This is a genomic window from Roseovarius sp. BRH_c41, from assembly GCF_000961715.1.
GTDB lineage: Bacteria > Pseudomonadota > Alphaproteobacteria > Rhodobacterales > Rhodobacteraceae > Roseovarius.
The window spans coordinates 230,687-328,089 of the sequence record NZ_LADY01000064.1; the positions used below are offsets into that span (position 1 = coordinate 230,687).

98 protein-coding genes and 3 tRNA genes (1 of these 101 cut by a window edge) are annotated in these 97,403 nt (G+C 61.8%); 69 read left to right on the forward strand and 32 right to left on the reverse strand.

What is annotated here, in order from left to right; translation table 11 throughout:
• A protein-coding gene (locus VR71_RS21110; protein ID WP_045682071.1) for a GNAT family N-acetyltransferase crosses the window boundary here: on the forward strand, window positions 1-432 show its 3' portion. It extends 54 nt beyond the left edge of the window; only the last 432 of its 486 coding nucleotides appear in the window; its start codon lies off the left edge, out of view; the stop codon is at window positions 430-432.
• A 41-nt stretch (window positions 433-473) separates the two neighbouring features.
• A tRNA-His gene (locus tag VR71_RS21115) sits at window positions 474-550 on the forward strand.
• Between the two features lie 265 nt (window positions 551-815).
• On the opposite strand, the gene VR71_RS21120 is transcribed toward VR71_RS21115, so the two are convergent.
• Complete coding sequence (locus tag VR71_RS21120; RefSeq protein ID WP_045682069.1) at window positions 816-1,901, reverse strand: PLP-dependent cysteine synthase family protein; 1,086 nt, start codon at window positions 1,899-1,901, stop codon at window positions 816-818.
• Between the two features lie 368 nt (window positions 1,902-2,269).
• Here VR71_RS21120 and VR71_RS21125 point away from each other — a divergent pair, with 368 nt between their 5' ends.
• The gene (locus VR71_RS21125; RefSeq protein ID WP_296429957.1) at window positions 2,270-2,884 is read left to right on the forward strand and encodes a hypothetical protein; all 615 of its coding nucleotides are present in this window, start codon (window positions 2,270-2,272) and stop codon (window positions 2,882-2,884) included.
• A gap of 92 nt (window positions 2,885-2,976) precedes the next feature.
• Here VR71_RS21125 and VR71_RS21130 read toward each other — a convergent pair whose 3' ends face one another.
• Window positions 2,977-3,291 carry a DUF6476 family protein gene (locus tag VR71_RS21130; RefSeq protein ID WP_045682067.1) on the reverse strand — a complete coding sequence of 105 codons (315 nt, stop codon included), beginning with the start codon at window positions 3,289-3,291 and terminating at the stop codon, window positions 2,977-2,979.
• Between VR71_RS21130 and VR71_RS21135 the strand changes: the two genes are divergently transcribed.
• From VR71_RS21135 to VR71_RS21150, 4 genes are all read left to right on the forward strand, one after another.
• Window positions 3,290-4,318, forward strand: a complete 1,029-nt coding sequence (locus tag VR71_RS21135; protein WP_009815580.1) for a pseudouridine synthase — start codon at window positions 3,290-3,292, stop codon at window positions 4,316-4,318. The two genes, VR71_RS21130 and VR71_RS21135, sit on opposite strands and share 2 nt — an antisense overlap.
• Before the next feature lie 161 nt (window positions 4,319-4,479).
• Window positions 4,480-5,376, forward strand: coding sequence for an RNA polymerase sigma factor RpoH (rpoH, locus tag VR71_RS21140; RefSeq protein WP_040650238.1), 897 nt, complete (start codon window positions 4,480-4,482; stop codon window positions 5,374-5,376).
• A gap of 133 nt (window positions 5,377-5,509) precedes the next feature.
• The gene (locus VR71_RS21145) at window positions 5,510-6,532 is read left to right on the forward strand and encodes an alpha/beta fold hydrolase (protein ID WP_296429953.1); all 1,023 of its coding nucleotides are present in this window, start codon (window positions 5,510-5,512) and stop codon (window positions 6,530-6,532) included.
• A gap of 63 nt (window positions 6,533-6,595) precedes the next feature.
• A complete protein-coding gene (locus tag VR71_RS21150) occupies window positions 6,596-6,865 on the forward strand; it encodes a DksA/TraR family C4-type zinc finger protein (protein ID WP_009815577.1) in 270 nt (89 codons plus the stop codon).
• Window positions 6,866-6,949: 84 nt separating this feature from the next.
• On the opposite strand, the gene VR71_RS21155 is transcribed toward VR71_RS21150, so the two are convergent.
• Complete coding sequence (locus VR71_RS21155; RefSeq protein ID WP_045682062.1) at window positions 6,950-8,770, reverse strand: M3 family oligoendopeptidase; 1,821 nt, start codon at window positions 8,768-8,770, stop codon at window positions 6,950-6,952.
• A gap of 134 nt (window positions 8,771-8,904) precedes the next feature.
• On the opposite strand from VR71_RS21155, the gene VR71_RS21160 reads away from it, so the two are divergent.
• Entirely contained in the window at window positions 8,905-9,735 is an 831-nt protein-coding gene (locus VR71_RS21160; protein WP_045682060.1) for a fumarylacetoacetate hydrolase family protein, read from the forward strand.
• Here the strand turns inward: VR71_RS21160 and VR71_RS21165 are convergent.
• Window positions 9,689-10,678: an alpha/beta fold hydrolase gene (locus tag VR71_RS21165; RefSeq protein WP_045682058.1), complete on the reverse strand. Its 990-nt coding sequence runs from the start codon at window positions 10,676-10,678 to the stop codon at window positions 9,689-9,691. The genes VR71_RS21160 and VR71_RS21165 overlap by 47 nt on opposite strands.
• Window positions 10,678-10,968 (reverse strand): SCP2 sterol-binding domain-containing protein, encoded by a 291-nt coding sequence (locus VR71_RS21170; protein WP_009815573.1) that lies wholly within the window; start codon window positions 10,966-10,968, stop codon window positions 10,678-10,680. Before VR71_RS21170 ends, VR71_RS21165 begins: the two co-directional genes overlap by 1 nt.
• A 71-nt stretch (window positions 10,969-11,039) precedes the next feature.
• Here VR71_RS21170 and VR71_RS21175 point away from each other — a divergent pair, with 71 nt between their 5' ends.
• From VR71_RS21175 to VR71_RS21195, 5 genes are all read left to right on the forward strand, one after another.
• Window positions 11,040-11,600, forward strand: coding sequence for a tetratricopeptide repeat protein (locus VR71_RS21175; RefSeq protein WP_296429951.1), 561 nt, complete (start codon window positions 11,040-11,042; stop codon window positions 11,598-11,600).
• A gap of 21 nt (window positions 11,601-11,621) precedes the next feature.
• Window positions 11,622-14,543, forward strand: a complete 2,922-nt coding sequence (locus tag VR71_RS21180; protein ID WP_045682055.1) for a helicase-related protein — start codon at window positions 11,622-11,624, stop codon at window positions 14,541-14,543.
• A gap of 4 nt (window positions 14,544-14,547) precedes the next feature.
• On the forward strand, window positions 14,548-14,928 hold the full coding sequence (locus VR71_RS21185; RefSeq protein WP_009815569.1) for an RNA-binding S4 domain-containing protein: 381 nt from the start codon (window positions 14,548-14,550) through the stop codon (window positions 14,926-14,928).
• Between the two features lie 52 nt (window positions 14,929-14,980).
• Window positions 14,981-15,319, forward strand: coding sequence for a ferredoxin FdxA (fdxA, locus tag VR71_RS21190; protein WP_009815568.1), 339 nt, complete (start codon window positions 14,981-14,983; stop codon window positions 15,317-15,319).
• A gap of 291 nt (window positions 15,320-15,610) precedes the next feature.
• The gene (locus VR71_RS21195; protein WP_037242295.1) at window positions 15,611-16,120 is read left to right on the forward strand and encodes a CarD family transcriptional regulator; all 510 of its coding nucleotides are present in this window, start codon (window positions 15,611-15,613) and stop codon (window positions 16,118-16,120) included.
• 57 nt (window positions 16,121-16,177) lie between these two features.
• Here VR71_RS21195 and cobS read toward each other — a convergent pair whose 3' ends face one another.
• Window positions 16,178-16,936: an adenosylcobinamide-GDP ribazoletransferase gene (gene cobS / locus VR71_RS21200; RefSeq protein WP_045682054.1), complete on the reverse strand. Its 759-nt coding sequence runs from the start codon at window positions 16,934-16,936 to the stop codon at window positions 16,178-16,180.
• Window positions 16,937-17,013: 77 nt separating this feature from the next.
• Here cobS and cobT point away from each other — a divergent pair, with 77 nt between their 5' ends.
• Both cobT and VR71_RS21210 read left to right on the forward strand, forming a co-directional pair.
• The gene (cobT, locus tag VR71_RS21205) at window positions 17,014-18,030 is read left to right on the forward strand and encodes a nicotinate-nucleotide--dimethylbenzimidazole phosphoribosyltransferase (protein ID WP_045682053.1); all 1,017 of its coding nucleotides are present in this window, start codon (window positions 17,014-17,016) and stop codon (window positions 18,028-18,030) included.
• A gap of 89 nt (window positions 18,031-18,119) precedes the next feature.
• Entirely contained in the window at window positions 18,120-19,784 is a 1,665-nt protein-coding gene (locus VR71_RS21210) for an iron ABC transporter permease (RefSeq protein ID WP_045682052.1), read from the forward strand.
• A 54-nt stretch (window positions 19,785-19,838) separates the two neighbouring features.
• Here the strand turns inward: VR71_RS21210 and VR71_RS21215 are convergent, their stop codons facing one another.
• Window positions 19,839-20,444, reverse strand: coding sequence for a flavin reductase family protein (locus VR71_RS21215; protein ID WP_296429949.1), 606 nt, complete (start codon window positions 20,442-20,444; stop codon window positions 19,839-19,841).
• Between the two features lie 88 nt (window positions 20,445-20,532).
• Between VR71_RS21215 and VR71_RS21220 the strand changes: the two genes are divergently transcribed.
• The 4 genes from VR71_RS21220 (at window position 20,533) to VR71_RS21235 (ending at window position 23,706) form a co-directional block, all read left to right on the forward strand.
• Window positions 20,533-21,018 (forward strand): GNAT family N-acetyltransferase, encoded by a 486-nt coding sequence (locus VR71_RS21220; protein ID WP_045682048.1) that lies wholly within the window; start codon window positions 20,533-20,535, stop codon window positions 21,016-21,018.
• Between the two features lie 55 nt (window positions 21,019-21,073).
• Complete coding sequence (locus tag VR71_RS21225) at window positions 21,074-21,844, forward strand: EcsC family protein (RefSeq protein ID WP_045682046.1); 771 nt, start codon at window positions 21,074-21,076, stop codon at window positions 21,842-21,844.
• Between the two features lie 196 nt (window positions 21,845-22,040).
• Window positions 22,041-22,517 carry a hypothetical protein gene (locus VR71_RS21230; protein WP_296429947.1) on the forward strand — a complete coding sequence of 159 codons (477 nt, stop codon included), beginning with the start codon at window positions 22,041-22,043 and terminating at the stop codon, window positions 22,515-22,517.
• The gene (locus VR71_RS21235) at window positions 22,510-23,706 is read left to right on the forward strand and encodes an HlyD family secretion protein (protein WP_045682044.1); all 1,197 of its coding nucleotides are present in this window, start codon (window positions 22,510-22,512) and stop codon (window positions 23,704-23,706) included. The genes VR71_RS21230 and VR71_RS21235 overlap by 8 nt, the downstream gene beginning before the upstream one ends.
• A gap of 12 nt (window positions 23,707-23,718) precedes the next feature.
• Here VR71_RS21235 and ptsP read toward each other — a convergent pair whose 3' ends face one another.
• From ptsP to VR71_RS21260, 5 genes are all read right to left on the reverse strand, one after another.
• A complete protein-coding gene (gene ptsP / locus VR71_RS21240; protein ID WP_009819542.1) occupies window positions 23,719-25,962 on the reverse strand; it encodes a phosphoenolpyruvate--protein phosphotransferase in 2,244 nt (747 codons plus the stop codon).
• Window positions 25,963-26,029: 67 nt separating this feature from the next.
• Window positions 26,030-27,268, reverse strand: coding sequence for an aspartate kinase (locus VR71_RS21245; protein WP_009819543.1), 1,239 nt, complete (start codon window positions 27,266-27,268; stop codon window positions 26,030-26,032).
• Window positions 27,269-27,376: 108 nt separating this feature from the next.
• Window positions 27,377-28,024: an SDR family oxidoreductase gene (locus VR71_RS21250; RefSeq protein WP_045682042.1), complete on the reverse strand. Its 648-nt coding sequence runs from the start codon at window positions 28,022-28,024 to the stop codon at window positions 27,377-27,379.
• A 15-nt stretch (window positions 28,025-28,039) separates the two neighbouring features.
• On the reverse strand, window positions 28,040-28,450 hold the full coding sequence (locus tag VR71_RS21255; protein ID WP_045682185.1) for a DUF1178 family protein: 411 nt from the start codon (window positions 28,448-28,450) through the stop codon (window positions 28,040-28,042).
• Between the two features lie 69 nt (window positions 28,451-28,519).
• On the reverse strand, window positions 28,520-29,023 hold the full coding sequence (locus tag VR71_RS21260; protein ID WP_157046639.1) for an NUDIX hydrolase: 504 nt from the start codon (window positions 29,021-29,023) through the stop codon (window positions 28,520-28,522).
• 216 nt (window positions 29,024-29,239) lie between these two features.
• Between VR71_RS21260 and hemP the strand changes: the two genes are divergently transcribed.
• From hemP to bfr, 4 genes are read left to right on the forward strand one after another with little or no spacing between them, the layout of a single operon-like run.
• Window positions 29,240-29,404 carry a hemin uptake protein HemP gene (gene hemP / locus VR71_RS25360; RefSeq protein WP_009819548.1) on the forward strand — a complete coding sequence of 55 codons (165 nt, stop codon included), beginning with the start codon at window positions 29,240-29,242 and terminating at the stop codon, window positions 29,402-29,404.
• Complete coding sequence (locus VR71_RS21265; RefSeq protein WP_009819549.1) at window positions 29,401-29,871, forward strand: hypothetical protein; 471 nt, start codon at window positions 29,401-29,403, stop codon at window positions 29,869-29,871. Before hemP ends, VR71_RS21265 begins: the two co-directional genes overlap by 4 nt.
• A gap of 16 nt (window positions 29,872-29,887) precedes the next feature.
• Window positions 29,888-30,181, forward strand: a complete 294-nt coding sequence (locus tag VR71_RS25365; RefSeq protein ID WP_083781571.1) for a bacterioferritin-associated ferredoxin — start codon at window positions 29,888-29,890, stop codon at window positions 30,179-30,181.
• Window positions 30,129-30,614 carry a bacterioferritin gene (bfr, locus tag VR71_RS21270; protein ID WP_045682039.1) on the forward strand — a complete coding sequence of 162 codons (486 nt, stop codon included), beginning with the start codon at window positions 30,129-30,131 and terminating at the stop codon, window positions 30,612-30,614. The genes VR71_RS25365 and bfr overlap by 53 nt, the downstream gene beginning before the upstream one ends.
• A 50-nt stretch (window positions 30,615-30,664) precedes the next feature.
• Here the strand turns inward: bfr and VR71_RS21275 are convergent, their stop codons facing one another.
• From VR71_RS21275 to VR71_RS25370, 4 genes are all read right to left on the reverse strand, one after another.
• Entirely contained in the window at window positions 30,665-31,684 is a 1,020-nt protein-coding gene (locus tag VR71_RS21275) for a hypothetical protein (RefSeq protein ID WP_045682037.1), read from the reverse strand.
• Between the two features lie 92 nt (window positions 31,685-31,776).
• Window positions 31,777-32,514 (reverse strand): hypothetical protein, encoded by a 738-nt coding sequence (locus VR71_RS21280; RefSeq protein ID WP_045682036.1) that lies wholly within the window; start codon window positions 32,512-32,514, stop codon window positions 31,777-31,779.
• Entirely contained in the window at window positions 32,514-33,971 is a 1,458-nt protein-coding gene (locus VR71_RS21285) for an amidohydrolase family protein (RefSeq protein ID WP_045682034.1), read from the reverse strand. The genes VR71_RS21280 and VR71_RS21285 overlap by 1 nt, the downstream gene beginning before the upstream one ends.
• 157 nt (window positions 33,972-34,128) lie before the next feature.
• Window positions 34,129-34,212: transfer RNA gene (locus tag VR71_RS25370), tRNA-Tyr, on the reverse strand.
• Between the two features lie 134 nt (window positions 34,213-34,346).
• On the opposite strand from VR71_RS25370, the gene rlmB reads away from it, so the two are divergent.
• Entirely contained in the window at window positions 34,347-35,123 is a 777-nt protein-coding gene (gene rlmB, locus VR71_RS21290) for a 23S rRNA (guanosine(2251)-2'-O)-methyltransferase RlmB (RefSeq protein ID WP_045682032.1), read from the forward strand.
• Here rlmB and VR71_RS21295 read toward each other — a convergent pair.
• Both VR71_RS21295 and VR71_RS21300 read right to left on the reverse strand, forming a co-directional pair.
• Window positions 35,105-35,998, reverse strand: a complete 894-nt coding sequence (locus VR71_RS21295; protein WP_045682030.1) for a hypothetical protein — start codon at window positions 35,996-35,998, stop codon at window positions 35,105-35,107. The two genes, rlmB and VR71_RS21295, sit on opposite strands and share 19 nt — an antisense overlap.
• A 73-nt stretch (window positions 35,999-36,071) precedes the next feature.
• Window positions 36,072-36,839 carry a class I SAM-dependent methyltransferase gene (locus VR71_RS21300; protein ID WP_045682028.1) on the reverse strand — a complete coding sequence of 256 codons (768 nt, stop codon included), beginning with the start codon at window positions 36,837-36,839 and terminating at the stop codon, window positions 36,072-36,074.
• A 188-nt stretch (window positions 36,840-37,027) separates the two neighbouring features.
• On the opposite strand from VR71_RS21300, the gene VR71_RS21305 reads away from it, so the two are divergent.
• The 3 genes from VR71_RS21305 to VR71_RS21315 all read left to right on the forward strand — a co-directional run bounded on the left by VR71_RS21305 (window position 37,028) and on the right by VR71_RS21315 (window position 39,384).
• Window positions 37,028-37,101: transfer RNA gene (locus tag VR71_RS21305), tRNA-Gly, on the forward strand.
• A gap of 100 nt (window positions 37,102-37,201) precedes the next feature.
• The gene (locus VR71_RS21310) at window positions 37,202-38,998 is read left to right on the forward strand and encodes an ABC transporter transmembrane domain-containing protein (RefSeq protein ID WP_045682027.1); all 1,797 of its coding nucleotides are present in this window, start codon (window positions 37,202-37,204) and stop codon (window positions 38,996-38,998) included.
• A gap of 74 nt (window positions 38,999-39,072) precedes the next feature.
• Complete coding sequence (locus VR71_RS21315) at window positions 39,073-39,384, forward strand: ETC complex I subunit (RefSeq protein ID WP_009819558.1); 312 nt, start codon at window positions 39,073-39,075, stop codon at window positions 39,382-39,384.
• Between the two features lie 109 nt (window positions 39,385-39,493).
• Here the strand turns inward: VR71_RS21315 and VR71_RS21320 are convergent, their stop codons facing one another.
• From VR71_RS21320 to ccmI, 4 genes are all read right to left on the reverse strand, one after another.
• Window positions 39,494-39,736, reverse strand: a complete 243-nt coding sequence (locus tag VR71_RS21320) for a hypothetical protein (RefSeq protein WP_045682026.1) — start codon at window positions 39,734-39,736, stop codon at window positions 39,494-39,496.
• Between the two features lie 146 nt (window positions 39,737-39,882).
• Window positions 39,883-40,119 carry a DUF1289 domain-containing protein gene (locus tag VR71_RS21325; protein ID WP_045682025.1) on the reverse strand — a complete coding sequence of 79 codons (237 nt, stop codon included), beginning with the start codon at window positions 40,117-40,119 and terminating at the stop codon, window positions 39,883-39,885.
• Entirely contained in the window at window positions 40,109-40,591 is a 483-nt protein-coding gene (ruvX, locus tag VR71_RS21330) for a Holliday junction resolvase RuvX (protein ID WP_009819561.1), read from the reverse strand. Before ruvX ends, VR71_RS21325 begins: the two co-directional genes overlap by 11 nt.
• The gene (gene ccmI / locus VR71_RS21335; protein WP_045682024.1) at window positions 40,588-41,820 is read right to left on the reverse strand and encodes a c-type cytochrome biogenesis protein CcmI; all 1,233 of its coding nucleotides are present in this window, start codon (window positions 41,818-41,820) and stop codon (window positions 40,588-40,590) included. The genes ruvX and ccmI overlap by 4 nt, the downstream gene beginning before the upstream one ends.
• 214 nt (window positions 41,821-42,034) lie before the next feature.
• On the opposite strand from ccmI, the gene VR71_RS21340 reads away from it, so the two are divergent.
• The 6 genes from VR71_RS21340 (at window position 42,035) to rarD (ending at window position 49,055) form a co-directional block, all read left to right on the forward strand.
• Window positions 42,035-43,279, forward strand: coding sequence for a sarcosine oxidase subunit beta family protein (locus tag VR71_RS21340; RefSeq protein WP_045682023.1), 1,245 nt, complete (start codon window positions 42,035-42,037; stop codon window positions 43,277-43,279).
• Between the two features lie 14 nt (window positions 43,280-43,293).
• Window positions 43,294-43,623, forward strand: a complete 330-nt coding sequence (locus VR71_RS21345; RefSeq protein ID WP_045682022.1) for a sarcosine oxidase subunit delta — start codon at window positions 43,294-43,296, stop codon at window positions 43,621-43,623.
• A 62-nt stretch (window positions 43,624-43,685) separates the two neighbouring features.
• Window positions 43,686-46,697, forward strand: coding sequence for a sarcosine oxidase subunit alpha family protein (locus VR71_RS21350; RefSeq protein ID WP_045682021.1), 3,012 nt, complete (start codon window positions 43,686-43,688; stop codon window positions 46,695-46,697).
• Window positions 46,690-47,259 carry a sarcosine oxidase subunit gamma gene (locus tag VR71_RS21355; RefSeq protein ID WP_045682019.1) on the forward strand — a complete coding sequence of 190 codons (570 nt, stop codon included), beginning with the start codon at window positions 46,690-46,692 and terminating at the stop codon, window positions 47,257-47,259. Before VR71_RS21350 ends, VR71_RS21355 begins: the two co-directional genes overlap by 8 nt.
• Window positions 47,260-47,366: 107 nt before the next feature.
• Window positions 47,367-47,966, forward strand: a complete 600-nt coding sequence (locus tag VR71_RS21360) for a superoxide dismutase (protein ID WP_009819567.1) — start codon at window positions 47,367-47,369, stop codon at window positions 47,964-47,966.
• A gap of 192 nt (window positions 47,967-48,158) precedes the next feature.
• Window positions 48,159-49,055, forward strand: a complete 897-nt coding sequence (gene rarD, locus VR71_RS21365; protein ID WP_045682017.1) for an EamA family transporter RarD — start codon at window positions 48,159-48,161, stop codon at window positions 49,053-49,055.
• Here rarD and VR71_RS21370 read toward each other — a convergent pair.
• Window positions 49,016-49,567: a TIGR00730 family Rossman fold protein gene (locus VR71_RS21370; protein ID WP_040651788.1), complete on the reverse strand. Its 552-nt coding sequence runs from the start codon at window positions 49,565-49,567 to the stop codon at window positions 49,016-49,018. The genes rarD and VR71_RS21370 overlap by 40 nt on opposite strands.
• A 102-nt stretch (window positions 49,568-49,669) precedes the next feature.
• Between VR71_RS21370 and VR71_RS21375 the strand changes: the two genes are divergently transcribed.
• The 15 genes from VR71_RS21375 to VR71_RS21445 all read left to right on the forward strand — a co-directional run bounded on the left by VR71_RS21375 (window position 49,670) and on the right by VR71_RS21445 (window position 65,499).
• A complete protein-coding gene (locus VR71_RS21375; protein ID WP_296429945.1) occupies window positions 49,670-50,773 on the forward strand; it encodes a LysM peptidoglycan-binding domain-containing protein in 1,104 nt (367 codons plus the stop codon).
• Window positions 50,774-50,837: 64 nt separating this feature from the next.
• On the forward strand, window positions 50,838-52,658 hold the full coding sequence (locus tag VR71_RS21380) for an ABC transporter ATP-binding protein/permease (RefSeq protein ID WP_009819571.1): 1,821 nt from the start codon (window positions 50,838-50,840) through the stop codon (window positions 52,656-52,658).
• Between the two features lie 170 nt (window positions 52,659-52,828).
• Window positions 52,829-53,413: an HNH endonuclease gene (locus VR71_RS21385; RefSeq protein ID WP_040650796.1), complete on the forward strand. Its 585-nt coding sequence runs from the start codon at window positions 52,829-52,831 to the stop codon at window positions 53,411-53,413.
• Between the two features lie 119 nt (window positions 53,414-53,532).
• Window positions 53,533-54,420 (forward strand): LysR family transcriptional regulator, encoded by an 888-nt coding sequence (locus VR71_RS21390; protein ID WP_009819573.1) that lies wholly within the window; start codon window positions 53,533-53,535, stop codon window positions 54,418-54,420.
• 90 nt (window positions 54,421-54,510) lie between these two features.
• The gene (locus tag VR71_RS21395) at window positions 54,511-54,975 is read left to right on the forward strand and encodes a formate dehydrogenase subunit gamma (RefSeq protein WP_009819574.1); all 465 of its coding nucleotides are present in this window, start codon (window positions 54,511-54,513) and stop codon (window positions 54,973-54,975) included.
• On the forward strand, window positions 54,972-56,480 hold the full coding sequence (locus VR71_RS21400; RefSeq protein WP_045682009.1) for an NADH-quinone oxidoreductase subunit NuoF: 1,509 nt from the start codon (window positions 54,972-54,974) through the stop codon (window positions 56,478-56,480). Before VR71_RS21395 ends, VR71_RS21400 begins: the two co-directional genes overlap by 4 nt.
• On the forward strand, window positions 56,477-59,371 hold the full coding sequence (gene fdhF / locus VR71_RS21405; RefSeq protein WP_045682007.1) for a formate dehydrogenase subunit alpha: 2,895 nt from the start codon (window positions 56,477-56,479) through the stop codon (window positions 59,369-59,371). The genes VR71_RS21400 and fdhF overlap by 4 nt, the downstream gene beginning before the upstream one ends.
• Window positions 59,371-60,198 (forward strand): formate dehydrogenase accessory sulfurtransferase FdhD, encoded by an 828-nt coding sequence (fdhD, locus tag VR71_RS21410; protein WP_296429942.1) that lies wholly within the window; start codon window positions 59,371-59,373, stop codon window positions 60,196-60,198. The genes fdhF and fdhD overlap by 1 nt, the downstream gene beginning before the upstream one ends.
• Entirely contained in the window at window positions 60,188-60,412 is a 225-nt protein-coding gene (locus tag VR71_RS21415) for a formate dehydrogenase subunit delta (protein WP_009819578.1), read from the forward strand. Before fdhD ends, VR71_RS21415 begins: the two co-directional genes overlap by 11 nt.
• 425 nt (window positions 60,413-60,837) lie before the next feature.
• Entirely contained in the window at window positions 60,838-62,235 is a 1,398-nt protein-coding gene (murD, locus tag VR71_RS21420) for a UDP-N-acetylmuramoyl-L-alanine--D-glutamate ligase (RefSeq protein WP_045682005.1), read from the forward strand.
• Between the two features lie 2 nt (window positions 62,236-62,237).
• A complete protein-coding gene (locus VR71_RS21425) occupies window positions 62,238-62,861 on the forward strand; it encodes a VOC family protein (RefSeq protein WP_045682003.1) in 624 nt (207 codons plus the stop codon).
• Entirely contained in the window at window positions 62,858-63,337 is a 480-nt protein-coding gene (locus tag VR71_RS21430) for a GNAT family N-acetyltransferase (RefSeq protein ID WP_045682001.1), read from the forward strand. Before VR71_RS21425 ends, VR71_RS21430 begins: the two co-directional genes overlap by 4 nt.
• 45 nt (window positions 63,338-63,382) lie before the next feature.
• Window positions 63,383-64,081, forward strand: coding sequence for a molecular chaperone DjiA (locus tag VR71_RS21435; RefSeq protein ID WP_009819582.1), 699 nt, complete (start codon window positions 63,383-63,385; stop codon window positions 64,079-64,081).
• A complete protein-coding gene (locus tag VR71_RS21440; protein ID WP_045681999.1) occupies window positions 64,062-65,087 on the forward strand; it encodes an endonuclease/exonuclease/phosphatase family protein in 1,026 nt (341 codons plus the stop codon). The genes VR71_RS21435 and VR71_RS21440 overlap by 20 nt, the downstream gene beginning before the upstream one ends.
• 37 nt (window positions 65,088-65,124) lie before the next feature.
• Window positions 65,125-65,499 (forward strand): hypothetical protein, encoded by a 375-nt coding sequence (locus VR71_RS21445; protein ID WP_009819534.1) that lies wholly within the window; start codon window positions 65,125-65,127, stop codon window positions 65,497-65,499.
• 30 nt (window positions 65,500-65,529) lie between these two features.
• On the opposite strand, the gene VR71_RS21450 is transcribed toward VR71_RS21445, so the two are convergent.
• The 7 genes from VR71_RS21450 to VR71_RS21480 all read right to left on the reverse strand — a co-directional run bounded on the left by VR71_RS21450 (window position 65,530) and on the right by VR71_RS21480 (window position 73,812).
• The gene (locus tag VR71_RS21450; protein WP_009819533.1) at window positions 65,530-67,071 is read right to left on the reverse strand and encodes a Ppx/GppA family phosphatase; all 1,542 of its coding nucleotides are present in this window, start codon (window positions 67,069-67,071) and stop codon (window positions 65,530-65,532) included.
• Window positions 67,072-67,121: 50 nt separating this feature from the next.
• Window positions 67,122-69,296 carry an RNA degradosome polyphosphate kinase gene (locus VR71_RS21455; RefSeq protein WP_009819532.1) on the reverse strand — a complete coding sequence of 725 codons (2,175 nt, stop codon included), beginning with the start codon at window positions 69,294-69,296 and terminating at the stop codon, window positions 67,122-67,124.
• Between the two features lie 52 nt (window positions 69,297-69,348).
• A complete protein-coding gene (locus VR71_RS21460; protein ID WP_045681995.1) occupies window positions 69,349-70,023 on the reverse strand; it encodes a DnaA/Hda family protein in 675 nt (224 codons plus the stop codon).
• Window positions 70,020-71,087, reverse strand: coding sequence for an AI-2E family transporter (locus tag VR71_RS21465; protein WP_040650788.1), 1,068 nt, complete (start codon window positions 71,085-71,087; stop codon window positions 70,020-70,022). Before VR71_RS21465 ends, VR71_RS21460 begins: the two co-directional genes overlap by 4 nt.
• A gap of 156 nt (window positions 71,088-71,243) precedes the next feature.
• Complete coding sequence (locus tag VR71_RS21470; RefSeq protein ID WP_040650786.1) at window positions 71,244-71,450, reverse strand: cold-shock protein; 207 nt, start codon at window positions 71,448-71,450, stop codon at window positions 71,244-71,246.
• Between the two features lie 234 nt (window positions 71,451-71,684).
• Window positions 71,685-72,251, reverse strand: coding sequence for a L,D-transpeptidase (locus VR71_RS21475; protein ID WP_009819528.1), 567 nt, complete (start codon window positions 72,249-72,251; stop codon window positions 71,685-71,687).
• A 340-nt stretch (window positions 72,252-72,591) separates the two neighbouring features.
• The gene (locus VR71_RS21480; protein WP_045681993.1) at window positions 72,592-73,812 is read right to left on the reverse strand and encodes a multidrug effflux MFS transporter; all 1,221 of its coding nucleotides are present in this window, start codon (window positions 73,810-73,812) and stop codon (window positions 72,592-72,594) included.
• Window positions 73,813-73,991: 179 nt separating this feature from the next.
• On the opposite strand from VR71_RS21480, the gene VR71_RS21485 reads away from it, so the two are divergent.
• The 9 genes from VR71_RS21485 (at window position 73,992) to VR71_RS21520 (ending at window position 81,341) form a co-directional block, all read left to right on the forward strand.
• Complete coding sequence (locus VR71_RS21485; protein ID WP_045681992.1) at window positions 73,992-75,524, forward strand: acyl-CoA carboxylase subunit beta; 1,533 nt, start codon at window positions 73,992-73,994, stop codon at window positions 75,522-75,524.
• 72 nt (window positions 75,525-75,596) lie between these two features.
• Window positions 75,597-75,932 (forward strand): hypothetical protein, encoded by a 336-nt coding sequence (locus VR71_RS21490; protein WP_045681990.1) that lies wholly within the window; start codon window positions 75,597-75,599, stop codon window positions 75,930-75,932.
• Window positions 75,929-76,342 carry a DUF6497 family protein gene (locus VR71_RS21495; RefSeq protein ID WP_009819524.1) on the forward strand — a complete coding sequence of 138 codons (414 nt, stop codon included), beginning with the start codon at window positions 75,929-75,931 and terminating at the stop codon, window positions 76,340-76,342. The genes VR71_RS21490 and VR71_RS21495 overlap by 4 nt, the downstream gene beginning before the upstream one ends.
• A 223-nt stretch (window positions 76,343-76,565) precedes the next feature.
• Window positions 76,566-76,703, forward strand: coding sequence for a hypothetical protein (locus VR71_RS25375; RefSeq protein WP_009819523.1), 138 nt, complete (start codon window positions 76,566-76,568; stop codon window positions 76,701-76,703).
• A 90-nt stretch (window positions 76,704-76,793) separates the two neighbouring features.
• Window positions 76,794-77,138 (forward strand): hypothetical protein, encoded by a 345-nt coding sequence (locus tag VR71_RS21500; RefSeq protein ID WP_009819522.1) that lies wholly within the window; start codon window positions 76,794-76,796, stop codon window positions 77,136-77,138.
• Window positions 77,139-77,538: 400 nt separating this feature from the next.
• Window positions 77,539-77,769, forward strand: coding sequence for a hypothetical protein (locus VR71_RS21505; RefSeq protein ID WP_009819521.1), 231 nt, complete (start codon window positions 77,539-77,541; stop codon window positions 77,767-77,769).
• 161 nt (window positions 77,770-77,930) lie between these two features.
• On the forward strand, window positions 77,931-79,931 hold the full coding sequence (locus VR71_RS21510) for an acetyl/propionyl/methylcrotonyl-CoA carboxylase subunit alpha (protein WP_045681988.1): 2,001 nt from the start codon (window positions 77,931-77,933) through the stop codon (window positions 79,929-79,931).
• A gap of 4 nt (window positions 79,932-79,935) precedes the next feature.
• Window positions 79,936-80,718 (forward strand): hypothetical protein, encoded by a 783-nt coding sequence (locus tag VR71_RS21515; protein WP_045681986.1) that lies wholly within the window; start codon window positions 79,936-79,938, stop codon window positions 80,716-80,718.
• Between the two features lie 5 nt (window positions 80,719-80,723).
• Window positions 80,724-81,341, forward strand: coding sequence for a hypothetical protein (locus VR71_RS21520; RefSeq protein ID WP_296429940.1), 618 nt, complete (start codon window positions 80,724-80,726; stop codon window positions 81,339-81,341).
• A 13-nt stretch (window positions 81,342-81,354) separates the two neighbouring features.
• Here the strand turns inward: VR71_RS21520 and VR71_RS21525 are convergent, their stop codons facing one another.
• Window positions 81,355-81,801: a DUF4174 domain-containing protein gene (locus tag VR71_RS21525; RefSeq protein ID WP_040650781.1), complete on the reverse strand. Its 447-nt coding sequence runs from the start codon at window positions 81,799-81,801 to the stop codon at window positions 81,355-81,357.
• Between the two features lie 169 nt (window positions 81,802-81,970).
• Here VR71_RS21525 and VR71_RS21530 point away from each other — a divergent pair, with 169 nt between their 5' ends.
• Both VR71_RS21530 and scpA read left to right on the forward strand, forming a co-directional pair.
• On the forward strand, window positions 81,971-82,906 hold the full coding sequence (locus VR71_RS21530; RefSeq protein ID WP_045681984.1) for a hypothetical protein: 936 nt from the start codon (window positions 81,971-81,973) through the stop codon (window positions 82,904-82,906).
• Window positions 82,878-85,007, forward strand: a complete 2,130-nt coding sequence (scpA, locus tag VR71_RS21535) for a methylmalonyl-CoA mutase (protein WP_045681978.1) — start codon at window positions 82,878-82,880, stop codon at window positions 85,005-85,007. Before VR71_RS21530 ends, scpA begins: the two co-directional genes overlap by 29 nt.
• Before the next feature lie 190 nt (window positions 85,008-85,197).
• Here the strand turns inward: scpA and VR71_RS21540 are convergent, their stop codons facing one another.
• Entirely contained in the window at window positions 85,198-86,394 is a 1,197-nt protein-coding gene (locus tag VR71_RS21540; RefSeq protein ID WP_045681977.1) for an NAD(P)/FAD-dependent oxidoreductase, read from the reverse strand.
• A 126-nt stretch (window positions 86,395-86,520) separates the two neighbouring features.
• Here VR71_RS21540 and ftsW point away from each other — a divergent pair, with 126 nt between their 5' ends.
• The 10 genes from ftsW to ftsZ all read left to right on the forward strand — a co-directional run.
• Window positions 86,521-87,684: a putative lipid II flippase FtsW gene (gene ftsW, locus VR71_RS21545; RefSeq protein WP_045681976.1), complete on the forward strand. Its 1,164-nt coding sequence runs from the start codon at window positions 86,521-86,523 to the stop codon at window positions 87,682-87,684.
• Window positions 87,681-88,787: a UDP-N-acetylglucosamine--N-acetylmuramyl-(pentapeptide) pyrophosphoryl-undecaprenol N-acetylglucosamine transferase gene (locus VR71_RS21550; RefSeq protein WP_296429938.1), complete on the forward strand. Its 1,107-nt coding sequence runs from the start codon at window positions 87,681-87,683 to the stop codon at window positions 88,785-88,787. Before ftsW ends, VR71_RS21550 begins: the two co-directional genes overlap by 4 nt.
• On the forward strand, window positions 88,784-90,181 hold the full coding sequence (gene murC / locus VR71_RS21555; protein ID WP_045681975.1) for a UDP-N-acetylmuramate--L-alanine ligase: 1,398 nt from the start codon (window positions 88,784-88,786) through the stop codon (window positions 90,179-90,181). Before VR71_RS21550 ends, murC begins: the two co-directional genes overlap by 4 nt.
• 4 nt (window positions 90,182-90,185) lie before the next feature.
• Window positions 90,186-91,373, forward strand: coding sequence for an APC family permease (locus VR71_RS21560; RefSeq protein WP_045681974.1), 1,188 nt, complete (start codon window positions 90,186-90,188; stop codon window positions 91,371-91,373).
• On the forward strand, window positions 91,370-91,615 hold the full coding sequence (locus VR71_RS21565) for a DUF2484 family protein (protein ID WP_009819508.1): 246 nt from the start codon (window positions 91,370-91,372) through the stop codon (window positions 91,613-91,615). The genes VR71_RS21560 and VR71_RS21565 overlap by 4 nt, the downstream gene beginning before the upstream one ends.
• Window positions 91,616-91,670: 55 nt before the next feature.
• Window positions 91,671-92,612 (forward strand): UDP-N-acetylmuramate dehydrogenase, encoded by a 942-nt coding sequence (gene murB, locus VR71_RS21570; RefSeq protein ID WP_296429971.1) that lies wholly within the window; start codon window positions 91,671-91,673, stop codon window positions 92,610-92,612.
• 52 nt (window positions 92,613-92,664) lie between these two features.
• A complete protein-coding gene (locus tag VR71_RS21575; protein WP_198134903.1) occupies window positions 92,665-93,588 on the forward strand; it encodes a D-alanine--D-alanine ligase in 924 nt (307 codons plus the stop codon).
• A gap of 29 nt (window positions 93,589-93,617) precedes the next feature.
• Window positions 93,618-94,445, forward strand: a complete 828-nt coding sequence (locus VR71_RS21580) for a cell division protein FtsQ/DivIB (RefSeq protein ID WP_296429936.1) — start codon at window positions 93,618-93,620, stop codon at window positions 94,443-94,445.
• 2 nt (window positions 94,446-94,447) lie between these two features.
• A complete protein-coding gene (gene ftsA, locus VR71_RS21585) occupies window positions 94,448-95,782 on the forward strand; it encodes a cell division protein FtsA (RefSeq protein ID WP_009819504.1) in 1,335 nt (444 codons plus the stop codon).
• A gap of 173 nt (window positions 95,783-95,955) precedes the next feature.
• On the forward strand, window positions 95,956-97,403 hold a 1,448-nt coding region (gene ftsZ, locus VR71_RS21590), incomplete at its 3' end, for a cell division protein FtsZ (protein WP_045681970.1).

Here is a 97,403-nt window from a genome sequence, read left to right on the forward strand (position 1 = left end):
GAGCGTCACGGGACCCTTTATGCTCAGGAGGCGGGGTTCGATGCTACGTTCGCCCCGCTCGTGGCCGAAATCGTCAATGACTTCATAGCGATGCATGATCCAGAGCGCGAAGCGGGCTGGGTCGCGGAGGCAGGCGGGCAGCCGCTTGGGTCAATCTTTTGCGTCGCGTTGAGCGAGGATATCGCCAAATTGCGGCTCTTTCTGCTCGACCCCGGCGCGCGGGGCAGGGGCCTTGGCCAGCGGATGTTGAGTCATTGCATGGCCTTTGCCCGAAAGGCGGGCTACCGGGGCATGCAGCTTGCGACCCATGAAAGCCACCGCGCCGCTTGCGCGCTTTATGCGCGCAACGGCTGGCGGATCGCCACTTCGCACCCGGTGCGGTCGTATGGCTGTGATCTTGTGGAACAAACCTGGGAAATCCGCTTTCATTAGGCTTGCATTCGGAGAACGGTAAAGTTACATCGCCCTCCAGTGCCGCCTTAGCTCAGTTGGTTAGAGCGCTGGATTGTGGATCCAGAGGTCCCCTGTTCAAGCCAGGGAGGCGGTACCATCAAAACCCGATAGAACATGCCAAGCGGGTCTGACTGAGTTCAGAGATCCGCGTGATTTCTGCATGCTTCGCAAACCTCTCGACATGCGACCGCAACGCACTGGCGTTGCCCCTCCGGTTCGGACGGGTTTACGGTGGTCTGAAGTGTACCCGGTTTAGGTCTTACACTGCGTGTTTTTGCTCCAAGCCCGACCAATATGCATGGTTGGGCCTCTGCGGATCATGTCAGGGCGTGTGCCCGTCACCACCTTGGGTCAGTGACGGGTTATTCGGCTGCCATTCGGTATCCCGGCGTCGAGTTTGACATGGCCAGTTCCTCGTCATCCATGAACTCGACAATGTCTTCGAACAGCGGCGTGGACAGGTAACGCTCTCCTGTGTCGGGCAACATGGCGAGGATCACCGATCCTTTGGGCGCCCGTTCGGCAATCTGCATGGCGACAGCAAAGCTCGCGCCGCCCGAGACACCGGTCAGGATTCCCTCGCGTGCGGCGAGTTTCTTGGCCCAAGCGATGCCGTCTGCACCAGTGACCGGGATCAAGTCGTCATAGCCGCCCGTGTCCAAGGCTTCTTGGAGCACCAGCGGAATGAAATCCGGCGTCCAACCTTGGATGGGATGTGGCTCAAAGGCGGGATGACTGCCCGCGGGGGCACCGTTGCTGCTACGCTCCTGAGCGATCCCACTTGCGATCAGCGCGGCATTCGCGGGTTCGCTGAGAATGATCTTTGTCTCCGGACACTCCTTGCGCAGAACCCGCGCGAGTCCCGTGACCGTGCCGCCGGTTCCGTATCCTGTGACGAGATAATCCAGCCTGTCACCGGAAAAATCATTGATGATCTCGCGCGCGGTTGTTGATTCGTGGATATCCGCATTTGCCGATGTCTCAAATTGATGCGCGAGGAACCAGCCGTTCTTTTCGGCCAATTCCACGGCTTTCATATACATTCCCGTGCCCTTTTCCGCGCGCGGCGTCAGCACGACCTTGGCACCCAGCATCCGCATCATCCGCCGACGTTCGACCGAAAAGCTGTCGGCCATGGTGACAACCAGCGGATAGCCTTTCTGCGCACAGACCATCGCGAGCCCGATGCCGGTATTCCCGCTGGTGGCCTCGACCACGGTCTGACCCGGCTTCAGAGTACCTGCGCGTTCCGCAGCCTCTATGATGTTGAGGGCAAGCCGGTCCTTGACCGATGCTGCCGGATTGAAAAACTCGGCCTTGACGTAAACGCGCACATCCGGCGGCGCGATATTGTTGATACGAACGACCGGTGTGTCGCCAACGGTATCAAGGATCGAGTCGTAGAGGCGTCCTCGTCCATTTGTGGTTCGGAGTGTTCCAGTTGTCATTCGTGTTCTCCCTTAGTCTGTCCGGTCGTGCGGTGGTGGGCCCGTCTTCGCCTGAGACCTGAACGGATACGCCGCAGCAAGACGTCTTGCACGACACGCAAAGGACAACGAAGATGGTGAAGGATACCATCGGCGCGGACATCTCGAAAGACCATCTCGACGCGCGCCGCCTGATTGACGTCGAGCCCAAGGGCAGGGGTCATGATCGCTGACAGACGGTCCGACATCTGGAATGAACAGGCAAAGCAGAGCGGAACAGGCGCATTGCCTTGCCTTTGCTGGCGTATGGCACCCCTGGCTCGCGTGTGGCTGAGGTCAGGCGAGTAGAGTTTTCGGGGCTCCACTCAAATCTCGGAAACTCTGGAGTCGTGAAAGTCGTCAGCATCAGGCATAATGCGCGAACGACGCCCCGTTCGGCGGTGCGGGACTGGGGTGCGGGACTGGGGCGCGGGACGGGCCACGAGCAACCATCGCATCTGCCTTTTCCGTTTACCCGGTGGCCCGACCGGGTATTACTTTCAGTGACGCGCCATGCTGGCGCCGCCTCTGCCGCGCGACATCCGGAGATCAACGCTTTGACCAGAGTTTCAAGAATCTTTGCAGCCCTTGTGCTGGCATCATTTGCCGCTGGCTGCAGCACGCCGCGCGAAAGCTGCATCGCCTCTGTGACGCGTGACTACAGGGCACTTGAAAGTCTGATGGTCGAAACGCAGCAAAATATCATTCGGGGCTACGCGGTCCATTCGCAAAGCGTGCCCTATACCGTCCAAGGCATCTGCCACTGGAGCGATCCCTATACATACCGAACGTTGCCCTATCCCTGCCCGTCAACCCAATACCGGACCCAGACAACGCCGGTGGCGATTGATGTCAGCCATGAGAAGGAAAAACTTGCGCAATACAAACGTTTGTTGCCCGATTACGCCGCCAGGGCCGCAAATGGTGTAAAGCAGTGCAACGCGCAGTTTCCGGAAAATTCATAGGCCCTGACCCCGCGCGACCCCGTTCGATGGGTGATCCGCCACTCGGGCCCGAGTGGCTGCGCGATGTGGTCCGATGTCCCCGTTTTTCGGGGTCACTCTTGCCGCTCAACGGTCACGGTTTGCCGCAGGGTTCCGCTCTGGCGGTCATAAATCAAGATGCGGTTGTCGTCGGTCACGATCGCATACCAGTCGCGGCCTTGGGTAAAGGCTGTGGCGTTGGTGCCATCTGGCAGGGCGATGCTGTCAGGCACAACAGGCCGCGCCACGGTGTCATACCCCCAGAAGCGGGTGACAAGCAGCCCCACGATCACTAGAAGGCCCACAATCATGGTCGCGGTCAGGACAGTGACCAGCCGCGCCAGAAATTTCAGTGTCGCCGGACTGATCGGCGCGGAGTTGTCATCCATGGGGCTAGAACCACTTGTCTTTCGGATCGGGGATGATCCGCCTCAACGCCTTGATAAGGCGCTTTCGCGCGATGTGCCAGAGGAGGCGACCCTGTCGCGCACCCGTCTGGCGCGGCTGCTCGAAGAGGGGGCTGTGCAGGTCAATGGCGCGGTGATGCGCGACGCCAAGGCGCGGGTGACTGCGGGCGACCTGATAGAAATCCTCGTGCCAGAGGCGCGCGAGAGCCATATCAGCGCCGAGGCGATAGCGCTGACCGTCGTCTATGAGGATGACGATCTGATCGTCATAAACAAACCGGCCGGCATGGTTGTGCATCCGGCACCAGGCAGTCCGGAGGGGACGCTGGTCAATGCGCTGTTGCATCATTGCGGCGACAGCCTGTCAGGGGTGGGCGGGTCCAAACGACCCGGCATCGTCCACCGCATCGACAAGGACACCAGCGGTCTCTTGGTGGTTGCCAAATCGGATGCCGCGCATCAGGGGTTGGCCGCGCAATTCGAGGCGCATAGCGTCGAGCGCTCATACCGCGCCGTGGTCAATGGTGTGCCCGATGCTGGCGACCCGCGTCTGCGGGGCCTGCCCGGCATCAGTTTCGAGGCCGGCAATATCCTGCGCATCGCCACCCGTCTGGCCCGACACAAGACCGACCGTCAAAAACAGGCCGTGTTGTTTGAGGGCGGGCGGCATGCGGTGACGCGGGCACGCGTGATCGAGTCCTTTGGGACGCCCGGCGTTGTTTCGCTCATGGAGTGCTGGCTGGAGACCGGGCGCACCCACCAGATTCGGGTGCATATGGCGCATGCCGGGCACGGGCTGATTGGTGATCCGGTCTATGGCGGACGTCGAAAACTCTCGGAGAAGGCACTTTCAGCCACGGCCGTCGCGGCCGCGCGCGACTTTCCCCGGCAGGCGCTGCATGCGGCTGTGCTGGGGTTTGTGCATCCGGTGAGCGGCATGGCCCTGCGGTTCGAGGCGGCGCTGCCCGAGGACATGACAACCCTGATCGCTGCGCTGCGTGGATCGTGACAGAGGCGCAAGATCGCGTGACTTTTTGTCATAATGCGGGCGTAGCGACGGAACTATCCTAGATCAGCGTTAGTTGATCTAGAGTACGACAGCACCTTGAAAGGGTGTCAGCCTGTACCTAGTTCAATGTTAACGATGTAAACATCAGGAGGGACAACCGAGTGGGAAATTACAAGAATCTGCCGGCCCCAACGCCGGAAGGCGGTTTGAACCGCTACATGCAGGAAATCCGCAAATTCCCGCTGCTAGAGCCGGAAGAGGAATACATGCTGGCGAAACGTTGGGTCGAGGAACAGGACACCGAGGCGGCGCACAAGATGGTCACCAGCCACCTGCGTCTGGCCGCCAAGATCGCCATGGGCTATCGCGGCTACGGCCTGCCGCAGGCCGAGGTGATTTCCGAGGCCAATGTGGGGCTGATGCAGGCGGTCAAGCGGTTCGACCCCGAGCGCGGCTTTCGGCTTGCGACCTATGCGATGTGGTGGATTCGCGCCAGCATTCAGGAATATATCCTGCGCTCGTGGAGCCTTGTGAAACTGGGCACCACCTCGGCGCAGAAAAAGCTGTTTTTCAATCTGCGCAAGGCCAAAGCCAAGATCGGCGCGCTGGAAGATGGCGATATGCGGCCCGAAGTCGTCAAGAAGATCGCGACTGATCTGGGCGTGACCGAGGCCGAAGTCATCAGCATGAATCAGCGGATGGCCGGGGCTGACGCATCGCTCAATGCCACGGTTGGCTCTGAGGGCGAAGGGTCGATGCAGTGGCAGGACTGGCTCGAGGATGAGGATGCCGATCAGGCTGGTGATTACGAGCGACGCGATGAAATGGATGCGCGACGCGAATTGCTGACCATGGCGATGGACGTGCTCAACGAGCGCGAGCGCGATATCCTGACACAGCGCCGCCTGAGCGATGAAACCGTGACCCTCGAAGATCTGAGCGCGGAATATGACGTGAGCCGTGAACGTATCCGTCAGATCGAGGTGCGGGCCTTTGAGAAACTGCAAAAGCGGATGCGGGCGCTGGCGCAGGAAAAAGGCATGCTTGCATCGGTCTGAAGCAACGCTTGGCGCGACCGAACAAAACGCGTATCTCTCGACCGACAATCAGTGTGCGAGGGATACAGTGACGCAAGCAGCAGGGCAGGCGGTGACAGGGGCAAACCGTGGAGTCAGGCTTTTGTGCTTTGGCATGGTTCTTCTCATCGCCGCCTGTGCGCCGCGCGCAACCGCCGAGCGCGCGGCCCCCAATCCCGCAGCCACGGTCGTGCCGATCTATGTTGCGACGGGGCGCAGGCTCGATCAGACCGGGCCGATTTTCGGGTTGGAGCGGACAGAGGGTCTGCGCTATTTCCGGACCGATGTGTCCGTTCCACCAACCCACCAACCGGGGCAGATCGAATGGCCGGACGGCCCTCCGGACGCGGCCACGGATTTTGTCGTCACCGGAACCGAGGTCTTCCCCAGTCCCGGCGCGATGGTCAATGAGGTCAGGCAAGAGCACGCAGGACGCGAGACCCTGCTCTTTGTGCATGGCTACAACAACACGCTGTCCGAAGCGATGTATCGGCTGGCACAGATCCAGACCGATTTCGACACGGGCATGCCGGGACTGTTGTTCTCGTGGCCCTCGGCGGGCGATCCGCGTGGCTATATCTATGACCGCGATTCGGTGCTTTATGCGCGCGATGATCTGACTGATATGCTGCGCCAGCTGACCCGCGCGCCGGGTGACAAGGTGTTCTTGCTGGCGCATTCCATGGGGTCGAGCCTTGTGATGGAATCACTGCGCGAAATCGCCCTCAGTGGGGACCGCCATTTGCTGAACCGGATCAGCGGTGTGGTGCTGATGTCGCCTGATATCGACCCGGATGTGTTTGACCGTCAGGCCGAGGTGATCGGCAAACTGCCGCAACCGTTCCTGATCTTCATCACCAAGGCGGACCGGGCGCTGACTGTCTCGGGGTTCATTACCGGGCGCAAACCGCGTTTGGGCATGATCGACACCGTTGACAAGGTGCAGCGGCCGGATGTTCAGGTCTTCGACTTCAGCACTTTGGCGGATGGCTCCGGGCTCAATCACTTTGTGCCCGTTACATCGCCTGCCGCCATCGGTCTTCTGCGCGAGATATTGGCCGAGTCAGGGCCACAGAGCAGTGACTTCATCAAGAGCATGGCGCTGCGCCTTCCCAAACCCAAAGTGTTGCAGCCCTGAGGAAGTGGGAATTGACGCAAAGTGCAGGGCGCGTAGACTGAAACTCTGCGAAAGGAGGATGCCATGGCTGGCGGATGGGCGCGCGACGGCGCGGTAAGTGAACAGATCGAGGCGTCGATTTCTGATGAATTGGCGCGGTTGAAGGCGCGGCGCGGCCCGCAGGGCGAGAGCCTGACGCATTGCGCCGAATGCGAGGAACCGATCCCCGAGGCGCGGCGCGTGGCGATTCCAGGGGTCAAGCTCTGCATCGACTGCCAGCAAGAGCGCGACGCGGCCCAATCCCCGCGCGGCGGCATCAACCGGCGCGGATCAAAGGACAGCCAGTTGAAGTGAGGGGGGAAAGCGGGGGCTCTGCCCCCTTGGCCTACGGCCAATTCCCCCGAAGTATTTTGGGCAAGATGAAAGCCCGACCGAGCCTTAGCCCTCCATCGCCTCCAACTCGTCGATCATACCAGAGATCATCGACAGCCCCTTGTCCCAGAACGCCGGGTCAGAGGCATCAAGGCCGAACGGGGCAAGCAGGTCCTTGTGATGTTTGGACCCACCCGCCTTGAGCATCTCGAAATACTTGTCCTGAAATCCCTCGGGATTTTCCTCGTAGACCGCATAAAGAGCGTTCACCAGCCCGTCACCAAAGGCGTAGGCGTAGACGTAGAAGGGTGAATGGATGAAATGTGGGATATAGGCCCAAAAGGTCTCATACCCGTCCATGAAATCAAATGCTTCACCGAGACTTTGGGCCTGCACTGACATCCAGAGCAGGTTGATATCGTCAGGGGTCAGTTCGCCGTCGCGCCGCGCGGCGTGGAGTTTGCATTCGAAATCGTAAAACGCGATCTGGCGCACGACCGTGTTGATCATGTCCTCGACCTTGCCAGCCAGCAGCACCTTGCGTTCGGCCTGGGTCTTGGCCCCGTCGAGCATGCGGCGGAAGGTCAGCATTTCGCCGAAAACACTGGCGGTCTCGGCCAGGGTGAGCGGTGTCGAGGACAGCAATTCGCCCTGATCCGCCGCCAGGCGCTGATGCACGCCATGCCCCAGCTCATGCGCCAGCGTCATCACGTCGCGCGGTTTGCCAAGGTAGTTGAGCATCACATAGGGATGCACGGTCGTCACGGTCGGATGGGCAAAGGCCCCCGGCGCCTTGCCCGGTTTCACGCCGGCGTCGATCCAGCCCCGCTCGAAAAACGGCTGCGCCAGATCGGCCATGCGCGGATCAAAGGCGGCGTAGGCCCCCATCACCGTGTCGCGCGCCTCGTCCCAATCGACCAGGCGCGTGGTCTCCATCGGGAGGGGGGCGTTGCGGTCCCAGACCTGCATCCGCTCCAGCCCCAGCCACTTGCGCTTGAGCTCGTAATAGCGATGCGACAGTTTCGGATAGGCCGCGACCACCGCATTGCGCAGCGCCTCGACGACCTCGGGCTCGACATCGTTCGAGAGGTGGCGTGCGGTCTGGGCCGTGGGCATCTTGCGCCAGCGGTCGATCACCTCTTTTTCCTTGGCCTGCGTATTGTGGACGCGGGCAAAGGTGCGGATGTTCTCGCCAAAGACCCGTGCCAGTTCACGAGCCGCCGCTTCGCGTTTGCTGCGGTCCTGTTCGGTGAGCAGATTCAGCGTGCCCTCGATGCTGAGGTCATCGCCATCGACGGTAAAGGTCAGCCCGGCAATGGTCTCGTCAAAGAGGCGCTCCCAGGCGTCGCCGACAACGCCGAGGTCATGCAGGAATTTCTCCAGCTCATCCGAAAGCTGATAGGGCTTCATCGCGCGGATGCGGTCGAGCACCGGCTTGTAGCGGGCAAGATCGTTGTTTTCGGAATACATCGCCGTCAGCGCAGTCTCGTCGAGCCGGTTCAACTCCAGCGAAAAGAACACCAGCGGCGTGGTCGAATTCGTCACCTTTTCCTGACAATCAGACATGAATTTCGCCCGCCCGCCATCGGTGGTCAGCTGGTAATAGCGCAGGCCCGCGTAGGACATGATGCGTCCCGCGATGTTGCTGATCGCCTCATCGCGCCGGATACAGTCCACAAGACCCTTTGCGTCGAGCGTGGCCAGTTTCCCCTCGTAATCGGCGGCAAACTCGGCGCAGGCGCTCTGTAGCCACTCAAGATCGCGTTTGAGTTCCGGGGCCGTCTCTGAGGTGTAGAGATCGCTCAGATCCCATTCCGGCAGGTTTCCCAGGTTCCTGTTACCAGATGTTGCATTGGCGTCGCGGACGGGAAACGGCAGATTGAGCATGGGGCACCTCGTGTTGATATGGCCCAGACATAGGCCGGAGGTGCCGGGGCTACAAGAGGACAGGCACCACTGGTGCTTGCCATTCGCGACCTGCTGGCTAGGGTGGCGCGCACCATGAACCGGGGAGGTGAGACATGAAATTCGCACGATATGGTACGGCCGGGCAGGAGAAGCCTGCGGTTCTGGACGATCAGGGGCGGTTGCGCGATCTGTCGGGCGTTTTGCCTGATCTCGCGGGGCCGCTGTTGGCGGACCTGCCGCGCATCGACCCCGAGAGCCTGCCATTGGTCAAGGGAACGCCACGGATCGGCCCGCCGGTAGGTCAGGTGGGCAAGCTGATCTGCATTGGGCTGAACTATACCGATCATGCCGAGGAGTTGGGCGTTGACGCGCCACCAGAGCCGGTGGTGTTCCTCAAGGCGACATCGGCCATCACCGGCCCCTATGACCCGGTCAGCCTGCCGCGTGGCGCGCGCAAGGGCGATTGGGAGATCGAGTTGGGCGTGGTGATCGGTCGTCGCGCAAAATACGTGACCGAGGCAGACGCGTTGTCCCATGTTGCGGGCTACACCATTGTCAACGACGTGTCAGAGCGCGCCTATCAGATGGAGCGGGCCGGCCAATGGACCAAGGGCAAGAGCTGTGACAGTTTTGCGCCGATTGGTCCCTGGCTGGTCACGCCTGACGAGGTGGACGATCTCGAGGCGCTCGACCTTTCGCTCGACCTCAATGGCACGCGGATGCAGACCGGCAGCACGGCGCGGATGATCTTTCCGGTGGCGCATATCGTGGCCTATCTGAGCGAATTGATGACGCTTGAACCCGGCGACGTGATCGCAACCGGCACGCCTCCCGGTGTGGGCATGGGCCAAAGGCCGCCGCGCTATCTGGCCGAGGGCGATGAAATGGTGTTGCGGATCAGTGGGCTTGGGGAGCAGCGCTCGCCCGTGGTGCGGGACCGCTAGAGCCAAGGCGCGCGGTGCTGCCGTAGAAATCGCAAAGCTGTTGCAACATGCGTTTGCGCATGTCTTGCGTGTCCATCAGGGTCTCATGCCGCCCGCCGGGCACCACGTCCAGGTGCCCGCCCGGCCACTGCGCCATGCGCTCGTGCACACGCGGCACATCGACGATCTGCTCGTCGCTGCCCAGAATGGTCAGGCAGGGCAGGGCGGGTGAGGGCAGGCGTGCGAGATCGCGGGTCTCGCGCAGGGCCTCGTGCAGCCAGTGCAGACTGGGGCCGCCCAGCCCAAGTTCGGGATGCGCCCGCAACTGCCGCGCCATGTCGTCATACATCTCGCGGTCATTGGTCAGCTTGTTGGTCTCGAACGGTTCGGCCAGCACGTAATGTTCGCCCGCCGTGCCGGGGGCATAGCGATGGCTCATGCCAAGTTGCCGACTGCCCCAAGACAGCGACCACGCGACCGGGCGCAGCGCTTGGGCCATGTGGATGCCCCACATCGGGCTGGAAAAGGCACAGCTTTGAACGTCCAGCCCCTCTATCACCGCACGCAGCCCGATGCAGCCGCCCATGGAATGCGCCAAGAGATACCAAGGGCGCGGCAGATCGAGGCGCTTGGCGGCCTCGCTCATGGCGATGACATCCTGCTGGTAGTCTATGAAGTGATGCACATGGCCCGCCATGGCATCCTCGGTCAGCCGGTCAGAGAGACCCTGACCGCGCCAGTCGATCGCCAAAGTCGCATAGCCACATCCGGCAAAATGCGTGGCGGCACGACCGTATTTTTCGATGTATTCCGTCCGTCCGGGAAACAGCAGAATGGTGCCCTTCGGCCCCTGCCGGTTCCACAAGCCAACGCGAAGGCGCACCCCGTCGGCTGCGGTCAGCCACCACGCAGCACCGCCCTCAGGCCCGTAGGCCACATCGTCAAAGAGCGGTGCCTCATGCATCAGGCCAGCACGCTGCCCAGCTTCATCGCCATGCCCATGTCGCCGTCGACGCTGAGGCGGCCAGACATGAAGGCGGCGGTCGGATCGAGATCGCCGGCGAGAATCGATTCGAACGTGTCGCGGCTGGCCGTCATCGTGACATCGGTCTCGTCGTCACCTTCGCGCGCGCCATCGGCGTCGATCACGATCGCACCCTCGTCCTCGATGACGAATTTCGCGGTGCCGTCAAACCCTTCGCCGCCGAGTTTTTCATTCAGGGCAGCCACCGCTGCGGTCATAACGTCGCTCATTTGCGCTTCCTTTCACATTTGCGATGCCGGGGCTGTGCAACCGGACAATCTGCGCTAAACTCACACATGTTATGGGTGCAGTAATCATCAATCTCAACCGTATCGTCGCGGCAGGTGTCGCGATAGTCACGTTTTCCCTACCCGTGCTGGCGGAGGAGACGCGATTGGATGATCTCTTTGCCCAGCTCTCGCAGGCCGAGGCGCCCGAGGCGCGCAAGATTGCCGCAGAGATAGAGCTGGCGTTGTCGCGCTCTGGGTCGCCCGCGATGGACCTCTTGCTGAGGCGGGGGCAGGATGCGCTCGAAGCGGGGGACCTTGGGGCGGCAATCGAGCATTTGAGTGCCGCCATCGACCATGCGCCGGACTTTGCCGAGGCGTGGCATCTGCGCTCCGTCGCGTTCTTCAAGCAGGAAAGATACGGTCTTGCGCTGCATGACATCGAGCAGGCCTTGGCGCTCGAGCCGCGGCATTTCAACGTGATCTATGGCCTGGGTGTCCTTTTGGACGAACTCGGCCAGCCCGATCTGGCAGAGGATGCGTTTTCGCGCGCCTTGGCTATACATCCCCATCACGAGGACGTAACCAAGGCCCGGGAGAGCGTGACCCGGGACTTGGGCGGCGCGGAACTCTGACACTTTCAAGGAGCACGGCGGATGCCCGAACAGTCAAGAACCTTTGCGGTTCTGGGCCCGACCAATACCGGCAAGACGCATTACGCGATTGAGCGGATGCTGGGCTATCGCACCGGAATCATCGGCCTGCCGTTGCGCCTCTTGGCACGCGAGGTCTATGACAAGATCGTAGCCGTGCGCGGCCCCTCTGTCGTGGCGCTGGTCACGGGCGAAGAACGCATCGTGCCCGAGCGCGCGCAGTACTGGGTCTGCACCGTCGAGGCGATGCCCGAGGGGATGGGGACGGATTTCGTCGCGGTGGATGAGATCCAGCTCTGCGCCGACCCTGAGCGCGGCCATGTCTTCACCGACCGGCTGTTGCGCATGCGCGGATTACGCGAGACGCAATTTCTCGGCAGTCACACCATGCGCCAAACCATGGCCGCGCTGGTGCCGGGGGTGGAATTCCTGAGCCGCGCGCGTATGTCACAACTGACATACACCGGCCCCAAGAAGATCGCCAAGATGCCCGCCCGCAGCGCGATTGTCGGGTTCTCAGTTGAGAATGTCTATGCCATCGCTGAATTGCTGCGCCGTCAAAAAGGCGGGGCCGCAGTGGTCATGGGCGCGCTCAGCCCGCGCACCCGCAATGCACAGGTAGAGCTCTATCAGAATGGCGATGTCGATTATCTCGTCGCGACGGATGCCATCGGCATGGGGCTTAATCTCGATATCAACCATGTGGCGTTTTCCTCTCTCAGCAAATTCGACGGGCGCAGAATGCGCTATTTGCAGCCGAACGAGTTGGGGCAAATCGCCGGGCGCGCCGGGCGGGGGATGAGCAACGGCACCTTTGGGGTGACCGGCGAGGCCCCCGATCTTGATCCCGAACTGGCCGAGGCGATCATGGAGCATCGCTTTGCGCCGATCCGCAAACTCGAATGGCGCAATGCGCGTCTGCAATTCGGCACCACGGCCGCACTGATTGGCAGTCTTGAGGCGCGACCGGAGCACGAGTTGCTGGCCCGCGTCCGCGAGGCGGATGATCTCACCGCGCTCAAGACTTTGTCTGACCTTCCGGATGTGGCGCGGCGGGCCATCGGCGGGCCTGCCGTGAAACTGCTCTGGGATGTCTGCCGAATTCCCGATTTCCGGGGCATCAGCGCGGCAGAACACGCGAGCCTTCTGGAACGAATCTTTTGTGATCTGGTTGAGTATGGTCGGGTGCCCGATGACTGGCTGGCACAGCAGGTGAGCCGCATCGACCGGACCGATGGCGATATCGACACACTGTCCAAACGGTTGGCGTATATCCGCACATGGACCTATGTCGCGCAGCGAAAAGGTTGGGTGGATGACGAAAAACATTGGCGCGGCGCGACACGCGCTGTAGAAGACCGCCTGTCGGACGCGCTGCACGAACGTCTGACCCAGAGATTTGTGGACCGGCGCACATCCGTGCTCTTGCGCCGGCTCAAGCAGAAGGAAGCCATGGTGGCCGAAGTGAACGATCAAGGTGACGTGACCGTCGAAGGCGAATTCGTCGGACGGCTCGAAGGGTTCCGCTTTATGCAGGACAGGTCTGCGGCGGGCAACGAAGCGCGCACGCTGCAACAGGCGAGCACGGCGGCACTGGCCCCGCATTTTCATCTCAAGGCGGACCGGTTCTACAACGCGCCCGACACCGAGATCGACTTTACCGAGCAAGGCGGCCTCTTGTGGGGCAAGGAGGCGGTGGGCAAACTGACGCCCGGTGCAGACCCGCTCAAGCCGCAGATCGTGGCCTTTGTCGATGACGAGGCGGGGCCGGATGTGGCCGCCAAGGTGCAACGCCGCTTGCAGCATTACATCGACCGCAAGATTGCCACCCTGTTCGAGCCGCTCCTGAACATCCAGCGCGACGAGACGCTGAACGGTCTGGCGCGCGGATTCGGCTTTCGCATGGTCGAGGCGATGGGTCTCATCCCGCGCGGCGAAGTGGCGGATGAAGTCAAGGCGCTGGATCAGGACGCCCGCGGCGCGCTGCGCAAACATGGCATCCGCTTTGGTCAGTTCACGGTATTCCTGCCACTCCTGCTCAAGCCCGCGCCGACGCGCCTGCGGCTGGTGCTGTGGTCGCTAAGCCAAGGGATGGATGAATTCCCCGAGGCCCCGCCGCCGGGTCTGGTCACGGTTCCCGCGCGCAGTGACGCGCCCAAGGGCTATTTCACCATGGCTGGCTATCGCGCCGCCGGGGATCGGGCGATTCGGATTGATATGCTCGAACGTCTGGCGGACATGCTGCGCGGTGAGGATACGCGGGCTGGGTTCGAGGCCAAGCCGGACATGCTCTCGATCACCGGCATGACGCTGGAGCAATTCGCCGTCTTGATGCAGGGGCTGGGCTACAAGGCCGAGCGCGGCGAGCGCGAAAAAGTCAAACCGGTGGATCAGGCTATCGCGGATGCGCCCGCCGATGCTGCCCAAGCCGCAGAGGCTGAAACGGTAGGCGATGTGGTTGCGGATATCCCCGATGAGGGCGTCGCTCCCATCGCGGCAGAGCCCGAGATCGAGGCCGAAGTGCCCGGCGCTCTGGACGCGGTCCCCGCCGAGGAACTGGTCCCCGGCGAGACGCCGGACGTGGCCGCCCCCGAGATCGAGGTCTTCTATACGTTCACCTGGGCTCCGCGTGCGAGTCGGCCTCGTGGCGAACGTCCGGCGCAAGCAGGACGCGGGCCGCGTGGCGCACAGGGCGCGCAGGGAGCACAGGGTGCCCCGAGCGACGGTGGCGAGGCGCAAAAGCGGGAAGGCAGACCGCAGCGTCAAGGTGGCAAACCCCGCGGCAAACCCGGCAAGGGCAAACCGCGCGAGGCGCGTGAAGAACAGCCCAAGACCTATGCCGCCAAGCCCGAGAAAAAGAATGACCGGATCGACCCGGACAATCCCTTTGCCGCCGCGCTCATGGGGCTGAGGACCAAGGGCTGAGCGTTTGGACGGCCCGGGCGTAAAAATCAGGCTCGACAAATGGCTCTGGCAGGCGCGGTTCTTCAAGACGCGCACGCTGGCGGCCAAGGAAGTATCGGCCGGGCATGTGCGGGTGAATGGCGCGCGGGTGAGCAAACCCGCGCAGGCCGTCGGGCCACAGGATGTGCTCACATTTTCACAGGCCACACGGGTGCGGGTGGTGCGGATCGTCGAGATCGGCACCCGGCGTGGCCCGGCACCCGAGGCGCAGGCGCTCTATGACGACCTGAGCGACCCGGTGACGCAGGACAGCGTTCCGCCCGCGCCCAAATATGAGGGAAAAGGACGCCCGACCAAGCGTGACCGCCGCAAACTCGATCTCAATGGACCGGGACCGCTTGATTGATCCGCCCCACTGGATTAGGTGAGGCGCAATTCGGCAAGAATGAGAGACGGCCATGACCTATATCGTGAACGACGCCTGCATCGCCTGCAAATACACCGACTGTGTCGAGGTCTGCCCGGTCGATTGTTTTTACGAGGGCGAGAACATGTTGGTCATTCATCCGGATGAATGCATCGACTGTGGCGTCTGCGAGCCGGAATGCCCCGCCGACGCGATCCGCCCGGACACCGAGCCGGATATGGAAAAATGGGTCGAGTTCAACCGCAAATATGCCGAAATGTGGCCGGTGATCATCACCAAGAAAGACCCGCTGCCCGAGGCCGAAGAGCGCGACGGTGAGGCCGGCAAGCTTGATAAATATTTCTCCGAGGCTCCCGGCGAAGGCGGCTGAGACTGATTCGCGGACAGGGTGCGGCCGACTGGGCCGCGCGCGAAATCGTGAACGCCGTAAAGCGTTCATTTGAGGGCGTGAGTGCCCTCTGCCAGAACACCGCCCTTTCATTGAGCGGTTTTTTGTGATACAGTTTCATGACAAATGAAGAGATAGCCTGATATCCATTCACCCGCGTTGCTGCCCGGGGGTGGATTACTCTGCGACAGAGTTACATATTCCGTGGACCAATATGGCCCTTGGCATATGTTTTTGTGCGTCTGAGCTGGCAGCCCTGCGAGGAAGACCTGAATGTCGAAGACCAAGAAGTCCGAATTTCGCCCTGATGATTATGTTGTATACCCCGCGCATGGCGTGGGCCAGATCGTTTCGATCGAAGAGCAGGAAATCGCCGGCATCACGCTGGAACTGTTCGTGATCTCGTTCGAAAAAGACAAGATGACCCTGCGTGTGCCGACCAACAAGGCCACCGAGATCGGAATGCGTGGCCTGTCCAGCCCCGATGTCGTGTCCAAGGCCATGAGCACGCTCAAAGGCAAAGCCAAGGTCAAGCGCGCGATGTGGTCGCGTCGGGCGCAGGAATACGAGCAAAAGATCAATTCCGGCGATCTGATCGCTATCGCCGAAGTGGTGCGCGACCTGCACCGCTCTGACGACCAGCGCGAGCAAAGCTATTCCGAGCGGCAGCTCTATGAAGCCGCGCTCGAGCGTTTGACCCGCGAAGTCGCCGCCGTTTCCGGCGGAGATGAAGTGCTGGCTGCGCGTCAGGTGGATGAGGTGCTGGTGTCGCGCGCCGCGTGAGTCCGATCACCTCAGATAGTCAAAGGCCGTACCGCAAGGTGCGGCCTTTCTCGTGCCTCACGCCAAGAGGCTGATCAACACCGCGATCTCCGCCAGTTGCTGCGTTGCGCCAAGGATGTCGCCCGTCTGTCCGCCGATCTTGGCGCGCGCGATCAAAGCGATGGCCAACGTCGTGAAACCTGCGCATACCAGTGCTGTAAGACCCGCGCCCCCAAGCAGCGCAAATGTCCCTGCCGCCGCCAGCCCAATCCCCAGGGTCACAGTTGCAACCCTCGGGCGCCCCTGTGCCTGTGACAGCCCCGTGTCGCGGGCATGCGGCAGGGCACACATCACCACCGGCATCATAGCGCGCGACAGCATGGCTGCGGCCAGCACGGCCGCTGTCGCAATCGCCGGGCTGGCGTCAAAAAGCAGCCAGAGCGCCACACCGCGAGCCCCAAGGGACAGGATCAGCGCAATCACCCCATAACTGCCGATATGACTGTCTTTCATGATCGCCAACCGCCGCTCGCGCGTCCAACCGCCCCAGAGACCATCGGCAGTATCGGCAAGCCCATCCTCGTGCAGGGCACCGCTCAGCAGAATCGGAGTGGCGACGACCAAGAGCGCCACCAACGGTGTCGGCCATCCCAGCCAGAGCGCGACCAGCCCGCCCAAGGCCGCTAGTCCGCCCAGCACCACGCCCGCCAGCGGATAGGCCCAAGCCGCCCGCGCGCCCCGCTCATAGTGCCACACCGGCACAGGCAAGCGGCTGAGCAGGCTCAGCGCCAGCGGCACATCTCTGAACCGGATCAAGGCTGTGTCGTTTTCTGCCATGGGCGTGCCCTTTTCGTCTGGGGCGGGGGCTCTGCCTGCGATACAGAAAGGACAGATCACAATCAATGAGGCTTTGCATGGCGGGTGCCTTCTCTTCACTGTCCGATTTTGCGGCACTCCTTGGCGAAATGCCCGGCCCGGACCCTGCCGCCATGATTGATGCGCAGGCGCGTGATGCGCAATTGACCAAGCCCCCCGGTGCTCTTGGGCGGTTAGAGGGGCTTGCGGTGTGGTATTGTGGCTGGCGCGGCGAGGCACGGGCCCGCGTGACCGCACCTCAGGTGATTGTCTTTGCCGGCAATCACGGTGTCGTGGCGCAGGGCGTTTCGGCCTTTCCCGCCGAAGTGACCGCGCAGATGGTCGCGAATTTCCGCGCGGGCGGTGCAGCCGTAAACCAATTGGCGGCGCAGGTCGGCGCGCGGATGGACGTGCACGCGCTTGATCTCGACCGGCCCACGGGCGACATCAGCCTTGGCCCGGCCATGTCCGAAGACGAGATGTTGATCGCGCTCAGCACGGGCTGGGATGCGGTTGATCCGGCCAGTGATCTCTTGGTCGTGGGGGAAATGGGGATCGGAAATACCACAAGCGCTGCGGCAATTGCCTTGGCGCTCCATGGCGGAGAGGCCGCCGCTTGGACCGGGCGCGGCACGGGCCTCGCAGACGCGGCACTTGCCCATAAGGCGCAGATTGTCGCGCAGGCGGTTGCCATCAACGCGGCCAGCGGGGCAGGGGGGCTGGAAGTCTTGCGCCGCTTGGGCGGGCGCGAGTTGGTGGCGATGGCCGGGGCCATGGCGCGGGCGCGGAACCTGCGCATTCCGGTGATTCTCGACGGATTCATCTGCACTGCCGCTGCGGCCTGCCTTGAGGCAGAATGCGCCGGCGCGCTCGGTCACACTGTGGCGGGGCATGTGAGCGCCGAACCCGGACATGCGCGGCTCTTGCAGATATTGGACAAGGTGCCGCTTCTCTCCCTCGATCTGCGTCTGGGCGAGGGATCAGGCGGCGTGCTGGCGGTGAGCGTTGTTCAGGCGGCCTTGGCCTGCCATTCTGGAATGGCCACCTTTGCAGAGGCGGGCGTGACGGGCGCGTGACGCTGCCTGTTCTGGCGTCATCGCCTTGACCCGCCTGTTGCCCCGGAATACTGATTAAAATCGTCAGATTACCCCGGAGCGTCAGGCCCATGAGCGAAAAACTTTTGCACCGCCTTGCATGGGTCGTGGTCGTGCTCTGCGTGGCCCCTATCCTCGCGGCGGCGCTCGCGGCGTTGACGGGCGATTTGCAAACCTGGCGCGAGGTGCTGTCCACCGTCCTGCCCCGCTATACAGCCACGACCCTGACACTGGTCGTGATTGTCGGGCTGAGCACGGCGGTGATCGGGTCGGTCACGGCTTGGCTCGTGACCGTCTATCGCTTTCCCGGTGCCCGGCTGCTGGAGGTTGCACTGGCCCTGCCGCTGGCCTTTCCGGCCTATGTGATGGCCTATGCCTATACCCATATGCTGGATCACCCCGGCCCGGTGCAAACGGCGCTGCGTGCCGTGACCGGATGGGGGCCGCGTGACTATTGGTTTCCCGAGGTCCGCAGCTTGGGCGGTGCGGCAGTGATGCTGACCATCGTTCTTTACCCTTACGTCTACCTGCTGGCGCGCGCCTCGTTCCGGCAGCAATCGGGCAATGCGTTTCTGGTGGCGCGCACGCTGGGACGCTCGCCGATGCAGGCGTTCTGGCGCGTGGCCCTGCCGATGGCGCGTCCGGCGATTGCGGGCGGTGCGCTTCTTGCCATCATGGAGACGATCGCGGATTTCGGCACCGTGGCGTTCTTCAACGTTCAGACCTTTGCCACAGGCATCTATCAGGCGTGGTTCAGCCTTGGCGACCGGGCGGCGGCCGCGCAGCTGGCGCTCTGCCTGCTGGCCTTTGCGCTGTTGCTGGCCGGGCTGGAACGCAACAGCCGGGGGCGGTCGCGCACCGCCGGACGCGGCGCGCGGTTCGAGACGATGGAGCAGCCTGTTCTAAAGGGAGCGGCGGGCTGGGGGGCATTCTTGCTCTGTTTCCTGCCGGTGCTCCTGGGGTTTGTGCTGCCGGTGATCATGCTCGGGGTGATGGCGATCGGCTCGGGGCAGAATATTCTCTCAGCGCGGTATCTTGGGTTCATGTCCAACTCGATCCTCCTGGCGAGTGTGGCCGCCGTGCTGACCGTCGCGGGGGCCATCCTTGTGGGATTTCGTGCGCGCACCCGTCCAGGGCGCAGCTCTCGCTGGCTAGTGTTGGGGGCCGGGCTTGGCTATGCGGTGCCGGGCGGGGTGATTGCGGTGGGGCTGATGGTGCCAATGGCGGGGCTGGACAATGCCATCGACGCCGTCATGCAAGAGACATTCGGCATCCGCAGCGGGCTTTTGATCACGGGATCAATCTGGTTGATGATCCTCGCCTATATTGTGCGGTTCATGGCGGCCGCGCTCAATGCCTATGACAGTGGCATGGCGACGGTGCCGGGGCATCTGGATGCGATCGGCCGCTCCTTGGGACAGCCCGGACCCAAGCTGCTGACCCGTGTGCATTTGCCGGTGGCGCGCACCTCGGTGGTGACCGCGCTCTTGATCGTTTTCGTCGATGTGATGAAGGAACTCCCGGCCACGCTGATCCTGCATCCCTTTGACGTTCAGACGCTGGCGGTGCAGGCGCATCGCCTCGCCGCCGATGAGCGGCTCTCAGAGGCGGCGGTGCCCTCGCTGGTGCTGGTGGGCTTTGGCCTGATCCCGGTGCTGATCCTCTGTCGCACGCTGGGACGTGAAAGCATGGGACGGCGTGCGGCGAAACTGGGCACGGCGATTTCGGCGGGGTGATGGGAGGGGCAGTCGCCCCTAACGCCACCGCGCGGCTCACCACACCGCACCGCGTTACTCCCCCGGACGCCGCAGGCTGAATATCTCGCGGATCACCGAATAATCCTGATACCCAAGCCGAGTCAGAGGCGTGTAGCGGGTGATGTCAAAGCGGCCATCCACCATGCAATCATCGCGCATGTGAATGCCTGTCACTTCGCCGAACACCACGAAATTCGCCTCACCCGGCAATTGCACGATCTCGGTCAACTTGCATTCCAGACTCGCCGGAGAGGCCGCCACCCGCGCGCAGGAAATCGTGCTGCACTCGGCTTTCTCCAGCCCGGCATCGACAAATTCATCCACGTCACGCTCCCATGCCCCAGAGGTGCGATTCATCGCGTCGCGCAAGGCCTCGCTTACGATATTCACGCAAAACACGCCGGTCTCACGGATATTGGCCACACTGTCCTTGGTATCGCCGCGATCCGCCTTGGCCGCAGTCGAGGCGAACATCACCTGCGGCGGCACATAAGCCACGGCATTGAAAAAGGAATAGGGGGCGAGGTTATCCTGCCCATCGGCACCCCGGCTCGAGATCCAGCCAATCGGGCGCGGCGTCACAATGGCGTTGAACGGGTTGTGCGGCAGGCCGTGGCCATCCTCGGGTTTGTAAAACATCCACCTCTCCTTGGTCATCGGGTTTGTGCCTGTCGTAGCGTCGTGCTACGCGCATGACCAGTTGATTTTCGCAAGGACAGAGCCCGGCATGTTCACCCTCGAGACGGAGAAAGCCGTTGATTATTGGGAGGTTGAGGCCCTCTATGACCTGTGCTTTGCACCGGGGCGCGAGGCGCTGTCGTCCTATCGCCTGCGCGACAACGTGCCAGCCGTCGCCGATTTGTGCCTTGTGGTGCGCGATGGTGAGGGGATTTTGGCCGGGGCGATCCGCTACTGGCCTGTGCGGATCGGGGTGGCACGCGCGCTCTTGCTGGGGCCAGTGGCCGTGCATCCCACCCATCAGGGCGAGGGGTTGGGCGCGCTTCTGATCCGCGACAGCTTGGAGCGGGCAGAGGCGCTGGGCTGGGATCGGGTCATTCTGGTGGGCGATGCGCCCTATTACAGCCGCTTTGGATTTGCCAAGCTGGCCTCGGTGGAAATGCCGCCCCCCACCAACCCAGAGCGCGTTCTGGGGCTGGAACTGCGCCCGGGTGCATGGGCGACTGTGGCGGGCAAAGTGGCGCGCGATGCTTGAATTCTAACGCCGCCGTGGCCAGTTCAACGGGGTAAAACCCTTGCGGAGCACGCAGATGGAGCTATTGGGCCGACCAATCGGCGAGACCGAGATCGAAACGCGCATGAACGCGTTGGTGCAGCGCAATGCTCAGGCGGGCAATGGGGTCATTGACCTGCTCAACCTCGTGGGCGGACAGGCCGAGGGGCTGCTGGACCGCCTGCCACCGGCGCTGCGGATGCGACTCAACGAGACCACCGAAGAGGCGCTCCGCCGTGCTGCCGAAATAGCGCATCGCTCGCGCAGCGTTGTCGGCGAACAGCCCGGATGGCGAACACGCGCGCTGACCGCCTCGATGGGGGCTGTGGGTGGCATGGGCGGCCTGCCATCGGCCTTGGCAGAGTTGCCAATGACGGTGACGGTGCTGCTCCGGGCGATTCAGGATGTGGCGGTAGAGCACGGGTTTGATCCATCTGAGCCCAGTATTCGGTTCGATTCCATCGAGGTGTTCGGCGCGGCCGGTCCGCTTGAACGCGATGATGGGGCCAATGCGGGCTTTATCGGGACGCGGATGACGGTCACTGGCCCTGCGCTCAAGGCGCTGATCGCGCGGGTGGCCCCGCGTCTGGCGGCTGTGCTTGGGCAAAAACTGGCGGCGCAAACGGTTCCGATCCTCGGCGCTGCGGCGGGGGCTGCCACCAACTATGCCTATACCCGCTACTATCAGGATATGGCGCAGGTGCATTTCGGGCTACGGCGGCTGGCGATTGATGCCGGGCGCGAGAGACAAGATGTGGTTGCGGAATTTCGCGCGAAAGCCGCCAAGACGCGGCTGCGAAAAGGGTAAAAGATACCGGGTCCAGATTGATGGATGTCGTGGGCATAAGTTTATCAAAATCAATTGGCTAGGCGTTGTGAAATTTACCCAGAACGGCCCGGACACCCGTGGGTTGAAGTGCCGAAGACCACGACCCTCGCGCGGCGTGCGCCTCTTGGCGAGATAGGAGCAAACAGCACCCGAACCGGGACTGCGACCGGGAAAAATGACCACTGCACTGCCAAGGGCTGCGAATTTTCTTGATATTCTGTGCCGAGATCATACCGTCGAGACAATCAATTTTAGTCAGGTGTTAAGCATGGCAGCAGAATCAGATCATGGACACGCTCTGCCGGCATGGTTCGCATCTCCCGGTGATGGGGATGTTCTTGCGTGGCTGTCTTTGGCTTTGATCATCGGGGGGCTTTACGCGCTCGTGACGCTCTATGCGGCTTTTGATCGTTGGGCAGAGCATCAGTCACACGGAACGCCTTTGGCCAAAACCATTCCCACAATGCTGACGGTTGCCTTGCTGTACGAGATATTTCCTCTTGGACATTTCAACATCCTGCTCCCGATCAGTGCGATCCTGATTGCCTTGATGGCGGATTGGGCGCGCTTCAATCTGAGAGGGGCGCCTGCGGCTGAGAGTGATCCGCGACCGGATGTCGAAAACCAGACAAGCGAGGCAGACCGTGTTTGAGCTCCTACTGACCTCGTTTCCGGTCATCATCCGCTATTTCCAGTTAAAGCGCCGAGGGGAGGCTCTGACCGTCTGGAACATGCGCACGGCGGTTCTGATCTGGGCGGTGCTGGCGTTCCTGCTGTTTCTCGTCATCTTTTACTTTCACCCCAAATCCTATTCGGGCATCGTCCCCTTTCGCACCATTTCCGTGGTTGCGCAGGCCAGTGGGCCGGTCACCGAACTTCCAGTCCGCAATGGTCAACGGGTCGAACCCGGTGATCTCCTGTTCCGTGTTGACAGCCGGTCCCAACAGGCGGCTCTGGCGCAGGCAGAGGCCGAGTTTGCCAAGATCAGCGCGGCAGAAACCAAGGCTGGTGAGACCCTGAAGGTGGCGCAGTTCAGTGTGGTCGAGGCGACGGCATCGCTGGAAAAGCTGAGGGTCGATCTGGAGAATGCGCAGACATTGGTGTCCAGAAATGTCGGGACACGAGATGCGGTTCGCGAGCTTGAGGCCTCGGTCGCAATGGCGCAGGCGGCATTGGAGTCCGCAGAGGCACAAGTGGGCCTCGCCCAAACGGATATTTCCGAAAGCCTGCCGGCGCAACGTCGGGCGGCTGAGGCTGTTCTGGAGAGTGCAAAGGTCGCGGTCGATCAGACCGAGGTGCGCAGCTATTCTGGGGGCGTGGTAACACAGCTTGCGATGAGCGTGGGCAGTCCGGCCTCGACCCTGATCCTCAGCCCGGCCATGGTGATCATTCCGGACCGGCCCGAGGGATGGCCGGTGCGGACGATCGCGGGGTTTTCTCAGGTCGCTCGCGGGACCATTTATGACGGAATGCCCGCTGAAATTGCCTGTGACAGCAACGTCAGCCTGTCGTTCCGCAACGCGGTCCTGCCTGCGCGGGTGGTTGCAGTCCAGCCTGCGATTTCCACGGGGCAGATCGTGCCGGGTGGGCGCTTGTTGGACCCTGCCGATATGCTGCGACGCGGCTCGATTCTGGTTTATCTCGAGCTTGAGTATCCCGAGCACGAAAAGATCATGCTGGATGGCAGCGGGTGCTTGATTCAGACCTATACCAGCAATCTTCCGGGATTTTTGGGGCATGTGATCGCGGCGACGGGCGTGATCAAGGCGGTCGGGTTGCGCATCAAGGTCTGGGGATCGCTGGTGTCGGGCGTGGGTCTTGCCGGGGGTGGTGGGCACTAAGTCCCCTTCGCGTTACATCTGCTCGCGTAGATAATCCATCACAGCCGGGCGCACGCTTTGCGCGCCGCGCGCGCGCTCGATGTGAATCACATCACGCAATCCCCCAAGGTCGATCCGCCGCAACAGGCTTTTGACCGGACCGATAGAGGCGGGGCGCATCGAGAGCGTGCGAAATCCGATCGCGGCAAGACACGCAGCCTCAACGGGGCGGCCCGCATCCTCGCCACAGAAACTGAGCGGCGTGCCAAGGGTAGCGCAGCGATAGACTATGCCTTCGAGGAAATTCAGAAAGCTGATGTTGAGCGTGTCGTACCGGCGGCGCACGCGCTCGTTCTCGCGGTCGGCGGCAAAGAAGAACTGCTTGAGATCGTTCCCCCCGACCGACAAAAAGTCCACCTCGGAATAAAACGCATCCGGCGCAAAGGCGAGCGATGGGGTCTCCAGCATCGCCCCCACCTCGATCAGTTCGGGAATCGGATGGCCCAGAATGCGCTCGCGCTCCAGTGCCTTTTCCATCTCGGCGCGGGCGGCGGTGAATTCGTCGCGCTGTGCGACAAAGGGGAACATGATGGTCAGCGGGCGGCCCTTGGCCGCACGGATGAGCGCCTGAAGCTGCATCCGCATCACCCCCGGCTTGTCCAGCCCAACCCGGATCGCGCGCCAGCCCATCGCCGGGTTGGGCTCGTCGTTGGGCTTCATATAGGGCAGCACCTTGTCCGAGCCGATATCAAGCGTGCGGAACACCACGCGCTGTTGGCCTGCGGCATCCATCACCCGCGCATAGAGCTCTGACAATTCCGCCCGTTTGGGCATGTGGTTGCGAATGAGAAACTGCAACTCGGTGCGAAACAGCCCCACCCCCTCGGCCCCGGATCCGGCAAGGCTCGGCAGATCCGCCATAAGCCCCGCATTCATCTTGAGTTTGATATGCTGGCCACAGAGCGTCTCGGCGGGCTTGTCCCGGATCGAGGCATAGCGTTGCTGCGCCTCGGCCTGCATCGCCATCTTGTCGCGAAAGGCCGACACCACGGTATCGTCTGGGCGCAGATGCACAATGCCCTGATCGCCATCGACAAGGATCAGATCGCCGTTCAACGCCTCGGTGGTGATGCGATTGGCATGGATCACCAGCGGAATCGCCAGGGCTCGCGCGACAATGGCGGCATGCGACCCGACCGATCCCTCTTCCAGAACGATCCCCTTGAGGCTGCGACCATAGTCCAGCAATTCCGCCGGGCCGATGCTGCGGGCGATGAGGATCGGATCGGGCGGCATATCCGCGCCAGTCTCGTGGCCCTGACCGGTGAGGATACGCAACAGGCGGTTCGACAGGTCATCCAGATCATGCAGCCGCTCGCGCAGGTAGGCATCCGTGACCTGTGTCATGCGGGCGCGGGCGGCGGATTGTTCCTTTTCCACGGCGGCCTCAGCCGAGAGGCCGCTGTCGATATTGGCCTCCATCCGGCGCATCCAGCCCTTGGAATTGGCGAACATGCGATAGGCCTCGAGCACCTCCATCTGGTCCTTGTCGCCGCCCTTGGCAGACGTCAGCATACGATCAACGCCCACGCGCAACGTCTCGACCGCCTCGTTGAGGCGCGCCAACTCGCGCACCGGATCATCGGCAATGGGGTTGGTCACAACCACGCGCGGTTCGTGCAGCCAGACACGGCCCTGCGCGGTGCCCTCTTGCGCGCTGGTGCCACGAAAGAGCACGGCCTGCTGATGGCGGGCCGACATGGCCGCCCCTTCACCCACGAAGGCGCCAAGCTCGGCCATTTCGGCCAACACCATGGCGACCACCTCGACCGCATAGATTTCCTCATCCGAGAACAGTCGCGCCTGTTTCGATTGCACGACGAGAACGCCCAGTTTTTCACCAAGCCGCTGGATCGGGACGCCGAGAAAGGATGAATAAGCCTCTTCCCCGGTTTCCGGCATATAGCGAAAGCCGCGCTCTGCGGGGGCATTGTCAGTGTTGATCACCTCGCCGGTGCGCGCCACACGGCCCACCAGACCTTCACCCATGCGCATCCGGGTCTGGTGCACGGCCTCGGGTTTAAGACCCTCTGTGGCACAAAGTTCCAGCGTGTCCTCATCGCGAAACAGGTAGATCGAACAGACCTCGATCCGCATTTCCTCGGCGATCAGGCGTGTAATCTGGTCAAGACGGGTCTGGCCGCCTGCATCCTCGGCCATGATGGCGCGCAAGCGGCCCAACATCTGGCGGCTGTCGGTCTTGAAATGGTCGCTCATGCGCGGCGGTCCCCCGGGGCGGATTCAGGGATTGGCCAGACCCGGGACCGGTGATGTGGGGGCCGGGTCAGGCCGCTTTGTCTAACTCGAAGGCATCATGCAGCGCCTGAACCGCGAGTTCCATGTATTTTCGGTCGATCAGCACGGAAATCTTGATCTCGGAGGTTGCAATGACTTTGATGTTCACACCTTCATCGCTCAGCGTCTTGAACATCTTGGCGGCAACGCCCGATTGGCTGCGCATGCCAATGCCCACAGCCGAGACCTTGGCCACATTCGTATCAGCGATCAGGTCGTGATAATTGATCTCGCCGCGCTCTTTGGCATCGCGCAGCGCCTTTTCGGCGCGGATCACCTGATCGACCGGGCAGGAAAAGGTCATGTCGGTGCGCCCCTCCTCTGCAATGTTCTGGATGATCATGTCGACATTGACACCCGCCTCTGACAGCGGGCCAAAGATGGCGGCGGCGATGCCGGGGCGGTCAGCCACCGAAATGAGGGTCATTTTCGCCTCGTCGCGGGAATAGGCAATACCGCTGACAACCTTTGATTCCATGATTTCCTCCTCGGCGCATACAAGCGTGCCGGCCGCGTCCGATGGTTCCTCGAAACTGCTGAGCACCCGCAGTTTCACATTATAGCGCATCGCCAGTTCCACGGAACGGGTTTGCAGCACCTTGGCCCCGAGCGAGGCCAGTTCCAGCATTTCCTCAAACGCGATCTTGTCCAGCTTGCGCGCCTTTGAGGTGATGCGCGGGTCGGTGGTATAGACCCCGTCCACATCTGTGTAGATATCGCAGCGCTCCGCGTCAAAGGCGGCGGCAAAGGCCACGGCGGTGGTGTCAGAGCCGCCACGCCCCAATGTTGTGATCCGGCCCTCAGGAGAGATCCCTTGAAACCCCGCCACCACGGCCACGCGCATGCCTTGGGCGAAGCGGCCATTGATGTTGTCGGTCGGGATTTCTTCGATCCGGGCGGCGCTATGGGCGGAATTGGTCTTGAGCGGCACTTGCCAGCCTTGCCAGCTGCGCGCGGGGATTTCCATTTCCTGAAGCGTCAGAGCCATCAGACCAGCGGTGACATTCTCACCCGAACTGACCACGGCATCATATTCGCGCGCGTCATACAGCGGCGAAATCTCTCCGACCCAACCCACCATTTCATTGGTCTTGCCGGACATGGCCGAGACGATGACGATGACGTCATAGCCCTTGGCCACCTCAAGGCCCACGCGCTTGGCGGCGCGGCGGATGCGGTCGATATTGGCGACCGAAGTGCCGCCGAATTTCATCACGAGAACGGGCATGGATGCAGTCCTGAGCCGATTTATCGCGCGGGGTGTACGCGCGGGCAAGGCGCGGCGCAAGGGGGGAGGTGTCGTAGGGGGTTTGGGTGCCGCCGCCACCCTCTGCGTTCAATAGGGATGGTCGCGCCCGTCCCATGTCTGAAAGCAGCCCGTCGAGGCGATATCCAGCGCGGCAAAACGCTCCGCCAGGCCCGTTGCGGCCTCGTCCACGGAAATCTCCGCAGTGTCACCGCCCATGTCGGTGCGCACCCAGCCGGGGTGATAGATGCCCACCGAAATCCCGTCCCCGCGCAAGTCACTGGCCAGATTGCGCCCGAGATTCAGAGCCGCCGCTTTCGAGGCGCGGTAAATGTAACTGCCGCCGGGCGCGCGGGTGTGGCTTGCCATCTGGCTTGAGATGATCGCGATCTTTGCCGATTGGCCCGCGCGCAGATGCGGCAATAGCGCCTGAACGGTCAAAAATATGCCGGTGACATTTGTGGCAAAGGTCTCGGTCCACATCCCGACCGGATAGCCAGTCTCCAACGATTGACCTTTGTCGGCATAAACGCCTGCATTGCAGATCAATAGGTCAATCGGCTGACCGGCGAGGCACTCGCCAAGGGCCGCGCAAGAGGCAGGGTCCGTCACGTCGAGGGCGATTTCCCCTTCAGCGGGCCTGCGCGCGGTGGCGATGACGCTGTGCCCTTGGTTGCGGTACTGATCGGCGAGCGCGCGGCCGATACCGCGATTGGCCCCTGTGATGAGGATATGCATGTCAGACCTTTCAGATCAGTTGGATTTGCGACGCGGAATAAATGGCAGCGGGGCCACGGGCACCCCGTCCTCGATCAGCTTGCGCGTCTCTTCGGGCTTGGCTTCGCCGTAGATGCTCCGCTCCGGCGTCAGCCCGTCGTGCATGTCACGCGCCTCGCGGGCAAAGTTGAGCCCGACATATTCCGATTGTGTCTCGATTCGATGCTTGAGCAGGGCAAGCGCCTGTTCGGCAGGGCTGGGAGAATTCGGCGCTGCCTCAGGTGTGTTGTGCAGGCTGGGCGCCATCAACGCCTTCTGCACGTCGGACATGCCGCAGATTGCACAATTGACCATGCCAGCGCCCTGCAGTTTCTCAAAAGCGGCAGCGGATTGAAACCAACTGTCGAACTGATGATCTGCGGCGCATTTGAGGGTGAACTTAATCATAACCTGATCCATTGCAGTGCCGTCGATAGTTACGCCGCTGCGCGGAAAATTCAAGCTATGCTTTTGATCTTACAGCCCAAGCCGTTGCGGATTGAAACTTCTTATGATCTCTGCCAGTTCGGGTTCCCTTACCCGCGCCGCGGCCTTTTTCGGGCGAAACCACTTCACGCGGCGCTGTCCGGCTTCGGGAAAATGCGCGGTCTGCGATTTCACACGAACCGGATAGACAAGGGCCACACAGGGCAGGCCGCGATCAGGTCCGATGGTCTTGGCATAGGAATAAAGGCCGAGGCAGGTGTCGTAGGCGCGCCCTTGCACGCCCGCTTCTTCCCATGCTTCGCGCAGGGCCATGGCGGCCGGGGTGCGGCCCGATGCAGGCCAGCCCTTGGGCAAGATCCAGCGACCAGAGCCACGGCTGGTGATCAGCAGGATTTCGGGCTTGTTCCCGACCATGCGAAAACAGAGCGCCGCGAACTGCGTGCGAATCTCCGATTTGGGGACTGCCGACAAGAGGAGCGGCATCTGCTTGAGTTTCAAAAGCGTCACCGGCCTGACCGCTCCCCATGTCGCCATACATCCCTGTGATCCATATAGCGCGGGGCTCGGGCCTCGGACCAGCAGATTTTCACCTATCATTTCTGATCAAAAGAATCGGAATTGACATACCTTATTAATTAAGTCAGAAATTACGAGCCAAGCCAGCCCGTCGTGGTGCGAGCCCGGCGTAACCTGCAACAGAGGACTGCAAGGCATGGCACATGTAAATTTTTTCTCGGCGGGGGCTCTTGCATGATCCGCGCACAAACCAAATCAGACCCCGATCTGGTGGCCGAGGCCACCTGCCACGACGCCCGCGCGCTGACGAATGGGGCCAACACGGCCTTGATCGTGCTCGACGGGCAGATTTACACGCTGCGCATCACCCGCGCAGGCAAGCTGATTCTCACCAAATGAAACATGCGCGCGACCTGACCGGCGAGATGCCGGTGGCCCAAATCTCTGAGATGCATCACCTGAACAGGCTGGTGGTGGCCTCGCTGCGGGCGTGGAACGCGGGCGGCGCACTGCGCGCGCATGCCCTGCTGTGCGAACGGATGGCAGAACCGATGGCGCTCGCGGCGTTTGAGGCGCTGCATGATCTGACCGAGGCGCTGGGGGCAACTCTGCGCCGCCCGTTGCGCTGTCACACGCCGCAGTGCGGCTGTGTCGGTATGGATGAGGCCGCCTTTGCCCGGTTTGTCGAAGAGGCGGCGCTGGGCGACCGCGAAGATGCCCTGATGATGGCAAGCGTGCTTGTCACTGCGCGTGGCATTCTGCCGCTGACCGAGGCGGCGGCGCGCTTTGGATTGTGTTTGCACAGGGCAGACCTCTGTGCGAAATCCGCGCGGATTCCGGAACCAACAAGCGCGACCCGGCATTAAGACAGGGGAACTGGCCATGATGATCTGTCACTGTATGTCCATCACCGATACCGATATTCACCGGGCCATCGACTGGATGCGCGCGGCCGATCCGGACACGCTGATCACCCCCGGCAAAGTATACCGCACCTTGGGCAAGCGGGCTGATTGTGGCGGATGTCTGCCACTCTTTATTGACACCATGCGTCAAGCGGATAGCCTGAGCATACCTATGCACCTGCGCGGACTTCGCCGCGCGACCACACAGGGAGACGCATATGAAAGGCGACGCCAAGGTCATCGACTATCTCAATCAGGCACTCAGGAGTGAGTTGACAGCGGTCAGCCAATACTGGCTGCACTACCGCTTGCAGGAGGATTGGGGATATGGCCGCATTGCCGCCAAATCCCGCGAGGAAAGCATCGAAGAGATGCAACACGCCGACAAGCTGATTGCGCGGATCATCTTTCTGGGCGGGCATCCAAACCTGCAAAAGCTGGACTCGCTCAGGATCGGAGAGAATTTGCGCGAGACGCTCGAGGCCGACCTGGCCGCCGAACACGACGCGCGCACGCTCTATATCGAGGCGCGCGGCCGTTGCGAAAGCGTGGCGGATTACGTGTCAAAGAACCTCTTTGAAGAATTGATCGCGGATGAGGAGGGGCATATTGATTACCTCGAAACGCAGATCGACCTCTTCGATAAATTGGGCGCCGAGCGGTATGGCCTGCTCAACGCCACCCCGGCCGATTCGGCAGAATAACGCGCGCGTGGACTGAGGGGGGGTGCCTGACCGCGTCGGTTGCTTGCCCCTCAACGCATCCAGAATCCGTTCCGCTTGATCGTGTTGCGGATCACCTGCTCGCGGCGTGGCAGGTCGTCTTGGTCAAAGAGCGCCCGCACCTTCAATCCCCTCCCCTGATAGATCATCCGCTTGGCGGGATCGTAAGCCTTGAGCACGCGCTTGATCTTGTTGGGGGCGGTCACGTCTTGCAGGACGTTGACCACATGATCGGCCTCGCGCGCATAGAGCAGCGGCAAGAGCCGGTAATGACAACTGACCGCACCATCCAAAAGGCCGGGCGGCAGCGTGTCGCGCCCACCCCCAAGCGAATGGATCACTAGGGGCAGCGCCACCTGATCGAGCCAGGGATCGAGCGATTGGCAGATCAACTCGCGCGGCGCGTCATCGCGGATGCCGAGCGCGTAATCGAGAAACCGTTGACCAAAGACATGCGGGCATTGGTAGAAAAAGAAGCCGGCGTTGAAATAAAGATAGCGTTGCCAGTAGCCCTCGGGCTGGCCATGATCGAGCGAGGTTTCGAACTCAATGCCAAACTTGTCGTAGAGAGATTTCCAAATCTGGGTATGGGTTGGCCCATAGAGCTCGATCTGCGGCCATGTGCCTTCACGGCGCAGCGACGCGGTGGGGCGACTGAAATCGAACGGCACCGACGCAAGATCACCACAGATCAACGTATCAGTGTCGAAAAACACAAAGGGCTCCCCCTTGGGCAAGGCGAACAGCGCCTCGATCTTGTTTCCATAGGGATAGGCCGCGCCGAAATGACGGCTCTCAAAAGCCAGGAATTCCGCGCCGAGATCGGTCAAGAGCGCTCGACTGTCCTCGTCCTTGATGCGCGGGTCATCCCGCCACAGCGGCCCCGGCTGCGGCTCCGCCACAAAAAGACGCCCCGGAAACTCGGGCGAGGTGGCCCGCAGCGACGCGGCAAAGAGAATGGCCTCGTATTGCAAACGACCGGCCTGACCGACGATCAGGATATTGTAGCTCTGAGGCGCCTCTGTCTTGGGAACCTGTGTCTTGGGGGTCATTCTTGTCGTGATCCTGCCTGACTGCCGCCGCCACTATGGGGTTTTCCACCGTCCAGATAAAGCGGTTATCGCAGGGCGGCGCGCCGCATGGATCAAAAGCGCAGGGTCAAACCGGCAAGCGGGCCAGAGAATGTCGCGTCGAATTTTCGGCCATTCTTGCTGTAATCCACATAAAGATGCCGGTAACCCGCCGAGAGCCAGAGCCGGTCATTGGCCTGCCAGTTGAGCGTGCCCACCAGTTGGGACGTCATGTCAGATCCCGCACCAAAACCGCCGACATCGGCATAGCCGATAAAGGACCAGCGGTCCGAGAGGCGGATATTGGTGCGTGCGGCCAGGATCGGATCAGTAAAGCTCACGTCGATCCCGGCGGCAAGGCCCGGCACCGGCGTCGTCGCGCGCCCCTCGACCTCCCAGTGGCGCAAACCGACCATGAAATCGACCGCCGCATCGGGCGTCGTCAGTGCCCGGTAGCCTGCGGTGAGTGTCAGTGAGGTTTGCTCAATCCGGCCCTGCGCGGGCAGGCCGGGGGCAGGGGCTGGCAGTGGCACGATCCCGCTCCGCGAACTGGCCGAATGCGAAATGTCCCCCATCACCACGAACTGCTGATAGCGGGCATACCCCGTGAGAAACAACGCCGCGTCGAGATCTTCGAGAACATCCGACAGCCCCTCGTCAAACCGCAATGACGGGCCGCCCGCAAGTGGCATGATCGTGCCACCAACACCCGTCCCCCAGGCGTAGGGCGTGATCTGGGCGCTCCAGTCCTGCGCACGCGCCGGCGCAGCAAGGCTCAGGATCGCGAGCAGGGCCAAAACCCGCGCCCACATCAGAGCCGGTCTTTCACGATGGACCCGCCTTTGACGATCATCGCAAGACTTTGCTCGGGCGTATCCAGCCAGTCGAGCCCAGCTTCCGGCTCACCCTCGACAACCAGAAGATCGGCCATGGCCCCCACGTCGATCACGCCCAACCGCCCCTCATAACCCGCACGGTCCCCCGACAGGGCCAGCAATTCGCCCGCCGCCCCCGTCGCCATGCGCAAGGCCTCAAGCGGGGGCATGAACCGGCTCAGCTTGGCCAGTTGCCGCCCCTGACTGCTGGCCCCTGCGGGGTTCATCAGAACGTCGGTGCCAAAGGCCATGTTGACCCCTTCGGCGCGGCCCAGCTCAAATGCCCGCTCTGTGCCTGCGGACACCTCTTCCTGCTTGGCGCGTTGCACGGGATCAGTGCGGGGATTGGCATCCTCATCCATCAAGAACGGCTGGATTGACCACCACGCGCCTGCATCGCGCATCATCCGCACGGTTTCGAGATCCGCCAATTGCCCGTGTTCAATGGATTTCACCCCGGCGCGCAGGGCGCGCTGGATGCCCTTGGGCGTATAGACATGGGCGCAAACATAGGTGCCCCAATCCGACGCGGCCTCGACGGCAGCGCGCATTTCATCCTCGGTATATTGCAGGCTCTCAAGCGGATCATAGAGCGAGGTGACACCACCCCCGGCCATGATCTTGATCTGGCTCGCGCCCTTCATCAGTTGCTCGCGGGTGCGGCGCAAGATCTCAGTGCGCCCGTCGGCGATCGCAACCACGCCAACCTTCTCGGTATAGCTCAGGTCGCCGTCGGCGCGGGGCAATTCCGAAATCATGCGAAAATCGCCATGTCCCGAGGTCTGCGACAGCATCGCGCCAGAGGCAAGGATGCGCGGACCGCTAAGCGCGCCTCGGTCAATCGCCAGTTTCAGGCCAAAGGCCGGTCCGCCGGTGTCGCGCACCGAGGTAAATCCGCGCATAAGCGTCGCGTCCGCCTCGCGCCCTGCCATCAGGTGCACGAAACCGATATCCGCTGTCATCGCCTGAAGCTGGGTCACACCGACCAGCGTGCTGTGCCAATGCGCGTCGATCAGGCCCGGAATGACCGCCCGTCCACCACAGTCGATGCGCTCCGCCTCGCTTGGTCCCTGTCCAGCGGCAGGCAGGCCGGTGATCCGCGCGCCCTCGATCAGAATGTCGCGTCCTTGGGTCAACGCGGGGCCGTGACCGTCGAAATAACGCAGATTGCTCAGCAACAGCGGGCGTCCGGGCGTCTGCGCCCGCGCCTTACGTGGCGCAAGACCAAAGCCCGCGTAGAGACCAAGGAGTGCCGCCGTCCCGCCCAGCATCTCGCGGCGGTTGAGATCCGCCTCAATCCGGGCAAAGGCCGCCTGTGTCGTCGGCGCTCCGCAGAGACAGCAATCAAGGGCGGCGTGGGGCGGGGTATCGGTATGGCTGCAAATCTGGCACATGAAAGGCTCTCTCCCAACTGCGTCAATCAAGCATGCAGGGCGCCAATCGCGCCATCCACGCAATTTAAACTAGAGATCGAACCGCCTGCGTCAACGCAAAGCACATGCCAGCGGCCAAAAAAACCGAAAATGCAGTCGAAATTTGAGAGGGTCAGAGTGGTGGGCGACCCAGGAATCGAACCTGGCGTGCGTCTCCGCGAGGGAGTTACAGTCCCCTGCCACACCTTGCGGCCTGTCGCCCACTGTCCAGCGCTTGCGCGTCTGGCGTGGGGGGCTGATTACTAGTGGCTGCATGCTGCGTCAACCGGAAAATCGCTTGCAAGCCATGCCTGCCCGTCGCATTGTCGCGGGCCGGAAAAGAGGGGCCTTATAGCCATGAAAAAACCCCGTTGGGTGATCGACAAGGAACAGGCCAAACGGGCGTCGGCCTCTGAGACCGTGTGGCTTTTTGGGCTGCACGCGGTGCGCGACGCGCTGGAGAATCCATCCCGTGAAAAGCTGCGCCTGATCGTCACAAAGAATGCCGCGGACAAGCTGGAGGCGGCGATTGCCGCGAGCGGGATCACCCCGGAAGAGGTTGATCCGCGCAAATTCAACGCGCCGCTTGATCCCGGTTCCGTGCATCAGGGGGCCGCGCTCGAGGTCAAGCCGCTCGATTGGGGACCGATGGGCGAGGTCTGTCTTGGCGACGGACGCACAGCCCCCCGTGTGGTGCTCCTGGACCGGGTGACGGACCCGCATAACGTGGGCGCGATCCTGCGCTCCGCAGAGGTGTTCGGCGCGCGGGCGGTCATCGCCCCCCGCCACCACGCCGCCCCCGAGACCGGGGCGCTCGCCAAGACCGCCAGCGGCGCGCTGGAGCGGCAGCCCTATCTGCGGGTGCGCAATCTGGCAGACGCCATCATCGAGTTGCAGGCGATGGGGTATCTGGTGCTGGGACTGGCCGGTGAGGCGGAGATGACCATCGAGGCCGCCATGGAGGGGCGGCGCGACCGGCCCGTGGCCCTTGTGCTTGGGGCCGAAGGGCCGGGCCTTCGAGAGCGCACGCGCGAGGTCTGCGATGCGCTGGTGCGGATTGAGTTCGCCAGCGATTTCGGCTCGCTCAACGTGTCGAACGCGGCCGCCGTGGCGCTCTACGCCGCACGCGCCTGAGGCAGGGCGGCGGCATCCTCAAAGGCAGTGAGGAACCGTCCCTTGATCATCCAACTGAGGCCAAAGGCGCAAAGCCCGAGAGATTCAAACAGGAAGGTCAGGCGCAGGCTGTCCCACAAAGCTTCGATGTTCTGCGCAAAAGCAAGCGGTAGGATCATCTCGAGCAGCGCCGCCTTGACCGCCAACACCCCCACCACGGCAAAGATGATCCGCCCAAGCATGCGATACCACCGATTGCGTCGGTCCTTGCGGTTGCCAGCAAGCCGCGCGGTGGTCGTATTCTCGCGGGTAAAGACAAAAGTCGAGAAATACCCCAACACGAGAAACATCACCCCCGCCGCCCCGAAATGCATCATTTGAAGGGCTGTGGGCACATCCGGGCCGATAGCGGCAAAACTGGCCCAGAAATCATAGCTGATCGTGCCGTCGACCGTGCCGCCCGGCGGGTGGAACCCCTCTGAGCCGCTGGCATTGGTCAGGAACACGCGCGCCACCTCGCCGGTATAGGCACAGCCAGACCCGGTTGTGGGCACAAAGGCCACGATAACCGCAGCCACCCCAGCGAGCTTGAGCAGCGCCACGTCATACCAATGCCAGCCCAAGCAGCCCTCGCGCCCCGGCGCGCGAAAGCTGTAAAAGAACATCAGCAAGAGCCCGATAAAACTGAGCGCGCCCACGAGGATATCCCCCCCGATGCGGCTGAAATAATAATGGCTGATCGAGGCGTTGAAGCAGGTGTTGGTCAGGATCGACGCCAGCCCAAGCGACACCGGCAGGCCAAGCGCCACATAGCCAACGCCCAGATTGAGGCGGCGCAGGTCGATGTCGAACGGCAAATCACGCAAGTCAGGGAGCGGGTCGTTTGTATCGGTCATCGGGCGTGTCCTTTGTCTGTCAGCCAAGACCAGACTAGCGCAGGACCACCGCTATCCGAAACGCTTTCACGCCTCAGGCCGCGTCCTCCTCGCCGTCCGCCTCCGGCGCGGTCCAGCGATTGACATAATCGGATTGATAGACCTTATCCGCCGATTTGGTCGAGCGTTTCGGTTTGCGCACCGCATAGTCGAGGATGATCCCGCCCTCGGCCAGAGATCCCGACAGGCGCGGGCGCTTGCCGGTCACATTGGGATTGGTGGTCGTCACCACCTTGCGCGCATGGGCGGGTTTGATCGGTTGCAGCGCACAATGGAGCACCTCATAGCCCAGCGTCGCCTCCCAGAAGCCATACACCATCTCGGGGTTGATCTGGTAAAAGGAATGGTTGACCCAATTGTTGCACGGGCTGTGCCCGATCAGCACGCCGCCGGGTTTCAGCATCTTGTGGATGTTGCGATAGGCGGTGGGCAGATCAAAGATATGCTCACACGTGCCGCCGTCATAAATCACGTCGAATTTGCGCTCCAGCTTCTTGGGCAGGTCCGCACTCAGATCCTGAATGATGCTCGCTTTCTCGAAATCCGAGAAATCCATCGAGTCGACCGACTCAAACCCCAGTTTCCCAAAGAATCCTTCCGAATAGGTCTCGCCCTCGGGGATGAGATCGGCCTCGCTCACGCCCGGCATATGGTCCGCCATCACCTGAGTGAACACCCGCGACGACGCGCCGCGCCGCGACCCGATCCATCGCTGCCGCCCCAGCATCAGAAACTTGCCGCCCAGATCGTGGCTCTTGACTGTTTCGATCAGTCGGGCGGCGAGGGTATCGGGAATGGCCATATGTCTGCTCTCTGAAAATCCGGCCCGTCTGGCCAGTCCTGGATGGGAACCGACTTGATGCGGCCTTGAGCGCACTCTGGCGCTTTTGCGACGTGGGATCAAGCGGGCGAGGGCGGCTGCGCGCAGTGCAGACCAATGCCTGGATGGTCTTGACCCTCGCGCGCGGCTCAACTAGTTACGCCCCGAGTGCGGGCGTTGTGTAATGGTAAGACCCTTGCCTTCCAAGCAAGAGACGCGGGTTCGATTCCCGCCGCCCGCTCCATCCTCGTCCCAGCGAATACGCCCTGCGGCTGATCTGTCCCCTTGACCCGGGCGTCAACGCCCGCCAAGAACCGTTGCCAAATGGTGAGGAATTAAGACCTATGGTGCGCAGAGCCGAAAACGGCGCTGATCTGCTAGATCGCGAGAAATCGAAACGTGTGGGCGCGCTGGCCGAATTGTGGCCGTTCCTGCGTCCCTACCGGCGCTTGTTGGCCGCAGCCATACTGGCCCTGGTGGTGACGGCCAGCGTCGCGCTGATTTTACCCTTGGCGGTGCGCCGTGTGGTGGACAACTTCAATGCGGATAACGGAGCCATCCTCGATCAGTATTTCGGGGCGGCGTTGCTCATCGCGGCGCTTTTGGCGGTGGGCACCGGCCTGCGCTATCTCCTGGTCACGCGGTTGGGCGAACGTGTCGTCGCCGATATCCGCAAGGGCGTGTTCGACCGGGTGATTGGCATGAGCCCCGCCTTTTTCGAGAAACTCATGACCGGCGAGGTGCTGAGCCGCATCACCACGGACACCACGCTCATTCTCTCGGTGATTGGCTCATCCATTTCCATCGCCCTGCGCAATCTGCTCATCCTTGTGGGCGGCATGGGGCTGATGCTGTTGACCTCGGCCAAGCTGACCGGCCTTGTGCTGCTCATCGTGCCGCTGGTCATCGTGCCCATTCTGACCCTCGGACGGCGGATGCGCGTGCTCAGCCGCGAGAATCAGGACTGGATCGCCAATAGCTCCGGCAATGCCTCTGAGGCGCTCCTGTCGGTGCAGACCGTGCAGGCCTTTACCCATGAAGGTGAGACCCGCGCGCGCTTTGCCGATGTGACGGAGCGCAGCCATGACGCGGCGCGCCGCCGTGTGAACACCCGTGCCTTGATGACGGTGATCGTGATCTTTCTCGTCTTCACCGGCATTGTCGGTGTGCTCTGGATCGGCGCACGCGATGTGCGCGCCGGCGAAATGACCGCGGGCAGTCTCGTGCAATTCGTGATCTATGCGGTGATGGTCGCAGGCGCGGTGGCAGCACTCTCGGAGATCTGGGGCGAGTTGCAGCGCGCGGCCGGAGCGACAGAGCGTCTGGTCGAGTTGCTGCAAGCCGAAGACCCGGTGCGCGATCCTGCCCGCCCTGTGGCTGTGCCGCGCCCGGTGCGGGGCGAGATTGCCTTTGAGGATGTGCAATTCACCTATCCGTCGCGGCCCGGCATCGCGGCCCTGGATCATGTGAGCCTGACCATCCGCCCCGGCGAGACCGTGGCCCTTGTCGGCCCCTCGGGCGCGGGCAAGACCAGCGTTATTCAGCTGATCCAGCGATTCTATGACCCGGATGCCGGGCGCATCACGCTGGATGGCGTGCCCTTGGCCGATATGGCACGGCACGAGTTCCGCCGAGATCTGGCACTGGTGCCTCAAGACCCGGTGATCTTTGCCGCGTCGGCGCGCGAGAACATCCGTTTCGGACGGCTCGACGCCACCGATGCCGAGATTGAGGCCGCAGCGCGCGCGGCGGCCGCGCATGATTTCATCTCGGCCTTGCCCGAGGGGTATGACACCTATGTGGGCGAGCGCGGTGTGATGCTCTCGGGTGGACAAAAGCAACGGATCGCCATCGCCCGCGCCATCCTGCGCGACGCGGCGGTGCTGCTCTTGGACGAGGCCACAAGCGCGCTCGATGCCGAAAGCGAGCGTGCCGTGCAACGCGCGGTCGAGACGATGGCCCGCACGCGGACCACGATCATCGTGGCGCATCGGTTGGCGACAGTGAAAAAGGCCGATCGCATTGTGGTCATGGATCAGGGCCGGATCGTGGCGCAGGGCACGCATGACAGTCTGGTGGCTGAAAACGGTCTCTATGCCCGCCTCGCGCGCCTGCAATTCACCGATGGCGAGGCCGCCTGAGCGCGGCTATTCGCCTCTTGCCGCGCCCGGCCCGATTTGGGATAAGACCGTAGCGATCAATCACGGAGAGCCACATGCCCGCACGCATCTACAAACCGGCCCGAAACGCCATGCAATCCGGCACCGCCAAGACGCGGCATTGGGTGCTGGAATTCGTGTCCGAGACGGCGCGTGAGGTTGATCCGCTGATGGGCTGGACCTCGAACGCGGATACGCAGGCGCAGGTCAGATTGCGGTTCGAATCCAAGGAAGCGGCGCTGCAATATGCCAAGGATCAAGGCATCGACGCCGTGGTTCAGGAACCGCACGCCCGCAAACCCAATATCCGCCCCGGTGGCTATGGCGACAACTTCGCCACCAGCCGCCGTCAGGTCTGGACGCATTAGCGCGCGCCGGGCGGCACCTCTCCGAGGCTTGGTCCCGAAATTATCTTCGAAACAAAAACGCCCCAGAGATTTCCGGGGCGTTTTCTAATCCATAACTCGTGGGTAGCGATCAGGCGGCGCGGAAAAAATCCGAACGCTCTGCCAGATCAGCAACCAATGTTTCGCGCTTCAGACCCAGTTTGGTCAGCTTGGCATCGCTTGCCATCGACAGGATTTCAACATCATGGGCAAAGCGGTTTGCAGCAACCACGGACTGGAAAAACCCGTCGATCAATCGCAGCGGCGCAAGCGCGAGACGGGCGAAATTCCCGAGAGCCGGTGCCGAAACAGTGCTGTGGGACGAATAAGCCATGGCTGAACTCTCCTGAGGTTGCCGAATGAATATGCCGCGTATGCAGCATAAATATACTGCGTTGCAGCAATTTTCCATACCACAGTATGCAACCCCGCTCTGCGCGGGTGGCATGGCTCAGGCGGATCTGTCTGAGACTGGACGGATCAGGCCCGGCCCACACGCCCCGCGCGCCCGCCCCGACGCTTGCGCAGCAATCCGGCGCGGTCGGGCAGGGCCTCCATGATCTCGCGCCGCTCGTCAGGTGACATCTTGGTCCATCGGGTGATTTCGTCGATCGAGCGCAGACATCCCGTACAGACCCGCGCCTCGGGATGCACCACACAGATCTTGACGCAGGGGCTCTCAACCTCGTTTCGCACCCATGGGCTCTCATCTGTCATGCTCAGCCCTCATATGGCTCATCCGGTCCAACACCCCTTGCAGGATATAGGCCGCCGCGATGTTGTCGATCACCTGCATGCGACGCTTTCGTGTCGCATCCGCCTCGAGAAGCGCTCTTTCGGCCGCCACCGTCGACAAACGCTCGTCCCAATAGCCGATGGGCGCGTCCGTCAAACGTGACAGATTGCGGGCAAAGGCGCGGGTGGATTGGGCGCGCGGCCCTTCACTCCCGTCCATGTTCCGCGGCAGGCCAAGAATGATCCCGCCCACGTCGCGCCCCGTCATGATGTCGAACAAGCGCGCGGCATCCTCCGTGAACTTCACCCGCTTGACGGTTTCATGCGGGCTCGCCACCGACCAGAGCCGATCCGACAGCGCCACGCCAATCGTCTTGGTCCCAAGATCGAGCCCCATGATCGCACGGCCGCGCGGCAATGCCCCGGCAAAACCCGCAATCTCCTCAAAGATCATTCCGCCACACCCGCAGCGTTCGCCGCTGCCCGCACCAACGCCAACCGCTCCGGCTCATCGGCAAAGACCGCCTGCGCCTCGGCCCAGATCTCTTGCGCCTTGTCTTGCTCACCCAGCACGCCGTACGCACTGATCAGCCGCGCCCAATCCTGTTCGGTGCCGCCTTCGTTGGCCAATCGCTCCGCCAATCCCGCGACCATGCCCCGGATCATCTCTTGCTGTGCCTCGGGGTCCATGTCTTGGGCGGCGGCGATATCCGCCGCAGTCGGCCCCGGCGCACCCGCCTCGGGCGGCAGCGTATAGCGCACCCCGGCGCGCGCTGCCAAGTCCTCGATCTGCGCCCGGATTGCGGGCACCCAAGGGGCCTCCGGCGTGCTCTCATCGAGCAGCGCCTCCCACAGCCGGAACGCCGCATCGGGCCGGTCCACCTGCATCATGTAAAGCCCAAGATAGAACCGTGCGGACGGTTCGCGCCCGTCCTTCTCCAGCGCGGCACGCAGCACCTGTTCAGCCTCGGACGAGACATAGCCGCCGCTTGCGTTGATCATCAGATCCGCCAGCATCGCATGATCGGCCGCCGTGGCTGTCGCACCCTTGACGGCAATCAATCGCTGCTGCGCCGTGCGCGCGGCGACCATATTCCCAAGCGCGGCCTCGCTGCGCACCAGAAAGCGCAGCCCCTGTTGGTCCTCGGGTCGCTCTGCCACGGTCTTGCGCAACTGCTCGATCAGTTTGAGATAGTCTTCGTTCGTGCCCTCGGGTACGCCGCCCTCACCGGGGCCAAACCGCTCTTCCGCCGCCGCCTGATCCAGCCGCGTCGCCCGCGCCGCATCCGAGGCGGCGATCCGCGCCGCCATCGGCAAATCCTCATAGCCCGGCGCGCCGACCCGGTCATAGATCACCACACCACCGCCCGCGATCACCGCCACGATCACCCCGGCCATCACCATCCCTGCGCCGCGCGGCTGCCCGCCGCTCTCGCCACCCTGACGCAATTGCGCATCCGCCGCCAACACCTTGCGCGAAATCTCCGAGCGCAGCCGCTCGGCATCCTCAGGCGCAATCACACCGCGCGCGGTGTCACGTTCGATTTCCTTCAACTGATCCCGGTAAACCTGCAAATCATAGGCCGCAGGCGGCGCTTCGCCGACGCGCCCGCGCAGCAGGACGAGGCCCAGAACAGCCCCCACGCCGATCGCCAATGCCGCAACGATGATCCAGAAACCCATGTCTTTTCCTTCTGTGTTGTCCTCATGTAACCGTCCGCGCGCCCGGAAAAAAGGCCCAAGCGGTCACATCCCCGCGCCCAGCCCGCGCCCCGATGTCGCAATGTCGCTATTGATACCGTTTCCGCCGCCCGGAGTATCCTTTCAACCGGCCACCTGACGCATTACGGTATCACTCGCATCCAAGCCCGAATCCAGCCAACTCCAGAGAGCGCGCATGAAACACTATTCCGCCTTTGCCGTCGCCCGAGAGGCGCTCCGCCACCACATGGGATGGGAGCGGGCCTGGGCCTCGCCCGAGCCGAAAAAGAAATACGATGTCATCATCGTCGGCGCAGGCGGTCATGGCTTGGCCACGGCCTATTATCTGGGCAAGAATTTCGGCATCACCAATGTCGCGGTGCTGGAAAAGGGCTGGCTCGGTGGCGGCAACACGGGCCGCAACACCACCATCATCCGCTCCAACTACCTGCAAGACCCCTCCGCCGCGATCTACGAGAAATCGCGCTCGCTGTATGAGACCCTCTCACAGGATCTCAACTACAACATCATGTTCTCACCCCGTGGCCTGATCATGCTGGCCCAGACCGAACACGAAGTGCGCGGCTATCAGCGCACGGCGCATGCCAACGCCCTGCAAGGGGTCTCGACCGAATTCATCTCGCCCGCCCGCGTCAAGGAGATTGTCCCGATCATCAATCTCGACGGCCCGCGCTATCCCGTCTTGGGCGGCCTCTATCAGGCGCGCGGCGGCACGGCGCGGCACGATGCGGTCGCATGGGGCTATGCCCGCGCCTGTTCCGCCATGGGCATGCACATCCTGCAAAAATGCGAAGTCACCGGCATTTCCCGCGAGAATGGCCGCGTGACGGGCGTCACCACCAATCGTGGCGACATCGGCTGCGACAAACTCGGGATTGTCGTCGCGGGCCACTCCGGCCACCTCGCCGACATGGCCGGCTTCCGCCTGCCCATCGAATCCGTCGCCCTTCAGGCGCTGGTCTCCGAGCCGATCAAACCCTGCATGGATTGCGTCGTCATGGCCAACACCGTGCATGGCTACATGTCGCAATCCGACAAGGGCGAGATGGTCATCGGCGGCGGCACCGACGGCTATAACAACTACACGCAACGCGGCTCCTTCCACCATGTCGAAGAAACCGTCCGCGCCCTGATCGAGACCTTCCCGATGGTCGCCCGCCTCAAGATGCTGCGCCAATGGGGCGGCATCGTCGACGTCACCGGCGACCGCTCGCCGATCCTCAGCAAAACCCCCGTCGATGGCATCTTCATCAACTGCGGCTGGGGCACCGGCGGCTTCAAGGCCATTCCCGGCTCCGGCTGGGGCTTTGCCGAACTGATGGCCAAGGGCCACTCCCCGCTCTGCGACGAATTCGGCCTCGACCGCTTCTATCAGGGCCGATTTATTGATGAATCCGTCGCCGCTGGCGTCGCCCACTAAGGAGGACTTGACCCATGCTGATCCTCACCTGCCCCTGCTGCGGCGTCACGGGCGAAGAGACCGAATTCCACCAGGGCGGCGAGGCGCATCTCAAGCGTTTCGGCCCCGGCTCTGCCGATGATGACTTCCACACCTATATGTTCGCCAAGGAAAACCCCAAAGGCGCACATTTCGAACGCTGGCGGCATAACAACGGCTGCGGCAAGTGGTTCATCATGGCCCGCGATACCGTGACGCTCGAGGTCTACGGCACCTATCCCGCCCAGACCTATGAGCCGCCCCAGCACATCCGCGATGCGATCACCGCCAAACGTCCCGGCTGGACATGGCGCGACTTCGCATGACCATTCACCTTTCTAAAAATACTCACAACACCACGCCCGCACCGGGCACGAGGGTTTAAGACATGAGCACGCGTCTGGCCAAGGGTGGCCGCCTCCTCGACAAGGGCCGCGCCCTTCACTTCACCTTCAACGGCAAGCGCCTCAAGGGCCATGCCGGCGACACGCTCGCCTCCGCGCTTCTGGCCAATGACCAGATGCTGGTCGGGCGCTCGTTCAAATACCACCGCCCGCGCGGTATCGTGGCCTCTGGCGCGGAAGAGCCGAACGCGCTCGTCCATCTGGGCGAGGGGCCGCGCATGGAACCCAACCAGCGCGTCACCACGACCGAGCTGTTCGACGGTCTGACCTGCACCTCCCAGAACCACTGGCCGAACCTCGATTTCGACATTGGCGCGGTCAACACCCATCTCGCGCGCTTCCTGCCTGCGGGCTTCTATTACAAGATGTTCATCCACCCGCGCCCCTTTTGGAAACACATCTACGAGCCGTTCATCCGCCAATCAGCGGGCTTGGGCCGCGCCAGCAACCCCGGCGACCCCGACCGCTACGAGCATTTCTATTTCTTCTGCGACGTGGCCGTGATCGGCGGCGGCGTGGCGGGTCTGCAAGCGGCGCTTGCTGCGGCAGAGGCCGGGGCAAAGGTGCTCTTGATGGAGCAAACCGCCCATTGGGGCGGCCGCGCGCCTGTAGACGGCGGCGAGATTGACGGCCAACCCGCCGAGGATTGGATCACCGCCACCCTCGCCAAACTCCGCGACATGCCCAATGTCACCCTGCGTTTGCGCTCTATGGGGGCAGGGGTCTATGACCACGGCTATCTCTTGGGTTACGAGCGGGTGAGCGATCACACCCCCGGCACCAATGCGCCGCGCCACCGTCTCTGGCGTATCCGCGCGGGGCAAATCATCACCGCCACCGGTGCCATTGAGCGCCCGCTCAGCTTCGCAGGCAATGACATTCCCGGCGTCATGCTGGCCTCTGCCATCCGCGACTATGCGGTCAATTATGGTGTCTCCATCGGCGACCGCACCGTCGTTGTCACCAATAACGATGACGCCTACCGCACTGCCATCACGCTCAAGAAATTCGGCCTCGAAATCCCCGCCATCCTCGACGCCCGCCAGCAGGGCGGCGGCGCTCTGGCGGCAGAGGCCCGCGCGCTTGGCATCCGGGTTGAGAATGGCAAGGGCATCGCAAAGGTCAAAGGTGGCAAGCGCGTCACCGGCGTGGCCATCTGCGCCCAAGCCGGCGAAGGCGCTGTGCTGGAAGAGATCAAATGCGATGCGGTCGCCATGTCCGGCGGCTGGTCGCCGGTGGTTCACCTCTGGTCCCATTGCGGCGGCAAACTCCTCTGGGACAACGCACAGGCGCATTTCCGCCCCGACCCCGCCAATCCCCCGCGCGGCGCGAAAGGAGAGGCGTTTGTGGTCGTCGCGGGATCGGCCAATGGCTATCTCGATCTGGCGGCCACGCTCACAGACGCCGACACCGCAGGTAAAACGGCGGCCAAGGCTATGGGCCACACGCCCAAATCGACCAAGGCCCCCACAGCCAGTGCCACCGACGAGGCGGCGCTTGAGGCGGTCTGGCTCATGCCGCAAGGCGCGAATATCAAGCTGCGGATGAAATCCTGGCTCGATTACCAGAACGATGTAAAGGTCTCCGACGTCCAGTTGGCCGCCCGCGAAGGCTACGAGAGCGTCGAACACGCCAAGCGTTACACCACGCTCGGCATGGCCACAGATCAGGGCAAGCTCAGCAATATCAATGGCTTGGCGATTCTCTCGGATGCCCTTGGCCAACCGATCCCGCAGACCGGCACCACCACCTTCCGCCCGCCCTATACGCCGATTTCCCTATCGGCCATCGCCGGGTCAGCGCGGGACGAGATTTTCCAGCCGATCCGCAAAACCCCGATCCACGGCTGGCACGAGGCCAATGGCGCTCATTTCGAACCCGTCGGCCAATGGCGCCGCCCCTATTGCTTCCCCAAGGGCGAGGAAACCCACCGCGACGCCGTGACCCGCGAGATCAACCAGACGCGGTCCCGCCTAAGCCTGCTTGATGCCTCAACGCTCGGCAAGATCATCGTCAAGGGGCCGGACGCGGGCAAATTCCTCGACATGCTCTACACCAATGTCATGAGCAGCCTGAAACCCGGCAAATGCCGCTATGGCCTCATGTGCAACGAAAACGGCTTCCTCATGGATGACGGCGTCGTGGCGCGTATCGACGAGGATACGTTCCTCTGCCACACGACCACCGGCGGCGCGGAATCGATCCACGGGCATATGGAGGATTGGCTGCAATGCGAGTGGTGGGACTGGAAGGTCTATACCGCCAACGTGACCGAGCAATATGCGCAAATCGCCGTTGTCGGCCCCAAAGCCCGCGAGACCCTCGCGAAACTGACCACCGATGACCTCAGCAATGACGCGCTGCCTTTCATGGGCTGGGCCGATCTCACACTGGCCGATATGCCGGTGCGCGCCTATCGCATCTCCTTCTCGGGCGAGTTGAGCTATGAAATCGCCGTCCCCGCCAGCCATGGTCGCGCCCTCTGGGATGCGCTGTTGGACGCCGGGGCAGAGCATGGCGTGACGCCCTACGGCACCGAAGGCCTGCACGTCATGCGCGCCGAAAAGGGCTTCATCATGATCGGTGATGAAACCGACGGCACGGTGATCCCCCAAGACCTCAACATGGGCTGGGCGATTTCCAAGAAAAAAGATGACTACCTTGGCAAACGCGCGCAGGAACGCTCGCATATGGCCGATCCCAACCGCTGGAAACTCGTGGGTCTGGAAACGCTCGATGGCTCGGTCCTGCCCGATGGCGCCTATGCCACCGCGCCCGGCCACAATGCCAACGGCCAGCGCAAGACCCAAGGCCGCGTGACCTCGACCTATTACTCGCCCACCCTCGGACGCGGGATTGCCATGGGTCTGGTTCACAACGGCCCTGATCGAATGGGCGATGTGCTCGATTTCCCAAAGGTCGATGGCGGCATCATAAAGGCCAAGATCGTCGATCCGATTTTCTTCGACAAGGACGGGGAGAAACAGAATGTCTAACGCCGTGACCGCCCTCAACGGGGCCAACTATCAAGGCTTTGCCACCATCGCGGATCAGGGTCTGACCGGCATGATCACCATGCGCGGTGATCTCGCCAGCGCAGGGGTCAAGGCGGCGGTCAAATCCGCCACCGGCCTTGACGTGCCCGCTCAGCGTCAGGCGCTGATGGGGCAGGGCACCGCCGCCCTCTGGATGTCGCCCGACGAACTCCTGCTCCTGTGCCCCTATGCCGAAGTGGGCGCGCGGCTTGCCGCCGTCGAAAAGGCGCTCAAGGGTCAGCATTTTCTCGCCGTCAATGTTTCGGACGCCCGCACCTTTCTGCGTATCTCCGGCAAGGGCACGCGCGAGGTTCTGGCCAAGGTCTGCCCGGTCGATCTCTCGCCCGAGGTATTCATCCCCGGCATGTTCCGCCGCACCCGCATGGCGCAGGTTCCTGCCGCCTTCTGGCTCGACGAGACCGGCACCTTCCACCTCATCTGCTTCCGGTCGGTTGCAGACTATGCCTTTGAGCTCCTCAAGGCCTCTGCCCAGCCCGGTGGCGAGGTCGGTCTTTACGCCTGATCCGCCAATCCTGACTGAAAAACTCTGACCGCGGGGTTGACCTTTGCGCAATCCGGCCACCATGTAGGGGGCATCCGATATGACTGCAAACGAACAAGGGGGCCCAAATGGCTTTTGAACTTCCCGACCTTCCCTATGCCCATGACGCGCTCGCCGCGCATGGCATGTCCGCCGAAACGCTCGAATATCACCACGACCTCCACCACAAGGCCTATGTCGACAACGGCAACAAGCTGATTGCCGGCACCGAATGGGATGGCAAGTCGCTGGAAGAGATCATCACCGGAACCTACGACAAATCCGCTGTGGCGCAATCGGGCATCTTCAACAACATCAGCCAGCTCTGGAACCACAACCAGTTCTGGGAAATGATGAGCCCGACCAAGACCGGCATGCCCGGAGCCTTGGAAAAGGCGATCACCGAGAGCTTTGGTTCGGTCGACAAATTCAAAGAGGCGTTCTCCGCCGCTGGCGCCGGTCAGTTCGGTTCTGGTTGGGCCTGGCTCGTCAAGGACAAGGACGGCAGCCTCAAGGTCACCAAGACCGAGAATGGCGTCAACCCGCTCTGCTTTGGCCAGACAGCGCTTCTGGGCTGCGACGTGTGGGAGCACTCCTACTACATCGACTTCCGGAACAAGCGCCCGGCCTATCTGACCAACTTCCTCGACAATCTGGTCAACTGGGAAAACGTCGCCTCGCGGATGTGATCCAAGCGGAGCGTGTCAGGTTTTCAGCCCCGTCGGCAGCCGCCGATGGGGCTTTTTCATGGCCTATCCGCAGTCGGCTGAACCTGTGTACGAAAACCGCGTACATTCCGTACATGCTGTACATTTTCACCTTGCCCCTCCGCGCCGCATGCGGCAGCACTCCGGGGACGGTTTTCAGGAGGCATCAGGCACATGCGCGACGCGACCAAAGGCATCCTTGCGATGGTCGCCACCTGCACGGTCTGGGGACTCTCAGGCATCTATTACAAGCTGCTCGATCACATTCCCCCCATCGAAATTCTGGCCCACCGAACCCTTTGGTCATGCATCTTTTTCTCGCTCGTCCTTTTGATACAAGGGAGAATTTCCGTTCTCGGCCAAGCACTTGGCGCGCGGCGCTCGGTGTTCCTGATCGGTTTTGCGGCGCTGATGATCTCGACCAACTGGTTCGTGTTCATCACCTCTATCCAGATCGGTAAGGCGGTTGAAGCGTCGCTTGGCTATTACATTTTCCCCCTGGTGGCGGTGCTCTTGGGTGCCATCGCCTTTCGCGAACGCCTTGGAAAGGCTCAACTTTTTGCCGTAGCCTTGGCCGCGACGGCGGTCATCACCCTCACCATCGGCTTGGGTGTCCCGCCTTGGATCGCCCTTGTTCTGGCTTCCAGCTTTGGTCTCTACGGTCTTGTAAAAAAAGGACTTTCCATCGGACCCGTGGTCTCGGTCACAGCCGAAGTCATGCTCTTGTCGCCCATCGCCTTGGGGGTTTTGTGGTGGTTTCACTCAGACGGGCACGGTGCCTTTGGCACCAATTGGCACGACAGCCTGCTCCTCGCCTTCTCCGGTATCCTGACCGCCACACCGCTGATCATGTTCAGTTACGCGACAAAACGCATCACACTGGCCACCGTGGGACTGGTGCAATACCTGAACCCCAGCCTGCAATTCCTTGTTGCAACAGTATTATTTCGTGAAGTCTTCAGCTTCTGGCATGCCATCGCCTTTGGCATGATCTGGACCGCCTTGGCGATTTACACCACCGCGAGCCTGCGTCAGGACAGGGCGGCTCGCAGGGCGATCCTCAAATCCTGAACCGTATCAATGGCTTGCACAAAGGATTTCACGTTGTCCTCGGCAAACCCTTGGGTCACGACATGCTCCAGAAGTTGCGTGAGAGGTGTCCAGTAATCTTCTGTATTCAAAAGAAAAATAGGTTTCTGATGCAGCCCAAGCTGCCGCCATGTCAGCACTTCGAAAAACTCATCCAGCGATCCCGCGCCACCGGGTAGAACCACGATGGCGTCCGAGTTCATATACATCACCTTCTTGCGTTCATGCATGGTCTCGGTCACAACATATTGTGTCAGGTCCCGTTTGCCCACTTCCCAAGCCACCAGATGTGCAGGAATGACGCCAAAGGTTTCCCCGCCCGCCGCCTGCGCCGCCCGCGCCGTGGCCCCCATCAAGCCTACATCCCCCGCACCATAAACCAGCCGCCAGCCGTTTTCGGCCAACATCTGGCCTGTGCCGGATGCATCCTCCATATATCTTGGGTTATTCCCGGCACGTGCGCCGCAAAAGACACAGACGGAACGCGCTGACATGAAATCACTCCGGGCTGATGCAGGGTTGTTTTGACCCGTGATAGCCTTGTTGCTATTCTTGAGCAACCTGACATAATGTCGGGGCATGGGGATGTAAGAAAGATGAGCAATTTCGGCGGTTTAGGTTCTGGATCGGCGATGGGTCTTGGCGGGCTGACCGTTCTAGGCGCGCTGATTGCGGCACTTTATTTCCGCGCACAGCCAGACCCTGGGCCCTTACCGATCCCCAGCGTTGAAACCGCGCAAGCCCCGATCGCGACCGCGCCCGACTCCCTTGCAACCCCACCGATGCCCGCGCCACCGGCGATCGACACTTTTCGTCTGGAACCCAACGGTCAGATGATCATCGCCGGTCAGGCAGAGCCGGGATGGAATGTCTCGATTATGCTGGACGACGTGAACATGGGCTTTGTACTCTCTGATAATGCAGGGAAATTCGTCCAGTTCCTCGATCTCCCCGCAAGCTCCTCGCCGCGTGTTCTGTCACTGAAGATGCGCTCTGACCCTTCTGGCCAGGAAATCGCCTCGCAAGACGAGATCATCATCGCGCCCACTCCCGAGGTTGCGCCGGACATCTCTGCCAACCCCTCCGTCGCGCCAATGCCCGAGCCGCAACCTGTCGCTGCCGACGCAACATCCTCCGCGCAACTGAGCGAGACCGACAGCCCGCAAACCGTTCTCCTGACCGACGAAACCGGCGTGCGGGTCTTGCAGACACCATCCTCGAATGCGTCCCCCGATGTAATGGCGAACGTTGCTCTGGACGCGATCACCTATTCGTCCGATGGCGAGGTCGAGCTGTCTGGGCGTGCCCAAGGTACTGGATTTGTTCGAATTTACCTCGACAATGATCCCGTCACCACGTCGCAGGTCACGCCCGATGGCGAATGGACCACGGCGTTGCCAGAGGTTGATACGGGCGTCTACACCCTGCGTGTCGACGAGGTCGACGCTGAGGGAGCTGTCACGTCGAGAGTTGAAACCCCATTCAAGCGCGAGGATCAACGCGTCTTGGCCGAGGCTCAAACCGCAGATATCAGTTCCATCCGCGCGGTCACGGTGCAACCCGGCTCTACCCTCTGGGCAATTTCGCGAGAGACTTATGGTGAGGGTCTGCTCTATGTCCGGGTCTATGAGGCCAACCGCGACCGCATTCGCGATCCGGACCTGATCTATCCGGGGCAGGTCTTTACACTGCCACGCTAGAGCAGACTGGCAATCCTTGTGGCTCAGAGCTATCTCTGAGACAAGTGATTGAAAAGGCTAGCTCATGCGTCACGCCAGCATTACCACCTCAGACACGCCCGCCAATGGCTGGCGCACGGTCAGGCGCGTCGCCCCCTATCTCTGGCCCGCAGATCAGCCTTGGGTTAAACGCCGCGTTGTTTTTGCGCTGATCGCCCTTTTGGTCGCGAAACTGATTGGTGTCGGCACACCATTTTTCTACAAAGCAGCGGTCGATATGCTGGCGGGCGAGGGACAATCCGCAGCTTGGATGCTGGGTGCAGGTGCCGTTGGTCTAACCGTTGCCTATGGCATGGCGCGGCTGATGACAGTTGGTTTTCAACAACTCCGTGACGTGATTTTCGCGCGCGTTGCACAGCGTGCCCTGCGCGCGCTTGCACTGCAAACTTTTCAACATATTCACGCGATGTCAATGCGTTACCACATCACCCGCAAGACCGGTGGTCTCAGCCGGATTATTGAGCGCGGGGTCAAGGGGGTGGAGTTTCTGCTGCGGTTTCTCCTGTTTTCGATTGGTCCATTGGCGTTGGAACTGTTGCTGATCGGCGTGGTTCTCGCGGTCGTTTTTGACATCTGGTATCTGGTCGTGGTCGTGGCAGTGATCGGAACCTATATCGCCTTTACCTTCAAGGTAACCGAGTGGCGGGTGCGTCTGCGCAAAGAGATGAACGATCAGGATACCGACGCCAATCAAAAGGCGATCGACAGTCTGCTCAATTTTGAAACGGTCAAGTATTTCGGAGCAGAGGGGCGCGAGGCGAGCCGATATGATGCAGCCATGGCCGGGTATGAGCAGGCTGCGCTCCAGACCTCCTATTCACTGGCCTTCCTCAACTTTGGTCAATCCCTGATCATCACGGGCGGGTTGGTCATCGTGATGGTGATGGCGGCAATCGGCGTGCAATCCGGACAGATGACCGTTGGCGATTTCGTCATGGTCAATGCCTATATGGTGCAAATCACGATGCCACTCAACTTCTTGGGGACGGTCTATCGTGAAATACGTCAGGCTCTGGTTGATATGGCTGAAATGTTCGATTTGTTAGAGCAGAATCCAGATGTAAAGGATAAGTCTGACGCAGATGTTCTAAAAGTGAAGGTGGCGTCTGTTCGATTGGAAGGCATTGATTTTGGATATGACGCAAATCGGCCCATTCTCAGAGGTGTGACGCTTGATGTGCCAGCCGGGCAGACGGTCGCAGTTGTGGGTCCTTCGGGCTCGGGCAAGTCGACGATTGGGCGCTTGCTCTTTCGCTTCTACGATGTTCAGGCGGGGCGTGTGCTGATCGACGGTCGAGATGTGCGTGACGTGACCCAAGAAAGCCTGCATGCGGCGATAGGCGTTGTTCCGCAAGATACGGTGCTTTTCAACGATACAATCGGCTATAATATTGGCTACGGGCGCGCCGGTGCCACGCAGTCAGAGATAGAGGACGCAGCGCGCGCGGCTCAAATCCATGATTTCATTGCCAGTTTACCTGAAGGCTATGCCACGCAGGTGGGCGAGAGAGGCCTGAAACTTTCGGGCGGCGAAAAGCAGCGCGTCGGTATTGCGCGCACTTTGCTCAAGAATCCACCGATCCTGCTCCTGGACGAGGCGACCAGTGCACTCGACACCCAAACAGAGCGGGATATCCAGGGCGCCTTGGCGCTTGCGGCAGAGGGGCGCACGGTCATCATGATTGCGCACAGATTGTCCACTGTGGCCAACGCAGATAAAATTGTCGTTTTGGATCAAGGTGTTGTGGTTGAGCAGGGAACACATTCCGATCTTCTGGCGCGGCAGGGACGGTACGCGGCACTCTGGCAACGGCAAGCGCGTGAAGAGGAAGAAGAGGCAGCGTGACCAGGTTGTCATGGGACAGTTACTTTGTCCCTTTAGAAATCCGTTCATCGAGCGCTACATATCGGACTTGTCAGGTTGCAATCGCGATATATAGTGGATTCAGGACGGGGTCAGGTGCCCGCTCTGGCACCTAGACCCCTAACGACCGGGGTGAGAGGATAGTCAGTCAGATGGACGGCGATTTCAGGACAGAATTTGTAAGAGAACCCGCAGCGTTGCGGCATTACCCGGCGCTTGTGTTGAATGCCGATTACCGCCCGCTGTCATATTATCCACTGTCGCTCTGGACATGGCAGGAAGCAATCAAAGCAGCATGGTCTGACCGGGTTGATATTGTAGCAGAATACGACCAGTGGGTCAGAAGCCCGAGCACAACCATACGCATCCCTTCCGTCATCGTCCTCAAAGATTACGTGAAACCCCAAAAGCGCGTGGCCTTCACGCGCTTTAATTTATTCTTGCGGGACGAATTCATGTGTCAGTATTGCGGTGGCAGGGGGGATCTGACGTTTGATCATGTTGTGCCGCGCGCCTCGGGTGGGGTCACAAGCTGGGAGAATGTTGTCGCGGCCTGTAGTCCCTGCAATTTGCGCAAAGGGTCGAAAAGCCTACGCCAATCCGGTCTGAGCCTGCGCAAACCACCCCGTATGCCGGAAGCGGAGCAGTTGCGTAATCAAGGGCGGAAATTTCCTCCGAACCATCTGCATGACAGCTGGCTCGATTTTCTATATTGGGATGCTGAGCTGGAGGCCTGAAGGCCGATTGCCCCAAATCGGTCGCCGCAGAGGTATCTAGCTTGAAAATCCGGGGTTGATTTACCGGCATGATTTCTATTTGTTATCAGATCTCCGATACCTAATAGGACTGGTCTATCATGCTGGATAAGCTGGAGATGTTCATTGCTGTCGCGAAAGAGGGCCATTTTGGCCGTGCGGCGGTCAGCATCGGGATCACACAACCGTCGCTCTCGGCGGGGATCAAGCAGCTTGAGGAACAGTTGGGTGTGCAGCTCATTTTTCGCGGCTCACGCTACGGCGGCCTCACTCCAGAGGGGCAGGCGACGCTGGTTTGGGCACGGCGAATCGTCGGCGACGCCCGGCAATTGCGTGAAGAAATGCGCGCCAAACGACATGGCTTGTCTGGTCAACTGCGTATCGCGGCAATCCCGACGGCGCTGACATGGGCGGCGCGGCTCTGTCATAGGTTCAACGCCAAACACCCCAAGGTACGCTTTACCATTCTGTCGCGCACCTCGGTCGAGATCCTGAGCATGCTGGACAATCTCGATATCGACGCCGGTATTTCCTATCTGGACAACGAGCCGATGGGCCGGGTCAGCACAGAGCCACTTTATGAGGAACGCTATATGCTGGTTTGCGCGGAGAATGCGCGCTTTGCCACGCGCGACGCTGTCTGCTGGGAAGAACTGGCGGGCGAACAACTTTGCCTGCTGACCCCAGATATGCAGAACCGCAGGATCATCAACCGCAACTTTGCTGCCGTCGATGTGACGCCAGAAGCCTGGATTGAATCGAACTCTACCGTGGTCCTGATGGCGACCGTAGAAACCGGCGGATGGATGACGGTACTCCCCGAAGATGCCGCCCGGTTTCACGCCCATGGCAAACCTTTGAAACTCATCCCACTCTCAGGTCCCGAACCTGCCCATTCTGTCGGTTTGGTCGCCCCATACCGCGAACCGCACACACCGGTATTGGAAAGCCTCCTGCGCGAGGCGCGTCGATTAGGGGTCAATGCTTGATAGAATTTGCCTATTGATTGACCGTATATTGATATTGATTGTTCATGGCTTGAGCTGATTGACTGATCGCGCAACTGCGAGAGGCAAGCCATGACAACACCCGCCCCGGATGATATTCAAGCTATCCTGACAGAGCATCTGCATCTTGAAGGGCCACTCCTGCCAATCCTGCACGCCATGCAAGACGCCTTCGGTCACATCCCCGAGGCAGCGCATCGACCCATTGCCGAAGCGCTCAACATAAGCCGAGCAGAGCTGCATGGCGTCATCAGCTTTTACCACGATTTCCGTGCCAATCCTGCCGGACGGCATGTTCTGAAGATCTGTCGGGCCGAGGCATGTCAGGCTGTCGGAGGCACGGCGCTTGCCGATGCGACACTGACCAAGCTGGGCCTTGATTGGCATGGCACCACCGCGAATGGCGCGGTCACGGTCGAGCCGGTGTATTGCCTTGGCCTGTGCGCCTGCGCGCCTGCGGCGATGCTGGATGACCGCGTGGTGGGCCGGGTGGATGCCGCCCGGATGGATACCCTCTTGGCGGAGGCGGGCGCATGAAGATTTACGTCCCCATGGACAGCGCCGCCAAGGCGCTTGGCGCTGAAGAGGTGGTCGCCGCCATTCTCGCCGTTGCACCGGAGGCACATATCATCCGCACCGGTACGCGCGGCATGATCTGGCTGGAACCGCTGGTCGAGGTCGAGATCAACGGGATACGTCACGGTTACGGTCCGGCGACAGTGGGCGATGTTGCGGGCATTCTCGATGGCAGCAGCGCCAAGGCGCTAGGCCCAGTTGAGTATCTGGACTGGATGAAGCGGCAGACGCGCCTCACCTTCGCCCGCGTCGGCGTCGTTGACCCTCTTAACATCGCGGATTACGAGGCGCATGGTGGGCTTGTGGGCCTGCGTCGCGCCATTGAAATGGACGGCGCCGGGATCGTTGCAGAAGTTACCCAATCGGGCCTTCGCGGGCGTGGAGGCGCAGGATTCCCGACCGGCATCAAATGGAAGACCGTGTTCGAGGCGCAGGCGCCGCAGAAATACATCGTCTGCAATGCCGATGAGGGCGACAGCGGCACCTTCGCCGACCGGATGATCATGGAGGGAGACCCCTTTACCCTGATTGAGGGAATGACGATTGCGGGCCTCGGTGTCGGCGCGACACGCGGGTATGTTTATCTGCGCTCGGAATACCCCGATGCAATCCGTGTGATGCGCCGCGCAGTCGAAATCGCGCGCGCGGCAGGTGTATTGGGCGCGGATGTGCTGAGCTCTGGCCGGGCGTTTGACATGGAAATCCGTGTGGGCGCCGGCGCCTATGTCTGCGGCGAGGAAACCTCGCTTCTGAATTCGCTCGAAGGCAAGCGCGGCGTCGTCCGTGCCAAACCACCCCTTCCGGCGCTCGAAGGATTTCTTGGGCGACCCACGGTGGTGAACAACGTGATCAGCCTCGCCACGGTGCCGGTGATTTTTGAGAAAGGCGCGCAACACTATGCCGATTTCGGTCTTGGGCGCTCGCGCGGCACCGTGACCCTTCAGATTGCAGGTAACGTGGCGCGGGGAGGTTTGTTTGAGACCGCCTTTGGCATCACCTTGGACGAGGTGGTGAATGATCTGGGCGGCGGCACGGCCTCTGGTCGCCCGGTCAAGGCGGTGCAGGTGGGCGGACCCCTCGGGTCCTATATCCCCGTCGATAATTTCGACGCCGCTCTCGGTTATGAGGAACTCGACGCCAGGGGCGGGCTGCTTGGGCATGCCGGTCTCGTGGTGTTTGATGACGCTGCGGACATGCTGCAAATGGCCCGCTTCGCGATGGAATTCTGCGCTGTGGAAAGCTGTGGCAAATGCACGCCCTGCCGGATTGGTGCGGTTCGAGGTGTTGAGACCATCGACCGGATCGCTGCCGGTGACGGTTCGGCCATCCCGCTTTTGACGGACCTCTGCGAGACCATGAAAGATGGCTCGCTCTGTGCACTTGGGGGGTTCACTCCCTTGCCGGTGATGTCTGCCCTCACGCATTTCCCAAATGATTTCGCCACCCAAAAGGAGGCCGCCGAATGAAAGATTTCATCATTCCCAACGACCGCGACATGGGCACGCCCGCCAAGCAGGGCGCACCGGTGACTTTGGAAATCGACGGCATGGCCGTCACCGTGCCCGAAGGCACGTCCGTGCTGCGCGCGGCGGCCGAGGCTGGCATCCAGATCCCCAAGCTCTGCGCCTCTGACAACCTCGAGGCCTTCGGCTCCTGCCGCCTCTGCGTCGTGGAAATCGAGGGGCGGCGCGGCACGCCTGCCTCCTGCACCACGCCTGTAACCCCCGGCATGGTGGTCCATACCGGCTCAAGCAAAGTGCGCAAGATCCGCAAAGGGGTGATGGAGCTTTACATCTCCGATCATCCGCTTGATTGCCTGACCTGTTCGGCCAACGGCGATTGCGAATTGCAGGATATGGCCGGCGCGGTCGGTCTGCGCGACGTGCGCTATGAAGCCCCGGAAAATGGCGGCATGGTCAACCATTTCGAAGCCCGCAACACGAGCGGCGAAACGAACCCGGAATGGCTGCCCAAGGACGACAGCAACCCCTATTTCAGCTATGATCCCAGCAAATGCATCGTCTGCAACCGCTGCGTTCGCGCCTGCGAAGAGGTGCAGGGCACCTTTGCACTGACCATTAAGGGCCGTGGCTTTGACAGCCGGGTGTCGGCGGGCAATGCGGGTGACGACTTCCTCGCCTCCGATTGCGTGAGCTGCGGTGCCTGCGTGCAGGCCTGCCCGACCGCGACGCTTCAGGAGAAATCCATCATCGAGTTGGGCACGCCCGACCGCTCGGTCATCACCACCTGCGCCTATTGCGGCGTCGGCTGCTCCTTCAAGGCCGAGATGAATGGCGACACGTTGGTGCGCATGACCCCCTACAAGCACGGCAAGGCCAATCGCGGGCATTCCTGCGTCAAGGGCCGTTTTGCCTATGGCTATGCCCATCACCAGGACCGCATCCTCAAGCCGATGATCCGCGATCAGATCACCGATCCCTGGCGCGAGGTCGAGTGGGACGAGGCGCTGAGTTTCGCCGCCACCCGGATGCGCGGACTTCAGGAGAAATATGGCAAGAAATCTATCGGCGTGATTACCTCAAGCCGCTGCACCAACGAAGAAACCTATCTGGTGCAGAAACTGGCGCGCGCAGTCTTTTGCAACAACAACACCGATACCTGCGCGCGCGTTTGTCATTCGCCCACCGGCTATGGTTTGGGTCAGACCTTTGGCACCTCTGCGGGCACGCAGGATTTCGATTCCGTTGAGCACACCGATGTGGTGGTGGTGATCGGTGCGAACCCCACGGATGGACACCCGGTCTTTGCCTCGCGGCTGAAAAAGCGGCTGCGCGAAGGCGCCAAGTTGATCGTGGTCGATCCGCGGCGGATTGATCTGGTGAAATCGGCGCATGTCGCGGCGTCGCATCACCTGCCGCTACGCCCCGGCACCAATGTCGCCGTGGTCAGCGCCCTTGCGCATGTGATCGTGACCGAAAGGCTGATGAATGAGGACTTCATCCGCGAGCGCTGCGATTGGGACGAATTCCAGCATTACGCCGACTTCATCAGCAATCCGCGCCACTCTCCCGAAGCAACGGCTATGCTCACCGGCGTCGATCCGGCAGAACTCCGCAAAGCCGCCCGCCTCTTTGCCACCGGCGGCAACGGGTCGATCTATTATGGCCTTGGCGTGACCGAACATTCCCAAGGCTCCACCACCGTCATGGGCATCGCCAATCTCGCCATGCTGACTGGCAACATGGGGCGGCCCGGCGTCGGCGTGAACCCGCTGCGCGGCCAAAACAACGTGCAGGGCGCCTGCGACATGGGCTCTTTCCCGCACGAACTGCCCGGCTATCGCCACGTCAAAGGCCCCGAGGTCCGCAAGGTCTTTGAAGAGGCATGGGGCGTTCAGATCGACGCGGAACCCGGCCTGCGCATCCCCAACATGCTCGATGCGGCGGTGGATGGCACCTTCAAGGGGCTCTATTGTCAGGGCGAAGACATCTTGCAATCGGACCCTGACACCAAGCATGTGGCGGCGGGTCTGGCGGCGATGGAATGCGTCATCGTGCACGACCTCTTTCTCAACGAAACTGCCAATTACGCGCACGTCTTCCTGCCCGGTTCGACCTTCCTCGAAAAGGACGGGACGTTTACCAATGCCGAACGCCGCATCAACCGCGTGCGCAAGGTGATCCCGCCCCTCAACGGCTATGCCGACTGGGAGATCACCCAGATGCTCGCCAATGCCATGGGGGCAGGCTGGCACTACAGCCACCCGGCCCGGATCATGGAAGAGATCGCGGCAACGACGCCGTCTTTCGCCGGTGTGGATTACGCGCTGCTGGAGGAAAAAGGCAGCGTGCAATGGCCCTGCAACGAGGCGCATCCCGAGGGCACGCCCCTCATGCATGTCGACGGGTTCATGCGCGGCAAGGGGCGGTTCATTGTCACCGAATACGTGGCAACGGATGAAAAAACCGGCCCGCGCTTCCCGCTTCTGCTGACCACGGGGCGCATTCTCAGCCAGTATAACGTTGGCGCACAGACGCGGCGCACCGACAATGTCATCTGGCATGAAGAGGATTTGCTGGAAATCCACCCGCATGATGCAGAGGTACGCGGGCTGAAAGAGGGCGATTGGGTGCGGCTGGCCAGCCGTGCGGGTGAAACGACGCTGCGCGCCAAGCTCACGGATCGGGTCAGCCCCGGCGTCGTCTACACCACCTTCCACCACCCGGACACTCAGGCCAATGTGATCACCACCGACTATTCCGATTGGGCGACGAATTGCCCGGAATACAAGGTGACAGCGGTGCAGATCAGCCTCTCGAACGGACCGACCGACTGGCAAGAAAATTATACCGCGCAGGCCGCCCAAGCGCGGCGCATCCTGCCCGCGGCAGAGTGATGGCGATGGGCTTTTCTCCCACCCAGAGCCGGCCGGGCCTCTCGGTGCAGATCGAGGGGGCGCGCCGCGTCACCCGCGCCCTGCCCGAAGAGGTCCCGGTAGCCTTTGTCTTTGACGGCACGACGCAGGCGGTGATGATGGCGACTCCTGACGATATCGCCGATTTCGCCCATGGCTTCGCCGTGACCGAGGGGATTGTGACCGATCCTTTGGAAATTGAGTCGTTTGAAATCGCCGCGCATGATCACGGGATTGAGGCGCGGTTCTGGCTGCGCGGCGACCGGCAAGAGGCGCTCGCGACTCGGCGACGCTTCATGGCCGGGCCAGTGGGCTGTGGACTTTGCGGTATCGACAGTCTGGAACAGGCGATCCGGCCGGTGCCCCGCGTGAGACAGCACGGTCCGATTTTCTCGCAGTATGAGGTTGCCCACGCCACCGAGGCGCTCAGCGCGCATCAACCGCTGCATGATCTCACCCGCGCCACCCACGCGGCCGGATTCATCCGTCCGGGCGAGGGGCTGGTCCTGGCGCGTGAGGATGTGGGGCGTCACAATGCGCTCGACAAACTCATCGGCGCGCTCTGGCGTGCTGGTATCGACCCGTCGGAAGGGGCTATCGTGATGACCAGCCGTCTCTCGGTCGAACTGGTGCAGAAATGCGCGATGGCAGGCTGCAGCATTCTGATTGCAGTTTCCGCGCCCACCGCCCATGCGCTACGGCTGGCGGAAACCTCGGGCCTTTCTATCGCCGCCTTTGCGCGTGGCGGCGGCTTTGATCTCTATTCCCACCCCCATCGTATCAACACCGAGGTTCCTCATGTCGCCTGAGAAGATGGTCCATATGGCCAACCAGATCGCCACATTCTTCAAAACCCAACCCGGCAGCGACCGCTCCACGCGTGTCGCCGCGCATTTGACGGATTATTGGGAGCCGCGCATGCTGGAGCAGCTACATTCCTATGTTGCGACTGGTGGAAAAGGGCTGGATGATCTGGTGATCGCAGCAGAAGCGGAGATTGCCGTGACGCGTGCCAGTGTCTGAAACAGAGCACCCTGATTGGCGTCAGCTCAGATAGATCCGAAATTCCGTTGGTTGGCATGGATATTTAGGGTGCGCGAGCATCCAAAAGAGGTGGCTGGCAAAGAGCTTCGAGTTCCCTTCTCGGGGTCAAGGCGGTTTGCACTGGTGGCGCTGTGAGCGCCGCTTTTTCAGGCGCGATCTCTAAATCAGATTATATATTACAAAACTCCGTTATTGCTGTTTGGCTACAGAACAAGCGAGCCGCGTTTTGACGCTCCCACTATCCCAATTTCTTGGAGATGCCAGATGCTTTGCGCGGTGGGAACTTTCTAAGGTGTCTTCCACGTCTAGGAGGTTGAACCAGACTAGGCTCTGACGCTTGCATCTTGACCCAGTCCCGGCGCAAATACGCACAGGCTGGCCAGATTGGGCTGAATGGGGGCAGGATGATACCGGTCATAGGATATTCCGAGGCAAAGGTCGCGGTGCTTGGGTTGGGGCGCACGGGCCTTTCGGCAGCACGGGCATTGCGTGCAGGCGGTGCAGAGGTGCTCGCATGGGACGACACCGAGACCGCGCGCGTGGCTGCTGAGGCTGAGGGGTTTGCCATCGTTGATCTGTCGAGGGCGGGCGCGTTGGACAGGGTGGCGTCCTTGATTGTCAGCCCCGGCATTCCCCATCTCTATCCGGCACCCAATCGGGTGATCGTGGCGGCGCAGGCGGCAGGTGTGCCAGTGGACAATGACATCGGTCTGTTTTTCCGATCTCTGGCAACTGACGACTGGGACGGGTTTGACGTGACGCCCAAGGTGATCGCCGTCACAGGCAGCAATGGCAAATCCACGACATCGGCACTCATTCACCATGTACTTGTCGAGGCAGGGCGAACGGCCCAACTCGCCGGTAATATCGGGCGTGGCGTGCTGGATATCGACCCGCCTGAAGATGGGGGTGTCGTTGTTCTGGAACTCAGCAGCTACCAAACTGATCTGGCGCGGGCCTTGACGCCTGATGTGGCGGTGTTCACCAATTTCTCACCAGATCACCTAGATCGGCACGCGGGTCTTGGCGGCTATTTCGCGGCCAAGCGCAGGCTCTTTGCCGAAGGCGGACCGGACCGGGCCGTGATCGGCGTGGATGAGCCCGAGGGCCAGTATCTTGCCGGGCAGATGGCGGAAGGGCCGAATGATGATCGGGTGATCCGGATTTCCGTTGACCATAAACTCACGGGTTCTGGCTGGTCTGTCTTTGCCCGCAAGGGATTTCTTAGCGAATACCGTCATGGGCGGCAGGTGGGGTCTATTGATCTGCGCGGCGTGAAGGGCTTGCCCGGATCGCACAATCATCAGAACGCCTGCGCCGCCTATGCCGCATGCCGGACCCTTGGGCTGGCCCCGCGCGTGATTGAGGCAGGGCTGCACAGTTATGCGGGTTTGCCGCATCGCAGTCAGCGGGTGGCGGAGAAAGATGGCATCATTTTTGTCAACGACAGCAAGGCAACGAATGTCGATAGCGCACTCAAGGCTTTGCAGGCGTTCGAGAATATCCGCTGGATTTGTGGTGGGTTGGAAAAGGACGGCGGCCTCGCTGGCTTGGCACCGGGGCTGGCGCATGTACGAAAGGCCTATGTGATTGGGCGTGAGGCAGCAGGATTCGCGCGTGCTCTTGGGACGGTTGAGTCAGAAGTCTGCACCACCATGGCGAAGGCCGTGGCCAGTGCAATGAGCGATGCGGAATCCGGTGATGTGGTACTATTGGCCCCGGCGGCGGCAAGTTTCGACCAATACGACAACTTCGAAAAGCGCGGTGAGGATTTCATGGCCCAAGTTCTGGCGCGTCTTTGACCATGGGCGGCGTGGTTCTGCGGCTTGATCATCTGGCAGTGGCAGCAGAGAGCCTTGAGGCGGGGCGCGCGCATGTCGAGGACGCGCTTGGATTGCGTCTTCAACCCGGTGGCAAGCATGCCCATTTTGGCACGCACAACATGCTCTTGGGGTTGGCAGATGGCCTTTATCTTGAAGTGATTGCGATTGATCCAGAGGCCCCTGCGCCGGGATGTCCCCGCTGGTTCGATCTGGATCGTGTTTCCGGTCCACCATGTCTGCACAACTGGATTTGTGCGGTGAACGATCTGGAGGCGGCGCTGATCCGGCATCCGCAGGCCGGACAGCCAGTGGCGCTGTCGCGCGGCGATCTGAAGTGGCGGATGGCAGTGCCGCAGACTGGAATTTTACCAATGGACAATCTGTTCCCGGCACTGATCGAGTGGCACGGCTCGGCGCATCCTGCGACGCGATTGACGCCATCCGGGGCGCGGCTCTCGCGGTTGATCGTCTCGCATCCAAATGCCAAGACGTTGCAAGCGGTGCTTGGACCCGAACTCGGCGACAACAGAGTGGTTTTTGAAACGGGGAATGCGGGGTTGTGTGCAGAGATTGCCACGCCGCATGGTCTAAGAGTGCTGCAATGATCGTCAGAAAAGCGGAACAGCGTGATATCGGGCCGATCCTCGCGTTCTGGAATCCGCTCATCCGAGAAACATCTGTTACCTTCACGACAGTGGAAAAGACGGCGGACTCCCTCGCTGGAGATATGGCCGCACGTGGTTTAGCCTTTCAGGTGATTGAAGAACAGGGCGTGGTTCTCGGGTTTGCCAGCTACGGCGGGTTTCGCTCGGGTCCGGGCTATGCCCGTACAGCGGAGCATACGGTGATTTTAGCCCAAGCCGCACGGGGACGCGGGTTGGGTCGGGCATTGATGACGCGCCTGGAAGATGTGGCACGCGCGGCTGACCTGCATGTGCTCGTTGCGGGTGTGAGTGGCGAAAATGCGGCGGCCATCGCCTTTCATCGCGCCATCGGCTACTCTGAGGTGGCGCGAATGCCCGAAGTCGGGCGAAAATTCGGGCGCTGGTTGGATTTGGTGCTACTACAGAAAACCTTGTGACGGTTTGCACTGACAGTGCTCTTGATTGGGTCTAAGGTATTTGGCATGTCGATCTGGGTGCGTATCTCCGAAGCCTTGTCGGCCCTCGCCAGCGGCGAGGGGCTCAGCGCCGTTTTCGACCGTCTGCGTAGCCCACCCGAGCGCAGTGTTGCCTTTACCATAGCAGTTATCGCGCTCTCGGCGAAAATGGCTAAGGCGGATGGTCTGGTGACGCGTGAAGAGGTGACGGCGTTTCGCGAAGTCTTCCAGATTGCCGAGGCCGAAGAAGCCAATGCCGCCCGCGTATTCAACCTAGCGCGGCAAGATGTGGCAGGGTTTGAGGAGTATGCTCGACGCATTGCGCGGATGTTCGACGGTCAGCCGGGCACGCTCTGTGACCTGATGGAGGGGTTGTTTCACATCGCGATGGCGGATGGGGTGTATCATCCGAATGAGGACACCTTTCTGGAGCGCGTGGCAGAGATTTTCGAGCTAAAGCCGCAGTCTTTTCGGGCGCTGAGATCGCGGTTTGTGCCCAATGCCGCACCCGATCCTTGGTCTGTGCTCGGCGTCACTGTGGATACGCCGATCGACGAGGTGCGCAAGATCTGGCGTCAGTTGGTGCGCGAGACACATCCCGATAGGATGCAGGCGCGTGGTGTGCCACCCGAAGCGATCAAGCTCGCCGAGCGACGTCTGGTCGATATCAATCGCGCGTGGGACGAAATCAGCGAGGCGCGTGTCAGTGCGGATCGCCACCTATAACGTCGAATGGTTCAATGCGCTCTTTGATGATTTAGGGCGTCCCTTGGACGATGCCGAATGGTCGGCGCGCTACAAGGTGACTCGCGGGGATCAACTGACTGCCCTTGGAATTGTCTTTTCCGCTCTTGATGCTGATGCTGTTCTTGTGGTTGAGGCCCCGGATCAAAACGGGCGGCGCAGCACCGTGACGGCACTTGAGAATTTCGCTTTGCTGATTGGCTTGAGAGCACGTCGGGCGGTGATCGGCTTTGCCAATGACACGCAACAGGAATTGGCGCTGCTCTACGATCCGGATGTCCTGACCGCGCGTCATGATCCGCAGGGCGACCCAATGCCCGGCGGGGTCGGGGTGCCGCGATTTGACGGTATATTCCGAATAGATCTCGATATCGACGACCACGCTGACCGGGTGCAGTTTTCCAAACCGCCGCTCGAGGTGGAGCTGACCACCAAGGCGGGCCGGGTGCTGCGCTTGATCGGCGCGCATCTAAAATCCAAGGCGCCGCATGGGGCCAAAGGCCGCGACGAGACCCTGCGCATCGCTATTGCCAATCGACGAAAGCAATTGGCGCAGGCGGTGTGGTTACGACAGAGGATCGCGGCGCATCTGGAGGTGGGGGATGCGTTGATCGTGCTGGGGGATCTGAATGACGGGCCCGGACTTGATGAATACGAGCATCTGTTTGGCCGCTCATCCCTCGAGATTATCACGGGCGAAGGGCAGGAGACCGCTCTGACACTCTTTGATCCGCATGCACATGGAGCATTAACCCAGCGGATCGGGGCTATTCACACCACAGCACGGTTCTACATCCGCGATAAAAAGCGCTACATGCAGGCCCTGCTGGATTATATCCTGATCTCACCGGATCTGATGGCGCGCCGACCTGTCTGGCGGATCTGGCATCCGTTCGACGATCCGGGGTGCTGGGACAATCGCGATCTCCGCGAGGCGCTTCTGGCGGCATCAGACCATTTTCCCGTCACACTGGATCTTGAGCTTTGATCTTAAAATCCTCATCAGACCTGCCTATATGAGTGGAATGAAACCATTTCGCCTGATCCGCACTGTCTTTCTGATTGCAGCGCTCAGCGCGGCCCCTCTGGCCGCTCAAGAGGCTGAAGATGAGGGGCGCTCTCTGATTGAAGAAGGCGCGCGGCTGTTTTTCGAGGGTCTCCAGCGAGAGATGGGGCCCGCTCTTGAGGGGCTGCGCGACAGGGCGCAAGAGATGGAGCCCGCCTTGCGTCAGTTTGTCGAGGAAATGGGGCCAGCGCTGCGCGACCTGATGGACGAGGTCGGCGATTTGAGCGCCTATCATGCCCCCGAGGTTCTACCCAATGGGGACATCATCCTGCGCCGCAAGACTCCGCAAGAGATAAAAGATGCCCCTCTGCCAGAAGGTGAAATCGAACTCTAAGCTGGTTTGGTCTGCTCAAGTTCCCTGTCACTACGGGGTCTTGATCACGACGCGGGCTGATAATGCTGCGGCCAACGACGCAAAGCGCGACTGAGCCACCTCGCCAAAGAGCGGGGCGGCCTCTGCCGAGAGGCGCAGTTCAAGCACCTTTTTCTGAGGAAACCAGCGCAATTCGCCCAAATGGGCATTGCGCTTGAGCCAGAGCATTGCGGTAAAGCGCATGGCCTTGCCGAGAACCTCTGCCTCGTGGCGGTCCTTGTCCGAAATCAGCCCGTCAAGATCGGCAAATCGACTGTTCTCGCGCTTGTTTGAATAGCGGTGCAACAGGGCGAGGCCCAGATAGACCCGCTCTGAATGTTTGAGGCCGCCCAGATTGGCGCGGGTGGCATTGTCGAAACAGACTTCGGCGCGGTAATCCGGATGTGCGCGCCAACTGACGTCATGCAAGAGGCATGCAGCTCGCATCAGGCGGCGGCGCTCTGGCTTGGCGGATTTGAAGAGCGGAAGAATGAAATGGTAGATGACTTTGCCAAATCCGGGCAGACGCGCATCCTTCTGCTCGGCAAAACGGCAGGCCTCTATCAATGGATCACGGTCGCGCAGCATTTGAGGCATCTGCTCATAAAGCAGGCCTTCGCGGATGCCATAGCTGGACACGGCGATGTCTCGTGGTTTGAAGGTTTTGATCAACTCGCCCAGAACCTCGACCGCTTGCGGGACAAGGTCTATCCGGGCCATCGACACGCCTGATTGCAGCCGGAGTGTTTCGGCATCCTGCTTTTCGATGTACTTGATCGTCGCGCGTACATCGGCGGGGCTCATGCGGTATTCGTGAAGGACATGTAGCGGATAATTGCGCCGCGCCATGTCAATTCGGGCGATCGCCCGCCAAGAGCCGCCGACCAGAAAGAGGCGGTTCTTTTGTTCACCAAGTTCGTCGCGCATGGCAGTCAAGGTTTGACGGATATAGGTCTTGCGCGCCTTCTTGCCGCCCTTGAGATCGCGAAGTTTCAGCGGACCAAGTGGCGAGGACACCCGCGCGCCGACCTTGCCGCCATTGATCTCGGCCAGTTCCATTGATGAACCGCCAATGTCACAGACAAGCCCATAAGACCCCGGCCAACCCAAGAGAACGCCTTGCGCCGATAGGCGCGCTTCTTCTCGGCCGTCGATGACCCAGAGCTTGAGACCGGTTTCGCGTTCAACCTCGGCGCAGAACTCTGCACTATCGCTGGCCTCGCGCACGGCGGCCGTGGCGACGGCCACAAGCGGGCCGGTGTCCATGCCGTCGGCCAACATTTGAAACCGCTTCAGCGCCTCCAGAGCGCGTTTGCGACCGGTCGGATTCAGTCGGCCACTTTCGGACATGCCCGCACCGAGGCCGCACATGATTTTTTCGTTGTAAAAGTATGCGGGGCTGCGCGCAGCGCCGTCAAAGACCACAAGGCGCACGGAGTTCGAGCCCACATCAACCACACCCACGCGGCTGAGCGCGCGCGCGGTGGGGCTATCGAACAGGGGACGGCCGAATGGGCCGCCGTCGGGTTCTGTTGGATCGTTGGTGCCGTCCATATCCGTCCCAGTCTTACGCGCCCCCTCTATGCGACACGGGCGCGCGCGGGTCAATCATCCGTATGGGTCAATTTAGGCACATCCGATGCGCCTGCCGAACCGCGACCAGAGAGCGACGGGTATTCCATGAAGAAGCGATGGCAGTTGAAGGCAAATGCTCCTTCGGGGACGGGCGTACGGGTAAAGCTGCCATCGGGTGCCATGACCCAACTCTGCGCAACATCGGCCATGTTGGCGGCCATGACCTGACTGACGATCTGTGCCTTGACGGTCTGGTTTTCGATTTCGACGAGGGTCTCGACGCGGCGGTTCAGATTTCGGCCCATCCAGTCGGCCGAGGAAATGAACACCCGCGCCCTTTTTGATGGCAGACCGAACCCATTGCCGAAACAGACGATGCGGGAATGCTCGAGAAAACGTCCAACAATGGATTTCACCCGAATATTGCTGGATAGGCCCTTGATTCCGGGACGCAATCCGCAGATGCCGCGCACCACGAGGTCGATCTTGACGCCTGCCTCTGACGCCGCATAGAGGGCGTCAATGATGTCGGGCTCGATCAGCGAGTTCATCTTGGCCCATATCGCCGCAGGTTTGCCGACCCTCGCATGCTCGGCCTCTCGGCCGATCAGTTCAAGCAGGCGAGGTTTAAGCGACTTGGGCGATATCGAAAGATTCTCCAGCCCCTCAGGTTCGGCATAGCCAGAGAGATAATTGAACACCTTTGTGGCATCGCGCCCAAGCTGCGTGTTGCAGGTAAAAAAGCTGAGGTCCGTGTAAATCCGGGCCGTGATCGGGTGGTAATTGCCCGTGCCATAATGCGTATACGTGACCAGATTCTCGCCCTCGCGCCGCACCACGGTCGAAATTTTGGCATGTGTCTTGAGGTCGATGAAACCATAAACCACATGCGCGCCCGCCCGTTCCAAGCGCCGAGATTGCCGGATATTGGCCGCTTCGTCGAACCGTGCCTTGAGTTCGACAAGGGCGGTGACGGATTTGCCATCCTCAGCCGCCTCGCAGAGCGCCTCGACGATGGGAGAATTGCGTGAGGTGCGATAGAGCGTCTGTTTGATCGCCACGACATCGGGATCGTGCGCGGCCTGCGTTAGAAACCGCACCACCATGTCAAAGGTCTCATAGGGGTGATGCAGCAGCATGTCCTTTTGCCGGATCGCCGCAAACATATCTCCGCCATGGTCCTGTACCCGTTCCGGCACGCGCGGAGTAAAGGGCGGCCAGAGTAGGTCAGGGCGGGCATCCAGCACCAGTTCCTTGAGGTCTGCTAGACCAATCATGCCCTCGACCTCGACCACCTCTTCGGGGATGACATGCAGTTCCTGCATGATCACGCGGCGCAGATCCTCTGGCGCATTGGCCGAGATCTTCATCCTCACCACCTCGCCGCGGCGCCGACGTTTCAGCGCCACCTCGAATTCGCGTACGAGGTCTTCGGCTTCTTCCTCGACCTCCAGATCGCTGTCGCGAAGCACGCGAAAAGCGCAATGGCTCTTGTACCGATAGCCCGGAAAGAGGCTGTGCAGATGCAACAAGAGCAACTCTTCCAGCGGCAGGAAGCGATAGGTGCCCTCGGGCGCGGGCAGCGGGATGAATCTCGCGATCTGTTGTGGAATCGGCAAGAGCGCCTGAAGTGGGCGTTTGTCCGCCTTGCGCTCAAGATGCAGGGCGAGACTATAGCCCAGATTGGGAATGAACGGAAAAGGATGCGCCGGGTCGATGGCCAGCGGTGAGAGCACTGGAAAAGCCTTGTTCAGAAAGACATCCGCAAGATAGGTCTTGTCGTCTTCGCCGAGTGAAGTGTGCTCGAGAATAGAGATGTTCTCGGCCTCCATCTCGCGGCGCAGGCTGTCATAGGTTTTCTGTTGCGAGTCCAAAAGCTTGCGGGCGTTCTCGTTGATCAGGACAAGCTGTTCGGCAGGGGTCAATCCATCGGCAGCGGGGGTGGTGTTGCCCGCTTGCGCCAGCTCTCTCAGGCCCGCGACGCGCACATTGTAGAACTCGTCCAGATTGGTCGCGGAAATCGACAGAAAGCGCAGCCGTTCAAGGAGCGGCACGCGTGGATTCTGTGCCTCTTCCAGCACACGCCAGTTAAAGCCAAGCCAGCTGAGTTCACGGTTATAGAACCGCCCCGGCCCGGTGAGGTCCAGATCAGGCAGTTCGACAGCTTCGGGCGCGGGGTGTTTCAGAAAATCTGATTGGGTCATGACGGGCTTATCGCGCTGATATGTAACGGATTGGTGACGCAGCGTGGCGCTATTACACCATTTTGTCCAGCACTTGCGCGGCGAATGCGCGGGTGATGGCGCGGCGCTCTGCGAGGGCTGCTGCATCGAGGGTCTCGACCACCTCTCGCACAGCGGCAAAGGAGCGGTCGATGCGGCGCGAGAGATAGGGGACAGTGTCTGGGCTCGGGGCAATCTGGCGGTCAGCAAAGAGTTTGGTCAACACAGCGGCGAGCAAAGCGTCATCGGGCGCGCGCAATTGGGTCACAAGCGTACCCTGCATGCGGCTCATCAGGTCGGGCAGCCTGAGTGGCCAGAGGTGCGGGGGGCGCTCTGCCGTGAGAAGGATCGTATGGCCTTCCGCGAGGCTAAGATTGTGCAGATGAAAGAGTGCCTCTTCTGCGGCGCGATTGCCTGCTGTCTGCTCTGCATCTTCAATCGCGAGAGGACTGAGCGCAAGAGCGGGAATATCAGCATCGGTGAGATCAGCGGCAGCAATGATCCGGGCGCCGGAAAGAGCCGCCCAAACATGTGTGAGATGGGTTTTCCCGGAACCGGTGGGCCCCGCGAGGATCAGCTTGCGTGAAGGCCATGTCTCCCAGGAGTCGATCATGGCCACTGCTTCGGCATTTGCCGGTGAGACGAAAAAATCCTCTCTCCCCAGTGCGGGCCGCACTGGCAAATCAAAGCTGAGTTGGTGGGGCGTCATTCGCGGTCAACGCTTTCGATGCCGCGATAAAGCCGGCTGTCGCGGTATTGGTCGATCGCAAAGCGGGCGATAACCCCAAGCGCTGCGGCCACGGGCACCGCGACCAGCATGCCGACAAAGCCGAAAAGTGCACCGAATGCAGAGAGTGCGAAAATGAGCCAGACCGGATGAAGGCCCACTGAGGAGCCGACCAGCTTGGGCGTCAAAAAATTGCCCTCAATGATCTGTCCCGACACAAAGACTGCGGCTACGAGGCCGACGCTGACCCAATCGCCCCAGAACTGAAACAGGGCAAGTCCGACGGCGAGCACGCCGCCTACGATGGAACCGACGTAGGGGATGAAGGTAATCAGTCCGGCGATGGCGCCGACCACGAGGCCGAATTGCAAGCCGACCAGCATCAGGGCGACCGCATAATAGGTGCCAAGGATCAGGCAGACCGTGCCCATGCCGCGGATGAAGCTGGCCAGCGTGTTGTCGATTTGGCGTGCGAGGCGGCGGATGACGGGGGCGTGGTCGCGTGGCAGGAGGCGGTCGATTTCAGCGACCATATTGTCCCAATCATAGAGAAGGTAGACTGAAACGACGGGAACAATGACAAGCAATATCAATATGTTAACCATTGATGCGGCCGAACTGAGCACTGTCTCGAGCAATTGGCCGCCGCGTTCGCGGATGGTCTCTCCCACGGACAGCAGCGTCTTGTTCAGTGCCGAATCCGCCTCGAAAAGAGAGGGGAAATGCGTGGTGAGAAAGCGATGGAGATCATTGGCAAGTTCCGGTGCTATGTTGAACAAGGCAACGGCCTGATTGACCAAGGAGGGAATCACCAAAAGTGCAATGATAACAAAGGCCAGGATGGCCAGAAGCGTGATCACCCCTACCGACGTGGCACGACTGAGACCCAGACGTTCCAGTCGGTCGGCTACCGGATCAAGGAAATAAGCAATTGCGCCGCCAAGCACGAACGGCAGGATCACATCACCCAAAAACCAAAGCAAAACAAAGGCTACGACGGCTGCCGCGCCCCAGTATTTCATCTGTTCCCTAACGGGGAGCGCCATTGTTCGCCTCCTGATACAGGCCCTATGTCATCGTTCGAGCGGGCGGTTTCAAGGGGAAAGGCAAGGTTCGGGAATATTTGCGCCCGATCTCTTACCGCGCCACTATACGGCGCGATAAGTCTTTGATTTCACGTGATTTATCGCTTCGCCTCTGGTTCAGGCGAGGGAGATATTCGACGCTGATTCACGACCGTCGCGGCCGGATTCGATGTCGAAAGTCACTTTCTGGTCGTCGGCCAGACCGGTCAGGCCAGCGCGCTCAACGGCGGAAATGTGAACGAAAACGTCCTTGCCACCGCCATCGGGCGCAATGAAACCATAGCCCTTGGTGGCGTTGAACCATTTTACGGTGCCAGTAGCCATCGTACTGATATCCTTTTGTTTTTGCTGCCCGCGGGAGTGCGGCAGCCCGGCAAAGTCGTGCAAGATCGAGTGACTGAGCCGTAAAGGACAGATGGTCGATAGCGGTAACGTCGCACCAAGAAATATGGCCAGTTCCAAAATGAAAAGCAAGACCCCCGCATCTGGCCCCCGTACGCTTGTGCGGTCAGACCGTACGTTCACGCGATCCCTGCCAGAGGAGCGACCGCGCCCCGGTCAGAGAACGGTGACGACCGTCCCAATCGGCACACGCGCGTAGAGATCCTGAACGTGCTCGTTGATCATCCGGATGCAGCCGTTCGACACTGATTGCCCGATCGAGGAGGGCTGGGTTGTTCCGTGAATCCGGTAATAGGTATCGCGACCATTCTGGAAGAGATAGAGGGCGCGCGAGCCAAGCGGATTGTCAGAGCCGCCGGGCTGAACATAATCATTGTCCTTGAAGCGGCCATAAGTGCGGGGCTCACGTTCGATCATCTCGTCCGTCGGGCGCCAAGTGGGCCATTCTTTTTTGACAGAGATTGTGGCGGTGCCGGTAAACTCCAAGCCTGCCTTGCCGACGCCCACGCCGTACCGGCGGGCACGGCCCGGCGCGGTGACGAAATAGAGGAAATGCGCGCGCGGCAGCACGATCAGTTGACCGGGTTGATAGACGGGGTCAAAGGACACCTCTTGAGGGGCGAATTTCGGGTTGAGCTCAAAGGCACCGGCAAAATTCGGGGCGAGGGTTGCCGTGCCGAGGGTGGCAAGGCCGGTGGACATGAATGTGCGGCGATGAATCATCGGAACCTCCTGAAATGTCGACTCAGATATAAAGCCTGCGTTCGCGATTGAAAAAATCAAAAGCGGTTGATGCTCACGTTCCGAGCCAGACTGTGGCGATAGGGTCGCGTGTTTGGGTCAGATCGCTGCCCAATCGGTGAAGAGAGCGAAGAAGGGGGGATGATGGAGAGGCGCGGAGGGGTCGCGCGGTTGAGTGTTCCGGTTTGACATGGTGGGCTCCTGTTGGTTGCTCAGGTCACAGGTGGGGGCCTGATCGGACGGGGACCAGAGGCGATGAAGGATTTGTGATTGAGGTTGAAAGACTTGGCTCTTGGGCAAAAGGCGGAGTCCGTCGTGTATCCTAGCCTGCCAGACCCAGCCTGCGTTCGCGCCGGATCACGGCGAGGATGGTGACGATGGCGGCCAGTGCCGTTGTGAGCATGATCCACAGAAGCGCAAAGACCCCACTTCCGGGGGTGAGCAGCAGTCCCGCCAAGGCCGAGAGCCCTGCGCCGATGCCGATCATCAGCGCGCCCGACAGGCCACTGGCGGTGCCCGCAAGATCGGGGCGGATCGAGAGGGCGCCTGCGGTCGCATTCGGGATCACCATGCCATTGCCCAAGCCCATGAACATCATCAGCCCAAAGAACGTGAAGGCCGTGCCAAACCCGAGATAGAAGAGAAAGAGGTTGAGGGCGATACCAGCCGCGTTGAAGAGTGTGCCCCAGAGCACCATGCGGTTGACGCCGACGCGTGTCGAGAACCGCCCCGACGCAAAATTTCCAAGGAAATAGCCAATTGCCGGGGCACCAAAGAGGATGCCGAGGGTCGAGGGCGGCAGGCCAAACACCTTGTCTCCCACAAAGGGTGCGCCCCCCAGATAGGCAAAGAATGCGCCGGACGACAGCCCTGCCGCCAGTGCATAGCCCCAGAACCGGCGCGAGGTCAGAAGGGCAGGATAGTCGCGAAACTGCTGCATCAGGGTGCGGCCCGACAGCGGCGCGGTTTCGCCCAGATCACGCCAACAGACCACAAAGAGCGCTGCGCCGAGAATAAAGAGCGCCCAGAAATTCGCCTGCCAGCCAAAGGCCTCGTCCAACAGCCCACCAAAGGCCGGACCGATCATCGGAACCACCGCCATGCCCATGGTCACGTAGCCGATCATCGAAGCGGCGCGGTCCTGCGGGACCATATCGCGCACGATGGCACGGCTGAGAACCATGGCAACGACGACGCTGGCCTGCACCATGCGAAAGGTGAGGAAGACGGTGACGTTGGGCGCAAAGATGCAACCCAGAGTGGCGACGAGGAAGAGGCCGAGCCCCCAGAGAATCACCGGACGCCGCCCCCAACGGTCCGAAATTGGTCCCATCAGAAGTTGCAGCCCGGCATTGACCCCGAGGTAGAGCGCCACCGACAGTTGGATCAACCGGTATTCGGTGTTGAAATACGCGGTCATTCCCGGCAGGCTGGGAAGAAAGATGTTCATCGCAAGCGCCGATAGGCCCGCAAGCAGGATCAGCGTTGAAATATGCGGTGGGGTGGTGCGGTTCAGATACCGGGGGGGCTGAGCGGTGGTCATCGCTTATGGCTAGGAGCGGCATCCGGTGAAGTCCATGCCGCGTAGGCCATTATTTGCAAGTTTACATATTTGCTGAATATGTTTTGCGAACATTTGCAAATTTGCCCGATTTTCCTTTGTCCGCGCGGCTCTAATCCCTATGCTGCGCGCATTATCGCAGGGATCGCTAGGGGAGTGCCATGAAAGACATCCTTCAGGAGTTGGAAAGCCGCCGCGCCGAGGCGCGCAAGGGCGGGGGCGCGCGCCGGGTTGACGCGCAGCACGCCAAAGGCAAGCTGACGGCGCGCGAGCGGGTCGAATTGCTGCTCGATGAGGGCAGCTTTGAAGAGTTCGACATGTTCAAGGCGCATCGCTGCACCGATTTCGGGATGGAACAAGAGCGGCCCTTTGGCGACGGGGTCGTGACCGGCTGGGGCACGATCAATGGTCGCATGGTCTATGTGTTTTCGCAGGATTTTACCGTGTTCGGCGGGTCTCTGTCGGAAACGCATGCCGAGAAGATCTGCAAGATCATGGATATGGCGATGCAGAATGGTGCGCCGGTCATCGGCATCAACGATTCGGGCGGCGCGCGCATTCAGGAGGGTGTGGCCAGTCTTGCCGGCTATGCCGAGGTGTTTCAGCGCAATATCATGGCGAGCGGGGTCATTCCGCAGATCAGCCTCATCATGGGCCCCTGTGCCGGGGGGGCGGTCTATAGCCCCGCGATGACAGATTTCATTTTCATGGTGCGCGACAGTTCTTATATGTTCGTGACCGGACCCGATGTGGTCAAGACGGTGACCAATGAGGTTGTCACCGCCGAGGAACTGGGCGGCGCGAGCACGCATACCCGCAAATCGAGCGTGGCAGATGGCGCGTTCGAGAATGATGTGGAGGCGCTGGCCGAGGTGCGGCGGCTGGTGGATTTCCTGCCGCTGAACAACCGCGAGAAGCCGCCGGTGCGTCCCTTCTTTGACGAGCCGGGGCGGGTGGAGCAAAGCCTCGATACGCTGATCCCAGACAATGCCAACACGCCCTATGACATGAAGGAATTGATCCTCAAGGTTGCGGATGAGGCGGATTTCTACGAGATTCAGGCGGAGTTCGCCAAGAATATCATCACCGGGTTCATCCGGTTGGAGGGGCAGACCGTCGGTGTTGTCGCCAATCAGCCGATGGTGTTGGCGGGATGTCTGGATATCGACAGCAGCCGCAAGGCGGCGCGCTTTGTACGGTTCTGCGACGCGTTCGAGATCCCGATCCTCACATTCGTCGATGTGCCGGGGTTCCTGCCGGGCACGGGGCAGGAATATGGCGGCGTGATCAAGCATGGTGCCAAGCTGCTCTTTGCCTATGGCGAGGCGACGGTGCCCAAGGTGACGGTGATCACCCGCAAGGCCTATGGTGGCGCCTATGACGTGATGGCCTCGAAGCATCTGCGCGGCGATTTCAACTATGCCTGGCCCACGGCCGAGATTGCGGTGATGGGGGCCAAGGGGGCGACAGAGATCATCCACCGCGCCGATCTGGGGGCGCCCGACAAGATCGCGACGCATACCAAGGATTACGAGGCGCGGTTTGCCAATCCGTTCGTGGCGGCGGAACGCGGCTTTATCGACGAGGTGATCCAGCCGCGCAGCACGCGGATGCGGGTGAGCCGGGCGTTTGCCAGTCTGCGCAACAAGAAGCTGACCAACCCTTGGAAAAAACACGATAATATTCCTCTGTGAGGGGTAAGGATTGGGGGCCTGCCCCCAAACCCCCGGAGTATTTTCAGAACCGTGATGCGCAAGAGAGGCAGGATGGGCAGGGACCGCTGGCATGTGATCGAGGAGGAGGGCGCGCTGACGCTGGCGCGGCGGGTGCCTGTGCGCTTTGATCTGGCGGTGGAGACGGTGTTGCCCGGCGTCACCGGGCGGCGGCGGTTGGCGCATCTGGTGCGACAGGATCTGTGGCGGGCGTTGCAATCGCTGCGCGGCTACGCCCCGGTGGTGCAGGTGACGCGCCGGGCGGACGCGATGCAGGTGCGGGCCGGAGGGGCCGTGGCGGGGCGGTTTGATCGCGCCAATTGCGAGGCCCTGATCGCGGTGGTGTTGGAGGATGCGGACAATCGTGCGCGCTGGATGAGGCGCGCATGATGAGACGGGTGGGACGGGCTGTGGCGCTGAGCGCCGGGCTGGCTCTCGCCCAAGGGGCGGCAGCGCAGGAGGAGGCGCTGCCGCTACCCTCGGGTCTTGTGGCGCGGATACAGGAAGTGCTGACGGATCGACCCGGCGTGGGCCTCACCTATCGGTTCCGGTTTGTGGCGGAAGGATTCGAGGGCGTGTCCGAGGAAGAGGCGGAACTGGAAACGGTGCTGGCCGATCTGATCTGGCTGTGCGAGAGCTACGCGCTGCCGCGATTGGCAAATACTGGGCCAACGCCCGCTCAGGTTGTGATTTCGCTGGCGGATCGACCGTCGGAATTCGGGGTTTTCGACCCCACAGTCATTCAGGTCTTTGAGGCCTACAGGCCGCAGGATGGAGCCTGCATCTGGGAGATGTTCTAATGCAAACGCAAAATGTTGCGCCGCGAAATCAAGACCTTGGAGCAACTGAGGCTTTGGGGACACAGGCGCACGGGATTGGTGAAGACAGATGTTCAAATCCAAAAAATTCCGATAAGCTGAATCGAGGTTGCACCCAAGCGACCTTTACCTCGCCCCTAAGGCGGGCAGGGACATGGTGTCCTTGCGCGTCTTTTCATGAAGATACGAGAGACAGGAGATATACATGTCGAAGAGCGTTAAGAGCATTCTCGCAATCGGCCTCGTTGCCTTTGTTGCAGCATGTGCCCAGCAGGCCGAAGAAGAGTTTGTTGTGGTCGAGCCGATCACCACAGAGCCCGTTTCGACCGGCAAGTACAAGTAAGCCCATTGGGCTAGGTACGGGACGGACCGGTTGGGCCGTCCCGTCCACCAAACTTTCCGCGCAACGCCCCGGTGATTCGGAGGGCGTAACATGCTGAAGCATCGCGGTTTTCCCGGTCGTTTGCCGGGCACGGATTTCCAATTCACCATTCGCCGCGCCAATCCCAAAGGGGCCAGCCCTCTGCTTCCTCGTGAGCGGTTTCGCGACCGTAGGCCCGCTGACAAGCGGGCGGATGTCGGATTCCTGCGCGCCATCTGGGAGTGTTTTGGCGCAGAGCCCTTTGAGCGGGGCAATCTGGATGCCGGGCGGTTGAGCTGGCTTTTGGGGCGCGAGGTGAAGCCTGCCGAGGAGCCCTTTGATCCCACGAGTTATGAGGCACTGCTGGTGCTTGATCTCGATGTGGCGCGATCGTCCTTTCCCGAGGTGTTCGAGTGAGAATGGGAGGGGGTGACCCAGTTTTTGGTGGCGCTTTGGGCGGCATTTTGCCTACAGGTTGTGTAAACGGGCAAAGGTCTGCCGACGCCGGTCTGTTGCGCAGCTCGTGCTTGGCGCATCGGCGCGTTGCTGGCAGATTAAGCCAAGTGGCGGGAGTCCTTTCCCCAGAGGTTGCGACCTTGCGTCGGTCCCGCCGCCCTTCCCCTTGTGGGCGATCCTATGCGGGCGTGCATGGATCGCCCACATTTTCGATCCGCGCAGATGAGGAGTCATCACTTGGTGCGGGTGGGCGGGCATTCGCCGATGCAGGCGGCCGCAGGCGCAATCGCTTTGACGCGGCCCTGTTCGCAGCGTTTTATGCCCGCGATATCCTATGCATCACCAAAGGAGAACGCCACACATGCAGAATATCCGATTGCACCCGATCCGACGGGGCATTGCCCCCATTTTGGCCGTCCTTGCCCTTGGCACGCTTGTCGCCTGCGGTGACACGGTTCCCGAACAGGCGCTGTTGGGGGGCGGTGCCGGCGCTCTTACAGGGGCGGCTGTCGGGGGCAGCGTTATCACAGGGGCCGCAGTCGGCGCTGCGGGCAATGTGGTCTATTGCCAAGCCTATCCCGGCCGGTGCTGACACTCTGATCCACAAGGCGGACGCAGGCGATTTGCCTGCCCGCCGCAAGATTTCAAACCGAACCATCGGCGCGCCCTGCGCCGGTGGTTTTTTTGTTGTGCCAAGAGAGATCCGGCGCGCCGCCTGAGGGGCTGCCGCGTAACGTGAGGAAGGGACGGAAGATGTTCAAGAAGATATTGATCGCCAACCGGGGCGAGATTGCCTGTCGCGTGATCAAGACCGCGCGCAAGATGGGCATCGCCACGGTGGCGATCTATTCGGATGCGGATCGCAATGCGCTGCATGTGCGCATGGCCGATGAGGCGGTGCATATCGGACCGGCCCCTGCGTCTGAGAGCTATATCGTCATCGACAAGGTGATGGCTGCGGTCAAGGCCACAGGGGCCGAGGCCGTGCATCCCGGCTATGGATTTCTGAGCGAGAATCCCAAGTTCGCACAGGCGCTGGAGGCGGCGGGTGTGGCCTTTGTCGGGCCTCCCGTTAAGGCTATTGAGGCGATGGGGGACAAGATCACCTCGAAGAAGATCGCGCAGGAGGCGGGCGTGAGCACTGTGCCCGGCTATATGGGCCTGATCGCCGATGCCGAAGAGGCGGTGACGATTTCGAACCAGATCGGTTATCCGGTGATGATCAAGGCCTCTGCGGGCGGCGGCGGCAAGGGGATGCGGATCGCCTGGACGGACGAGGAGGCGCGCGAGGGGTTTCAAAGCTCCAAGAACGAGGCGGCGAGTTCCTTTGGGGATGACCGGATATTCATCGAGAAATTCGTCACGCAGCCACGCCATATCGAGATTCAAGTGCTGTGCGATACCCATGGCAACGGCATCTATCTGGGCGAGCGGGAATGCAGCATTCAGCGCCGCAATCAAAAGGTGATCGAAGAGGCGCCGAGCCCGTTTCTGGATGAGGCCACGCGCAAGGCGATGGGGGAACAGGCCGTGGCGCTGGCACAGGCGGTGGGCTATGCCAGTGCCGGCACGGTCGAATTCATCGTCGATGGCGAGAAGAATTTCTTCTTCCTTGAAATGAACACGCGGTTGCAGGTGGAGCATCCGGTGACGGAGTTGATCACCGGTGTCGATCTGGTCGAGCAGATGATCCGGGTGGCTAATGGCGAGGCGCTGAGCCTGACGCAGGCCGATGTAAAGCTCAAGGGTTGGGCGATGGAGAGCCGCCTCTATGCCGAGGATCCCTATCGCGGGTTCCTGCCGTCGATTGGCCGTCTGACCCGCTATCGCCCGCCCGAGGAACTGGCGATGGACGGCGCGGTGGTGCGCAATGACACCGGCGTCTTTGAGGGCGGCGAGATCAGCATGTATTACGATCCGATGATCGCCAAGCTCTGCACCTGGGGGCATACCCGCGCCGAGGCGATTGAGGGGATGCGGGTGGCGCTGGACAGCTTTGAGGTTGAGGGGATTGGCCATAACCTGCCGTTCCTGAGCGCGGTGATGGATCACCCGCGCTTTGTCAGCGGCGATATCACCACGGCGTTCATTGCCGAGGAATATCCCGAAGGCTTTACCGGCGTGACCCTGCCGGAAGAGGCTCTGCGCGCGATTGCCGCGAGCACGGCGGCGATGCACCGGGTGGCGGAAATCCGGCGCACGCGGGTGTCGGGGCGGATGGACAATCACGAGCGCCATGTCGGCGAGGACTGGGTTGTGAGCCTTCAGGGCAAGAGCTTTGGCGTGGTGGTGGCCGCCGACCGCGAGGGGGCGACTGTGCGCTTTGAGGATGGTGACACGCTGCGGGTCACGAGCGACTGGACGCCGGGGGATCAATTGGCGCGGCTTGATGTGGATGGCCGGACGCTGGTGCTCAAGGTCGGCAAGATCAGCGGCGGGTTCCGTATCCGCACGCGGGGCGCTGATCTCAAGGTGCATGTGCGCACGCCGCGTCAGGCGGAACTGGCCGCGTTAATGCCCGAGAAACTGCCGCCTGATACATCCAAGTTGCTGCTCTGCCCGATGCCGGGGTTGATCGTGAAGGTCAATGTCGCGCCGGGCGACGAGGTGCAGGAGGGGCAGGCGCTCTGCACCGTGGAGGCGATGAAGATGGAAAACATTCTGCGCGCCGAACGCAAGGGCGTCGTGGCAAAGGTCAATGCCGGACCGGGCGACAGCCTGGCGGTGGATGATGTGATCATGGAGTTCGAATGAGGGGATGATCGAGCTTGCCCTGAATAACCTGCTGTTGCTGGGGGCTTGCGCCGCCGGCATTCTGCTGGTCGCCTTCTTCGTAATGGAGGAGGCGCCGGTGGCGCGGCGGGTGTTCGGGCAATTCATGTTTGTGATTGCCTTGCCGCTCTTGGTGTTGGTGGTGACGCCCTTGCTGCTCTTGGCCACATGGCTGGGGGTGAGCGTGCCGATCATGCAGGCCTTGATCGCGGGGCTGGTGATCGCGGGTGGCTGGCTTACGGGGGCAATCTTTAACGAGTTGGGCAAGGCCAAGGCCAAGGCCGAGCGGTTGCGCGATTTTCACAAGGCGATTTATGCCGAGATTGGCAATGCTCTGGCGGCGTTGTGGGACAGTGGCCGGGCGCAAGACTATGCAAGACAGACCATAGACCGGATGCAGCGTGAGCCGGATTACATCCCGTTCATTCCGCGGGAGCATCACGATCACATTTTCGATGCGATCACCACGCAGATTGATGTTCTGCCCCGGCAGACGATTGACGCGGTTGTGGCCTATTACAGTCTGGTCAAGGGAATCGCGAACCTTGCCGATGACATGCGGGGAGATCGGTTTCAAAGCCTGTCTCAGGACCGGCGCATTCTGCTGTATTCAGATTATCTGGAGATGCGGCGCCAAGCCTTTGATACCGGGCAATTCGCGCTCAAACTGATCAAGGCCTATGCCGCCGATGGGGCATCTGCGGCGGAGCGTCTGCTGATCAATAGCCGGGACGCGGACCTGTCCGCCCGGTCACAGGGATCGGAGTGAAGGGAATGTCAGGATCTTTTTCCATTGGTTCCGTGTCCTCGATTGAGCCTGCGCAGGGCACCATGCTCTGCCCGTTGAATATAGGGTGGCTGGTCGGCTTTCGCAAGCGATGTGGCCGTGTCGGGCGCACGGGCCTTGGGTTCGGCTTGGCGGGACTGGTGGGGCTGTCCGCCTGCGCGCGGGACGCAGAGGCGGCGCAGCGGGGGCGGTTGGCGGCGTGGTTTGCCTTGGGCGAGACTGTGGAATTCACGGCGATGATGCACTGTGCCGTCGGCCTCTACCGGGTGGCCGACGGGCGGATCAAGGCGGCGATGCCGGTGGCAGGCTCTGCGCCTGAGATGGCGCGGGTGCTGGGCGCGCGGGGGCGCGCGGCATGGGGCGCGCCGGGGCAGGCCCCCGATGCCGCGATGATCGCAATGGCCAATGTCGACAGACCCACCGGCATGGCCATGCGGCGAGCGGGGCTTGAGGCGCGGGCCTGTATGGGTGAGGTGAGCGAGAGCGCGTTTCATCATCTGCTGGGCACGCCCGGCGTGGTTCTGGCCTGGGAGGCCGAGACCGGCGCGCTGATGCTGATGGACCCCGGCACCGGGCTCTTGATCGTGGCGATGGGAGAGGGCTGATGGGGCGCGGGGATCAGCTGTCGCCGGGTCGCTCGCGCAGTTCCTGTTGGCGCATCGGCAGCTTGTCGATGGTGCGGATGATCTCGCGCACATGCCAAGGCGCGGGCTTGCGCAGATATATGACGCCATCCTTGCCGATGAGCACAAGGCCAAACCCGCGCGGGCGCAGTGTCTTGCGCAGGTCCGAGCGGGCGTCGGGGTCCGTATCGGTGATCACCACCACATCGAGGGCAGTGAGCACATCGAGCCGGTCGCTGATATACCCCATCTGTTCGACATATCGCGGATCGGCGGGGGTATCGGCAAAGATCACGAGCGGTCTTTTGAGCCAGAGGAAATCATTCAAATTGATCGCATCGGCCGTGAGGATTGAGGCGGATGCGGGGGCTGTACCACTGTCCTGCGCAAAACCGGTAGTGGCGATAAATGCCGCTAAAACAAGGGATAAGATGGGTTTCATGGGCTCTCCTGCTGGCACAGATATAGGCCGGTTGGTGGCGTTTGCGAAGGGCGAATGCCGCAGCCGCGTGAATTTTTCAGGGTTAAGCGCATGGTCAGGAATTGGTCGCAGGATCGGAGGCAAGAGTTTCCGGCCGCGGATTGCGGCGATTCGAAAGGTCAGACCTGACATGGAGATCATCCTGCATCTGGGGGCGCATCGCACCGCCTCGACATCGTTTCAGCATTACATGCGGGCCAATGCGGCCGAGTTGGCCGCGCAGGGCCTTGGCTATTGGGGGCCGGAGGTGACGCGCGACGGGGTGCTGAGCGGGGTCATTCCGATCGCCGGAGCGATGAGCGCTACCGTGCAGTTGGACCGTGCGCGTGGGCGCATCGCGCTGCGGCTGGCCGAGGCGCGGGCGCAGGGGCTGAAGCGCGTGCTGGTGAGCGACGAGAACATGATCGGCGCGGCGCGGCGCAACCTGCGGCGCGGCCGGCTCTATCCGGGCATAGGCGAGCGAATGGCGCGGTTTGCGCATGCGTTCGATGGGCGCATCACCCGCGTGGCCCTGTCGGTGCGGGGACAAGACAGTTGGTGGGCCTCGGCATTGGCCTATGGCGTCGGGCGTGGTCATGCTGTGCCGGAGGTCGATGATCTGGACCGCTTGGTGACGGTCAACCGCCATTGGCGCGAGGTGATCGGCGATCTGGCCTGTGCGCTGCGCGGTGTCGATCTGGTGGTGCTGCCGCATGAGGCACATGCCGGGCGGCCCGAGGATCGCTTGCGCGCCATGACCGGGATCGAGGCGTTGCCGCGCAAGGCGTCACGGCTCTGGCTCAACCGCGCGCCCGATCTGGCGGCTTTGCGCCGCGCTGTGGCGGCGCGGGGCGGAGATGTGACGCAATTGCCCGAGGGCGAGGGGCGCTGGCAGCCCTTTGACCGGGATCAGAGATTGGCCCTGCAAGAGGCCTATGCCGACGATCTGTTCTGGCTCGGAGCCGGGGCGGAGGGTCTGGCGCGACTATGTGAGGAAACCGGACCGGATGAGGCGGGGAGACACCTGCCCTCTGGCCAGAATGCAAGAGGACATCAGAATGGCTTTGAAGAAAGACGATTGGCGTAAGCTGGCGGCGGCGGAACTCAAGGGACGGCCGCTCGAAGATCTGACCTGGAAGACGCTGGAGGGCATTCCCGTCGCGCCGCTCTATACCGCCGAGGATGTGGCGGAGCTGCCGCATATGGGGGGCATTCCGGGGGCAGCGCCGTTCACACGCGGGGTCAAGGCCACGATGTATGCCGGGCGTCCCTGGACGATCCGGCAATATGCCGGATTCTCCACGGCGGAGGAGTCGAACGCCTTTTACCGCCGCAATCTGGCGGCGGGGCAGCAGGGGGTGTCGGTCGCCTTTGATCTGGCCACGCATCGCGGCTATGACAGCGATCATGCGCGCGTCGAGGGTGATGTCGGCAAAGCCGGGGTGGCGATTGACAGCGTCGAGGATATGAAAATCCTCTTTGATGGCATCCCGCTCGATAAGGTCAGCGTCAGCATGACGATGAACGGTGCGGTGATCCCGGTTCTGGCCAGTTTCATTGTCGCGGGGGAAGAGCAGGGGCATGACAAGAGCCTGCTGTCGGGCACCATTCAGAATGACATTCTGAAAGAATTCATGGTGCGCAACACCTATATCTATCCGCCCAAACCGTCGATGCGGATCGTGTCGGATATCATCGCCTATACCGCCGAGCATATGCCGAAGTTCAACTCGATCTCGATTTCCGGCTATCACATGCAGGAGGCGGGCGCGAACCTTGTGCAGGAGCTTGCCTATACGCTGGCGGATGGGCGCGAATATGTGCGTGCCGCGATTGAGGCGGGGATGGATGTCGACAGTTTCGCGCCGCGTCTGTCGTTCTTCTTTGCCATCGGGATGAATTTCTTTATGGAGGCGGCCAAGTTGCGGGCGGCGCGGCTCTTGTGGCACCGCATTATGACCGAGTTCGGCGCGACGCGCGAGACCTCCAAGATGCTGCGCACCCATTGTCAGACCAGTGGTGTGAGTTTGCAGGAGCAGGACCCCTATAACAATGTCATTCGCACCGCCTATGAGGCGATGAGCGCGGTTCTGGGCGGCACGCAATCGCTGCATACCAATGCGCTGGATGAGGCGATTGCCCTGCCCACGGATTTCTCGGCGCGGATCGCGCGCAACACGCAGTTGATCCTGCAGGAGGAAACCGGGGTGACCAAGGTGGTCGATCCGCTGGCGGGGTCGTATTACGTCGAGAAGCTGACGCATGATCTGGCGGAGAAGGCCTGGGCGCTGATCGAGGAAGTCGAGGACATGGGCGGCATGACCCGCGCGGTCGAGAGCGGCATGCCCAAATTGCGGATCGAGGAGACGGCGGCGACCCGGCAGGCGATGATCGACCGGGGTGACGAGGTGATCGTCGGCGTGAACAAGTATCGCAAGGACAAGGAAGACCCGATCGACATTCTCGACATCGACAATGACAAGGTACGGGAGTCTCAGATCGCGCGGTTGGAGCGTATTCGGGCGAGCCGGGACGAGGCCGCCTGTCAGGCCGCGCTCGACGAATTGACGCGCCGTGCGCGCGAGGGGGGCAATCTGCTTGACGCGGCGGTGGATGCCGCGCGGGCGCGCGCCACTGTGGGAGAGATCAGCATGGCACTGGAAAAGGAATTCGGGCGGCACCGCGCCGAGGTCAAGACGCTGGCCGGGGTGTATGGCGCGGCCTATGAGGGCGATGCGGGCTTTGCCGCCATTCAGAAATCGGTGGAGGATTTCGCCGAGGTAGAGGGGCGGCGGCCGCGCATGCTGGTCGTCAAGATGGGGCAGGACGGGCATGACCGGGGGGCCAAGGTGATTGCCACGGCCTTTGCCGATATCGGGTTTGACGTCGATGTCGGCCCCTTGTTCCAAACGCCCGAGGAGGCGGCGCAGGATGCCATAGACAATGACGTGCATGTCGTGGGGATCAGTTCTCAGGCGGCAGGGCACAAGACACTGGCCCCCAAACTGATCGAGGCGCTACGGGCGCGCGATGCGGGCGATATTATCGTGATCTGCGGCGGCGTCATTCCGCAGCAGGACTATGCCTTTTTGCAAAAAGCGGGGGTCAAGGCGATCTTTGGGCCGGGCACGAATATTCCCGAGGCGGCCAAGGACATTCTGCGGCTCATTCGCGAGGCGCGTGGATAGGGTGTAAGGGGGGCGGTGGGGGCGTTTGCTGACGCTGACCCCAAGCGATGAGCCGCGTGGTGCCCGACCGCCGCGCGGCGGCGCTACGCGCCTTTGTTCCGCGCATTGGGGATTGAGGCCAAGGTCAGCAAAAGGCCGCAAAACAGTCTTTGGTCTGTCGGCCTGACCGAGGCGGGCTGGGACCGAACGGCTAGGCGTCTGTCCCGGTTTGCGCAATCGCCGTGCCTGCGGCCCAGCCCGACGACCACGCCCATTGGAAGTTGTAGCCGCCAAGCCAGCCGGTTACATCCACGGCCTCGCCAATGGCATAGAGGCCGGGGAGATGCCGGGACTCGAGGGTCTTGGACGAGAGCCCGTCGGTGGCGATACCGCCAAGCGTGACTTCGGCGGTGCGGTAGCCTTCGGTGCCGGTGGGTTTGAGCGTCCAGCCGCGCAGCGCGTCGGTGATCGCAGCCAACCGTGCGTCGGAGTGATCGGCGAGATTGCCTGCGAGACCAAGGGCAGGGGCGAGATAGGCCACCAGTTTCGCGGGCAAGTGATGGCTGAGGTCGGTGGTAATGTTGCGACGACCTGCGGTCTGACGCTGTTGGCGGAGTGCGTCATAGAGCGTGGCGTTGGGGTCAAGATCAAGGGATATCGGCTGACCCTCACGCCAGACGGACGAGATTTGCAGGATCGCGGGGCCAGAGAGGCCGCGATGGGTGAACAGCGCCGCCTCGTCAAAGCTGATCCCGTCGCAACTGGCGCGCACCGGCAGAGCGGTGCCCGAGAGCGCGGCAAAGGGCGCGTCGGAAAAGGTGAGCGGCACAAGGGCGGGGCGAATGTCCGTCAACTGATGGCCGAATTGCTGTGCGATGTCATAGGCCATGCCGGTGGCGCCCATCTTGGGGATGGATTTGCCGCCCGTGGCGAGCACGAGGTTGCGGGCCGTGACCGTGACACGCCGCCCCTCGCGGTCGAGCGTGACGCAGAAGTGGCGGCCGTCATGCGTGACATCCGACACTTGCGTCGAGAGCCAGAGTTCGGCCCCGGCTTGGCGCAGTTCCTTGACCAGCATGGCAACGATTTGGGTCGCCTTGTCGTCACAAAAGAGCTGGCCCAGGGTTTTTTCGTGCCAGGCGATGCCGTGGCGCGCGATGAGATCGAGAAAATCCCATTGGGTATAGCGCGAGAGCGCCGACTTGCAGAAATGCGGGTTGGCCGAGATGAAATTCGCCGGTGTCGTGCCAAGGTTGGTGAAATTGCAGCGCCCGCCGCCCGAGATTCGGATCTTTTCGCCCGGTGCGCGTGCATGGTCGATCACCAGCGTGCCCGGCCCGGCATGGGCGGCACACATCATGCCGGCGGCCCCGGCCCCGAGAATAAGAGTGGTGCAGGCGTGGCGCATGGGCATGGCTCTGACGCGAAATGCTGCCGATTGGCAAGGGGATAGTTCTGGCATTAAGGTGAAAATAACGCTAGGATATGTGTCAGACCCCGAAAAGGGGCGCAAGATGCATGAGGCGGCAGTCAGATGACAGAAATGGTCTACGGGGCAATGCCCCTGCGGGACGCAGAGCCCGTCCTTCCGAAATGGTGGCGCACGATCGACAAATGGTCGCTGACCTGTGTTCTGATCCTGTTCAGTATCGGGATGTTGCTGGGCCTTGCGGCCTCGCCGCCCTTGGCAGAGAAAAACGGGCTTGGTGCGTTTTATTACGTGCAGAGGCAGGCGCTGTTTGGCGGGATGGCGCTGGCAGTGATGGTGCTGGTGTCGATGATGCGCCCAGAGATGGTGCGACGTCTGGCGGTGTTGGGGTTCCTTGCTGCGTTTCTTGCCCTGATGGCGCTGCCGTTTCTCGGCACCGATTTCGGCAAGGGCGCTGTGCGGTGGTACAGTCTGGGCTTTGCCTCGGTTCAGCCGTCAGAGTTTCTCAAGCCGGTGTTTGTGGTGGTCGCGGCCTGGATGATGGCCGCAAGCCAACAGGTGAATGGGCCGCCGGGGCTGAGTTGGTCGTTTCTGCTGACCATCGTGATCCTTGCCTTTCTGGCGATGCAGCCTGATTTTGGGCAGGCGGCGCTGGTGCTGTTTGGCTGGGGTGTGATGTATTTTGTGGCCGGTGCGCCGGTGACGCTGCTGTTGGGCATGGCGGGGGGCGTGGTGCTTGTCGGGACCTTTGCCTATTCCAATTCCGAGCATTTTGCGCGACGGATCGACGGGTTTCTAAGCCCGGAGGTGGACCCGACAACGCAGCTTGGCTTTGCCACCAATGCGATCCGCGAGGGCGGATTTTTTGGCGTCGGCGTGGGTGAGGGACAGGTGAAATGGAGCCTGCCGGATGCGCATACGGATTTCATCATCGCGGTGGCGGCTGAGGAATACGGGCTGGTTCTCGTGCTCTGCATCATTGCTCTTTATGCCAGTGTCGTCGTACGCTCGCTGATGCGGTTGATGCGGGAACGCGATCCGTTCATTCGGTTGGCGGGGACCGGGCTTGTGATCATGTTTGGGGCGCAAGCGATGATCAACATGGGTGTGGCGGTGCGCCTTCTGCCTGCGAAGGGCATGACGCTGCCGTTTGTGAGCTATGGTGGATCCTCTGTGGTAGCGGGGGGCATTGCCGTGGGCATGCTTCTTGCCTTTACCCGGACGCGGCCACAGGGCCAGATCGGGGATATTCTGCGGGGGCGGCGGTGAGCGCGCGGCAGCCCCTCTTGATCATCGCGGCGGGCGGCACGGGCGGGCATATGTTTCCGGCGCAGGCGCTGGCCGAGGTGATGCTGCGGCGGGGCTGGCGGGTGCGTCTGAGCACCGATGCGCGCGGGGCGCGCTATGTGGGCGGCTTTCCGCATTCCGTCGAGATCGAGCAGGTGGCTAGCGCCACCTTTGCGCGGGGCGGCCTTGTCAACAAAGTGATGGTGCCGTTTCAGGTCGCGGGCGGCGTGGTGGGAGCCGGACTGCGGATGATGCGCGACAAGCCGGATGTGGTGGTGGGCTTTGGTGGCTATCCGAGCATTCCGGCCTTGGTCGCGGCATGGGCGTTGCGGCGTCCGCGCATGGTCCATGAGCAGAACGGGGTTCTGGGCCGGGTCAATCGAATTTTTGCGAGGCGGGTCGATGTGGTGGCCTGCGGCACATGGCCGACAACGCTGCCGGAGGGTGCCGAAGGCGTGCCGGTGGGCAATCCGGTGCGTGCGGCCGTGCTGGAGCGGGCGGGGGCGGGGTATATCGCGCCCGGAGATTATCCGATGTCGGTGCTGGTGATCGGCGGCTCTCAAGGCGCGCGGATCCTCAGCGATGTGGTGCCCGCCGCGATTGCCGCGCTGCCGGAGGCGATCCTGCGCAATGTCCGGGTGAGCCATCAGGCGCGCGAAGAGGATATGAACCGCGTGGCGCGGTTCTACGCCGGGGCCGGGATTGATGCGGATGTTCAGCCGTTTTTCCGCGATGTGCCGCGGCGCATGACTGAGGCGCAATTGGTCATCAGCCGGGCGGGAGCGTCGAGTATCGCCGATATTTCCATCATCGGGCGACCTGCGATCCTGATCCCCTATGCCGCCGCGGCGGGGGACCATCAGGCCGCCAATGCGCGCGGGTTGGCGGCGGCTGGCGGGGCAATCGTGATCCCCGAGAGCCGGCTATCCGAGGCGGTGCTGACCGAACAGATTGCCGCTGTGCTGAGCGATCCGAGGGGCGCGTCGATGATGGCGCAGGCGGCGCTGAGCTGCGGGATGCCGGACGCGCCACAACATCTGGCCGATATGGTCGAAGACATTGCGAATAAAGGGCAGAGCCGATGAATGCAGCCACCAAGCTACCGACCGATATTGGACCGATTCATTTCGTGGGGATCGGCGGTATTGGCATGTCGGGGATTGCCGAGGTGCTGATCAACCATGGCTACCGGGTGCAGGGGTCTGATCTGAAATCCACCCCCATCACCGAGCGGTTGGCGGGTATCGGCGCCACGGTATTCGAGGGGCAGCGGGCGGAGAACCTGGACGGGGCAGAGGTGGTGGTCATTTCTTCGGCCATCAAGCCGGGCAATCCCGAGCTGGATGAGGCACGCAAGCGTGGCTTGCCGGTCGTGCGCCGGGCCGAGATGCTGGCAGAGCTGATGCGGCTCAAGTCCAACATCGCCGTGGCGGGCACCCATGGCAAGACGACCACAACGACGCTTGTCGCGGAGCTGTTGGTCAAGGGCGGGATTGATCCCACGGTGATCAACGGTGGTGTGATCCATGCCTATGGCAGCAATGCGCGTATGGGGCAGGGCGAGTGGATGGTGGTGGAGGCCGACGAGAGCGACGGCACCTTTAACCGTCTGCCCGCGACCATTGCCATCGTCACCAATATCGACCCCGAGCATATGGAGCATTGGGGCGATTTCGAGCGGTTGCGGCAGGGGTTTTACGACTTTGTCAGCAATATTCCGTTTTACGGTCTGGCTGTCTGTTGCACTGATCATCCCGAAGTGCAGGCGCTGGTGGGGCGGATCACTGACCGTCGGGTTCTGACCTATGGGTTCAACGCGCAGGCCGATGTGCGCGCGGTCAATCTGACCTACGAGAAGGGTGTCGCGCATTTTGATGTGGCTCTTCAGGCCGAAGGGCGGGTGATCGAAGGCTGCACCCTGCCGATGCCCGGCGATCACAATGTCAGCAATGCGCTGAGTGCCGTGGCGGTGGCCCGGCATCTGGGCATGAAGGCCGATGAAATCCGCGCGGCCTTGGCCAGTTTCGGCGGCGTCAACCGGCGCTTTACCCGCGTAGGCGAGGTGGACGGTGTCACCATTATCGACGATTACGGTCATCATCCGGTGGAGATTGCCGCCGTGCTGCGCGCCGCACGGCAGGCGACGACCGGTCGGGTGATCGCGGTGCATCAGCCGCATCGCTATACCCGCCTGTCGAGCCTGTTTGATGATTTCTGCGGCTGCTTCAACGAGGCGGATGTGGTGGCGATTGCCGAGGTTTATGCCGCTGGTGAAGATCCCATTCCGGGGGCGAGCCGGGATGATCTTGTGGCGGGGCTCATCCGGCACGGCCATCGACACGCCCGCGCTATCCGTGACGAGGACGATCTGGAGCGGCTGGTGCGCGAGCAGGCCGGACCGGGGGATATGGTTGTCTGTCTGGGCGCGGGCACGATCAGTGCCTGGGCCAACGGGCTACCTGCGCGTCTCAAGGGATAGAGACATGGCCGAGATCCTCAAACGCAGGATCGGGCTAGGATTGCTGACCGCTTACGGTGTTGGGGTCATGGTGGGGGCCGGGATTTACGTTCTGGTCGGGGCCGTGGCCGCCGAAGCCGGAATCTGGGCACCCTTGGCCTTTGTGCTGGCGGGGGTCATCGCCGCCCCCACAGCGCTGAGTTATGCTGAGTTTTCCACCCGGTTTCCGGAAGCCGCCGGCGAGGCGGCCTTTGTCGCAAAGGGGGTGCAAGCGCCATGGTTGGGCACGCTGGTCGGGCTGGCGATTGTGATGGCCGGGGCGGTATCGGCAGCGGCAGTGTTGCGTGGTGGCGTGGGGTATCTGGGCGCAGTGACGGGATGGCCTGCGGGGCCGAGCATGGTGGTGATCGGGGCGCTGTTGGCGGCGGTGGCCGTGGTCGGCGTGTTGGAGAGCCTTGCGCTTGCCGCGATCTTTACGGTGGTTGAGGTTCTGGGACTGGGTCTGGTGGTTTATGCAGGGTTCAGCGCCGTGCCTGTCGCGGATTTTCAGATGCCGCAAGAGATAGTCTGGTCGGGCGTGACGGCCGGGGCGGTGCTGGCTTTCTTCGCCTTCATCGGGTTTGAGGATATCGTCAACATGGCCGAAGAGGTGCGCGAACCGGAGCGCGTCCTGCCCCGTGCAATCCTGTTGTCCCTGATCATCACGAGCCTGCTTTACGCGTTGGTCACTTGGGCGGCGGTGCGGTCGGTGCCGCTCGAGCGGCTTGGCGCGAGTGAGCAGCCCTTGGCGCTGGTGTGGCAAATGGGGCAGGGCGGCAGTGCCGCGTTTTTGTCATTGATCGCGGTGGTGGCGGCATTGAATGGCGTTCTGGCGCAGATGGTGATGGCGAGCCGGGTTCTGTTTGGTCTGGGACGGCGCAGTGCATGGCTGTCCGTGTTTCACCACGCGCACCCCCGGTTTGGCACGCCAGTGCGCGCAACCGCACTGATCGGTGTGGCGGTCATCGGGGGCGCGCTGGCCTTGCCGGTGGCGGAGTTGGCGGGTGTGACCTCGACGTTGCTCTTGACGGTGTTCGTGATGGTCAATGGCGCGCTGATCCTGATGAAGCGGCGGGTGCCCGAAGCGGCGTTTCGGGTGCCGGTGGCGGTGCCGGTCTTTGGTGTGGTGGTGGCGTTGGCCGCCTTGGGCGCGAGCCTTGGAGGGTTGGGATGACACTGTCTCTGATATTGGCCTGCCTCTGGGCGGTGGCTGCAAATGTCTTGGCGATGCTGCCAAGCCGCGACAATTACTGGCGGCGGGCCTATGTTCTGATAGCGCTCGGCGTGCCGATCCTCGGGTTTGTCACATGGCAGAACGGACCTTGGATTGGTCTGTTGGTGATGGTCGCGGGCATGAGCGTTTTGCGTTGGCCGGTGATCTATCTCGGGCGTTGGATCAGGCAGCGCTTGGGGTAGCTCGGGCGCATGGGGCTTTACCTTGGGCGCGGCAGAAGGCAGAAGAACCGCCATGATGAGATTTCCTGATACGCGGGGCGCATTGACCCCGAATAGGCCTTTGGCCGATCTGACCTGGTTGCGCGTGGGCGGGCCAGCGGATTGGCTGTTTCAACCGGCTGATCTGGAGGATCTGGCAGCATTTCTGGCTGGGCTGGATGCGGCGGTGCCAGTTTTTCCCATGGGTGTGGGCAGCAATCTCATTGTGCGCGATGGGGGTCTTCATGCCGTGGTGATCCGGTTGGGACGCGGGTTCAACGGTATTCGCGTTGAGGGTCCGCGCGTCGTTGCCGGGGCGGCCGCGCTCGATGCGCATGTCGCACGGCGGGCGGCGGAGGCGGGAGTGGACCTCACATTTCTGCGCACTATTCCGGGCAGCATCGGTGGCGCGGTGCGGATGAACGCGGGCTGCTATGGGGCCTATGTGGCGGATCATCTGATCGAGGCGCGGGCCGTGACACGCGGCGGTGAGGTGGTGACGCTATCGCCCGATGCGCTGCAATTTGCCTATCGGCACAGCGCGCTGCCGGACGGCTGGGTGATCTTTGAGGCGACGTTTGAAGGCGTGCCGGGCGATCCGGCGACGCTGGAGGCCAAGATGGCCGAGCAGATCGCCAAGCGTGATGCCACACAGCCCACCAAAGAGCGCAGTGCCGGCAGCACATTCCGCAATCCGGCCGGGTTTTCCTCGACCGGGCGGGCCGATGATGTGCAGGATCTCAAGGCCTGGAAGGTGATCGACGAGGCGGGATTGCGCGGCGCGCGGCGGGGGGCGGCGCAGATGAGCGAGATGCATCCCAACTTTTTGATCAACACCGGCGGGGCCTCTGCTGCTGATCTTGAGGGCCTCGGCGACGAGGTGCGAAAAAAGGTTTTTCAAATGCGTGGAATAGAGTTAGAGTGGGAAATCATGAGGGTCGGTGAACCGGCTCCGGGCGCAAGCCCTCAGGCAGACTAACAAAAACAATACGACAACAGGGCCGGTAAACCGGTCCGGGACATTGAGGCACATGGTGGTTGGTTCGAGCAGAACAACCCCGAAAGTGGCGGTGATCATGGGCGGCCCCTCGGCGGAGAGGGACGTGTCGCTCTCTTCAGGGCGTGAATGCGCCGTCGCGTTGAGGGAAGCAGGGTTTGAGGTGGTCGAGGTGGATGCCGCGACAGACCTCTGCACGCGTTTACAAGACATAAAGCCGGACGTGGTATTCAATGCCCTGCATGGGCGTTGGGGTGAGGATGGGTGCGTGCAGGGGATGTTGGAATGGCTGGGCCTGCCCTATACTCATTCGGGCGTTCTGTCGTCCGCTCTCGCCATGGACAAGGAGCGCACCAAGGTGGCCTACCGCGCGGCCGGTCTGCCTGTGGTCGACAGCGTGTTGGCGCGGCGTGACGAGGTGCGGGCCGGGCATGTGATGCCGCCGCCCTATGTGGTCAAGCCCTACAATGAGGGATCGTCCGTAGGCGTCTATCTGGTCGAGGCCGGGGCCAACCGGCCGCCTGCGCTCTCGGATGATATGCCGGATGTGGTGATGGTCGAGAGCTATGCACCGGGGCGTGAACTCACGACCACGGTGATCGGCGACCGGGCTCTGACGGTGACGGATATCCTGACCGAAGGCTGGTATGACTACGATGCCAAATACAAGCCCGGTGGCTCGCGCCATGTGGTGCCTGCCGATGTGCCGCAGGAGATCTTCGACGCGTGCCTCGACTATGCGCTGCGGGCGCATGAGGTTCTGGGCTGTCGCGGGGTGAGCCGCACTGATTTTCGCTGGGATGAAGCGCGCGGTCTTGACGGGTTGATCCTGCTTGAGACCAACACGCAGCCGGGGATGACGCCGACCTCCTTGGTGCCGGAACAGGCGCAGGCGCTGGGCATTTCCTTTCCTGAATTGTGCCGCTGGATGGTGGAGGATGCGTCATGCAACCGGTAATTCCGCGGGCTGATCCGGCACCATCACGGATGTCATATCGCCTCCAGCGGTTGATGCTGACGCCGCTTTATCGACGGCTGATCCGGTTCGGTTTGCCGGTGCTCGTGATTGCTGGGCTGGTCGGAGGGTATCTGGGCAGCGAGGCGCGGCGCACGGCGCTGGTGGAGCAGATTGCGGACCTCCGCCACCAGATTGAGACGCGCCCCGAGTTCATGGTCAACCTTTTGTCGGTCGAAGGCGCGAGCACGAGCGTGCAAGAGGATATTCGCGAGATTTTCCCCTATGACCTTCCCGCGAGCTCGTTCGACCTCGTGCTCGACGACATTCGGGTGATGATCGAGGAATTGCCTGCCGTGGCGCGTGCTGAGGTGCGCATTCGGCAGGGTGGCGTTTTGGTGGCCGAGATCACCGAGCGCGTGCCGGTCGCGCTCTGGAAAACGCGGGATGCGCTGAACGTGATTGATATCGAAGGTCAGGTGATCGGGGTGGTCAATGCCCGCTCTGAGCGCGCCGATTTGCCGGTGGTGGCAGGCGAAGGCGCACCCGAGCAGGTGGCAGAAGCGCTGGACGTTCTGCACGCTGCGGCTCCGATGGGGCTGGAGCTGCGCGGTCTTGTGCGGATGGGCGAGCGGCGTTGGGATCTGGTTCTATCGGATGGCAAGCGCGTTCTCTTGCCCGAGAGCGGGGCGGTGCGCGCGTTAGAGCGGGTGATGGTGCTTCATGGGGCGCAGGACATGCTGGAGCGGGATCTGGCGGCGGTGGATATGCGGATCGCGGCGCGTCCGACGATCCGATTGAACGAAGCGGCCATGGAAGACTGGTGGACGATAACTCAGATGAGCTTGGGGACGAACTGACGATGATCGAGCTGTATGAATCCCAAAGGGCGATGCGCCATATGCGCAAGGCGGCGATGCAGAGGGGCGTGGTCGCGGTGCTGGATGTGGGCACCTCCAAGATCGCCTGTCTGGTGCTGCGGTTTGATGGCACCGAGCGGTTGCATGAGGCCGAGGGAATTGGCCGGATGGCCGGGCAAGCCGGGTTCCGGGTGATCGGGGCGGCGACGACACGCTCGCGCGGGGTGCGCTTTGGCGAGATCGACGCCATGGCCGAGACCGAGCGCGCCATTCGCACCGCCGTTCAGGCGGCGCAGAAGATGGCCAATATCCGGGTCGATCATGTCATTGCCTGTTTTTCGGGCGCAGGGCCGCGCAGCTATGGTCTGGCCGGGCAAGTCGAGTTGGAAGGCCATACCGTCAGCGAACAGGATATCAGCCGCGTGCTGAGCGCCTGCGACGTGCCGGATTTCGGCGAGGGCCGCGAGGTGCTGCATGCGCAGCCGGTCAATTTTGCGCTGGATCATCGCAGTGGCCTGATTGATCCGCGCGGGCAGATGGGGCAGGTCTTGTCCACCGACATGCATATGCTGACGGTGGACGGTGCCGCGATCCAGAACCTAGCCTATTGCGTCAAGCGGTGTGACCTGGAACTGGCAGGGGTTGCCAGCTCTGCCTATGTGTCGGGCATCGCGGCGCTGGTCGAGGACGAGCAGGAACTGGGTGCCGCCTGTATTGATCTGGGCGGCGGCACGTCGGGTGTGTCGATCTTTATCAAGAAACACATGATCTATGCCGATAGCGTCCGCATGGGCGGCGATCATGTCACCAATGACATTTCCATGGGGTTGCAGGTGCCGCAGGCCACCGCCGAGCGGATCAAGACCTTTTACGGCGGTGTCGTGGCCACCGGCATGGATGACCGCGAGATGATCGAGATCGGGGGCGACACCGGCGATTACGAGCATGATCGGCGGCGGGTGAGCCGGGCCGAACTGATCGGGATCATGCGCCCGAGGGTCGAGGAAATTCTCGAAGAGGTGCGCGCGCGGTTGGATGCCGCAGGGTTCGATCATCTGCCCAGCCAACAGATCGTGTTGACCGGAGGCGGCAGCCAGATCCCCGGTCTTGACGGGTTGGCAAGCAAGATCTTGGGGCAGCAGGTGCGTCTGGGGCGGCCTCTGCGGGTGCATGGGCTGCCGCAGGCGGCGACCGGGGCGGGGTTTGCCAGTGCGGTGGGTATGTGCCTCTTTGCGGCCAATCCGCAGGACGAATGGTGGGATTTCGAGATTCCCGTCGATCGCTATCCGGCGCGCTCGCTGAAGCGGGCGATGAAATGGTTTCGGGACAACTGGTGACCGCAAGATGTGGCGTCATCGGCGAAATCCCGCGAAAAAGACCACGAAAGGCGCCATATTTAGTGGCTGTTTCGTGTTTTTTAGGTGACGATTGGGCCAACCATCGGTAAGAATGGTGCCAATCAGGCGGAAAACAGCCCGCGAATGTGGGCATCAGGACAGGCGGACAAGCTATGACACTCAACCTCACTATGCCCGGACATGACGAGCTGAAGCCCCGTATCACCGTTTTCGGTGTGGGTGGGGCGGGTGGCAACGCCGTGAACAACATGATCGAGAAGCAACTCGATGGTGTGGATTTCGTGGTGGCCAACACGGATGCGCAGGCCCTGAGCCAGAGCAATGCGGAAAGCCGCATTCAGCTGGGCGTCAAGGTAACTGAGGGGCTGGGCGCAGGCGCGCGGGCCTCTGTCGGGGCCGCCGCCGCCGAAGAGAGCATCGAGCAGATCGTTGATCATCTGGCGGGTGCGCATATGTGCTTTATCACCGCCGGCATGGGCGGGGGCACCGGCACCGGGGCCGCACCGATCATCGCGCAGGCCGCGCGTGAGTTGGGCGTGCTGACGGTGGGTGTTGTCACCAAGCCGTTCCAGTTCGAGGGCGCCAAGCGGATGCGTCAGGCCGAAGAAGGCGTTGAGGCGCTGCAAAAGATGGTCGACACGCTGATCATCATCCCCAACCAGAACCTGTTCCGTCTGGCCAATGAAAAAACGACCTTTACCGAGGCGTTCAGCATGGCCGACGATGTTCTCTATCAGGGCGTCAAGGGTGTGACCGATCTGATGGTGCGCCCCGGCCTCATCAACCTTGACTTCGCCGATGTGCGCGCCGTGATGGACGAGATGGGCAAGGCGATGATGGGCACCGGGGAGGATAGCGGCGAGGATCGCGCCATCCAGGCCGCAGAAAAGGCGATTGCCAACCCGCTCCTGGATGAAATCAGCCTGCGCGGGGCCAAGGGTGTGTTGATCAACATCACCGGCGGTCATGACCTCACGCTGTTCGAATTGGACGAAGCCGCCAACCGCATCCGCGAGGAAGTGGACCCGGATGCGAATATCATCGTGGGGTCGACCCTTGATCCGTCGATGGAAGGCTCGATCCGTGTCAGCGTTGTGGCGACGGGTATCGACGTGAGCCAAGTGGCCGCCGATTTGCCCGTGCCGCGCCGCTCGATGGCGCAGCCGCTCAAGCAGCAAGTCAGTGCCGAAGTTCCGGCCCCGGCCCCGGTTGCACAGCCCGAGCCTGCACCGGTTGCCGCCCGAGTGGCCGAGCCTGAGCCCTCGCTCTTTGGTGCGATGGACGCGCAGCGCGCCGCTGCCGAGGAGCAGATGGAGGATATCTTTGACGACGAGATCGCCGCTGACGATCTGCCGCCGCCGGCCTATCAGCCGCGCGTCGAGGAATTCGCGCGCAGCACCTATGCCGAAGAGGATGATCTCGATGCCTATGTCGCGCCGCGCGCCCCGGCCCCCGGCACGCCCACTCCTGAGGCATTGCAGCGGTTGCAGGCCGCTGTCGGTCGCACCCCGGTGCAGCCACAACAGCGCCGCCCCGAGCCCGAGGCCCGTGCGCCAGAAGAGCGTCCGCGCTTTGGCATAAACTCGCTGATCAACCGGAT

Coding starts and splice junctions, on each gene's coding strand:
- VR71_RS21120 (WP_045682069.1), bottom strand. CDS start 1,901: ATGACAACTGGAACACTCCGAACCACAAATGGACGAGGACGCCTCTAC.
- VR71_RS21135 (WP_009815580.1), top strand. CDS start 3,290: ATGGGGCTAGAACCACTTGTCTTTCGGATCGGGGATGATCCGCCTCAA.
- VR71_RS21130 (WP_045682067.1), bottom strand. CDS start 3,291: ATGGATGACAACTCCGCGCCGATCAGTCCGGCGACACTGAAATTTCTG.
- VR71_RS21145 (WP_296429953.1), top strand. CDS start 5,510: ATGGTTCTTCTCATCGCCGCCTGTGCGCCGCGCGCAACCGCCGAGCGC.
- VR71_RS21150 (WP_009815577.1), top strand. CDS start 6,596: ATGGCTGGCGGATGGGCGCGCGACGGCGCGGTAAGTGAACAGATCGAG.
- VR71_RS21155 (WP_045682062.1), bottom strand. CDS start 8,770: ATGCTCAATCTGCCGTTTCCCGTCCGCGACGCCAATGCAACATCTGGT.
- VR71_RS21160 (WP_045682060.1), top strand. CDS start 8,905: ATGAAATTCGCACGATATGGTACGGCCGGGCAGGAGAAGCCTGCGGTT.
- VR71_RS21165 (WP_045682058.1), bottom strand. CDS start 10,678: ATGCATGAGGCACCGCTCTTTGACGATGTGGCCTACGGGCCTGAGGGC.
- VR71_RS21170 (WP_009815573.1), bottom strand. CDS start 10,968: ATGAGCGACGTTATGACCGCAGCGGTGGCTGCCCTGAATGAAAAACTC.
- VR71_RS21175 (WP_296429951.1), top strand. CDS start 11,040: ATGGGTGCAGTAATCATCAATCTCAACCGTATCGTCGCGGCAGGTGTC.
- VR71_RS21180 (WP_045682055.1), top strand. CDS start 11,622: ATGCCCGAACAGTCAAGAACCTTTGCGGTTCTGGGCCCGACCAATACC.
- fdxA (WP_009815568.1), top strand. CDS start 14,981: ATGACCTATATCGTGAACGACGCCTGCATCGCCTGCAAATACACCGAC.
- VR71_RS21195 (WP_037242295.1), top strand. CDS start 15,611: ATGTCGAAGACCAAGAAGTCCGAATTTCGCCCTGATGATTATGTTGTA.
- cobS (WP_045682054.1), bottom strand. CDS start 16,936: ATGGCAGAAAACGACACAGCCTTGATCCGGTTCAGAGATGTGCCGCTG.
- cobT (WP_045682053.1), top strand. CDS start 17,014: ATGGCGGGTGCCTTCTCTTCACTGTCCGATTTTGCGGCACTCCTTGGC.
- VR71_RS21210 (WP_045682052.1), top strand. CDS start 18,120: ATGAGCGAAAAACTTTTGCACCGCCTTGCATGGGTCGTGGTCGTGCTC.
- VR71_RS21215 (WP_296429949.1), bottom strand. CDS start 20,444: ATGTTTTACAAACCCGAGGATGGCCACGGCCTGCCGCACAACCCGTTC.
- VR71_RS21220 (WP_045682048.1), top strand. CDS start 20,533: ATGTTCACCCTCGAGACGGAGAAAGCCGTTGATTATTGGGAGGTTGAG.
- VR71_RS21225 (WP_045682046.1), top strand. CDS start 21,074: ATGGAGCTATTGGGCCGACCAATCGGCGAGACCGAGATCGAAACGCGC.
- VR71_RS21230 (WP_296429947.1), top strand. CDS start 22,041: ATGACCACTGCACTGCCAAGGGCTGCGAATTTTCTTGATATTCTGTGC.
- ptsP (WP_009819542.1), bottom strand. CDS start 25,962: ATGAGCGACCATTTCAAGACCGACAGCCGCCAGATGTTGGGCCGCTTG.
- VR71_RS21245 (WP_009819543.1), bottom strand. CDS start 27,268: ATGCCCGTTCTCGTGATGAAATTCGGCGGCACTTCGGTCGCCAATATC.
- VR71_RS21250 (WP_045682042.1), bottom strand. CDS start 28,024: ATGCATATCCTCATCACAGGGGCCAATCGCGGTATCGGCCGCGCGCTC.
- VR71_RS21255 (WP_045682185.1), bottom strand. CDS start 28,450: ATGATTAAGTTCACCCTCAAATGCGCCGCAGATCATCAGTTCGACAGT.
- VR71_RS21260 (WP_157046639.1), bottom strand. CDS start 29,023: ATGGCGACATGGGGAGCGGTCAGGCCGGTGACGCTTTTGAAACTCAAG.
- hemP (WP_009819548.1), top strand. CDS start 29,240: ATGATCCGCGCACAAACCAAATCAGACCCCGATCTGGTGGCCGAGGCC.
- VR71_RS21265 (WP_009819549.1), top strand. CDS start 29,401: ATGAAACATGCGCGCGACCTGACCGGCGAGATGCCGGTGGCCCAAATC.
- VR71_RS25365 (WP_083781571.1), top strand. CDS start 29,888: ATGATGATCTGTCACTGTATGTCCATCACCGATACCGATATTCACCGG.
- bfr (WP_045682039.1), top strand. CDS start 30,129: ATGAAAGGCGACGCCAAGGTCATCGACTATCTCAATCAGGCACTCAGG.
- VR71_RS21275 (WP_045682037.1), bottom strand. CDS start 31,684: ATGACCCCCAAGACACAGGTTCCCAAGACAGAGGCGCCTCAGAGCTAC.
- VR71_RS21280 (WP_045682036.1), bottom strand. CDS start 32,514: ATGTGGGCGCGGGTTTTGGCCCTGCTCGCGATCCTGAGCCTTGCTGCG.
- VR71_RS21285 (WP_045682034.1), bottom strand. CDS start 33,971: ATGTGCCAGATTTGCAGCCATACCGATACCCCGCCCCACGCCGCCCTT.
- rlmB (WP_045682032.1), top strand. CDS start 34,347: ATGAAAAAACCCCGTTGGGTGATCGACAAGGAACAGGCCAAACGGGCG.
- VR71_RS21295 (WP_045682030.1), bottom strand. CDS start 35,998: ATGACCGATACAAACGACCCGCTCCCTGACTTGCGTGATTTGCCGTTC.
- VR71_RS21300 (WP_045682028.1), bottom strand. CDS start 36,839: ATGGCCATTCCCGATACCCTCGCCGCCCGACTGATCGAAACAGTCAAG.
- VR71_RS21310 (WP_045682027.1), top strand. CDS start 37,202: ATGGTGCGCAGAGCCGAAAACGGCGCTGATCTGCTAGATCGCGAGAAA.
- VR71_RS21315 (WP_009819558.1), top strand. CDS start 39,073: ATGCCCGCACGCATCTACAAACCGGCCCGAAACGCCATGCAATCCGGC.
- VR71_RS21320 (WP_045682026.1), bottom strand. CDS start 39,736: ATGGCTTATTCGTCCCACAGCACTGTTTCGGCACCGGCTCTCGGGAAT.
- VR71_RS21325 (WP_045682025.1), bottom strand. CDS start 40,119: ATGACAGATGAGAGCCCATGGGTGCGAAACGAGGTTGAGAGCCCCTGC.
- ruvX (WP_009819561.1), bottom strand. CDS start 40,591: ATGATCTTTGAGGAGATTGCGGGTTTTGCCGGGGCATTGCCGCGCGGC.
- ccmI (WP_045682024.1), bottom strand. CDS start 41,820: ATGGGTTTCTGGATCATCGTTGCGGCATTGGCGATCGGCGTGGGGGCT.
- VR71_RS21340 (WP_045682023.1), top strand. CDS start 42,035: ATGAAACACTATTCCGCCTTTGCCGTCGCCCGAGAGGCGCTCCGCCAC.
- VR71_RS21345 (WP_045682022.1), top strand. CDS start 43,294: ATGCTGATCCTCACCTGCCCCTGCTGCGGCGTCACGGGCGAAGAGACC.
- VR71_RS21350 (WP_045682021.1), top strand. CDS start 43,686: ATGAGCACGCGTCTGGCCAAGGGTGGCCGCCTCCTCGACAAGGGCCGC.
- VR71_RS21355 (WP_045682019.1), top strand. CDS start 46,690: ATGTCTAACGCCGTGACCGCCCTCAACGGGGCCAACTATCAAGGCTTT.
- VR71_RS21360 (WP_009819567.1), top strand. CDS start 47,367: ATGGCTTTTGAACTTCCCGACCTTCCCTATGCCCATGACGCGCTCGCC.
- rarD (WP_045682017.1), top strand. CDS start 48,159: ATGCGCGACGCGACCAAAGGCATCCTTGCGATGGTCGCCACCTGCACG.
- VR71_RS21370 (WP_040651788.1), bottom strand. CDS start 49,567: ATGTCAGCGCGTTCCGTCTGTGTCTTTTGCGGCGCACGTGCCGGGAAT.
- VR71_RS21375 (WP_296429945.1), top strand. CDS start 49,670: ATGAGCAATTTCGGCGGTTTAGGTTCTGGATCGGCGATGGGTCTTGGC.
- VR71_RS21380 (WP_009819571.1), top strand. CDS start 50,838: ATGCGTCACGCCAGCATTACCACCTCAGACACGCCCGCCAATGGCTGG.
- VR71_RS21385 (WP_040650796.1), top strand. CDS start 52,829: ATGGACGGCGATTTCAGGACAGAATTTGTAAGAGAACCCGCAGCGTTG.
- VR71_RS21390 (WP_009819573.1), top strand. CDS start 53,533: ATGCTGGATAAGCTGGAGATGTTCATTGCTGTCGCGAAAGAGGGCCAT.
- VR71_RS21395 (WP_009819574.1), top strand. CDS start 54,511: ATGACAACACCCGCCCCGGATGATATTCAAGCTATCCTGACAGAGCAT.
- VR71_RS21400 (WP_045682009.1), top strand. CDS start 54,972: ATGAAGATTTACGTCCCCATGGACAGCGCCGCCAAGGCGCTTGGCGCT.
- fdhF (WP_045682007.1), top strand. CDS start 56,477: ATGAAAGATTTCATCATTCCCAACGACCGCGACATGGGCACGCCCGCC.
- fdhD (WP_296429942.1), top strand. CDS start 59,371: ATGGCGATGGGCTTTTCTCCCACCCAGAGCCGGCCGGGCCTCTCGGTG.
- VR71_RS21415 (WP_009819578.1), top strand. CDS start 60,188: ATGTCGCCTGAGAAGATGGTCCATATGGCCAACCAGATCGCCACATTC.
- murD (WP_045682005.1), top strand. CDS start 60,838: ATGATACCGGTCATAGGATATTCCGAGGCAAAGGTCGCGGTGCTTGGG.
- VR71_RS21425 (WP_045682003.1), top strand. CDS start 62,238: ATGGGCGGCGTGGTTCTGCGGCTTGATCATCTGGCAGTGGCAGCAGAG.
- VR71_RS21430 (WP_045682001.1), top strand. CDS start 62,858: ATGATCGTCAGAAAAGCGGAACAGCGTGATATCGGGCCGATCCTCGCG.
- VR71_RS21435 (WP_009819582.1), top strand. CDS start 63,383: ATGTCGATCTGGGTGCGTATCTCCGAAGCCTTGTCGGCCCTCGCCAGC.
- VR71_RS21445 (WP_009819534.1), top strand. CDS start 65,125: ATGAAACCATTTCGCCTGATCCGCACTGTCTTTCTGATTGCAGCGCTC.
- VR71_RS21450 (WP_009819533.1), bottom strand. CDS start 67,071: ATGGACGGCACCAACGATCCAACAGAACCCGACGGCGGCCCATTCGGC.
- VR71_RS21455 (WP_009819532.1), bottom strand. CDS start 69,296: ATGACCCAATCAGATTTTCTGAAACACCCCGCGCCCGAAGCTGTCGAA.
- VR71_RS21460 (WP_045681995.1), bottom strand. CDS start 70,023: ATGACGCCCCACCAACTCAGCTTTGATTTGCCAGTGCGGCCCGCACTG.
- VR71_RS21465 (WP_040650788.1), bottom strand. CDS start 71,087: ATGGCGCTCCCCGTTAGGGAACAGATGAAATACTGGGGCGCGGCAGCC.
- VR71_RS21470 (WP_040650786.1), bottom strand. CDS start 71,450: ATGGCTACTGGCACCGTAAAATGGTTCAACGCCACCAAGGGCTATGGT.
- VR71_RS21475 (WP_009819528.1), bottom strand. CDS start 72,251: ATGATTCATCGCCGCACATTCATGTCCACCGGCCTTGCCACCCTCGGC.
- VR71_RS21480 (WP_045681993.1), bottom strand. CDS start 73,812: ATGACCACCGCTCAGCCCCCCCGGTATCTGAACCGCACCACCCCACCG.
- VR71_RS21485 (WP_045681992.1), top strand. CDS start 73,992: ATGAAAGACATCCTTCAGGAGTTGGAAAGCCGCCGCGCCGAGGCGCGC.
- VR71_RS21490 (WP_045681990.1), top strand. CDS start 75,597: ATGGGCAGGGACCGCTGGCATGTGATCGAGGAGGAGGGCGCGCTGACG.
- VR71_RS21495 (WP_009819524.1), top strand. CDS start 75,929: ATGATGAGACGGGTGGGACGGGCTGTGGCGCTGAGCGCCGGGCTGGCT.
- VR71_RS25375 (WP_009819523.1), top strand. CDS start 76,566: ATGTCGAAGAGCGTTAAGAGCATTCTCGCAATCGGCCTCGTTGCCTTT.
- VR71_RS21500 (WP_009819522.1), top strand. CDS start 76,794: ATGCTGAAGCATCGCGGTTTTCCCGGTCGTTTGCCGGGCACGGATTTC.
- VR71_RS21505 (WP_009819521.1), top strand. CDS start 77,539: ATGCAGAATATCCGATTGCACCCGATCCGACGGGGCATTGCCCCCATT.
- VR71_RS21510 (WP_045681988.1), top strand. CDS start 77,931: ATGTTCAAGAAGATATTGATCGCCAACCGGGGCGAGATTGCCTGTCGC.
- VR71_RS21515 (WP_045681986.1), top strand. CDS start 79,936: ATGATCGAGCTTGCCCTGAATAACCTGCTGTTGCTGGGGGCTTGCGCC.
- VR71_RS21520 (WP_296429940.1), top strand. CDS start 80,724: ATGTCAGGATCTTTTTCCATTGGTTCCGTGTCCTCGATTGAGCCTGCG.
- VR71_RS21525 (WP_040650781.1), bottom strand. CDS start 81,801: ATGAAACCCATCTTATCCCTTGTTTTAGCGGCATTTATCGCCACTACC.
- VR71_RS21530 (WP_045681984.1), top strand. CDS start 81,971: ATGGAGATCATCCTGCATCTGGGGGCGCATCGCACCGCCTCGACATCG.
- scpA (WP_045681978.1), top strand. CDS start 82,878: ATGGCTTTGAAGAAAGACGATTGGCGTAAGCTGGCGGCGGCGGAACTC.
- VR71_RS21540 (WP_045681977.1), bottom strand. CDS start 86,394: ATGCGCCACGCCTGCACCACTCTTATTCTCGGGGCCGGGGCCGCCGGC.
- ftsW (WP_045681976.1), top strand. CDS start 86,521: ATGACAGAAATGGTCTACGGGGCAATGCCCCTGCGGGACGCAGAGCCC.
- murC (WP_045681975.1), top strand. CDS start 88,784: ATGAATGCAGCCACCAAGCTACCGACCGATATTGGACCGATTCATTTC.
- VR71_RS21560 (WP_045681974.1), top strand. CDS start 90,186: ATGGCCGAGATCCTCAAACGCAGGATCGGGCTAGGATTGCTGACCGCT.
- VR71_RS21565 (WP_009819508.1), top strand. CDS start 91,370: ATGACACTGTCTCTGATATTGGCCTGCCTCTGGGCGGTGGCTGCAAAT.
- murB (WP_296429971.1), top strand. CDS start 91,671: ATGAGATTTCCTGATACGCGGGGCGCATTGACCCCGAATAGGCCTTTG.
- VR71_RS21575 (WP_198134903.1), top strand. CDS start 92,665: ATGGTGGTTGGTTCGAGCAGAACAACCCCGAAAGTGGCGGTGATCATG.
- VR71_RS21580 (WP_296429936.1), top strand. CDS start 93,618: ATGTCATATCGCCTCCAGCGGTTGATGCTGACGCCGCTTTATCGACGG.
- ftsA (WP_009819504.1), top strand. CDS start 94,448: ATGATCGAGCTGTATGAATCCCAAAGGGCGATGCGCCATATGCGCAAG.